This window comes from Eikenella sp. HMSC061C02, assembly GCF_001809035.1.
GTDB lineage: Bacteria > Pseudomonadota > Gammaproteobacteria > Burkholderiales > Neisseriaceae > Eikenella > Eikenella corrodens.
On sequence record NZ_KV795542.1, the window covers coordinates 1 to 100,239 of the forward strand.

The following is a 100,239-nucleotide window of genomic DNA, read 5'->3' on the forward strand; positions in this document are numbered from 1 at the left end:
CTATATTGAGTGATTTTGCTTCCTAAGCCCCAAATTTAATTCACTATATTTCAAATAAGCACTAGCCAGCCACATACTGGCACCATAGCCCAGCGCCCAAAATCCCTCTATACTGCCGCCCGTTTTCCACTCGGAGCAGCCCATGTCCGCCACCGTGTTTTATCTCTTTCTCGGTTTCACCGCCTTTTCCACCCTGCTGCAACTGCTGCTCTCTTTGCGCCAGAGCCGCGCCGTGCTGCTGCACCGAGACCGCGTGCCGCGCGATTTTAAAGCTGTGGTTTCGCTGGAAGAACACCAGAAAGCCGCCGACTACGCGCTGGCCAAACAGCGGTTTTCGCGTTGGCATATTCTGTATGAAACCTTGCTGCTGCTGATGTTTACCCTAGGCGGCGGGCTGAACCTGCTGGCAGAGACGGCCAACCGCCTTGCCGCCTCGCCGTTAACCCAAGGCGTACTGTTGGTAGTGCTGTTTTCGCTGGCCAGCAGCCTGCTGTCCCTGCCCTTCGCGCTCTACCGCAGCTTCCGGCTGGAAGCCGCTTTCGGCTTCAACAACATGACCTTAGGCACTTTTTTTGCCGACCAAATCAAAGGCCTGCTGCTGGGCGCAGCCATCGGCATTCCGCTGTTGTATGCGGTGATTTATCTGATGGGCGCGGCCGGAAATGCGTGGTGGCTGTGGGTGTGGCTGTTGTGGCTCGGTTTCTCGCTGCTGATGCTGTGGGCGTTTCCCAAATGGATTGCCCCGCTGTTCAACCGCTTCGAACCGCTGGCCGATGAAAACTTGCAACAGCGCATCACCAATCTGCTCACGCGCACCGGTTTTGCCAGCAACGGCATTTTCGTGATGGATGGCAGCAAACGCAGCGGCCACGCCAATGCCTATTTCACCGGCCTCGGCCAAAACAAACGCATCGTGTTTTTCGACACCCTGCTCAAAGGCATGCAGCCGCAGGAGGTTGAAGCCGTGTTGGCGCACGAACTGGGGCATTTCAAACACCGCCATATCGTGAAGCAAATCGCCGTGCGTTTCCTGCTCGCACTCTTGGTGCTGTTTGCGCTCGGGCAAATCATCCACTTTGCCGCCGTGTATCACGGTTTGGGCGTGGCCTATCCCAGCCACGCCATGGCGCTGCTGTTGATGATGCTGGTGCTTCCCGTGCTCTCCTTCCCCTTCGCCCCGTTGGGCAGCTTTTCCTCACGCCGCAACGAATTTGAAGCCGACCGTTTCGCCGCCGCGCACACCCATGCCGAAGACCTGATTTCCGCGCTGATCAAACTCTACCGCAGCAATGCCGCCAGCCTGGTAAATGATCGCTGGTATGCCCGCTGGTACGACAGCCATCCCAACGCCCGCGAACGCATCGCTGCCCTGCGGCAGGGCGGGCAGACTGGCTGAAAGCCTAGGCTGCCATAACAAAATAAAGGCTACCTGAAAACGCTGCCTTCACTCAGCAAAAGTTTCAGGTAGCCTTGCCGTATCGGCCTATCAACCCAGGCAACCAGCTGCCTATGCAAACACCCTATCCGTTTTTAATAATTCAGCATCATCTCCGCACCATTCAAACCGGATTACTGCAAACAAAGGCTACCTGATAATCAGGTAGCCTTTGTCATTCCCATCTCACAAGCGTACAATTCACATATTTTTACAGAAGTGCACGGAATCAAACATGATTGCTTGGATGGAAGCCCGCCGCGCCGGTTTGCTTGGCCGCGCCCATTGGGCGAACAATATTGTGGCAGGCATTATTGTGGGCGTGGTAGCGCTGCCGCTTTCCATGGCCTTTGCCATCGCCACCGGCGTGAAACCCGAACAGGGGATTTATACCGCCATCGTGGCCAGCGTGATTGTGGCCGTGGCCGGCGGCTCACGCGTGCAGATTGCCGGCCCCACCGGCGCATTTATCGCCATTCTCTCCGGCATCACCGCTAAATTCGGCTTCGACGGCCTGCAAATTGCCACCCTCCTTGCCGGCATCATACTGTTGTTTATGGGCTTATTCCGCTTCGGCGGCATGATCCGCTTTATCTCCATGCCGGTGATTATGGGTTTTACTGCCGGCATCGGCGTGGTGATTTTTGTGGGGCAGTGGGCGGCATTTTTCGGTCTGCCCAAAGCGGGCGGTGAGCATTTCCACCAACAGCTGTGGTCGCTGCTGCAAAGTCTGCCTCATCTCCACCCCACCACCACCGCACTGGGGCTGTTTTCGCTTGCGCTGCTGTTGTTGATGCCCAAAGTGCCGCTGCTGCGCCGCCTGCCTTCGCCAATGTGGGTGCTGCTGTGCGCCACCGTGCTGCAAAGCCTGTTCCACTTTGAAGGCGTGGCCACCGTCGGCTCGGCCTACGGCGCCATTCCGCGCGCCCTGCCACATTTTTCCCTGCCCAATTTTGCAACAGCCGAAACTGCCAAACTGATTCTGCCTGCCTTCACCATCGCCATGCTCGGCGCGATTGAATCGCTGCTCTCCGCCGTGGTGGCCGACGGCATGGCCGGCACGCACCACAGCGCCAATCAGGAACTGGTAGGCCAAGGGCTGGCCAACATCATCACGCCGTTTTTCGGTGGGTTCGCCGCCACCGGCGCCATCGCCCGCACCGCCACCAACATCCGCCAGGGCGGTAACAGCCCGCTGGCCGGCATCATCCACGCCCTCACTTTGGCACTGATTCTGCTCGTGGCCGCGCCGCTGGCCGCCGATATTCCCTTGGCCGCGCTGGCTGCCATCCTGTTTCAGGTAGCCTGGAACATGAGCGAGCCCAAACGCTGCCTGCACATCCTGCGCCGCGCCCAGCGTGCTGCCTATATTCTGTTTTTCATCACCTTTTCCCTCACCATTTTGGTAGATTTGGTGGTGGCGGTGAACATCGGCGTGATTTTGTCCACCCTGCACTTTATCGGCCAGATGGCCAAAGCGGTGGAAGTGCGCAAGGAAGAACACAGCCGCGATGCCGCCGCCCTGCCGGATAACGTGCTGATGTTTATCGTGAACGGCCCCTTCTTCTTCGGCGCGATGGAAAAATTCGAAACTACGCTGGCCGATATCAACACCCAGCCGCGCGCCGTGGTGTTGCGGATGCGCTGGGTGCCCTATATCGACATCACCGGCATCCTCACCCTAGAACGCGTTATCAGCGGCCTGCAAAAACGCGGTATCCGCGTTATCGTTACCGGCGCCAATGAGCAAGTACGCGCCAGCCTGGAGCGCAGCGGCATCGTTACCCTGCTCGGCAAAGGCAACTTCATCCGCGAATTTGACGACGCTGCCGCCATGCTGCGTGCGGGAAGTAAGGCTGGAGCGGCAAGTTGATGGAATACCAAACAAGCTAGCTGAAAAGCAAAAATTGCTGCTACATTTTCAGCTAGCCTGCCGCACCCCTGTAAGGCTACCTGAAAATAAAGCAACTCCATCATGTTAGCGGCAAAGTCTCAAACCAAATTTGTTCAAATAAAGGCTACCTGAAACTCAAACCCAGTTTTCAGGTAGCCTACCCTTTAGCATCCTCCCATTTTCCTCCTGCCTCACACCCTCGCTAAAAAGGCTACCTGCAACCCGTTTTACCACATAAATTCCTCAGCCAAATACTGCCTGCGCCATCAAGTTATGATACACTTGCGCCTTTCGTTTACGGCCGGTGCGGAAAAACACGCCGGCCAAGTGCAAACTTTTCCGAGCAGGCATCCGCCTATCGGCTTGATTAACACCAAAACAAGGTCTTACGAATGAGCGTAACTATTGAAAAACTGGAAGGTCTCGAACGCAGCCTGCAACTGGAACTGCCCTGGGCAGACATCGAAGCAGCCGTACAAAAACGCCTGCAAGCCACTCAAAAACGTGCCCGTGTAGACGGCTTCCGCCCCGGCAAAGCCCCGCTGCGCATGATTGAATCCATGTATGGCGCGGGCATCCGCGATGAGGTTTTAAACGACAGCCTGCGTCACAAATTCGGCGAAATCGTGGATTCCGAAGACATCCGCCTCGCCGGCCTGCTCGCTTTTGATGCCGTTGAAGCGCAAGACGACGAAAAAGTATTCAAAGTAAACGCCCGTTTCGAAGTGTTCCCCGAAATCACCGTGGGCAGCCTGGCCGACCAGGAAATCGAAAAAGTGGTATGCGAAGTGGGCGAAGCGGAAGTGGAAAAAACCATCGACATCCTGCGTCGTCAGCGTACCCGCTTCAACCGCGTGGAGCGCGAAGCCAAAGACGGCGACCGCGTAATCATCGACTTTGCCGGCACCATCGACGGCATCCCCTTCGAAGGAGGCTCCGCACAAAACTACCCCTTCATTCTCGGCCAAGGCCAGATGCTGCCCGAATTTGAATCCGGCATCCAAGGCATGAAAGAAGGCGAAACCAAAGACGTGAGCGTAAGCTTCCCTGCCGACTACCACGGCAAAGAAGTGGCCGGCAAAACCGCCGTATTTGCCATCACCCTGCGCAACGTAGCCGAAGCTGTGCTGCCGGAAGTGGACGAACAATTCGCCAAAGCTTTGGGCATCCAAGACGGCGACGTAGCCAAAATGCGCGAAGAAGTGAAGAAAAACATCGAACGCGAAGTAAACCGCCGCATAGAAGCGCAAACCAAAGACAACGTAATGAAAGCCCTGCTGGACGTTACCCCCATCGAGTTGCCGAAAACCTTGGTGCGCGAAGAAACTGCCCGTATGGTTGCAAATGCCCGCCAAAACCTGGTGAACCAAGGTATGAAGCCGGAAGATGTAGATTTGGCCGACAGCCTGTTTACCGAACAAGCCGAACGCCGCGTGGCACTGGGCTTGATTTTGGCCGAATTGGTAGGCAAGCACAACCTGCAGCCGACCGACGACCAAGTTAAAGCCGTGGTGCAAACCTTCTCCGAAAGCTACGAAGATCCGCAGGAAGTAATGGATTGGTACTTCGCCGACCGCAGCCGCTTGGAAGGCCCGATTTCTATGGCCGTAGAAGCCAATGTGGTGGATTATGTGTTGGGTCAGGCCAAGGTAAACGAGAAAAAACTGAGCTTCGACGAAGTGATGGGCCAGCAGTAATTCAGGCTACCTGAAACTCGTTGCAAACAAAGCACCAAGGCCGTATCCGCCGAGGTGCTTTTTGCCCAAATTATCCCTTATAAACGCGAGGAAACCCATGAATCCCACAATCGAAAACAACTATCTGGTACCCACCGTTATCGAACAGAGCGGCCGGGGCGAGCGCGCCTTCGATATTTACTCCCGCCTGCTCAAAGAGCGGATTATCTTCCTGGTGGGTCCGGTAAACGACCAAACTGCCAACCTGGTGGTGGCACAGCTGCTGTTTTTGGAAAGCGAAAACCCCGATAAAGATATTTTCCTCTACATCAACAGCCCCGGCGGCTCAGTTTCTGCCGGCATGTCGATCTACGACACCATGAACTTCATCAAGCCCGACGTATCCACCCTGTGCCTCGGCCAAGCCGCCAGCATGGGTGCATTCCTGCTTTCCGCCGGTGCCGAAGGCAAACGCTTCGCCCTGCCCAACAGTCGTGTGATGATTCACCAGCCGCTCATCAGCGGCGGCTTGGGTGGTCAGGCTTCCGACATCGAAATCCATGCCAAAGAGCTGCTCAAACTGAAAGTCAAACTCAACCAGCTCTTGGCCGAACATTGCGGCCGCACGCTGGACGAACTCGAACGCGACACCGACCGCGACAACTTCATGTCGGCCGAAGAAGCCCAAGCCTACGGCCTCATCGACCAAGTATTGTCCAGCCGCAGCGACATCAAATAAAGTTCCGGCTCAATCCATCCTCAAGCCAAATTGACTTTCCGCTACAAGGCATTAAGCCGCAAGCAATACAGAAGTACGAGTTGGCTTGCTATAAAAGGCTACCTGAAAACAAACTGAGTGAACTTTCAGGTAGCCTTTTTGCCGCCCGCATACAGCGCATTCATTGTGGCAATACAAACTCATGCCATAGCAGTTTGCCGACAATTTCACTATAATCAGTAAGCACCCACAACGTGCCGGTATCACTCCCACCCCTCCGCGGGAAACCCATCTCAACAGGAGTTCTGCCATGATTTCCATCCGCCAGCAAAACTACGGCCTCAACGTTGCCCTCTACAACGAATTCACCCTTGAAGACTTCAAAACCCTCGAAGCCGCCATCCTCGAGTGCCTCAAACGCGTGCACCGCCCCGACATCCTCCTAGACCTATCCCTGTTGCGCGACTACACCATCGACATGGCTGCCGAACAACTGCGCTTCCTCAACAACCACGACAACGACTTCGGCCGCATCGCCATCGTTACCAACGACCTCTGGATACGCCTCTCCGCCCATATTTCCAGCCTACTCACTCGCCAGCATCCCAAATATTTCAACGATGCCGCCGAAGCCCAGAAATGGCTACTTGCCGACGGCAGCCGCTAACACCATGAGCCAGCCACAAACCCCGCTGCGCGCCCTCCTGCTGCACGGCATCCATATGCACGCCTGGGTGATGCTCCCGCTTGCCTGGCAACTGCGCCGCCATAATATCCACAGCCGCTGCTTCGGCTACTACAGCATCGCCCAAACCCTGCCCCAACACAGCCGCCGTCTCGCCGAAGCCGTCCGCCGCCACTACCAACAACACCAAGAACCGCTGCACTTCATCTGCCACAGCCTCGGCGGCCTCGTGTTACGCCGTTTCGCCGCCGACTACCCCGAACTGGTACGCGGCCGCAGCGTTACTCTCGCCACCCCGCATCTCGGCAGCGAAACCGCCAACCGGCTGCACCGTTACGCCCCTGCACTTATCGGTGGTGCCTACCAGAACGGCCTAGACGGCAATCTCCCGCCCTGGCCGCCCCAGCTCGAACTCGGCTGCATCGCCGGCAACCACCATCTAGGCGTCGGCCAAATCGTCGGCTTGCAAGGCGAAGGCGACGGCACCGTCCTCCTCTCCGAAACCCGCCCCGCCAACTGCCGCGACTACCTCGTCCTCCCCGTCAACCACTCCGCCATGCTCACCGACCCCGCCGTTGCCCGGCAAACTGCCCACTTCCTGCGCCACGGCCGGTTTGAACATAGTGCCGAGGAACACAACAATACTTGAACCCCCACCAGCCACACCACACAACCTAATCAGGCTACCTGAAAAACCAAAACCCGCTGTTCTCTTATCCAGAACAACGGGTTTCTACTTTTCAGGTAGCCTTTTCAGCCAACCACTAGCACAAGGTTATTGTGCTTTCCAACGAGCTTGTGATTCGCGGATAACGGCTTTGGCTTCTTCAATGTCGCCCCAGTGGCCAACTTTGGTGCTGCCGGGTTTTTTCAGGTCTTTGTAGTGGTTGAAGTGGAATTCGATTTGCTTGATCAGCTGCGGCGGCAAATCGGCCAAGGTCTTGATGGCATTGCCGTTGTGGCGGTCGTCGGCAGGCACTACCACTACTTTGTCGTCCACTTCGCCGTCATCTACAAATTTCATCACACCAATCACTCTAGCTTCCATGTAGATGCCGGTGGGCAGCGGCAGATCGGTAATAATCAGGGCGTCGAGTTCGTCGCCGTCTTCATCGAGGGTTTGCGGGATGAAGCCGTAGTTGGTGGGTTTGGCGAAAATCTGCGGCTCGATGCGGTCGAGTTTCATTGCGCCGATTTTGCGGTCCCATTCGATTTTCTGGTTGGAACCTTGCGGAATTTCCACCACTACATTGATGATGCCGCCGTCTACATCGCCGGCGTCGAGAATTTTATTGAAGTCTGCCATGTTTTTTCCTTCTGTGCTTGAACGGTTTGAAAGGTCTGATTATAGCGGCCATCGCTGGCATAATCTATATATAGCCGTTCTAAACGGGCAATAATCCCACCTTAGCCTGCTTCGCTGTAACACATGCACCATTCAGGCAAAGGCTACCTGAAAGCAAAACTTCAACGAATCAAAATGTAGCGCGAGTTTCTGCGCCGCTCAAATTTTTCAGGTAGCCTTTGGGCTGGGTATAAACTTCATTGCCGAATGCTTTGCCGCCTACTGATTGCCGCCATTCAAATGCCTTTTGCGTCGTAGGTTTGCCCGATTTAACCGCCGCAATGCTGGCATAAGAAGGAGTGCTGCTTTACAATTCGCTCATTCGGCCTGCAAGCAGCTACTACAAAGGATTTCACGATGGCAAAAAAATATTTCGGCACGGACGGTGTGCGCGGCGAAGTGGGCAAATTTCCGATTACGCCCGATTTCGTATTGAAGCTGGCCTATGCCGCCGGCCAAGTGCTGACCCAGCACGACGATGAAATCAAACCCACCGTGCTCATCGGCAAAGACACCCGCATCTCCGGCTATATGCTGGAAACCGCGCTGGTAGCCGGTTTCACCGCTGCCGGCGTGAATGTTATCCAAACCGGCCCGCTGCCCACCCCCGGCGTGGCCTATCTGACCCGCGCGCTGCGCCTCTCTGCCGGCGTGATGATTTCCGCCTCCCACAACCACTATGCCGATAACGGCATCAAATTCTTCACTGAAGACGGCATGAAGCTGTCTGATGAAATCGAGCAGGAAATCGAGCAGCAGCTGGAGCAGGAAATGCACACCGTTTCCTCCGACCACCTCGGCCGTGCCAAACGTGTGAGCGGTGCAGACGACCGCTACATCGAATTTTGCAAATCCCCCTTCCCTGCCAATATGGATTTACGCGGGCTGAAGCTGGTGGTGGACACCGCCAACGGCGCCGGTTATCACGTGGCGCCCAAAGTGTTCCACGAGCTGGGGGCAGACGTGATCGAAATCGGCAATCAACCCAACGGTTTTAATATCAACCATAAATGCGGCGCCACCTACACCAAAACCCTGCAAGCCGCCGTGCTGCAAAACGAAGCCGACTACGGCATTGCGCTCGATGGCGACGGCGACCGCCTGATGATGGTGGACAAACAAGGCAAAGTGTACGACGGCGATTCGCTGATTTATGTGATTGCCCGCGCCCGCCATAAAGCCGGTTCGCTGGTTGGCGGCGTAGTCGGCACGGTGATGACCAATATGGCGATGGAGTTGGCCTTGGCGCAGCTCAAGATCGAATTCTGCCGCGCCAAAGTGGGCGACCGCTATGTGCTGGAACAGCTGCACCAACACGGCTGGCAGCTGGGCGGCGAAGCCAGCGGCCACATTCTCTGCCTCGACAAACACAACACCGGCGACGGTACCATTGCCGCACTGCAAGTGCTGGCCGCGCTGCAAACGCTGGATCAGGATTTGGCCGCCGCTGTAGATTGGCTACCCTTCCCGCAAACCATGATTAACGTGCGCATCAGCAAAGGGCAGGATTGGCAAACTGCCTCCGCCGCCGAGCTGCAGGCCGTGGAAGCCGAATTGGCCGGGCACGGCCGCGTGGTATTGCGCGCCTCCGGCACCGAGCCCGTGGTGCGCGTGATGGTGGAAGCACGCGACACCAAGCTTGCGCAACGCTGCGCCGAACGCATTGCCGACAGCATCCGTCAAAAATAACAGCAACTCACAGGAACACCCACAACCATGCTGGACATTCTAGAAGCCCTGTTCACCCAATACGGCTATGCCGCCGTATTCGTGGTGTTGGTTGCCTGCGGTTTCGGCATTCCCATTCCCGAAGACATCACCCTGATTGCCGGCGGCGTGATTTCCGGCCTCGGCCACAGCAACGCGCACATCATGGTGGTGGTGGGCATGATCGGCGTGCTCACCGGCGACGGCATGATGTTCCTGCTCGGCCACTTCTACGGCGACCGCATCCTCAAAGCCCGCTTCGTCAAACGCCTGATGCCGCCGCAACGTTACCTGCAAGTGCAGGAAAAGTTTGACAAACACGGCAGCTGGGTATTATTCGTGGCCCGTTTCCTGCCCGGCCTGCGCACCCCCATTTTCATCACCGCCGGGATGAGCGGCCGAATCTCGTTTTGGCGCTGGCTGATTATGGACGGCCTCGCCTCCCTGATTTCCGTGCCCGCCTGGGTGTATCTCGGCCACTACGGCGCCGCGAACAAAGACTGGCTGCTCATGAAAGCCCACCAGTTCCAGCACATCCTTTATGTGCTTATCGGCATCGGCGCACTGGTGCTGTTCTCCTTCTGGCAGCGCAAACGCCGCCGCAGCCAATTTTTCCACGCCAAACTGCAGGAAATGCGCCAAAAACGGCAGGCCGAACGCAGCAAACAGCAAAATCAATCTGCCGAATAAGGCTGCACCGCAATCTTGTTTTCAGGTAGCCTTTTATTCATAGAGGCTACCTGAAAACATATAAACCATTAGACTTCTGCCCGCCACCAGCCTACCCCTCAAGGCTACCTGAAACATGAAACTCACCCGCCGCCAACTGCTCGGCAGTGCCGCCGCCCTCACCGCCGCAGCCGCCGCCTCCCGCCTAGGCCATCAATACCTCCACCGCCTGCCTCCCGTGCGCATTCACCGCATCGGCCTGCCTTTCGGCCACGAGCTGCGCAACGGCCAAGTTTCCCTTACCCCCCAATCCGAACACCGCTGCCACACCCTCATCCTCGGCAGCGGCGCTGCCGCCCTCTCCGCCGCCTGGCACCTGGCCAAACACGGCCAACGCAACTTCCTTCTCGCCGAAGGCATCGAGCGCAATGGCAACAATGCCGCCTATGTTTCAGGTAGCCTCTCCGCCCCCTCCGGCGCACACTATTTAGCCCTGCCCTCACAGGAAAGCGTGTATGTGCGCCAACTCTTATCCGACCTCGGCATCCTGCTCGACGGCATCGACCGGCCCGAGCCCCTGTATCGCGAAACCGATTTGGTTTATGCCCCCGCCGAGCGCCTGTATTACCAAAACCGCTGGCAAGATTCCCTGCTGCCGCAAGAAGATACCGACAGCCGCCGCTTCCACGCCCTCATCGAAACCCTGCGCCGCGCCCACGGCCGCGACGGGCGCAAAATCTTCGCCATCCCCATTGCCCATTCCTCCGCCGACGAAGAATGGCGCCGCCTCGACCAAACCACCTTCGCCGCCTGGCTCGAAAAAGAAAACTACCGCTCCCCCAGCCTGCTCTGGTATCTCGACTACTGCTGCCGCGACGACTACGGCCAAGGCATCGCCCAAGTATCCGCCTTCGCCGGCCTGCACTACTTCGCCGCCCGCGGCCACACCAACGAAGCCGTGCTCACCTGGCCCGAAGGCCTCGCCCACCTTTCCGAAGCCATCCGCCGCCATATCCGCCTGCAAAATATCGACAGGCTACCTGAAACCACCGAACTCACCTTTGCCCAGCCCACCGCCATCAACGCCTCCGCCCTGCAAATTAGCGAAACCGATGAAGACGTCGCCGTTATCCTGCGCCACAACCAAAGCGGCCACACCGCCCTCATCCGCGCCCAAAACGTTATCTGCGCCATGCCTCTGATGATTGCCGCCCGCATCATCGCCCAGCCCCAACACTACGGCTTCTCGCTCAACCTGCCTGCCTACGCCCCCTGGCTGGTGAGCAATTTCGTGCTCAACGGCTTCCCCCGCGAAGCACAGCGCAGCGAATTGGCGTGGGACAACGTAGTGCACGGCACGCAAGGCCTCGGCTACGTTGTATCCACCAACCAGCTCATCCGCACCGCCAAACCCGAACACACCATCTTTACAGCCTACACCGCCCTCAACCACGACAGCCCGCAAAACATCCGCCGCTGGCTGCTTAAAGCGGGCGAAGAAGAGCTGCTCGCCCACGCCGCCCAAGACCTCATCCAAGCCTACGGCCCAAGCTTCTGGCACCAGGTCGCCTCCGTAGACATCAGCATCCGCGGCCACGGCATGAGCTCCCCCGCCCCCGGCTACCTCACCCAACCAACCCTACTCCAACTGCGCCAGCACCACTCCCGCCTCACCTTCGCCCACAGCGACCTGAGCAGCTACTCCGTGATGGAGGAAGCCGTTTACTGGGGCGTGGAAGCCGCTAAGAAAATCCTGCATCCCTCAGCCCGAACATAACCAAAGGCTAACTGAACCCCGTTTGACGGTTTCAGCTAGCCTTTTCGATATGCTCACAAACAGATATAACAACTGCCCCTACAACATTTCAGGTAGCCTGTAACGCGAGAGGCTACCTGAAACATAAGATGGTGAAACTAAACGGCAGTATTGCCCTATCAGCGTTTGATTGAATGCTTGAAGCAGGCTTGCATAGAAAAGGCTACCTGAAAACAAAACTGAAGTTTTCAGGTAGCCTTCTTTTTTACGGCCAATCTACCCACGCGCCTGCCGGATAAAGTCTGCCATCAAGTCGCGGCTCTTGATGCCGGGTGCCTGCTCCACCCCGCTGGACACATCCACCCAAGCCGCACCGGTTTGCCGCACGGCAGCGGCTACATTGCCCGGGTTCAGCCCGCCCGACAAAATCCACGGCAGCGGCATGGTTGCGGGCAACAAGCGCCAATCGAACACCTGCCCCGTGCCGCCGTATTGGCCTTCAATATGCGCATCCAGCAACAGGGCGGCGGCATCGGCATAGCGCTCGGCCGCCTCGGCAATATCCTGCGCCGACTGCACCCGCACGGCTTTCCAATAGGGCTTGCCAAACTGGCGGCAAAATTCGGGCGCTTCGTCGCCGTGGAACTGCAAAACATCAATCGGCACTGCGCCCAGAATCCGGCGAATCTGCTCGGCCGATTCGTTCACAAACAGCGCCACTTTAGCCACCTCCGGCGGCAGTGTGGCAACAATTTCAGCGGCCTGCGCAGCATCTACGCAACGTTTGCTTTTGGCATAAAACACCAAGCCGACCGCATCCGCACCCAATTCGGCAGCGGCCTGCGCGTCTCGCGGCCGGGTGAGGCCGCAGATTTTGATTTTAGGCATTGGATTTCCTTTCAGCTATAGGTGGGCAATATTTTTCAGGTAGCCTCTTATCAGGAATCAACTCAATAATTTTATTGAGACTTATATTTTTCAGGTAGCCTTGGCATTTTGCAGCACCGCCAGCAATTTGGCCTCATCCAAATGCCAATGGCAGATTTCCTCGCCTTCATGCAGCAACACCGGAACAAGCTCGTTATACCGCGCTTCCAGCTCCGGATCTTCATCTACATCAAATATCTGCAGTTCAAAACCATACTCTGCCTGATACGGCTGCAGGGCGGCACGCATCTGGTGGCACAGGCTGCAATACTCACGAAACATTAAAGTTAAAACCATCTGATTCTCCTCACCAATCGGGAAACAGCCAAGCGGGCGGCGGCGGCGTGGCCACGCCGAATTGCGATGGGTAGTCGATGCCGGTGAGATACAACCCGTCTGGCATAAAAGTGGGCGGTGCGAGCTTGCGGCTGCGGGCGGCCAGCAGCCCGGCAAAACCGTCCACACTCAACTTACCGCAGCCCACATACACCAGTGCGCCCATCAGGTTGCGCACCATGTGGTGCAAAAACGCGTTGCCGTGAAAATCCACCGCCATCAATTCCGGCGTACCGCACAAAGCCACACGATACAAGGTTTTCACCGGCGATTTGGCCTGGCATTCCGCGGCGCGGAAGCTGGAAAAATCGTGCTCGCCCACCAAGAGCGCGGCAGCTTGGCGCATGGCGGCCATATCCAAGGCATAATGCGTCCACCCGGCACGCCCCACCAGCAGCGGCGAACGCACCGGCGCCGACTGCAACAGATAACGATAACGCCGCCCGCAAGCATCAAAACGGGCATGAAACTCCGGCGCCACATCCTGCACCCGCCACACGGCCACGCCCTCGGGCAATAGCGCGTTCACGCCGCGCACCCAGGCCTGATCCGGCCGCCGCGCGGCAGAATCGAAATGCACCACCTGCGCGGTGGCGTGCACGCCGGTATCGGTGCGCCCGGCCGTTACCACGCTGATGCGTTCCTGCGCCAATTCGCTCAAAGCAACTTCCAAGGCACTTTGCACGGTGGCAATGCCGTCTGCCTGCTTCTGCCAGCCGAAAAAACGGCTGCCGTCATAACTGACGAATAAGGCACGGCGTTTGATGGGAGATGGATTCATGTTTTTTCAAATTAATTGGTTTTATAGTGGCTTAAAACCTAAGAATGAGCCAAGGTAGCGAGCCGCAGATCGTAACGATAGTGCAGCAAAGCAAGCCAAGGCAGCAGCATTCTTAATTGTAGTTCACTATAGCTTCGTTGCAGCCATGTTTTCAGGTAACCTGCATATTGGGAAAGGCTACCTGAAAATCAGATACCGGTATAACTGGGCTAGTCAGCATGCTTACGCCAGCGGAGTGTTTGTGTACGGCAGTTTTACGCCTGCCATCTGACTGATCACTGTGAGCCGAAGCCAGCCTACTCTTTTCAGGTAGCCACGATATTGCTTGAGAAGGCTACCTGAAAACGGAAATAACGTTGGCAAACAACTGCCCGTATAGAAAAACCCGGGCGGAACTGCCCGGGTTGCTGTGGCTAGTTGGATTACTGGCCGATGTCGTTCAACAATTGCTGTGCCTCAACCTGAATGCTGCTGCCTTCTGATTCGTTAATCAGTTCCATCAGGGTCTGACGGGCAGTGTTAGCATCGTCGATTTCCAGATACATTTTAGCCAGTTCCAATTTGGCTTCCAGCGCCTCTTTCGGCAGCGGACCAGCGCTAACCGGCTCAGTATAGGCCGAAGCAGGCTGGCTAACTTCCACCGGCGCGGCTTGAGCCGGGGCAGCCGGTGTGCTGTCAAAGTCCAAATCAAAATCCATCACATTGGATGCGGCAGCAGGGGCAGCGGCTTCTTCAGCTACGCTGCTTACGCTTTCAGTCTCCAAGCTCGGAGCTTCGAAGGCAATGGTGTTGTCCATTTCCGGCACTGCCGGCTGGGCAGGCTCGGCCACTTCAACGGCAGCCGGGGCTTCTGCTTGGAAGGTTTGGGCAACCGGAGTTTCATCCAATACCCAATCTAACTCTTCCGGAGCAACCGGCGCGGCCTGAGGCTCAAGCGCGGGCTGGGCAGGGGCTTGAGCCGGAGCAGCCGGCTCTTCAACAGCAAAGTCCAGCCATTCGTCATCCGAAGCAACAGGTTCGGCAGCAGCAGGAGCAGCCGGGGCAACTGGTGCGGCGGCGGGCTGTTCGGATTCTTCCAACCAGCTCCAATCATCGGCTGCAGCCTGCTGGGCGGCAGCTTCCGTGCTGGGAGTGCTGCCCAGCTGCTGCTGTTCGTCCAAGTGGCTCAAATCCAAGCCCAAATCCTGTTCGCTCACCGCTGCAGGTTGTGCTGCGGCAGGAGCAGCCGGCTGGCTAACCGGTGCAGCGGCAGCGGGAGCAGCCGGAGTGGCGGAAAGGCTATCGGAATGGTCGGTTACGCTTTCAAAATAGAGACCATCATCGTCGTCATCCGCATGATCATCACCACGGGCGGGAGCAGCGGTCTTACGGCGGCGGTTCATCAAGAGATAAGCCAAACCACCCAAGGCCAGCAGGCCACCACCACCGTAGAGGGCCATCTGAGTGATGTCCATGCCCTCTTCTTCCATCGGCGGAGTTTCTACCACTGGCGGGGCAACCTCAACCGGAGGTGTTTCTACCACCGGCTCAGACACCATCATATCGGAAGCCTGCTCCGGCAAGCTGGCACCCATATCGGGCAGCGCGGCAGAAGCCGGCGTTTCAGGAGCCACGTCGCTAACCATAGGCGGAACGGCAGGCTGCTCTTGAGGCGGCTGCTGAACCGGTGGTTGGGCTGGCTGTTGTGGCTGAGGTTGCGCCTGATCAACAGGCGGTGCGGGGGGAGCAGGAGGCGTAACCGGCGGGGTCGGTTGGGTTTCCACTGTTGGCTGTTGGCGTGCCGGAACTGTATCGGCTGCCGGGCGCTCTTCCTGTGCACGGGTGCTTACGCGGCGCGGCGGATTGTGTGCCAAGCGGCGCAGGGTATCGCCATCAGGGATGGTAAGGGTGGCGCCACGATACATTAAATCAGGGTTACCATTGCGGAAAGCACGCGGGTTGGCAGCCACCAAAGCATTGATGGTTTGACGCAAAGTCATGCCCGAGGGTTTAACACGCTGTGCAATATCCACCAGCAATTCGCCGTCTTTAATCTGATAGCTTTCTCCAGTAATCTGCACCGGTGCTTCGCGGCGATCAGTAGCGCGGCGGTGCCGTCTAGATTCAGCAGAATGGCGACGACTCGGTTCAGCCTCAACACGGCGCTCACGGCGCGAACGGGAGCTGTCGGGAGCAGACTGATAATCACGGGGATCCAACATGGCGGTATATTGGTGGTTTTGATTGCCCACACCCAGCCAGAATGTCATCACTGGCTCTTTAATCGGCGCATTAGAACGCAAGTGGATAACGGCACGGTCGCCGCTACGGCGAGATACCGTGGCTTGCAGATTAGCACCGTTGACGGTGGGCTTGGCTGAAGCCAAAGCGCGCGCTTCATCGCCTGTTACCACCACCGTGGCGGAAAACGGCTCGTTCAAGCGCGACTGAACCTGCAAACCGCCCAAAGCGGCATGAGCACCGACAGAGGCTACCAAACCCAGGGAAGCCGCGATCAGCTTCATTTTATACTGCTTACAAAACATCAAATCCCCCTTACAACCTAAAGTCATGCACAGCTAACCTTCTGAACCAACAGAAAAATACAGAGCCAAGTAAGCAAAATTTCAGCCTGAAAGCGGCAGTTGTGCAACGGATTAAAATCTCTAAACCTAGGTATCATATCGTTTATTTCCTATTTATGCCAAGCCATTTCTGCTATTTAACCCGATTTTCTATACAGGAATGAAACATTTTTAATTATTTAATAGACTCCCTGCATTTATATTCCGATGCGTTTACACTGTTGCCAACACATACTCACCATCATCAGCTTTGCGATATTTAAGTGCAGAATTTCCATATTTGCTTTAAGATAAAGGCCTAATCTCGCACTTGCAAATTGCCAGATTACAGGATTACAGAATGATGCAAGGTGTGAGCAGCCAGGCAAATTTGACCACAGATTATGTGGCAGCAAATGTCTTTGCCTAATTTCCAAAATTTAATTTATCAAGAGAAACCGAATTATGTTGTTCATGCTGATGGCCTCCGATGTGGCCGATTCAACTGAAGCCAGATTAGCTGCCCGCAGCGCCCATTTGGCCAGACTAGAAAAACTGGCTGAGGCCGGCCGGCTGGTTTTGGCCGGCCCCTGCCCCTTGCCCGAGGGCGAAACCGGCTTTTCAGGTAGCCTCATCGTAGCCGACTTTGCCTCTTTAGACGAAGCTGAAGAATGGGCAGGGCAAGACCCCTATGTAGAAGCCGGCGTATATGCCGAAATCCTCATTCGCCCGTTTAAGAAAGTGCTGCCTGCATGAGCGCGCAAACCATTCGCCAGCGTTTGGAAGACGCCTTTTCTCCTAGCTTGCTTGAACTAACCGATGAGAGCCATTTGCACATCGGCCATGCCGGCAACCAAGGTGGCGGACATTACCGGGTCCATATCGTCAGCACCCAATTTGCTGGCATGAACCGCGTTGTCCGCCAGCGTACCATCCAACAGGCATTGCACGATTTATATCCCTCCCAAATCCACGCACTGAGCATCCGTGCGCAAACACCGGAAGAATACGAACCGTAAAATCCTTTATAATCCGGCTATAACCATTTTGAACTTGAGGACGACAACATGAAACGAACTTCGCTCGCACTACTGCTGACCACGGCCTTAGCTGCTGCTCCGCTGGCCGCGCAAACTGTTGTAACCGTAAACAATACCCGCATCGATAGCTCCGCAATCGACCAGCAGGTGAAGATTATTAACGAACAGAGCAACGGCCAGGTAACCGACTCCCCAGAGCTGCGCGAAAACATCGCCCGCCGCCTCGTTACCCGCGAACTGATGATTCAAGAATCACGCCGCCTGCGCCTAAACGAAAGCCCCGAATTCAAACAAATCATCGAGCGTGCCCGCACCGATGCCCGCACCAGTGGCGAAGACCGCAAACCCACCTTCCGCCAAGATTGGGAAACCTTTGAAGGCAACGTAACCGCCCAAGCCCTAGTGGCGCACATCCTGCGTTCCAACCCTGTAACCGAAGCCCAAGTGCAGCAGGCTTATCAGGAAATCACCAACCGCTATCGCGGCACACAAGAAGTCAAACTCGGCGAAATCATCCTCAACAACCGCGATAACGCCCAAAAAGCCGTGGCCGACCTCCGACGCGGCCGCCGCTTTACCGATGTGGCCCGCCAATACACCATCGACACACCAAGCCGTGCCAATGGCGGCATCAGCCCCACTTTCACCCCGCTGAAAGATTTAGAAGAAGGCGCGCCTATGGTGTATAACGCCGTAAAATCACTCGGTCAGGGCAAATTCACCGAAACCCCGGTGGAAAGCAACGGCATTTTCGCCATCTTCTATATGGAAGCCAAACGCCCCGTTCGCGTGCCGCCGTTTGCCCAACTGAAACCACAAATCCAGCAAGATTTGCAAAACTTGCTGATCGAGCAGGAAATTGCCCGTCTCTATCAACAGGCTAATATCCGCTAAGCTTATTCAGCACAGCAAAGGCTACCTGAAACTTCAAGTAGCCTTTTGTTATGCCTGCTTATGGCAGCTGGAAAAAATCGGCAGCGGCATGGCAATACCGCCGTTTTATTTTCAGGTAGCCTTTCAATCCGCCCCACCCTCAAATTGCCTGCCTCATCGGCAACGCACGATACACCAGCAAAGTCAGCATCAAACACAAACACAGCGGCAGCCACAACGCGGGTGACTGGCGCGACAATTCCAGCATAAACACCAACGCAGTAATCGGCATTTTCTGTGCTACACCCAAAAATACTGTTGCCCCCACAAACGCTGCTGCACCCATATCGACCCCAGGCAGCCAAACATTCCAAACGCAGGCCGCTAAAAATGCAATCAGCCCACCCAACATCATTGAAGGCGTAATCCGCCCACCGTAAGCCCCGGCCAGCGTGGCCAACAACAGCGCCGCCCACTTCGCCGCCAGCAGGCCAAAAGCCTGCCGCCAGCCCAAAGTAGCCTGAAAACTCAACTGATTACCAGCCTTACCGTTGCCCATAATTTCTGGAAAATACCAAGCCATTAGCCCGATCAGCGCAAATGACAGCAAAGCCACCCACACCATCGCCGGTTTGCGCCGTGGAATTTCAGGTAGCCTGTCCATACTCCGTTCAAATGCCCACACACCCAGCGCCAGCAAAGGCGCAGCCGCCAGTGCCCACGCATTAAACCACTCATCCGGCAAAGGGAAATTCAGCAGCGGATACTGAATCACATCGCCCAACGCCGCACGCACCACCAACACCGCCGTGCCGCAAGCCAACAGCGCCGCCAGCAGCCGCTCGCGCGACCACGATAACAACAAGGTTTCCAAAGCAAACACCGCCGCCGCCAACGGCACGTTGTACACCGCCGCCAAACCTGCACCCGAAGCACAGGCCAGCAAGATTTTACGCTCTTCCTCATCAAAACCCCGCGATGCCGCCCAGCGCTCCGCCAACGCCGCACTGATTTCACGCGGCGCCACTTCACGCCCCAGCGGTGAGCCCAAGCCCACGGTAACAATCTGCAGCAGCGCATGAATCAGCGTGGCTGCCAAAGGCATTCTCTGCCCGTTCGCCACCGCCGTTTTAATCGATACCAAAGGCGAGGCCAGCCGATGCAGCATCACCCAGCCCACCCCCACCAAGCCGCCGCACAACAGCAGCACCGTCAAGCGCCGCAGCGGCGAGCTCTCCTCCACCATCACGCGATACGACAACTCTATATTCAGTGGATACCCAAACGCCAAATGCTGTACCGTGTGCAGCAGCAACGTCAGCACAATGCCGGTAATACCGGCCGCCGCGCCGATAAGCAGCAGGGAGAAGATTAACTTGGGAGACAAGATTTTCATATGGCAGATTTTGAGAAGCGCAAACGGTAATAAACGGCTTTAGGCTACCTGAAACTTGCCGAGCTGTTTATGCAGATGGTTTTCAGGTAGCCTGTATAGCGGATTGCCAGCAAATTGGCCTGTTTTGCAGCAATGTATATACGGCTGCTCTGCTTGCAAAATCCTGCTATAAAACGGCTTCAGGCTACCTGAAAATCTCTGCATCGTTTGGCAGACGGTTTTCAGGTAGCCTGTATGAGGTATGGAAATCTTAGGCCTTATGTTGCCGCATACTCAGCGGCAGGGGTTTGGAAGATTGGATACACAAAGCCGGCGCATGCTGCAATGCACCCATAGCGGTGCGAATGATCTGCGGTGCGGTTTTGCCGATACTGAATTGCTCGGGCATATTCATCCAAATACTCATCAGCCCGCTGATCACCGACATCATGAATATCACGGCCAAATTAATATTCAAATCTTCCGGCAGCTTTTTCTGTTGCAGGCTCAGGGTCAGCACATCGGTGAGCTGGCGCTGCCACATATCCTGATAGCTGCGCATAATTTTTACTACAGAATGGTTCTGCTCAGTATATTCGCACTTCAAGTGAATGATATTGCAAAATTTCCTTATTGTGTTTCATCGGTTTCCAGTTTTTGAAACAGATTAATGGTAGCGACTTCAAAACTTTCCCAAATATCTGCTGATTGGTTTTCTATATCGTGCGCCAGCTCGCTCGATATTTCGGCAAATACTTGTTGAAACAACCCTTCAAACAAATCTTCTTTATTTTTGAAATGCCAATACAGCGCACCACGTGTTACACCGGCAGTTTGAGCAATTTCGTTTAGGGATGAACGGCTAACTCCTCTTGTATAGAATGTATCCAGGGCTGCCTTAAGTAGGTAGTTGCGTGTTTTCTGCGCTTCGACTTTTGTTTTTCTCATCATTATTTCCAGATCATTAACTGGTTTATTTATTAATTAATTCTGTCATGCCTAGAGCAGGCTTTCAAGCTCACTTGCAGCCTGCCCACGCAATAATGTTGCTTTTTAGCATATTAGCATTTCTCCACCTAAACGACTATAGACAACATACAGCAATGTATGTAAGATTCTGTTTTATTCTCTGCGGCTGCTTTTGCCTTTCCGGGCCCTAAGCAGCCATAATTCATTAACTAAACATCAACTTAATCTAAGGCCATCATAATGACACTTTTCAGCATATCAGGGAAAACAAGCTTTCGGCTGAGCGCAATCGCCGTGGCTTCCGTATTGGCGCTGTCTGCCTGCAGTAAAGGCGAACAGCAGCAGCAACAAGGGGCGCCAGAACTAGTGGTAAGCGTGCTTACCGTAAAGGCAGAAGACACCACAATCAGTACTGAGCTGCCCGGCCGCTTGGAATCTTTCCGTTCTGCTGAAGTGCGCCCGCAGGTGAGCGGCATCATCAAACGCCGCCTGTTCCAAGAAGGCAGTTATGTACAGGCCGGCCAGGCGCTGTATCAACTGGACGACGCCAGCTACTCAGCCGGCCTTGCCAGCGCACGCGCCCAGCTGGCTGCCGCCGAAGCCGCTCAGGCTAAAGCCAATGCCGATTTGGCACGCTACCAACCCTTGGTGGCCGCCGATGCCATCAGCAAACAGGAATACGATGCTGCTGTGGCCGCACAACGCTCTGCCGTGGCTAATGTGAACGCTGCCCGCGCCGCCATCCGCTCGGCACAGGTAAATGTAAACCACGCCCGCATCACCGCGCCGATTTCCGGCTATATCGGCCGCTCCAACGTATCTGAAGGGGCATTGCTCACTGCAGGTGGTGCAACCGTGTTGGCCACTATTCAGCAAACTAATCCGATGTATGTGAACGTTACCCAGTCTGCGCTGGATGTGATGAAGCTGCGCCGCCAGATTGCCGAAGGCCAGATGAGCGCAGTAAACGGCGCGGTGGAAGTAACCATTATTCTGGAAGACGGCAGCGAATACCCGCAAAAAGGCCGTCTGCTGTTTACCGACCCGACAGTAAACGAAACCACCGGCCAAGTTTCCCTGCGGGTGGAAGTGCCGAACGATGACAACATCCTGCTGCCCGGCCTGTATGTGCGCGTACGCCTACCACAAGCAAAAGCCAACAGCGCCTACCTCATTCCGCAGCGTGCTGTTACCCGCGGTGCGAAAGATACCGTGGTTGTCGTGGCCGCCGATGGCTCGATGCGCCAGCAGGAAGTAACCATTGCCGGCCAAAACGGCAACAACTGGATTGTTACCGGCGGGCTGAAAGACGGCGACAAAGTGGCCATGGACGGCACCATGATTGCCGGCATGATGGGTGCGCAAAAAGTGAAAACCCAAGAATGGCAGGCTTCACAGCCGCAACAATCCGCCGCGCCTGCCGCTCCGGCCAAGCCGAACAGCGCTCCTGCTCCAGCCCAATCCAGCGCAGCAGCTTCCGCTCCAGCCGCCCAATCTGCTTCCCAAGCCAAATAAAGGGGCGTGTGTAAATGGCTAAATTCTTTATCGACCGGCCCGTGTTCGCATGGGTTATCTCCCTCTTCATTATTTTGGCGGGCGTGCTGGCCATCCAAAAACTGCCGGTATCGCAATATCCATCTGTTGCCGCGCCTACGTTCAACCTGACCGCCACCTACCCCGGCGCTTCCGCCCAGGTGATGGAAGACAGCGTGTTGGCAGTAATCGAGCGCAATATGAACGGTGTGGAAGGCTTAGACTATATGTCCACTTCCGCCGACTCCAGCGGTTCAGGTAGCGTTACCCTTACCTTCACTCCCGATACCGATGAAAGCGTGGCGCAACTGGAAGTGAACAACAAACTGAACGAAGTGTTGTCCAGCCTGCCGGCTACCGTGCAGCAATACGGCGTAAACGTATCCAAATCCCGCTCCAACTTCCTGATGGTGGTGGCACTCTCTTCGCAAACCCAAGATTTGGAAGAAATGGCCGACTACGCCAAACGCAACATCGTGCCCGAATTGCAGCGTGTTGAAGGCGTGGGCGCAGTGCGTCTGTTTGCAGCAGAACGCGCCATGCGTATTTGGGTAGACCCGCAGAAACTGCAAAACTTCAATCTCTCCTTTGCCGACGTTTCCGCCGCCATCAGTGCACAAAACGTGCAGATTTCTGCCGGTTCGCTCGGCTCGCTGCCAGCCAGCCAAGGGCAAACCATTACCGCCACCATCACTGCCGACGGCCAGCTCAGCACGCCGGAAGAATTCGGCAACATCATCTTGCGCAGCAACACAAACGGTGCCAACGTTTATCTGCGCGATGTGGCCAAAATCGAGCTGGGTTCGGAAGACTACTCCGCCAGTACCCGCCTCAATGGCAAACCCACCGTCGGCATGGCCGTGATGCTGTCCAACAGCGGCAACGCCACCGCCACTGCCGCGCTGGTAAAAGAACGCATGGCCAAATTGGAGCAGTACTTCCCCGGCGATGTTACTTGGGATGCCCCATACGACACCTCCACCTTCGTGGAAATCTCCATCGAACAAGTGGTGCACACCTTGGTGGAAGCCATGGTATTGGTGTTCATTGTGATGTTTGTGTTCCTGCAAAACATCCGCTACACCTTGATTCCCACCATCGTAGTGCCGATTTCGCTCTTGGGCGGTTTTGCCGGCATTTATTATTTCGGCATGTCGATCAACGTGCTGACTATGTTTGCCATGGTGCTGGTAATCGGTATTGTGGTGGACGATGCCATTGTGGTGGTGGAAAACGTGGAACGCATCATGTCGGAAGAAGGCCTGCCGCCGCGCGAAGCTACACATAAAGCCATGGGGCAGATTTCCGGCGCCGTAGTCGGCATTACCGCCGTATTGATTTCCGTGTTCGTACCGCTGGCCATGTTCAGCGGTGCCACCGGCAAAATCTACCAGCAATTCGCCATCACCATGGTGCTCTCCATCGCCTTCTCCGCTTTCCTCGCCCTGTCGCTCACGCCGGCCTTGTGCGCTTCATTGCTCAAACCGATTGAGAAAGGACACCACGAGGAAAAAACCGGCTTCTTCGGCTGGTTCAACCGCAAATTCACCGCCGGCAACAAGCGCTACGAAGGCTGGGTGGCCGCCCTGCTACACCGTGCCGGGCGTATGCTGATTGTGTACTTGGCGCTGGTGGCTGCCGCCGGCCTGCTCTACACCCGTATTCCGTCTTCCTTCCTACCGTCGGAAGACCAAGGCAACCTGATGGTCAGCATCCAGCTGCCGGCCGGTGCCACCAAAGAGCGTACTGACCAAACCCTGCTGGCCGTGGAGCAGATTGCCAAAGGCACGCCTGGCGTGAAAGATGTATTCACCGTATCCGGCTTCAGCTTTTCAGGTAGCGGCCAGAACATGGCCATGGGCTTTGTGATTTTGAAAAACTGGGACGAACGTAAAGGCCCGGGCGAAGACGCGGCCAGTATTTCTCAAAAACTGACCGGTACCTTCATGGCCAGCGGTATGATCCGCGATGGTTTCGCCATCGCCGTGAATCCGCCTCCCATCCGCGAGCTGGGTAACGGCGGCTTAGAGTTCTACCTGCAAGACCGCAACAACCACGGCCACCAAGCCTTGGTGGAAGCACGCAACAAGCTGATTGCTGAAATGCGCAAAAACCCGATGTTCGGCGACACCCGTGCCGCCGGCTTGGAAGACGCACCGCAGCTCAAGCTCACCATCGACCGTGCCGCCGCTGCCGCACAAGGCATCAGCATGGCTTCTATCCGCAGCACCTTGGGTACGGCTCTGGGCGGAGCATATGTAAACGACTTCCCCAATAACGGCCGCCTGCAAAAAGTGTATGTGCAAGCCGTGCCTCAGGCCCGTATGCAGGCCGAGCAAATTCTGGCTATGACCGTGCCTAACGGCCAAGGCGTGGCCGTACCGCTTTCCACTGTGGTTAGCGCCTCATGGGAAGCCGGCATGGAGCAGAGCACCCGCTTCAACGGCTATCCCGCCATGTCGATTAGCGGCGCGGTCAAACCCGGCTTCGCCAGCGGTGACGCTATGGCCGAGGTAGAACGCATCGTGTCGCAGATGGACGGCTACAGCGTGGAATGGGCAGGTGAATCGCGCCAACAGGCCAGCGGCTCTTCCCAGCGCACCATGCTCTACGGCTTCGTATTGCTGGCCACCTTCCTCGTGCTGGCCGCCCTGTATGAAAGCTGGTCGATTCCCGCTGCCGTGCTGCTGGTTGCTCCCTTGGGCTTCCTCGGCGTGGTGCTGGGCGTGTTCGGCCGCAACCTATTCAACGGCGTATTCCACATCCGAGAGGTGTTCTTTAACGACATCTACTTCATGGTCGGCATGATTACCGTGGTCGGCTTGAGCGCGAAAAACGCGATTCTGATTATCGAATTTGCCAAAGATCTACAAGCGCAGGGCAAGAGCGCGATGGAATCGGCCTTGGCTGCCGCCCACCTGCGCTTCCGCCCGATTCTGATGACTTCTTTCGCCTTCATCTTGGGCGTGGTACCGCTGTATATCGCCTCCGGCGCCAGCTCCGCCAGCCAACGCGCCATCGGTACCACTGTATTCTGGGGGATGTCTGTCGGCACGCTGCTGTCGGTGTTCCTGGTGCCGCTGTTCTACGTGTTGGTACGCAAGCTGTTTAAACCGTCCCAACACGAAACCGAAATGGCCGCTGCCCACACCAACATCAGCCCCGAGCAGGCCGAACTCTATGTTTCCGCCGCCGAACAAGGGCTGAGCGAAGAAGAGAAACGCGACCTGCATAACGACCAGTAAAACATTTTCAGGTAGCCTCTGCCGCATTGGAGGCTACCTGAAAATCATAAGGACAAAGCACATGAGAACAACCGTTTTAAAACCGATTGCCGGCAGCCTCGCCTTCAGCCTGCTGCTCTCCGCCTGCACCCTTGCGCCGCGCTATCAGCAGCCTGAAGTAAACGTGCCCGCCAGCTTCCGCTACGACACCGCCGCCGGCCAAAGCAGCCGTGCCGCCGACACCGGCTGGGAAGACTACTTTGCCGACCCGCGCCTCAAATCCCTGATTACCCTGGCACTGCAGAACAACCCCGACCTGCGCATGGCCGCCCTGAATGCCGAAGCTGTACGCGCCCAATACGCCATCACCCGCGCCGCCTCCCTGCCCGGCATCAACGCCAGCGGCACCGGCCAACGTGCCCGCGTGGCGCAGGATTTGAGCGCCACCGGCCGCTCCTACATTGCCGAATCCTACAGCGTCGGCCTCGGCATCGCCTCCTACGAGCTCGACCTGTTCGGCAAAGCCCGCAGCAACAACCAAGCCGCACTGCAAGGCTATTTCAGCAGCACTGCCGCCCGCGATTCCGCCCACCTCGCGCTGGTTTCTGCCGTGGCCAAAGCCTATTTCAACGAACGCTACGCTGAAGAATCCATGAAGCTCGCCCAGCGGGTGCTGCAAACCCGCGAGCAGACCTACCGGCTTAACCAAATCCAGCACAATGCCGGCGTAATTTCTGCCGTCAACCTGCGCGAAATGGAAGCCCTGATTGAATCGGCCAAAGCCGACTACGCCGCCGCCCTGCGCGCCCGCGAGCAGGCACACAACGCCCTGGCCGTGCTGATTAACCAGCCCGTGCCCAATAATCTGCCCGCCGGCCTGCCGCTGAACAAGCAATTCCGCATCACCCAGCTGCCCGCCGGCCTTTCCTCCGACCTGCTGCAAAACCGCCCCGATATCCGCGCTGCAGAACACAACCTGCGCCAGGCCAATGCCAATATCGGCGCCGCCCGTGCCGCCTTTTTCCCCAGCATCAGCATCACCAGCAGCATCGGCACCGGCAGCACCGAAATGAATCGCCTGTTCGACGGCATAAACCGTACCTGGGTATTCTCCCCCACCATCAAAGTACCCATTTTCAACTGGGGCAGCCTGCGCGCCAGCCTAGACGTGGCCAAACTGCGCCAGCAATCGGCCGTGGCCGCGTATGAAAAAGCCGTGCAGTCCGCCTTCCAAGACGTATCTAACGCCCTAGTGGCGCGCGAAACCCTGCAGCAGCAATACAATGCCCGTGTGCAAACCCAAAAAGCCTACAACGACCGCCTGCGCCTGATTAACCTGCGCTACCGCCACGGCGTGTCCAGCTCGCTGGAAGTGCTCGATGCCGAACGCAGCAGCTACTCTGCCGATGCCGCCGTGCTCGCCACCCAGCTTTCCATGCTGGAAAACCTGGCCGACCTTTATAAAGCCCTCGGTGGCGGCCTCAAGCAACACACTGAAGCCGCACCAGCCTCAGCAGCAACGCCGACCCAATCCACCGCAGAAGCCGCTTCTGCCCCTGCCACAGCCAACGGCAAATAATCTGGCTGCCCGCATTACGTTTTCAGGTATAGTGAATTAACAAAAATCAGGACAAGGCGACGAGCCGCAAGACAGTACAAATAGTACGGCAAGGCGAGGCAACGCTGTACTGGTTTAAGTTAAATTCACTATAGCCTGCCCTGCCGACCCTTCCGTACCTATCATGGAAAGGTCGGCAGTTTTTTATCCGGATTCACGCCGCAACTGAAGCTACCTGAAAACTTGAGGCTACCTGAAACCGGCACCTTGGCCATAGCCAAAACCATGATTTTCCCTACCAAGTCGAATACAGTACAAACAGCACCAAAAGGCTGGTTCACGCGGTAGAAGGTGAAATGCGCTTTGGCTATAATCATGCCCACTTTTCAGGTAGCCCCAATCCACACCATGCCTTCTCCCACCACCCTTTCCGCCCTGCTCTTCCAAATGCAAAACCGGCTCGGTATGTATATCAACCCGCCCACGCTTCCCAGCCTGATGAACTTCATCAGCGGCTACACCATGGCCACCCGCTGCCACCATATCGACGAACCCGACACCCTCCGCCCCTTCCACGATTTCGTTGCCCAACAACTGGGCTATGCCGAATCCACCGCCGGCTTTGCCAACATGATCCTGGCCTACGTCTGCGGCTTCAGTCCTGCCGATATCGATTGGCCGGATTTCCTATCCCAGCCGATTTCCACGCAGCAGCACGCCCAAGCAGTAGAACTATTTTACCGGCTGCTAAAAGCCCACCAACCAGCCCATTGAGCCATCCGCCCAAGGCAGTATCAGCAAAGGCTACTTGAAACCACATCGCTAAGCGTAACAGCCTCAACCCGCCAAATCTCACAACAACCGGATGTTCATTTTCAGGTAGCCTCAAGCCAGTTCAAACCCAGGCTACCTGAAAACACCAATTAACCCTGCCCCTGCCCTTGTGAAAACCCGCCCCGCCCCTATTTGCCCGTATCATCCCCATCATCAAAAGGACAACCCGTGAATCCCCTGCTCCAACTTGGCGAAGAGCCGCGTTTCGACCAAATCCAAACTGCCCACATCCGCCCTGCCCTCGAATCCGCCCTCGCCGAAGCCCGTGCCGGCATTGCCGCCGTTAAGGCTCAAAGCGAAGCCACTTGGGGCAACACCGTGGAAAAGCTTACCGACATCACCGAGCGCGTCGGTCGTATCTGGGGCGTGGTATCGCACCTCAACTCCGTGGCCGATACCCCCGAACTGCGCGCCGTGTATAACGAGCTGATGCCGGAAATTACCGTATTCTTTACCGAAATCGGCCAAGACATCGAGCTCTACCAACGCTTCAAAACCATCAAAAGCTCCCCCGAATTTGCCACCTTAAGCCCGGCGCAGCAAACCAAGCTCAACCACGACCTGCGCGATTTCGTGCTCAGCGGTGCCGAGCTGCCGCCCGAAAAGCAGGCCGAATTCGCCGCCCTGCAAACCGAAGGCGCCCAGCTGGCCGCCAAGTTCTCGCAAAACGTGCTCGATGCCACCGATGCCTTCGCCCTCTATTTCGACAATGCCGAGCCGCTCTCCGGGCTACCTGAAGACGCCATGGCCATGTTTGCCGCCGCCGCACAGGCCGAAGGCAAAAGCGGCTACAAAATCGGCCTGCAAATGCCGCACTACCTCGCCGTGATGCAATACGCCGACAACCGCGAACTGCGCGAAGAGGTATACCGCGCCTACGTTACCCGCGCCAGCGAGCTTTCCAACGAAGGCCGGTTCGACAACAGCCCCAACATCACCCGCCGCCTCGAAATCACCCTGCAGGAAGCCAAGCTGCTTGGCTACACCAACTTCGCCGAGCTCTCGCTGGCTACCAAAATGGCCGATTCGCCCGCGCAAGTGCTGGATTTCCTACGCGATTTGGCCAAACGTGCCAAGCCCTTCGCCGAGCAGGACTTTGCCGCCGTGCAGGCCTTCGCCCGCGACACCCTCGCCATTGAAAACCCGCAGCCCTGGGATTTGGCCTATGCCTCCGAAAAACTGCGCCAGGCCAAATATTCGTTCAGCGAAACCGAAGTGAAAAAATACTTCCCCGTGGGCAAAGTGCTCCTTGGCCTGTTCGCCCAAATCAAACGGCTCTACGGCGTGGATTTCACCGAAAAAACCGTGCCCGTGTGGCACCCCGATGTGCGCTATTTCGAACTCTCACAAAACGGCGCGCACATCGGCGGCGTGTATATGGATTTGTACGCCCGCGAAGGCAAACGTGGCGGCGCATGGATGAACGACTATAAAGGCCGCCGCCGCCTGCCCAATGGCCAGCTGCAAAGCCCCACTGCCTATCTGGTATGCAACTTCACCCCGCCCGCAGCAGGCAAAGAAGCCCGCCTCTCCCACGACGAAATCCTCACCCTTTTCCACGAAACCGGCCACGGCCTGCACCATCTGCTCACCCAAGTAGACGAATTGGGCGTGAGCGGCATCAACGGCGTGGAATGGGATGCCGTAGAGCTGCCCAGCCAGTTTATGGAAAACTTCGTGTGGGAATATGATGTACTGCGCGGCATGTCCGAACACGAAGACAACGGCGCACCGCTGCCGCAGGAATTGTTCGACAAAATGCTCGCCGCCAAAAACTTCCAACGCGGCATGTTCCTCGTGCGCCAGATGGAATTCGCCTTGTTCGATATACTGATTTACAGCGAAACCGATCCCGCCCGTCTTTCCGGCTGGGCTCAAGTGTTGGACAACGTGCGCCGCGAAGTGGCTGTGGTGCAGCCGCCTGCCTACAACCGTTTCGCCAACAGCTTCGGCCACATCTTCGCCGGCGGCTACTCGGCCGGCTACTACAGCTACGCCTGGGCCGAAGTGCTCAGCGCCGATGCCTACGCCGCATTTGAAGAAAGCGGCGATGTGGCCGAATGCGGCCGCCGCTTCTGGCAGGAAATCCTCGCCGTGGGCGGCTCGCGCAGCGCCGCCGAATCCTTCCAAGCCTTCCGCGGCCGCGCCCCCAGCATCGACGCCCTACTCCGCCACAGCGGCTTTGATTTAAACGCCGCCTAAACTGTAGGATAGAGAAAAGGCTACCTGAAAATTTTAGCGTTGCAGAAACTGCGCCTCGCTTCGTTTTCAGGTAGCCTTTTTAATTTAACTCAATAAATAATCAATAATTTTCTGCAATTAAAATCTTTTACTTCTGGCACTCAATGCATCGCTTGCATATTGTCTACTTGATAACACAATAACACTTTGGCAGAAGGAATATTGGTCAACCACTCAGTCTATTCAATCTCGATTTTGTTTGCTCATACTTCCACTTGCGGTTTTGTACGAAAATGAAATCACCCGGTTAATCACAGGCAAACTATTGATTGCATGATGGTGTACTTGGGCAAACCACATACAGGTTGTTTTTTACTGATTGAAGCCATGATAAAAGCCCTCCCGGATAAATTAAAGAAGGCTTTTGCAGTATAAGCGAGATGTTGAGGAGTTTTATTTAACTGTCCAATACAACCTCTGATCTAAATCCCATGCGATTGTGGCTAAAACTGAACAAAAAACGAAGTACTGGAGATGAACCACAAAGATAAATTAACAGAATAGCAAACATACTAACCTGTTAATTTTATAGATAAAATTAAACCCCTACTATCTTCTAGTAAGGGTTTATTAAGAATGTGGCACGCCGTACTTTCCGTACTACGAACTCAGAAAATGCACATCCATCTCCCCGAAATCTTTCACACCAAGAAATCTAACTCTCGCTTTTGGCGACAATCTTGTAAATCTGTGAAGGGTGAATCCTCTCTCCCAAATTTTCAGTAGCCTTTTTAGCTATCTTTGTCATTCCAACCCCATCATTATTTTTGTGCAGCATCACAATATGCCGATTCCTCAAATAACGGCGATAGGATTTAAAGGCGCGGATTTTTACCATAATCCCACCCCAGTCCGTCCGCAAATGCTCGTCGTTGTCCAAAATTTCCCACATCTTTAAGAAATTATCCACGCCGATGGTGGCTGCCACTTTTAGCAGGGTCGGATTCAGCCCGATTTGGTGCAGGTCTTTTAGCCGCGGGTCGATTTTTTCGGCAGCATAATCCGATTTTTCAAGTTCACAAAACCTGTAGGTATCTAGGTACCCACCCCCCTGGGCGGGAGGCTGCGAGGTGTCTTGCCGAGCCCCCACCCCTGGTGACCGTGCAGTTCCGTGGCTATGACTTCGCTTTTCCGTTGGTTTCATCTGCGTTTTGTCCTTATGTGGCTGTGGTATGACTTCGCTCTTTGGTGTTATGCGAAGTGTTGAGTTGTAGGAATCAGTTTGTTTTAGCCCGTTCTTAGGGTCAGTTTGTAGAACTACTGGAAACACCGTCTATCATAGATTGGTGGCAAGAAAGTGGTTCCGCCACTATGAGTTGTAGGAATCAAAAGAGACCTAAAAGGGGCTTCTATGGACGTGGTAATTTCCCGAGCAGTTCTGTAACTGGCGTTTTAATTTTTGCCAGAGGATTACCGCGGTCAACATCACCGGTCAGCTTCCGGGTGGCGAGGTGGGTGTAAATCTGGGTGCTGCGGGGGTCACTGTGCCCGAGCAGTTGCTGGCGTACGCCATCCTGCACGTCGCTCTCGGCCAGTTCGGTGCCGTACAAGTGGCGCAGGGCGTGTGGGTGCAACTGGTTGGCGGGTATGCCGGCCCGCAGGCCGAGGCGGCGAATCATGGCATGCAGGCCGCGGGTGGTGAAGCGGCGGCGCTCACCGTGGTATTGGTGCTCGGGGCAATGGCGGTTGTTGGTGGTCACGAACAGCACCCGGTCGCCGTCCGGCAGGCTGCGGTCGATACTTTTTAGCTCGTCATGCTCCAGATAAATACGCAGCAGCAGGTCGGCTTCGCGCGGCACGGGCAACAGGCGCTCTTTGCTGCCCTTTTCCAGCGTGCGCAGGCACAGGCGCGGCTCGCGGTCGATGATTTGGGTCTGCAGGTTGCTCTCGTTCAAGCCAACCACCCCGGCCACGCGCAAGCCGCAGCCGAGCAGCACGGAGATGATGGCCGCATCCCGCACGCCGGTGAAGGTCTCTAAATCCGGCGCCCAGATCAGCTTTTCGGCATTATCGAGCGTGAGGAAAGTAGGCAGCTTGCGCCCGGTTTCCGGGTAGTCGAGATTTTCCGCGGGGTTGGCGGGAATGCGGTGCGCCACACTGTGCAGCCAGCGGTAAAACTCACGCAGGCAGGCAATGTATGGCCGGCGGCTGATGGGTCTGAGCTTGCTGCGGTGCAGGTACGGGCCGGTGAACACCAACAAGTCGTCGGCGCTGACACTTTCAGGCGGCTTGCCGTCGAGCCAAGTGTCGAAACGCTGCAGAATATCGCGGTAGGCGGCAATGGTGCGGTCGGCTTTACCTTGGTTTTCGGCTTTGAATAATAAGAAGGCTTCGTAGACGGTTTGCATACTGTTTCGGGGAACCACTAGCAAAAACGGTCGTGATTCCGTGGATGAAGGAAAGATTACAGATAATATTATATTTAATCAGCAGCTTACAATCCACGGAAATCCACAAAAACCCGTGGATGCGCCAACAATTCCGTGGACTATTTTTTAAGCAACCCTATTTTCCGTGGATACGCCATTTCCTATTTTCTCCGCTCTTTATCTCTTTATCTTTTTGAAAAAATTAAAATAAATAATAATAAACGGGCAAAACGGCGCAAAACCCATCCACAGACAAAATGTCGAAACTGTGGAATATAGAAGCGAAACTGTGGATTAAAAAGCGAAACTGTGGAAGCTGATTTGCAATAAATCAATCAGTTAAGCGAAAACAAGGCGGAAATCCACAAGTTTTTTTTGAAACTGCGCCAATCTTTTGGCGAAAACGGCCTTTTTAGCCTGTTTTTTATGCAACAGGCCGCCAAAGCCGAAAAAGCCGAATGTAAAGAATGGCAGGAAAAGCGAAGTCATAACCTAAAAAAGAAGCGCCCGGGTTTTGGGCGCATTTGGAATGAAGTTACCAATTACAGATGGCCAGCTCACGGCTGGCCTTTCCCGTCTTTTCCCGGCTGATCGAATAAGCCAGCTCCAGCTCTATAGTACGGAAACCGGCAAACAGCTCGCGGATGTCGGGATGGTCGTTAATCGACAGCAGCAGGCGGCCCTGCATGGTGCGCATACGCGCAGCCAGCGCCTCATAGTCTTGCCAAGAGAACGAAGATTCGTAATCAGCCGCCTGCCAATACGGCGGATCGGCATAAAAGAAGGTGTGCGGCCGGTCATATCGGGCCAAACAGTCTTGCCACCGTTCATGCTCGATATACACCCCGCCCAGCCGTTTCTGAGCTGCCTGAATCTTATGGCGCACATTGGCCGCATTAAACGCGCGGCCGGTGGTGGCCGTGCCGAAATGCTGCTTGTGGGTTCTGCCGCCGAAGGCCGTGTGCTGCAGGAAGAAAAAGCGCGCCGCCCGTTGAATATCCGTCAGGCAACCTGCCGGCGTAGCCTGATAAAGCGCAAAGGTATCCCGCGCCGTGAGCATACAGTCGAACTGGCGCACAAACTCGTCGAAATGATGCTGCACCACCCGGTACAGGTTCACCAGCTCGCCGTTGATGTCGTTCAACACCTCCGTGCGCGCCGGCTCCGGGCGCAGAAAGAACAAGGCTGCCCCGCCGGCGAAAAGCTCGACGTAGCAGCTATGTTCGGGGAATAAAGGCAGCAGCTGTTTGGCCAGCCGCCGTTTGCCACCCATCCAAGGAATCAGGGGCAGCGGTTTATACGATAAAACGCCCATAAAGCGTCCTTTCATAAAGAATGACGCTCACGGGCGTTCTGGTTAATTGAATGCAGCGAGGAAACCGCAGCGGGCGCATTTAATCTGCACCACCGCCTTGCCTTTGCCGCTGCGGGCTAATAATTTACCACAGCGCGGGCAGCGGAGTTCGCGCACAAGTCTATACTGCATTGGCGTGATTCCTTCTATTGGGTTAGAATCAGGCCGCCTGATCGGGTGGCGGCCACGGGCTGATGCAGGCTCGCTCTGCTGAGGCTGGCGGAAGGCGTGTTCGCGCACACCAACCGCCGCCGTCTTATTCGTGATGGCTCTTTAAGCGAATATTCTCCTTTCATGCGTTTATTTTCTGTAACATTGCAATTTCGCGTCCGCTATCCAGCGGGCGCGTTTTGCTTGTCCGGCTGCCGGCAGCGCCTGATAGCGCGAACAGGCCGGATGGCGCTGCGGCAGATAGTTCCACGGCTCGCCCAGGGCGCAGGGCGCCATATCATGGCGCAGCATCGGCGTAGGGCGGTCCGCTTCATCCGAGCCTTTTTCATAAGTGCACCAATGCAGGCAGGATAGGCAGCTGCTCATTCCCCCAACCCCTTTACCTGCGGGCCTATAGGCAGCGGCATCCAATAGTCGGGATCAAAGCTCACTTCCACCATGTCCCAGTCATTATCATATTCCATATAAAAGAATTTCTTCCCGTTAAACTGGCAGATCCTCGCTTCACAACCGGCAGCACTGACTAAATAATCGCCTTCTTTTTCAGGCAGCCTGTATTTCACACCAATCCAGCTCCAATCTGTCAATCCATCGGCCACACCGGCCAAATAAGCATGGTTGCATTCATGTGCCGTCCGTTCCGCCTGCTCACTCCACGCCTTCCATGCGGTCTCCATCACGTCATTCAAAGCATCCGGCTCATATTTAACCAGCGCATTGAACCATATTTCAAAAACTTGGCGCGCCAAGCTGGGTATTTCCTGTTCCATTACATTTCCTTTGGGTTAAAGAAATCTTCTATCCGTGCGCCTATCCAGCGCATCACCGGCACGGCCATGCTGTTGCCGATGGCTTTGTAGCGCAGGCTATCCGGGCAGTCGGCGGCGGGTTTGCCGCGCCACGGGATTTGTGTGTGCCCGGCGGGGAAGCCCTGCAGGCGCTCGCACTCTACCGGCATCAGGCGGCGCACCTGCAGGCCGTCTGAAACGGCGTGACGGTCGGTGGTGGTGAGGGTGTAGCAGATGCCGCTATCGTCTGCGCCCAGTCCGTTTCCGCCGCCTGTGGGGGCTTTGTTGATGGTGCTGCCATTGATGCAAACAACGTTGGTATTGCCGCTGTGCTGGCAGTCCAAAGCAAACGCCTGGTCGGATGTGCAGGGGTCTTGCCGCCCGTGTACGACGATTAGGTCGGTGGCGTCTTTGTGGTCGCGGGCTTTGACGGTGCCTGCGGTGCCGTCTTGGGTGTAGTCACCAAAGCCGCGCATACGGCAGGCGAGCAGGGTTTCGCTGTCGCCCTGCACGGCGCCGCCACTGGCCCTTACCGTGCCGCAGACGGCGGATTGTTTGTAGTTTCCAAAGCTGCCCTCAACAAAGGCGGCAGGGTTTTGCCCCGCCTCGCCGCCCGCTGCAGGATGCCCTGCTTGGCTTTTTCGCTCAAAAAGTATTTCGGCGGGGCGGAGGCTTCCAGCACTTGCGAGAGCGAACACGCGGCGGCGCCGTTGGGGTACTCTGAAATATTGGGCATCAAGGATGCGCCAGGCGATTTCGCGGGCGGGGCCAAACACAGCACCCGCGTTCGTCCATTTCTGCCCTGCCGGCTCAAGCGGTAGGCTTTCTCCGGCCAGTCCGCCCAAAAAACAGCCGAAGGCGTTGTCTTTGGTGTTGAGCACGCCCGGCACGTTTTCCCAGACGAGGATGCAGGGCGGCCTTCCGGCGCGCTGCCGAATAAAGTCAATTGCATCTAATATCCTAATCAAGACTAAGGTTAAATTGCCGCGCTCGTCGTCCAAACTGCCGCGCAACCCGGCCACGGAAAACGCCTGGCAGGGCGTGCCGCCGACAAGGATGTCGGGCGCTTCAACCGCACCGGAGAGGATTTTGCCGACGAGTAGGGTCATGTCGCCGTGATTGGGGATGTGCGGCCAATGGTGGGCAAGGACGGCGGACGGGAACGGCTCGATTTCGGCAAACCATGCGGGCTGCCAGCCGAGCGGCTCCCACGCCACGGATGCGGCTTCAATACCGCTGCACAGGCTGCCGTAGCGCATTTCAGGTAGCCTCCTTCATGAAAGTAAACCAATGCGTCTGTGTTTGGTTTCGTTTGTGTTTCATGGTGGTATGCCCAAACAGCGGCTGTTGGTCGGTCAAAGCCAATATCTCTTTCACGGGGATTTGGTTTTCGTTCCATTTGAAAATCAGCACGCCACCGTCTTCCAACACGCGGAAACATTCGGCGAAGGCACGGCGCAGGTCTTCGCGCCAGTCCGATCCAAGCGTACCGTATTTTTTGGCCAACCATGATTTCCGTCCGGCATGGACAAGGTGCGGCGGGTCGAGCACCACTAATTTAAACTGACCGTCCGGGAACGGAAGTGCGGTAAAGTCGAGCTGCACATCCGGTCGGATTTCTAAATGCCGCAGGTATTGGCGGTCTTTGAGCAGGTGGGTTTCAGAACGAGCATCACCGAATAGACAACGCTGGTCATTTTTATCAAACCACATCATGCGGCTGCCGCAGCAGGGGTCTAGGATGGTTGGCATTTCAGGTAGCCTTTTCAAATCTCTTTATTCCAAACCGCCTGCCCAATCACCCACAGCATCATGCCGGATACGATAATCACGACCACGGCTGCCGCTGCGCTGGCCAAGTGCCATAGGAATTTCGCTATTTCAAACATGTTTCCCTCCTACAAATTCAGGTAGCCTGAATAAACGCATCAAGATTTACCAGCGACACACCGAACAGGCGGCAGAAGTCGGCCACGCGTGCGGCGGCCTGGCCGGCCACGCTTTTCAGTTGGTCGATAGCCTGCAGGTAGATTTGTTTGTGCCGGCGGGCGGCGGTGAGCGTCCACGGCCGCGCGAAATCCACCTCAGCCCACAGCAGGTTGTGCAGCTGGTGCAGCATGATCAGGCAGTTTTTCTTCAATTCCGCCTGTCCGGCCCCGGCTTGCTCGGCAGCGGCTTTTAGTGTGCCGCCGGCAAGCAGCTGTTTCAGCGCGGCGGCGGTGTAGTCCGGCAGGGCGATGATGACGGCGATACAGGCCAGCTGGCCGCAGGCGGCGGCGTGGTCGTTGCATTCCACCAGCAGGGTGGCACTGGTGTGCTCCATTTCGCGGTCGAAGCTGTTTACCAGCGCACTCAACCACGGGAAGCGGCGAGGCCCATCTTGGGGGCTGGCTTCCAGCTCCTGCTGCGCCTTATCGGCGGCATCTTTGTATTTCGGGCGCTCCTGCAGCAGGCACATGGTGCGGATGTTGTCGAGGAAGTGCTGGAAGTAGCGAACCCCGTCCACATCGTGCTCCTGTTTGAGCTGAAACAGATACAGATGCAGCTTAATGCGCGAATCGAGCAGGGCAGTTTCAGGCAGCCTTTGCGGGTTTTTCAGCAAGAGCAGGCGGTTTTGCGCGTGCGGCTGGCGCAAGGTACGGGCGGGCGCGCCCGGTTTGCGCGCGGCCTGCCGCTCAGCTTGGCGGCGTTGTAGGCGGTTCATGATGCTTCTCCTTTACAGCGTTGGAAAGAGACTACCCACACCCACGGGTTTGCATCCCAAGAATCAAAGCCGTTCAGGTAGCACCAGTAGTTGAAAAATTTGTCGATGGGGCAATTCGTCCCCGGGTAGTTATCCGTACCCTCCGCCTGCGCATCCTCCCGGCTGATGGCCTGCAGCCGTTCCACTTTGATCCTGACGACTTCCAGCAGGAGGCGGCTGTGTTTGCGCGGCATATGGATGGATGGTCTCCAGCGGGTATCACTGGGTGCGCCATCATCCGCCTTGTAGAGTAAGTTGCCTGTTTCCGGGTGTAGCGCCCAAGCCTCGCGCACCCATAAGCGGTCGCCGACTTGTCCGTAAGGGCAAGGGATGACGGCGGCGTTTTCAACGGCGGGCGGGCGCACTCCGAAACCGCGTGCCATTTGGTCGGTCAGCACGGCAGACTGTGGCTTAACGATGCGCCGGGTCTGCGTTTTGCGGCCGGCCAAAATCGCCTGTACCATCGGACCGCTAAATAAAATCGGGCGTTCTTTCATTTTGTTTCCCCTTCTAACAGCTCGACGGCTTCGAATTCGATAATGCGGCGGGTCGTATCGTCTGGCTCGGTACCGTCTTTCTTCACTTCGTAGCAGGCGGCGTGATGCTGACTGATGCCGGTAATGGTGCCGGTGATGTTGTTCCATTGCAGCAGGCTGCGCACGCGGCTGCCTACCGGATACGGCGGCTGGATGTTGTTTTCTGCCGCCCATTGCTTTTTCTCCCGTTCCAGTCTGTGGTGCAGGTACATGCTGTAGCTGTCGAGCGTTTCGACCAGATCCATGTCGATATTTTCCCAGCCGGCGCGGGTATCCAGCTCTTTGGCCAATTCGTAGCCATCGCTGCTGATGGTGGAATGCATGGCGATATCGTCTGCCATGTGCTCGATGCTATGCTGATTGACCCGCTCGGGTTCAATATCCGGATGGGCCTGCAAAAATTCGAAGGCGGCCTGCAGTTTGATTTCGTAATTCACGCTGGGGCGCGGCGGGTTGTATGTGATTTTCATATTGCTTTTCCCTGTGTTGAATAGCTGTTTTTAATTCGGCTCGACTTGGCCTTCGTATTCGGTGTTTTCCACAATTTCAAATTCATGGTCATATACGCTTCTAATCCATGATGACTTGAGCAAAATGCCGCGCGAACCATCCAGCGGGATATAGCCCTCTGCCTTATTGAAGGATTCGACCAAATCGTCATGCCACCAGTCTTCGCCTATCGTGTTGTAGAAACAGTAGTTGGCCAGTTTCTGCAGCCACGCCTGCAGGTGCACCTCAAACGGTGCATCGGCACTTGGGCAGCCGTGCCAAAATAAACTCATCATACGGATGTATTGTTTTACCTCCGGAATATCGAAATCAATCGCTACTTCGATTTCGCATAAATCGCCGAAGTTACCGTCAAAACAGACTTTAAAAAGCTGCTTTCCGGTGGTTTTCAATTCGCTTGCTTGCATTCTTTCTATCTCCAAATAAAGCCTGAAGCCTTCAGGCGCGGTGGTGGCTAAATGCCGTCTTTGATGGCCGGTTCCCACGGGGTGGCATACAGGCCGAGTTTTTCCAGTTTGGCTAGTGAGATGCCGGTCAGGTGGGCGGTGCGTTTGCCCTGTATCGAGCGCTCCACGTCTTCCAAGCCCTGCACCACCACGCCGCTGGCCATCAGCTGGCGCTTAAAAATACGTCCGGTCTTGATCGGCAGGTGGTTGAATTTGTCGCGCAGGTGGTTGGCGGTGCCGATGTGGTCCATCACGTGGTTGGGGCGCAGGAACAGCACCCAGCCGTTCTGATAGTCCTGCTCCCATAAAAACGGGTGGTCGTAGCGTTTGGCATCCAGCTCGGAGAGCAGGATTTCCATAATCCACACCCACGGCAGGCGGGTGCCGTCGGTGTCCATCAGGTGGCTGTTCATTTCGGCGATGGTGTCTTCGATGAAGCCGCCCTGTTCTTGGGCGAAATCGGCATAGTCGGACAGCAAAGCCCAGGCAGTCAGCACCGCGGCATAGTTTTCCTGCATACGGCGCGCGGTGGCGTCGGTGCTGTCGCCGCTGGCTCGGGCAGCGCAGTAGTCCGTCCATTTGCCGTGCAGGTTGCGGATGGTTTCCGGGTCGACCGAAGCGAGGTATTGCAGCCATTGCCACACCGGGAACTGCGGCAGCTTGTGCGGGATGATTTTGCCCTGCTTGGCCACGCTCAAGGTGCTGCGGCAGGTTTTCGACTGCAGGCTCTCCACGTCCACCTCTTCGCCGGCCAGCAACACCGGGCTGCACATCAGATAGGGCGTGAGCGCGGCGCCAACGCGGGTGAATTCGAAGCGGTAGGTGGATTGCAGCAGGCCGTCGATGTCGGAGAGTGCGGATTTCGGCAGTTTGGAATATTCGTCCCAGCCCACCGGGTGCGAGGTGTAGGACACCGAAGCCCGGCGGCGGTGGTCGGTTTTCAACATCTGCCCGGAGAGCACCTGAAACGCCAGCGAAGCCTGCAGGCTTTCCAGCAGTTTGGATTTGCCCGATCCTTTCTCGGCCTGCATTTGGAAGTGGGGATAGAAGCCGAGCACCGCTTTCAGGTGGCAGCCCAGCGCCCAAACCAGCGCAATGGCGGCGGCGTTTTCTTTGAAGGTCTCTTGATAGGCTTCCACCACCATGCGGGCGTGCTGCTGCGAGCCGCGCGGGAACACCATGTTGTGGTACAGGCACTGTTTGGCCGGTTCGGTGAAAAAGGTGTCCTGCCCTTCCATTGCCGCCAGATGCCCGTCGCGCCACGCCAGCCCCACAAAATTCACCACGTCGCGTGCCGCCAAGTCGGCACTGCGTTCCATGATGGTCAGCATGCGGGTGAACTGCGCCGGCTTCCACACCGGGCCGAGCCGTTTCCACCAGTCGAGGTTGTAGAGTTTTTCGCTCTGGATAACTTCGCGGGTGAGCGTGATGCGGCGCGGCTGCTGTACCGATATGCAATACACCTCTTCCGGTTGGGTGTCGGTGCTGCCGTTGATGGTGGCAAGGTGGCCTTGGATGTTCAGGCGGCTGGTGGCGGCCAGCCGGAAGCCGCACAGATCGCCCAGCGTCTCGCTGCGCTTTTCTTCGCCGGTGTCTTCGTCGGTGCTGGTTTTGAATTCGTCCACAAACTGGGTGAAGTCGTCGCTGATGCGGTAGCGCCAATACACGTTCCAGTCTTGCGCCGGCAGCATGATGCGGCGGCGGCCCTTGCCTTTTTCCACTTGATGCGCCGGCAGGCTGGGCATACCGGCAATCAGCCAGCCGTCGAGCCGTTTCAGGCGTTTCAGCAGCTCCTCCGCGCCGTGCCGCTGCAGCACGTCGTTGATGTCTTCGCCTTCCTCCCAATCAATCATATCCACCATACGCGCGGCCACATCGGCGGCGGTCAGCGCGTCGTAGAGCCGGTAGGCGGCATCCATGCCGGGGCGTTTACCGGTTTTCGGGTTCACGGCGTCGGTGTGGTCCAGCGCAATCAGCGCCCGTTTGCCGCGCAGCAGCGACCAATCGATGTTGTCCACATTGGCCACGCCGCGGATGGCCATCGCCGCCACACGCGGATGATGGGCAAAGGCGGTCTCCACCGATAAGGCATTGATGGGCGATTCCACGATGTATACCGTGCAGGCGGCCGCCAACCGGCGCTGGTCGCTGGTCCAGTAGTGGCCGCTTTTTTCGCCCTGGCATTGGGTTTTCACATTGCCATTGAGCTCGGCGTCGGCATAGCGCAAATCCACTGCCACACACACGCCGTTTCGGTCGTACACCATGAAGGCGGCGGCGGGGCCGCCGTAGCCGGGCGAACCGGCGGCGACTTTGGGCGATGTCCAGGTATTCCAGCCGGCGGTGCGGCGGCTGATGGCTGCCTGAATCACGTCTTGGGCAATCCCGCGTCCGGCGAGGTAATCGAACAGCGGCTCGGGCATCGCCAGGCATTTTTGCGCAATAAAACCTGCCTTGGTCAGCTGGCGCGGGGTTTGGTTTTCCGGCGCCGGTTTGGGCAGCCCGAACCAGTTGCCGAGCAGGGTGGCGGCACTCATCGGATCGTTGGCAAAACCACCGTAGATTAAGAGGTCGATGGTGCTGCCGCCCTCGTTGGTGGCATGGTCTTTCCAGCCTTGGCCGTATTTGCCCTGCTTGTGCAGGCTCAGGCTGTGGTGTTTGTCTTCGCGGTTCGGCGAGCGGTAGTTGCCGTGGCTACCGTCGCGCTCCAACCCCATTTTCTCGGCCACTTGGTGGATGTCGAGCATCTTCAGCTGCTCGAACCACTGGCTCATGGCAGGCGATTGGCTCATGACTGCACCACCTTATGCACGTAGTCGTTGCTGATGCCCAATCGTAGCCCGTCCGGCAGGCTGAATACCGTGGCGGCGTATTCCGGCAGCGGTGCGCTGAGGAAACTGCGCTCGGCAATGCCCAGCGAGAGCAGCAGCGGCGGCACAAACAGGTCGGCATCAAATCCGGCCGGGGTGTCGGTCTCCACGTCCAGCACGCTCCAAATTTCGTGCCACGGCACGGGGCAAACCAAAGGCAGGTTTTTCAGGCAGCCTGAAATCATAATTTCCGGCACCGCCACCACCATGCCCGGGATGGCGGCCACCACATGGTCAAAGCAGCGGTGCGGTGTGGCAAAACGAGCGAGAATAGGAAGGGGATACATGCTTATTCTTTCGGCAGGAGATAGATATCGAAGCCGGGGCCGTCGCCCTCTTCGGTGTAGATGCGTGGGCAGAGGAGGCCATAATCCCCACTCACTTTGCCCACCAGCAGCTTGTGCTGCTGGCACAACTCATCGATACCGATGGCCTGCAGCAATTCGTCGTCGGCCCAGTCGCGGTCTTGCGGATACACCAACAAGATCGGCGAATCCCGGAGCTCGAACGATGGCGTACACATTAAGCCTTGCTTCACAAATTCATGCCTGAATACATCCATCAGCCCCGCCAGTTGCAGCGCGGTCGATACCCGCCGGTTGAGCTGCTCCTGCTGGTATTGGGCGCAGTCCAAAATATGCCGGGTTAGGTCGCCAAAGTAGGGATGGATGGCAGCGCGGTTCATTTTTCGCCCTCCTGCAAATCCTGCTCGCGCATCCGCTCCGCCCAGGCATCCACCTGCCACAGCGCCGCTTCGTAGCTTTCGGCGTAGAACCATTGGGTGTAATAACAGCCCCACGAATAGATCACGCCGCCGCCGGCACCTCTCTTACTCACCGGCGTTGCAGCCTGTACCAACCAGCCCATCAGGCCGTTTTCGTACAGCAGGCTGAACACTTCATCGTGGTCTGGATAAGCACCGTCTTCAATGGCATCGAGCATACCGAGGAAATCGGCCCGTCCTGCCTGTTCTGCCAACACTTGCCGCACCCGCTCTTCCGGCAGCTCATCATCGATAAATTGGGCGAAGTCGTCGCAGATATGTTCGGCCTGTGCCGCGATGTGAATAACGCGTTCGATGCCGTAGCTTTTCTCTTCACTCATCGTGCGGGATAAATCCTGATTGAAAGTAGTGATACCCAGCGCCTCTTCATCCAGCTCCGGCAAATCAGGCATGGCCTTCAGTTCGTCCAAATACCGCTGCGCCGCGGCTACTGCTTCGGGATAGGTTTTGAATTCGCCGTCCAGCTGTACTCCGCGCAGGAACGGTGCGAAATACGAATTATTGAAATCAAAGCCTCGGCTCATCCGCTGCCCTCCCGGCTCGCCTTTGCGCAGCCACGCCTGCTTTTCAGGCAGGGAGGCGGTTTGAAAGAAACGTTTTTGGGCTTGGTTGAAATACATGGTTTAGTTCTCCGTGTGAGGGGTGTTGAATTTTCAGGTAGCCTGAATGGCGGCTGCTTATTCGGTGGGCTCATAAACCACGCCGCGCATAATTTCGTAGTCGGTCATTTCTTCGTAATGCTTGGCCAGCTCGGCGGCTTCGGCATCGGCTCGCAACTCGGCGGCCTGCAGCAGTTGCCGGGTTGGGTAGTCGGCGGGCGGGTTTTGCGGTTGCAGATAATGGTCTTGCGCGTCCAAGCTGGGGGCGGCCAGCAGGGCGACAGCTAAAAATAAGATGGTTTTCATGCTGCGGTTCTCCGTTGGTATTCGCGGCGCAGTTGCGCCAGCGTGATGCGGGGCTGCCGGCCTTGGTCGGCGGCGTTCATGGCTTCGGCCACTTCTTCGCGGCTGGCCTCGGTGTAGATTGATGTGCTGTTGATGTTGCGGTGCCCCAGCGCCGACTTCACCACGCGCAGCGGTTCGCGGGCGCTGCTGTGCCGCAACAGGTTCATGGCGGCAGTGTGGCGGAAGTAGTGCGGAGTGATGTCGAGGTACGCGAGCCCGGCCTCTTTCGCCCAGGCTTTCACCCGCTGCTGCAGGTTGCGCGCGCTCATCGGGGTTTGGTCGTTGCGCCCGGCCACCAAATAGTGCTCGGCATCGGTGCTTTCGCGGATGGCGAGCAGGCTGCTCAGGTCTCGGCGCAGGGTTTTGGTGAGGTACACGCTGTGGTCGCGTTTGCCGCCTTTGCGGTTGGCGGCGGGAATGTAGAGGTAGTTGGTATCCAGCGCGGCATACACGTCGCCCACGGTAACCAGCAGGAATTCGCCGATGCGCAGCCCGCTGGCAATCAGCGCGGAAACAATGTGGAAATCGCGCTGCGCCTTTTCTTCACGGTATTGCCCGATGGTGGCCAGCAGCTTGCCTTGCTCGGCTTCGGTCAGATAATGGTTCATGCTTGTTCTCCTGCCGGCAGGGTCAGCATCAGGGGCTGGCTGCCGCTTAAACTGAAAATAATCTCTGGTTGTCCGTCTTTGATAATTTCCAAGCGGCACAGGATGCCGCCTGTTTCAAATTGATTGGTCTTCCGCGCGGGGAACCGGTCTTTGCCGATTTCTATGTATAGCCGCCCGTTTTCACGCGGCAGACTGAGGGTGGTGATGTGGTTCGCTCCGGCCAAAATCATTTGAAGGCCCGGCTGAATGGCGATTTCTTTCATGGCATTCCTTTGATTCTTCGTTACGGGGTGCCGGCACTGCGGCGAGAAACTCCTCACCGAATAAGTCGGCCAGCAGCTCGGCGGAAACGGAAAGCTGCCCGCCTTGAGCGTTATCGCAAACAAGCCGAATGCCATGCTTCTGCAGGAAGTCAGGCGCTTCTTCTTTCATTCACAATCACCACCATGTTTTTAAATCGCCGCCGCAGTGCCACGATGGCAGCCACCCATTGCCTGCATTCCAAATCGTAAGCGCTGTATTCCTCTTCGCTTACCTGTCCGTCCGCCAGCGCCTCGGCCATTACCGTATGCGCGCGGCCGCCTTGAACATAAACCTGATTCACCATATCCAGCAGCGCGTCGTCGCCCATCTGCTCCATTTGCGGCAGCGGGAATACCGCGTGGTCGAACAGCCCTGCCAGCCCCTGCAGCGCGGCGGTATCGCCGGTAATGCCGAGGATGGCGATGAAGTCCTGCAGGGTCAGTTTGTGGTGGCTACAGCCCTCGTCGTTGTTGAGTTTGTTGTAGAGCGTGCCGGGAGCCAGCCCCATCTTGGCGGCCAGCTTCGGCACACCGTAGTGGTAGGCGCTCTGTCGGATTAACTCGAAAACATCGTTTTTAAACATGTGTGAAACCTTGTGTGTTTGTCATTTGTGGCGGATGGCGTGACGGCGGATACTGCAGTTGATGGCTTACTCTGCCTGATTGCCGGGATACAAAATATCCATCGGCGAAAGCCCAAGCAGCTCAGCCAGTTTCTGTGCAATTTCCGGGGTTGCCCGCTGCCGGCCGATTTCGATGTGGCTGATATTGGTTTGAGTACATCCAACCTGTTCCGCCACATAAGCCTGTGTGAACCCCTTTGCTTTCCTTGCCTTGAGTAATTTGCTTTCCATGTTTTTGTTTAACCCTTGGTGTTTGCTGTATGCGAATAATAGTATCACTATTAAAATAAGTCAAATAGCAATACTAAGTTTTCTGTGTAATAGTTCAGCTATTAAAATTAAGCCTATGATTGGAAATAGAATAAAGTTGGCAAGAAAACAGCGTGGCCGTTCTCAAAAATGGCTGGCTGATGAAGTAGGCGTCCACCAAACCGGTGTCGCTCAATGGGAAACCGGGCGGACAGATCCCGCCACGGAGAACTTGTCGCGCATTGCCCAAGCGCTGGATGTGAACTTCGAATGGCTGGCTACCGGTAAAGGTGAAATGACCGGCATCGTGTATGAGCCGGCCAGTGTCGTATTGACTGAAGCCCTACCTGAATACAACAGCTATACTGAAGAGCAGCGCGAGTTCTTGCGCCTGTTCGACAAGCTGCCCAAAGGCAAGCGCGAAATCCTGCTTACGTTTATGCGGGAGTGGGTGAAGTGAAGAATTTGGAGCCGGTAGAGTTTCTGGAATATCAGGAAGCCTGCAGGTTTTTGAGTTTCATCCGCTCGCAAACCCACGAGCTGGCGCTGCGCGATTACTGCGCAGTTTTTATGATGCTGGAATATGGTTGGAAAATCAGCGAGCTGCTTAATAAAAAAGTATCTGATGCCTTACCGCTTATCGAAGAAGAGAATGTCGGGCATAAACCATTAAGGGAATGGTGTTTAGGCCGCCCGCCCGGATCTTTCCTTTTCCCCGGAAAAGATGGACGGGAGATGACGGCCAGAAATATCCAGCAGCGGCTACTTATGTGGTCTTATACCGGAGGGTTCAAACCTATCACTCCTTCTATCCTAATCAACACCCACAGGGTAGCCAAGCTAGCTGCTATGTTTACTGGGGAATCTTTCGAATGGGATGGGAAATAACAAAATTACACCTTCCCACCATCCGTAATTTTCAGGCGGCCTGAAATATAAAAACCGCCGATTCAATCGGCGGTTTCTTGGTTTGGCTCGCTATTCGGCAGCCTGTTGATTCACGCGGCCATACGCCTGCCACTCGGCTGAATCGTTCCTTAATTCGTCGGCGTCTTTAGCCACCGCTGCATATCTTTCCGTGCATTCTCCGAATAGCTGCCAGCCGGCGGCAGCTGTTTCGCCATCAGGTGTGCCGGCGGCTGCAGCGGTTTGGGACAGGGCGCGGCGATGTGCGTCGGCGGTTTGGCGCACGCGGCCAAGCTCAGTATACAGACCGGCAATAGTAGTTTTCGCATGTTCTCGTTCCTTTTCGATTTCACTTTGTGCGGCAGCCAGCTGTGCCTGTTGCCGCCTCTCTTTGGCTAATACGGCCTCTGCCTGCTCTCGTGCCGCTTTTTCCTGCTCGGCTTTGAGCTTGGCTGTCGCCGCCTGGAAACCGGCGTTGTAGCGTTGCTCGCCGTAGTAGCATTCCCCGCCGATCACAGCGGCCAGCAGCAGGGCTGGCAGCCAATATTTCCAATATTTGATTAAGAATCCCATTGTTTTTCCTTTTATGGATGCAAGCCCAACAGATACTGCGTTTTGCCGCCGTTGCCGCGCTTGGTGGCGGTCAGAATCTGATTGCGTTCCTGCGAGTTGTGGCGGCAGCCGAAATGCACCCAGCCGCTTTCGCCGCGTTCCGGGAATTCGTAAATCAGCTGGTCAAATTCAATCTCGCCCGCATCGCGCATTTCAATGATGTCTTTAGCCAGCTGCAGATTACTGATGCCGGCCGCATCAATATCCGCCGCCGAGCCGAAACGGTGTGCCGAAGTTTTCGCGCCGCCCACCGCGCGGTTCACAGCTTCGCTCCTAAAACAGGACAACACATGGATGCTCACTTCGCGCCCGTATTTCTTGCCCAGCCAGGCGCGGATTTTTTCCAAGCGTTCCGCTGTTTTGCGGATGTTACCCAGTTCCTGCTCGTTTGGTTTGTTCTCCAGCCCGAGCCGCCTGCCGGTGGCGCTGTTGGTCAGCTCGCGGTAGGTAAAGTGCGGAGTAATTTTGGTTTCGGGGGTTATTTTTTCTTGCGTCATATTTGCCTCACTTTCAGGTAGCCTGAAAACATTCCAATATGGTGTTTTTACACCTTGTTAAATCTCAATCTACTGTTTATAAAGTTTATTTATAGCTTTCAGACTGCAGTATTTCAGGCAGCCTGAAAGCGTGCTCACTCTTCCTTTCCCGACGGCTCGTCAGGGATGATTACCGGCTGGGTTTCAGGCTGCCTACGGTAGCCGAAACGGCCCAATACTCCCTCTAAAATACCGTCGGCCAATTTTGGCGAGAGCGCCTGAATCGCATCCATCAGGTAGCCACCGAAGCTGCCGGCAATTAGGCCGACAAACATCGCTACCTTCGGCGCGTTGCTCGGCACGAAATATTCCGCCATACTCGCCGCCATCACCATCCCTACTACTACATCCAATGCCTTCTCGGCTGTTGGTTTTCTTGCTTTAAACGCCGCCCGCAAAGAACTTACCAGCCCGCCGTACACGGCCAGCGCCGTGACGCTGGTAAAAATAGACCAGTTCATTAAACACCCTGCGCTTTCTCCATTTGGTGCTTGCTGTTTTCGATTAACAAAATCCCCGCCCACCAACTGATGAGCGCGAGAACCGGATAAACCACCATTGCCGTATTTGCCGGCGGGTAGCCGCCCCAAAAGCTGGCGGTTACCAACACCCACAGCATGGATGCCGCCAGCAGCAGCCAGCCGCTGATCACATTGCTGCGCGGGGTTTCAGACGGCAAGAATGCCGCCAGCAGGATGCCGACCAGTGCGAACAACCCGCATACCAAACTCAGCGGCAGGTTGGCGAAGCGCGAATAGCTGGGCAGCGCCAACACCCCGTCGGCAAACGCCATCACCCAAGCCCAGCCCAGCAGCATCAGCGCATTCAGCCCTTCCAACGCCCGCGTGCCTGTGCCAAACATCCATTGCCGCCACGGCTCGGGCAGAAACAGCAGATTTAATGCCACCGAGATAATTTTCATCGGCCAGCGCAGGCTGTGCCGTAATCGTCCGTACAAGATTTTTCGCGGGATACTCATTTTCGCCTCCTCAAAAGCTCTGCTTTACTGTTTTGATAAATCGCGGCCAGGTCGTTAGGCGAAAACCGCCACGGCTCGCCCAGACCCAGCACACCCGCACACCACTCCGAACAAAACCAGCGGCGCGGGTTTTGCCGGAAATTGAACACCACGCCGAACGCGCCCGACAGGTCGTAGGACTGCCCTTTCGTAAATTCCCACACCGAAAAAAACATGGGGAATATCAGTGGGTCGGCCGTTATATCGATTAAATCCCACTTCTCCGCCGGCAGCGGCATACGTTTCCAGCGCACCCCTCCGTCGCGGATGCTGGCGGAGTAGCAGTCATACAGCGCCGCGCCGGTTTCATCGTTTTCAGGTAGCCGCATTGCGATTTCGCAGTGACTGTACTGCCCACGGGTCAGAACACGGGTGAGCCAATCGGTAGCCCGGGCACACCACACACGCCATCCGCTGCCGTCGCGATTGCCTTTGTACAAGGCGAGGTAGATTTGACGATTACTCATTTGCCCACCACCTGCAATTTGTCGGCAATCGGTTGGATTTCAGCCAAAATCTCTGCCGTCCTTTTATCCACCTCGGCAGCGGTTTTTAGGTCTTTCAGTTCAAGCTTCCGCATCCGCAGTACCCCAAGTTTGCCCAGCACCATGCGCAAGTTGTCGGCTTGGGCGATGATGATGTCGGTCGCTTCGCAGGCGGTTTTCCCGGCAGGCTTGGCAAACGCCGCCACTTGTTCCGGCACATCGCCTTTACAGCCGCCTGCCTTGTAGTCGCGCGCCTGTTGTTCGCGCAACTTATATTCGGCTTCAAAGCGGGTAACGTGGTGGTAGGCTTGCTCTACTGCATCATTGATGGCCTCCGTGCCTTTGTCGATTGATTCGGCCAGCAACTGTGAGGTAGCGGCTTTATCTAACGTCCATTCTTTGCCGTTCCATTGGTGCAGATGGCTGGGGGCTTTGGAAGTCAGCACCGGCCCGTCTTTGCCCGGCATAATCACTTGCCCGCTGGACTGCCCCGCCAGCAGCGTGGCATGGTATTCGGCAGTAATCTCTACCGCATCCCCCGGCAGAACGTTATGGATTTGGTTGTCGTAAAACCCGCCAGTCGTCTTTGAGTAAAAAATAGTCATAGTCTCTCCCGTTAATAACCAATAGCCACCCAATGCACGGTTTTGCTGCCAACTATACCGTTTTCAGAGATGCCGACGTGGCAGCCGGTTTTGGTAATTTTGCCGGCATGGGCGGCCAGCACATATGAGTAGGTAGCGGCATTGTCAAACACTACCGTGGCCTGCACGTTGAGACAGGCATTCGGAAACGCCACCGGAAACACCACCGGCAAAAAGCCGTCGTCCGGCACCTGCAGTGAGCCCCATTCAAAAATTATCCCGTCTGCCATTTTTTGGTAGCCTGATGCCGCTTTTTGAGCAGCAAACAGGTTACCGACCGCCTGAGCAAAGTCGGTGATGTCAGCGGCGCGGTGGGTGTGGGCTTTTGGAGCTACCTCATCGCGGTTGGCCTTGCGCTGTATATCTGCCGCCAGCGTGGCTGCATCCAGCGTGCCGGCATTGGTTACTTTGCCAAACGCCTTAATCCACATCACCACATCATCTAGGCTGTTTTGAGCCTTAATGCACAGCACCATCGCCAAGGCTTTCGGGCGCACCTCGTCGGCGGTGGGGACAGAGCGGGAAGCATCAAACACCACCCGCTTCCTTCTGTTGTTGTGGTCGCTGTCGCCTTTTGAGCTGCTAAATGTCGCATTTGCACCATCGTCCAAGTCCATAGTAAACGCCCCCTCGGCTTTGCTGTAGAGCGTGTACCGATAGCTTCCGTATAAGGCTTCGATGCTGCCTGTAATGTTGCGGATGGCATCGCCCTGTTGTGCGCCCACTGCGAGACTGCCTGATGCGTTGCGGATAAAGCGGTCTTCTGCTTTCGGTACGGCATCGATTGAGCCGTACTGCGCTACCAGCAGGCGGTAGAGCTCTGGGTAGGCGGGCTGCGTTACTTTTACCGAGATGTCGTCGTATTTAATCCAGCCGTCCGGGATGTCCGACACGGGGAAGTAGGCAGTCATGCCGACGTCGGAGCGGTCGAGCTTGGGCAGCTTGTTGCCACCCAATACTCGGTATAGGTCGGGATAGGTCGCTTGGGCAAAGCTGCTACCATCGGCTTTCAGGTAGCCTTCCTGATTGGTAACGGCGCGGGGGAAGCCCACCACTGCGCCTACGGGCAGGCCTTTGCCGCCGGCCTGCTCGTCGATGATTTTGCGTAATGCGGTCAGCATTTGGTTGTACTTGCTCGGGTCTACCGTCAGCCCCGCCGCCTCGATTACCGCGCAAATCTCTTCCTGCGTGTGGTCGAACCACGCAGCCCCGGGAATGGTTGGCAACAGTCCGCCTGCAGGGTTGCCGCTTTGGAAGCCGTGTTTGCCCGCGCCGAATTTGTCGCGCTGGGCGCGCTTTTCTAGGTCTGCCCGTTTCATGGTCTCATCCTATGTATTTGAAAATCAGTTGGGTATGCACCTGTTTCTCTCGGTTCAGCACGCACTCGATATGGGTGTTGCCCCAAGTGGCCAGCGGCTCTTCACAATGGCTCTGGCAGGTGGCTTCGATATATTGCTTGTCGGCCTTGAGCGATACCGACCAAGTAAACAGCCAGTCGGTGTGGTCGAAGACCGCAAATTCACAATCACTCTCGCAGGTGTGCAGAGTGAACCGTTCTATTTGAGCTTCACTCTGTCCCAATCTCTCCAGAATCGCTAAATAGCGGGTACGTCTTGCGCCGCCGGTATCCACCAACTTGTTGTAAACCGCCTGCCGCCGTTCGGCGACGGATTGGATGCCTACTGTGCAGCGGTCCGGTAGGTTTAGGCTGTGTTCGTATTCCACCAACAGCAGCGTAGCCAACCTAGGATCAACCTCCTGCCAGAGCGTGGTATCTAAGTCGTCCACCGCTTCCAGTTCGCGGGCGGTTTTTTGTAGCAGCTCAGCCGGTTCATCTGCCTGTGGGTCGAGCGCGATGCCGGGCGGCAGCAATTTGCCTAATGCGTTCAGGTAGCCCATTCGATTTGCCCCAAACTAACCAGCTCTCCTACTGCCGGCGTGATATCGCCGGCGGGCAGTAGCAGCTGGTGGTCGTATTCGCCGGCTGCGTTGGATATGGCCTGCGTGAGGTGGCTGCGCGGGATGGTGTGGCCACGTGCCGGCAGTTCCAAATCGCCGGCCGCGTCATAAGCCACAGGGGAGGCGTTGGCATCCAACACTCGGCTCAATTCCGCTTTCACCGCCGCCCGCACTTCCGGCGTATCCGGTGTAATCTTGATTTTGAAATTCACTGGTTTAGGCAGTGGCGATACCACATGGATTTCACCGTTCGGCAGCGCACTGTGCTCCAAATGCTTCTGCACTTCAGCCAGTTCGGCGGCATCTGGGAAGATGTTGCTGTCGTGGTCGCGCACCACATACACGGTTACCGTGCCCAGCCCGCTCAATTTTGGCGCCGGCCACACACGGGTGATGCCGGGAACTTCCTTCGCCCAGCGTATCCAATCGGCTAATTTGCCCACCTGTCCGCCGAGGTTGCGGCTTTCCACCACCCTGCGGCGGAGCTCGGGCAGGCTCTCGATGTCCGAGCCGCCGCTTAAATAAGCAACAGTGGCAGTGTTCTCAATGCCGGCTATCGGGTTGGCGAAACGCAACATGGCGCCGTTGTCGGTATTGCCGGCTGCACCGGGCTGGGTGGCGCACACCCGCAGCGTGGTGCTGCCGCCGCTATCGGTAATCACCCCTTCCACCACGGCAAACTGCACCGAATCGCTGCGGTTGAACAGGGTGCCTTGCGGGATTTCGATCCCGCCCGCGCCGCGCACCACCACCCTGCCCACCGCAGGTACGGCCGCCCGGCGTTTGCTGCCTTGCAGCCATAACCCAACGTGCAGGTTTTCCAGCACATCGTCATCGCAGGTTTGCGGGAACATCTGGCGGGTGCGCCAGTCGATATGCTCGTGGATGCCGTGCACCGCTGCGGCCAGCGCCCGCGCAAACGGGGTGAACAGGTTGCGGCGCAGCGCCGGTGAAGCGTTGGCGCGCGGCAGCTCGGTTTCCAGCCGTCGATTTAATTCAGGCAGGCTTTCTTTATCGTAGGGCATGGCGCACTTCCAAATTCAGCGTGGTATCGTCGATTTTGACCTGTAGTCCAAGTACGGTAGGTCGTGGGGTATATGCGGTGATGGATACGCGGCGGGCTACGCCGTCCTGCGTCAGCCAGGCTAGGGCAGTTCTGGCGTAGTCCTCCGCCAACCGTAGGGTTTCGTGGATTTCCTTACTGCGCTGCAGCTCCCACAGGCGGCTGCCCCAGCGGTCGTTTTCGGCGAGGCCGTCGCCCCACCATCCGCGCCCCGGGCTGCCGTCGGCTTCAATGCCGCGTGCATCGCAAAACAAGCTCAGCACCACCGCACAAACCAATTCGTCTTCCAGCTGATTAAACGGGATGCCCAGGTTCAAATCCAGTACCAGTTTTGTCATTTAACCGGTCCTCCGGTGTTATCTCCGCCGCTCTGCACGCCGCTGTGGGTATGGTCTTCCAGTTTCACGCCGTCGGCTGTTACTGAATCTGCAGTTACGGTATCCACGTTGAAACCGCCTTCCATGTGGCTGCCTGCCGTAGCGCTCATATTCAGCGCGCCGCCCGCCCTTTGTTCAACGTTACCGGCGGCTTGCGTGGAAACATTGCCGCTGGCTTCGATGGAAAAATCCCTGCACTTCAGCGTTACGTTGCCTTGTTCGTCCATCTTGAACAGCTGCCCGAACTGGGCATACATCGCGCTCTCACCCGGCTTCAAATCTGGCGAATACTGCGGATGCTCGCAGGCCACCACAATCAGGTGGTCGCGGCTGCCGCCCACCGCCACCGCCACCAGTGTCGAGCCGGCGGGGGGATGGCCGCTGTGGCCGTAGTTCTGCACCCGTTCCACCTCCTCGCGAGTTTCGCCTTCCAGTAGGCTGATCTGCATCATCTGCAGTCCATTGGTGCGCAGCAGGTTAAGTACGCCGCGTGCCACCAGCAGCCGGATTTTTTGCAGAGGGTTCATTACGTTTCCTTCCGCCGCGGCGCTTGCCCCTGCCGCGGCCTTGTTTCTGTCTTGGTTGTTCGGCCAATTGATCGTAGGCTTTCGGATTGGCCAACTGCAGCGTCGCCACCGTACCTTCTTGGTCGTTTAAGCTGTATTCGACCTCGGAAATAATCATTTCCTCGTCGTCTTTGTGGATATGTGCCGCTTTCACCTGCACACGCAGGCCGGGAAGCCACAATTCGCCCTTGTCGCCACCCTGCCGCCAGCTCTGCACTTTAATTTCCGCGCGGTCTGCCTTGCCTTCGCGCATGGTGGCTTCATGCTTGGCGCGAGCCGCCGGACTTTGACTTTGGTCTTCGGCCAAAATCAGCAGCGGGCGGTAGCGCTTCACGCCGGCATCTGCCGCGTCGCCTTTGCCGTCGTGCTTGCCGCGCCCCTGCGATTTCACGATGTATTGGCTGTACTGCTCGCTCTCATCCTTCGTCCCTTCGGCGCTGAGGATGTTTTCTCCTTCTACCAGTGCCGTGCCGGCGGCAGTTTGGTCGGGCAGGTCGATAACTAGCCGCCCCGTGCCGTCCGTCCACATCATCAGCGCTTTCATCCGCAGCAGGCGTTGCAGCGCATCCTGCACTGTCTCGCTGTCTTCCAGCGCGAAGCTGGCGATGGTTTCTCCCGCCGCCTTCTCGCCGCGCGCGCCGATAAATACTTCGATGCCGAACGGCCGGCACAGGTCGGCGGCAATTTGTTTCAGGCTGGCGCTTTTCCACTGGCCGCTTTTATGGATGGCCGAGCAGTCGGTCAGGTCGGCGGTTTTATCCCGTCCCTCCACCGAAAACCATGTGTCGGTGGCGCTGTAGCCCTGCCGTGTGCGGTTCACATAACCGGTCACCACCGACACCCCGTCAATTTTCACCACGCAGCTGTCGCCCGTTTGAATCGGACGTGCCTCCAACTGCCCAGGCCATCGCTCGGTAACCGTTAAACTAAAACTGCCGCTCATCTGCTCGATGCCGCGCTGGATGGATATCTCCGTCCAGCCGCCGAAAATCTGGTTGTTGACCCATAACTCACATTTATTCGCCATCGCGCAGCACCTCAACCCGTCCCGCCGGCACAAACAGCGGGTGGCGCACATGGTTGCGCGCCACGACGTCTTCATACGCCTCAATGCTGCCGTTGACACGGTAGGCCACCAGCAGTGCAGGCAGGTTATCCAGTGTTTCCACCACCGCCAGCTCGCGGATAGTGGGCAGCCGTGCCTGTGCGGTGCGTACCACTTGTGCCTGCACCGCATCCAGCGTGCGGAACAGCCGCCCGCTGGCCTGCTGCATTTCGTTATGCAGTGCGGAGAGGGCTAGGTCGCGGTCAGACAGCAATTCGCTTTGGCTGGCGTAATCATGACTACCAATGCCGCGCGCCTGTTCCAACACCAACGTGTGGCGTACCGCATCGGACAAGCTGGGCGGCATCGGCGGTAAGTCCGTTTGGTTGCGCGGGGAATAGGGCAGTGTCCACTGCGGTCGCGCGCTAATTTGTGGCTCGCGCCCGCGCAGCGTATCCAGCATTGCCCGGTCTCTATCCGGGCGGCTGGTTACCTGGAAAGCCGGCATCTCGGCCAAATTGCCCGCACTCTGGCTTTTGTCTGCCTGCCATGAGCTGCCTGTATCCCGCTGGAACGGGGCGGCAATCTTGCGGATCAGTCCGGCTACGCGGTAATACAGCTCTATCGGTTTAGCCAACAAACCACGGCCGCCGGAAGTCAGCCTCTCTACCCCTGCCAAGCCGCGCTCAAGCGGCGTCAGGTAATATTCAAACCCTTTCATCAGCTCGTCTGCCCGCTGAGCCGCCACGTCCAGCCAACCGTCAATATCGCGCAGCCATTCCGCTTCAAACTTCATCCCTACCTGTGATAGCGCATCATCTACCAAGCCGGAGAGCAGGCCGCCGGCGTCTTCCTGCACGTCCGGCTCGTTGTTTTCGCCCGCCTCCACAAACGACAGCCGGAAATCAAACCGCCCACCCTCAGCACGCGGATAAGTTACCGACTGCTGGCCGTCGTGCTGCACAAACACGCTGCCATACCACGGATGAATCAGCGTGCCGGGTCCTTCGCTTTCCAGCGCTTCCACCAGCGCGTCATATTCGGGCTGCGTCAGCACAAAGGCATGCACGGAGAAGCGGCGCACCTCGCGTCCCAAGTCTTCGGCGAACGGCAAATCCCGATACGGATACTGGTGCAGCACATTGCGCCGACCGAATTGGCCTTCCGTTTCGTCTACCTTAAACGGCACGCCCTTAAACGATGCTTCGCGTAACGCCATTACTGCGCTCCTGTATTGGTTCGGCCCACATTCAACTTGGTCTGCGGCGTACCGACTGCCGTGGTGGATACGTTCAGGGTGGCCGGCGCGCTCACCATCACCTTAATTTCCCCGCCGATTTTCGCCGCCGAGATGCTCTGTGCGGCGGCATCCCCGGATGCTTTCACCGCTTCCGCGGCCTGCTGCGAGGTGCCGTCCAGCACCGCCTGGCTGCGCTGCCGCTCGGCCTCCATCTGCCGGTTGATTTCCAGAGCCTCGATTGCCTCTTTATTGCCGTGCCATGCCTGAAAACGTGCCACCAATTCGCCGATCACGTTCTCATCATCGTGGTCACGCGCATACTGTGCTTCTTCATTTCCAAACCAAGAAAGCACAGTAGCAATAACCTGTCCGCCGGCATGGTCGAATTTCTGCCCAGCTTCCGTCTGTAGATAAGCTTCCCGCATTGCTGTGCCCAGCGACCAACCTGCGCTGAATGCGGTTACCGCCGCGGCGGCGATGTTGGCCGCCTGGGCGAATTTACCCAGCGCACCGGCGGCCCCGGCCGCTTCGCCACCCAAACCGCCCAAGCCACCCAACCCGGGCAGCGCGCCGCCACCAAAACCGCCACCAGGCATATTCACCACAAATACCGGCTGCACCCCGGCCGCATGCTCCATCGCTTTAGCGGTAGCCAAATTACCGCCGATCCCAAGCAGGCCGCCACCACCACGCAGGCCGCGCGTCAACCTGATAGCCATTCCGCCCAGCAATGCGGCCGATAAGGCACCACCGCCGATTTTCAGCATCGATTCCCCACTTAAACCCAAGCCGCCCTGTTCTTTCGAATCCATCATGAAGCCGACCACGTTGGTGAATGCGTTATCCAACGGCCGCATCACGCCATCTTCGATTGCTTCATGGAACGCGCCTTTCAGGCGGTTGGCTTGGGTCACGGCATTGTCCATTGCCGTGCCGAGATCGCGGTCTACCGTGCCGGTGGCATTACGCAACTGGCGGCTGAACTCGTCGATTTTTTCCAGCGTGCCTTCCTGCAACGCTTTATCCATCCCTTTGTAGGTGTCTTCATCCATCTTGCCGAAGGCGGCGGTTAGGAAATTAACTTTTTGACTGTCAGTCTTAAGTTTGAGGTATTCGGTCCGAATATCGCGGATGATTTCCAAAGGATCACGGCGTGCGCCTTTGGCATCAAAGAAATTAACGCCTGTTCCTTCCTGTGCCATACGGATATAGCGACCGCTGGTAAACATGCGTAACGTACTATTGACCAAGGTGGCCAAGCGTTCAGCCTGCGGTTCAGATTGGGAAAACGCTTCAGTCAATGCCAAGGTCTGATCCAGCGTAAAGTTAGCTGCCTTGGCTCTGCCACCAATACGAGCGAAAATATCCGGCAGGTTTTCCAGCTCGGCATTACCCAAGCGCCCGGCCACCACCATCCTATCCAACAGCCCTTCCACCGCCGCTTTGTCGGTGATATCGATGCCGAACTGCTCACGCGCCACACCCAGTGCCTTACCCAGTTGGTCGGCATTGGTTTTGGCTACCTGCAATGTTTTGGATACCGGCTCGGCCGCTCCGCGGATGGCGGTGATATCCAACCCCGCAGCCTGCAGGCTTTCCGCCAACTCTTTCTGGTCGGTGAGCAGGGTGCCGTAGCGTTTTTGGTTGTCGTAGGCTTCGCTGCGCCACGCTTCCATTTCCGCGCGGCTGGCGCCGAGGTTTACCTGTAGGCGGCGCATATCGCGCTCGAATTGAGCGGTATCTACCGCCAGCTTGATACCGCCCACGGTAACGCCGATACCGGCCAATATCCCTTTCAGGCTGCCCAGTGTGCCCTTCACCCGCTCGAATTCGCCGCGGATGCCGGCAGAGAAGCGGCGCGTGCCTGCAGCGGCCGTATTCATGCCGCGCAGGTAGCCTTGCGCATCCGCGCCGATGACTACTTTCAACTCTTCCCTGCTCATTTATCTTTCCCGGTTAAGATTTCGATATAAAACTGGAAGCGGGCTACCGGCAGGTTCAAAATGTCCTGCTCGCGCCAGCCGGTCTTCATGGCGATGAGGAACACGCAGCGCCAGAAGTTTTTCGGCCGCCCGCTTATTCTTCCCCCTCGTCGCCCTCCTCCAGCTGGGTAAGGGCATCAGAGAGCCGTGCCACATCGACCGGCTTCAACTCTTTCATCATGCCCATCGTCACTTCGCCGTCGAAGCCTTCCAGCTTTTCGATCAGGCGCGAAATCAGCGCCACCTTGAAGGCATACTGCCGATACACCGGCGCGTTCACTTCCGCGGCGATATAGTCCGCCACCGTCGGCTCGCGCAGCACCACATCCTTCAGCCGCTGCTCGTTGACTTTGAATCCCAGTTTTAAGGTTACGAGTTGGGTACGCATAAAAATCTCCTGTGTTGTCATAAAGGGAAATACATCAATGGCAGGCTACATTTTCAGGTAGCCTGCCATGACAAAACAGGGGCATTTTGGGCAAAAGAAAACGCCCCGCAGGGCGCGGGGCGGATGGATCAGCAGCAGGTATGGTCGTAGTAGTCGTCCGTTACCCGCTGAATCATTTTCTCGCACAGGTTCAGGCGCAGGCCGAAGGTTTTCAGCCATTGAATCAGCAGTTCGATATCCACCTTGTCCGAATTGGAGCAGGATAATAGCGTTACCATACCGTCGAAGGCCGCGCGGCAGCCGAAAATCTCATCTGCCACATCATTCAGGCTGGGGCAGCAGGCTACCTGAACCGGCGTATCGGTGAGCGGGGTTTTCAGTTCCATCAGTACACCTCCTGTCTGCTGCTGTAATACATTTTTCTCAGGTTGGAAAGCGTACGGCGCGGCGGTTTGGCCGGTGCCGGGTCGGCGAAGGCATCGGTCAGCGCCTGCTCCAATTCCTCCTTGGTGGCGTGGGCGTAAATGCGTGTGCTGGCCGGGCTGGTATGCCCCAATGCCCGCTGCACCGTGCCCAGCTTGTCTTCCGCCCGGCTGGCGCGCAGTACACGCATGGCGCAGGTGTGGCGCAGCCAGTGCGGTGTGGCCTCCTGCGGCAGGCCGAACACCACCATCCATTGCGCAAAGCGCAGCTGCAGTGCACGCGGCGTGATGGCCCGGCTGCCGCGCCCCAATACCAGCGGCTCGCCGTCGGACTGGCTGCCGCCGAACTCAAGCTGCAGTTCGAGTAGGTCTTCCAGTGCCTGCCGCAGTTTGTCGTGCAGCAGCACCTTGTGGTCGCGCCGTCCCCCCTTGCGGTGTTCGGCAGGGATATAGAGGTGGCGGGTGTCCAGAGCCGCCCAAGCCTGACCGCAGGTGATCTTGGTGAATTCGCCGATGCGCAGCCCGGAATAGAGCAGGAAGCGGATCCAGGCGTAATCGCGTCGGTCTTCCTTGGCGGCGAAGGCAGCGAGGCCGCGCAACAGGGTGTCCTGCTGCGCGCGGGTGAAATAGCGGTCCATGCCGCAGCTGTCGGCGGCGGAGAAGAAGGGGGCGGCAGTCATTATTGCACCCCTCCCGAAATCACGCGGCATACCGCCCATCGGTCGGCGGCGGTCTGCTGGATATTGAAACGGTAGCTGTCGGTACGTGATGCCGTCAGGCGGTCAATGAAGGCGGCGGCTTGGCTTAGGTTGGGGAAAGTGCGGATATGCTGGGCAACCAGCGGGCGGCGGAAGGCCGAACGGATGGAAGGCATGATATTGTCCTTTTCTGTGAGGGTGATGCCCCGACACGCTGTCAAACGTGAGGCGGGGCGCAAAGGATGGGTTGACAGACCGGATCACAGAAACCGGCAGGCCGAAGCCTCCCACCCAATACGCCCCGTAGAAAAGGAACAACTGGGATTGCAGACGTAAAAACGCCGCTTGACGCTCAAAGGCGTTCGGCAGCGGCTGGTCTGCCTGTGAAATCCGGGCTGTCAAACCCGTGTGGCTGATTGAAGCCACGGCGCAATCTTAGTTCAGGCTACCTGAAAGGTCAAGCGGTTTTTCAGGTAGCCTGAGATGCTTGGTGATTTAATCGGTACGGGTTGGTTTGAATAAATCTTTACCCATCACTAACTCCTCCGCCACATTCGGCAGCTGTTCCAAAATACGGTTAATGACGACTTCTTTTGTACCGCTTACAGGCAGCTTTGCTTCTTTCAGGATCATAGCCAGCTCTGCCTTTTTATAAAAAGCATCGAGAACTTCGCTATCATCTGCCCGTTTAAAATATCCGAGGGAAACCAACTTCCCTAATGTTTTTTCCGGGTTCTCCAAATGCCGAGACCAATATTCATGCAGAGGAAGCCTTATATATTTCCTTTCTGAAAGCTCAAGTAACATTTGCCGTTCTATTGCCGACAAATCATCCATCACCTTTACTTCATCCGTATCAATCAACTGCGTTGGAAGGAAAAGCGTATAACTATTCCCTTTTTTCTTCCGTTTCAATACGTTTAAATGTTCTGCGAAATATAGCACATAACGTTGGTCATCAACCGATACATTAGGGAACACCTGATAAACCTTGCTTTGTATCATTCCAGGATTATCGGAAATAAGCCGTTTATATGCAGACCACATCCCGTTAAACAACGGGTCTATTTTGGCAAATTCGGCGATGAAATCCGCCAACTGCGCCTTAAACATCGGTGTGGAATAGCGGTGCGTACCCCATGCGATTTTCCTTAATGCGAGCCGAACCGCATCATAATCCCCCACGCCGACAAAATCCCTTAACTCAGCGAACATCCGCTCACCATCATGATCTGGTCGCTGATATGGCTTGGAATAATCTGGACCTATTGACCGGGTATAGACTCCGATAGTTATCGTCGGTTCATTTTCCTGTTGAATAGAAGAGTCTTGTTTCGACTGAACAACTGGCGATTTTCGGTTAAAAAACCACCAACAGGCGGCGCACAGCAATAGGATAACCAAAATCCACCAACCAAACGCCTCCCAAACCGTCATTATTCCTATCGCAATCAATGCCGCAGTAATGAAGCAGCCATCCTGTTTCTTAGCCATCATCCCCCCTCGTGTGAAAAGCGAAGTCATTATACCCGCGCACAATAAAGCCGCCCACGCGGGGCGGCTGCTTGCTTCACACACAACACACACAGGAGGGAAATCTATACGCGCTCGGCTTCCTGCCCGCCGATGGTTACGTCCACTTCGTGGCCGGAAAGCTCCACCGCATCCACCACCGAGGCATTTCGGATCAGGTAACGCTGGCCGCTGTCGGTTTCGAAGGTGGCGGTAAAATTGCGCCAACGCTGCACGGCGGTGATGTCCAAATCGCCGGTGTGTACGATTTTGGCTTTAATCTCGGCAGCCTGCAATTCTTTTGTGGCCGCGCCCACTACCCCGGTGACCGCAGTCACCATCTCGGCCACCGGGCCGCCCGGTTTCAGGGTAGCGCCTTCTTTCGATTGTAGGCGCTGGCCGTTCACGCGCACATAGCATAATCCGGTTACATTACTCATAACTTATTCCTTATAAACGATATTGCACAACCGCAGCGAAGGTGCGGAACTGGTTCACCAAATTCGGCGGCAGCACTGCGTTCACACGGTCCGGGTCGGTTTTGCTGCGCAATACCAGTCGGTTTTTCTTGCTGGTATCCACATCTTCCACGATGCCCATTTCTTCCAAATCACGCTCCAGCGCGGTGATTTCGTCGCTGATCATCTGCGGGGTTACAAATTTCTGCCCCGGCCCGATATTGGTGCCGTCGTTCACCAACTTGTGGCGCGGGAATCGCAGGGCGATGCGGGCGCGCACCTGATAACGGTAGTAATCCACCGTCCACTTCGCTTCCAAGCTGCTCAGGCTGGTATCGTCCAAGCCCAGCGCATTCTGCTGGTAGTAGGTAACCACCCGCTCTAAATACACTTCGCCGGCCGCGTTTACCGTGGTGGTGGAAATGCCGTCTCGCACCAGCAAGGTGCGCTCGCCATAATTGAAACGGTCTTGCAGGCGCGGTGCGCGCACCCCGGGCACCTTCACCGCCTTCAGCGGTAGGGCCGGGTCTTGGTTGCCGTAGTATTGGCAGGTCAGCCCGAAGCAGGTGGCGCGTACCGGCGCCCAAGTGGGGCAGCCTTTCAAGCCCCAGCCGCTGCCGTGCGCACTGTTGCGCTTGTTGCCGAAGGTAGTCAGCTCGGCATGGGTGCCGTTTAACGCGTTGAACACATGGCCAGTCTTCATGTTCATACCGCCCCAGCGCCCGTTCATGTCGGCTTCAATTTTGGCAAGGTTGTTCTGGTCGGTATAAGGGCTGATGATGGTGTAGAACCATTGCTCGTCCACCGCCGCCAGCGCGGCGGCCACATCCGGCGCGCCGCTGCCGCCGGCCAACGCCCCCACGCCGTTGCTGCCACCGGAAATAGTGACGGTGATGCCGCGCGGCAGGCGGTCGTCGTCGAAATACTGCCATGCCACTTCCATGCCGTTGCCGGTTTCGCCTTTATTGCGCGCCGTCAGCGTAACCACTTTGTCTTCCACCGCGCTGCTGACGGGTAGGTCGGTACGGGCGGCCAGCACTGTATTGATTTTCTTTGCGATGGCGGCGGCATCCTCGCCACTGGCCACCACCACCTGCACCTGCTCGCCGGCGATATACAGGTTCAATACCCGGCTTTCAATCGCCTGGCCGGCCACGGTAATGGTGGCGCTGGCGGCCACGCCGGTATCTTCGAGCGCAATGGCGGACACATCTAAAAAGCCAACTTCATCAAACACAGCCTGCATACCCAGCGCCATGCGGTGCAGCATTGAACCGCGTCCGAACTGTACCTCCGCGTCCTGTGCGCTGGTGATGCGGCGTGGCGTGAGCAGCGGGGTGGTGCCGCTATCTAGTTTTTGCCCCATCAATAGCACCTTGCGCTCTACGGCCACGGGCCCTTCCAATGCGCGGGAGGGATCGATTTCCAAGAAGATCCCGCCAAGCGGGGTATCGGATGGAATCGTATCAAATACAATATTATCAGCCATTTTTATTTGCCTTTCGCTTTCGCTTCAGTTACCTCAATCAAATCCCCGTCGGCCAGACGGCGGCGGTAATAGGCCGTTAGAGGCAACAATTGGCCTTCCGCGTCCACATAGCCCATACCGTCTTCCAGCCGAACCAACAGCCCGTCTTTCGGTTTTAAATATTTCTGTTCCATCACTTCAGCTCCACATTTGTTTTTACATCTGGCTGGCTGGTTGATTCGTCACCATCCACCCACTTATGATGCTCGACCGCGCTCTCGTGCGGCTCAATATCAATTTTCACATCCACACCGGAGAGCGTGCTGATAGCCTGCTCAACCTGCGGCGGATACATCGCTTCCGGCACAGCGCCGCCGCCGAAATCCCAATCCAGGCAAGCTTCGTTCAACGGTCCGTAATCCGCCCGCAACAGAAACCAACCGAACGGCGGTTTGCTCTGCGCCGAAAACTGCACCTCGCGCGCCTCGATATGCGGCAGCCCGCCGGTGTTACGTAGATAAGCACGTAGCCGGGCATACAAGGCGATTTCTGCTTTCTCGATTACCGCACCCAGTGCCGCCTGCTCTTCCACATCGCCCGGACGTCCCGGCACTTCCAGCTGGCCGGTAATCAGCAGCCGCAGCTTGCTGCGCCAGTCGCCATCGTTCTCAATCCGCTCCAACAGCACCGTGATCACCCCGTTTTGCAGCTCGTCGCGGCGCAATGATTCGTGGTCAATCAGCGAGCCGCGCACGATTACGCCCGGCAGCGCTTCGGCAATCCCGCTTTTCAGGCGGTCGATTTCGGCCTGGAAAATATTCATCCCAACACCTCCCGCACACCGCGCCGCACTTCATCACGGATAATTTGCACCATCCGCGGCGCCGCATCCTCAAAAGCCGGCTGCCAAAACGGATGGGCCTTGGTGCCGTGCCGTTGGATATGCTTTTGCAGTCTGAAAACCGCCCGCTCCGGCTCCGCCGCCCGACGGGTTCTTAGCCAAGCCAGCAGCGGCGCAGGAGCCGGGCGGTAACCGGCGCGGGTGCCTTTCTCCAGATAGATAGCGTAATCGGTGCCGGGCAGCACTTCCCGCTCCAGCGTGCCGGTCTTCTCAACCGTGATTGCCTGAATCAGCGTGGAAAGTGCGAGGCTGTCGTTTTGCCGAAGCTTCTGCCTGGCCGTCTGCACCATCTGCAGTCCGGCTGCATCCAACCCGCGTTGCAGGTGGCGCTCCATCACTGCCGGCGCTTGCTGCAGTGCGGCCAGCACATGGGCGTCGTTAATGCGGTAATGCATCCTCATTACAGCACCCGCCGTTCGAATTCCGCCAACAGTTCCTGATACAGGTAGGCCGGCGTGCCATTCTTCGGCACACTGCCGATACCTTCGCGCAGCTGGTAGGAAGTAGTGGCATTACGCATGGCCAGATCGCGCATGGCTTCGGCTTGCGCGCGCAGATGCAGCAAATCCAGCAGTTCCGAATCCAGTGTGCAGCCGGTATCGGTTAATACATGGTCGGCACAATATTCCAGTTCGCAGCGGTTGCCTAATATCTGAATTTGCCGGGCACTCGGTGCCGGTTGTGCCTGCAGCAACCGTCCTTGGGCGCCGGGTAGTACCCGCCATTCCGGCAGCCTCCCCGGGTAGTCGTCCGCCCAGATTGCAGCGCGGGCCTTGTAACTGCGCCCCCACCAGCAGGCAAACACCGAGTTCAGGTCTTCAGGACAGGGATACAACGCCTGCCACGCCGCCAACTCCAACACCTCCACCTTGTGCAACGGCCGCACCGCATTCAATGCGGCCAGCGCGGTACGCAGCAGGCGTGGATAATCCTCGTCCTTAAACATACGCTTGCTGTCCAGCATGGAGCTGGTCAGCCGTTCCGCGGCGGCGGTGAGTGTAGTCATTCGGCAACCTGTTCTTGTTCGGTATCTTGTTCGGGATGCTCACTATCTTTTTCAGCATCCTGCTTAGGCGTCTCTTCAACGCCCGGCGGCTGGTTGGGCTGCTGCAAACCACCGTCCTGCTGCTGGCTCGATTCATCCAGCAGGCGTGCCGCAATCGCGCCCAACACGCCTTTGCGCTGGCCACCGGTTTGTTCCAAATCGCCGAGACGGGTCAGATCCTCGATGCTTAAGCCGGGTATAGCATCCACCACCTGCGCCACATTGCCTTTCAACAGTTCCACCAAAGGGTCGGCAGGCTGCGAGGGTGGGGCGGGGTCGGCTTCCGGTTGGGGCAGTAAGGCTGCGTCCACCAGGCGGGTATGCCCCGGCGGGATCATTACCGCACCCACAAAAACAGCGTGCGGCTGGTCGTTGTAATAGGGAAGTTGTTTCATGCTTCATCCTTATACCCGCCCCGGTATGGGGCGGGCCTTGGGTTTTAAATCGCGTCGCGGCTGGTTTTGCTGTATACCACCACCGAAATGCTGCGGTGGCGTACCGGCTTCGGCGTGTGGATGGCGTTGTACTCTTCGCCATAGGCCACTTTCTTGCCCAGCGGCTGGCCTTGCGCATTGGTGATCTCGAACAGATCGCCGGTGCTGAACGGCTTGGCTACCGTGTAGCTGGTATTACCGCGCACGCCCATGATGATGCGGCCGTCGCCCATATCGGTATGCGGCGCATTGGTCGAGTAGGCGGGGATGTCCTTAATTTTCATCAGGTCGCCGCCGCCGGTGGTATCAGAGCCGTTGCGTTTCAGACTCACTACAAACTGCTCGGCATTGCTGATGGTGTCGTTCAACACCGGGCTCATCAGCAGGTAGTCCACGTGCTCGTAACGCTGGCCGCTCATGCTTGCCTTGGCCGCACCCACTTCGCGCAGCAGGCCGTTCAGGTGTTTCTCCAGTGTGTTACCACTGGCCACATCCAAGTTGAACAGCACGATGTTGGTGGCTTGGCTGTAGGAGATTTTCACGCCGGTAGCGCCTGCCTTAGGTGCACCCAGTTGGTTCACCAGCTGGAAAATACCCTGGTTCAAATCCACGATGCGGAAGTAGTCGCCGGCCGGCTGGGCATTGGTGCCGTCGTAGGCTTTAACCACGGTGGCGCCAATCTTGATGGTGATCGGGTTTTCCGCCTCGCCCACGGCTGCGCCCTGCAGAGTCAGGTTCTGATGCGGGCGCACCACCGGGAATTTCGCGGTTTTGAAAATGCCGCTGGTGGCGTTCGGGGTAACCGCCTCGTCGGTAATCGCAACCGCGGCGTAGCTGTCGCTGGCGCGCTGGATTTCGTTGATCAGGCGGCGCGCCACCAGCTCGCGCAGGATGCGGGCGTTGGTTTCGATGTTGCGCCCCAATGCGTCCCAGTTGATAACGGATGCGCGGGTGAAATGCACCACCTCGTTGGTTACCGACAGCGCCAGTTTCATCTGGTTGATGTAGGCCAAATCCATTTTCTGGCTCACACCGGCAAACGGAATCGGCTGGCCTTCAAACACCATGCCGTCGTTGTACACCGGCGCTAAATCGCGCTCTTCATAAGGAATCTGAGTGGTCTGATTGGCGCTGAAGTCGGTCAGCGTCTGCACCAGCTGCAGCACGTTCAGGTCATGCAGCGCCTGGCGGATCACTTCGCGCTGCACACCGTAGGGCAGTTGGCTGCGGTTCATATCCATTTCGCCGCCGGACAGCAGCTTGCGCTCGGCGTGCAGTTCGCGGGCAAAGATGCGGTCGAACTCGGACAGCACCTTCTTGGCAAACGGGCTGTCTTGGTCGGTAAAATTCAGGCTGCCTGAAAGCGTGGACTGCTTCAGCTTGTCCTGATAAATCTGGCTCAACTGTTTTGCCCCTTCGTCCGGCACAGTAATGTGCGGCGAACCGGCCACACTGTAACCCATCGCCGCCAGCGAAGAAGCGGCGGCCATGCGGTTGCCCATATTGATTTGGTGCTGCGCCAACTGTTTCACCTGTGCTTCGGTGGCATGGTCGGACAGCAGCGCTTTGGCGCCTTCGGCCAATTCTTTTTTCAGCTCGTCAGACAAGCCTTCGGCCTTGCCGATTTCTTCCGCCAGCAGTTTTTCGTTGGCTTCGCGTGCCTGTGCCTGCTGCGCTTTAGCCTGCTCAGCTTCCGCCAGCTTTTTCGCCACCAGCGCCTCCAGTTCGTCTTCACTCAAGGTTTTCGCCGGAGCGGCGGCCTGTGCCGGAGCAGCAGTCGGAGCGGCGGGAGTGGCAGCCGCGGCCGGGGCGGCTGCTTTCTTTCCCTCGTCTTCGGCGGCAGCCAGGGTTTTCGCCATGCCTTCCAGTTCGGCAATCACTGCAGCGGCCTTTTCTTCGCCGGTGTTTTCGTCCACCGCCGCTTCAGCCAGTTTTTTCACTTGTGCCTGCACTTTGGCGGAATAGCCGGATTCGGCCAGTTTTTTCAAAAATTCTTTCAATTTATCCATGTTCGCTCTCGCTTTTTTCATCAAATCGTCGGCCAGCTCGGCCAGAATCAGGGTATCGCCGCCGGATTCGCACGACAGCGTGATCGGATCTAGGCGCTTAATGACGGGCCGTACCGTCAATCCAGCACCCAGTAAAGTCGGGCCGTGAAACGCACCGCCCTCGTTGTCTTGCCAGTTATCCGCAAATTCGGCGGAAAGATAGGTGAAACCGCGCTCCCGCACTGCCTTCAGACCGTAATCAGTCCATTCGGCCAATGCCCGCAGGCGGGTACCCTCCACCCTCAACTTTAGGATTTTGGCGGCAGCACCGTCGCCCGGTTTATGATTCACATCGATGTAAATCTCCTGCCCCACCACCTGCTCATCGAAGTTCTTCACCATGCTCAACAGCATCGGTGAAGTAATTTCAAACGGCCCGTAGCGCGGGTCGGTGAACGAGCCGGTGCGGGTAATCGTCACCCATGAGGTCTGCTTGCCAGACAGCGGCGGTGTGGCTGCTGCCGACAACACACGACGGCATCTCGGTTTCTCTTCGGATAAGCGGTAAATTCGCGGTTTCATTGAAACTCCCTCTGACAATAATGGCAGATTAGGCGGTTTGCGCATGACAAAACAGGGGTATTTTTGGCAAAAGAAAAGCGCCCAAAAGGGCGCCAAAAGAAGATGCCGGAATAACCGGAATTAGGAGATTTTAAACTGTACCTACCAGGGCTAAGGCTTCCTGCTCACTCAGGTTGTGTACGTCAAGATTGGCTTGTATATAGCACTCGTCCCACCAGTAACCGGATTCGCTGTAGTCCCACTGCCGGGTATGCCGATTGAAGAAGGCGCATTCGTAAACATTGCCGTCTTCATCTTCATCACCACGAATAATGATGTCTGGGTTGCCGTCTACTTTCCAATATTGATGTTTCATCGTATCCCTGCTTTCGTTTGAATCGTACTGATGCCGGGCGGGGTCGGGATTTGCCTGCTTAATTCTACCATCTGACGCTGCAATTCGGCACGTCTTTCCGTACTGGTGGAGATTTCCCGCGCCTCTTCGTAGAGTTTGTGCAACTCGTTATTTTTCAAATTGAAGCTCTGCTCGGTATGGAATTGCAGCTCGAATACCTGTCCATTTTTGATGATGGTCGTATTGATGCCTTTATACACTGCATTTTTACGCCAAGTATTCGACACCTTGTTGGTTTGGTAACCGCTGGCTGCCAGTTGCTCCTGCAGCTGCCAATACTGGCTGACAAAACTCTCCCCGTCCAGCAACACCGTATATCTCAACACATCTGTGATATTAGCAGCAGCACGGGCCGGTGTTACATCACGCCTCCATGTTTTGCTTTCAATCTTGCGAATTAGGGATTCGCGGCCTTTGAAACGGTAATCCAACCCAGCCATACGTGCTTGCACGGCGGCAGCCATCCGTTGTAAGTCGCCCGTTATCACCGGCTCAATGGCGGCGGCCCGTTCCAACAACCCATCTGCTTCCGCAGCGATCTCGGTTTGTACTTTTTCCACTGTAGGGTTCAGGCTGCCGATTTCGTCCCGATACACCGCTTCGGTGTAACTGAAGGTATTCGGATGTGCCGGCCACGGGCACTCGTCAACCGGATACACGCCCTGACCCAGCCCGTATAAATCTGCTGCCGCATGCTCGTCGCAAATATCCACCCGCGGATGGCGCGGTGAAAGCATGAATCGCAGCCCAACCACATTCTCGTCCGCCCGCGCCAGCTGCTTGTAGCGCTCGCCGTGCGCGCGGTTGATTTCGGTGCGCAGCACGCGACGGAATTTCATGGCCGCATTGCCCGGATTGGCCAGCAATCCAGCTTCTAGGCGCCTAGCTACTGCGCCCGCTCCGGCCTCATCCAGCGCCTGCTTCAATTCCGGTGTGATATTCAGGGTGCGCTGCAGGGCGTGTTCGGCATCCCAGCCGCGCTGCACTGCCACATCCACAACACTTTTCAGGTCGCGTGCGGCACCGGCATGGATACGCCACAGTCGCGCCGACAAGTTCAGACCGTCCTTCTGCGGCGTATCCAGCAGGTGCCGCACCAGTAGCCGTTCTGCTTCCGGCTCACGCCGGCGGCCGCGCCAGCCCAATGCTGCTGCCGCCGCTGCGGCCAGCATGCCATCGTGCAGCAGTCTATTCTGTACCTGTTCCAGCTGCTTCAGCTCGCTATCCAGCAGGCGGTGGATTTCTGCCAATTCGGCAATGCCAATATGCTCGTAATCGGCCACCTGCTGCCGGATGCGTTTGCCGGCGGCGCGGTAGGCTGCCCGGCTGGACTGCTCCATCGCCGCCACCAGTGTCCAGGTTTCGGCTAAATCAGGACGCGAATGCGGTGCGCGCGGAATATCATCCATGATTACCCACGCTCGTCATACTCTCTCCCTTCGGTGCGTTGCCAGGCGTTACCTTCACGCTCGGCACATGCGCATCCTCTGGATAAGGGTCGTAGTTCTTTTCATCGTTCTCACGCCGCTGTTCCACATCGGCCGGGTTGTAGCCCAGCTCCTCCCAAATCATCGACTGCGGCAACTGCAGTGCTTTCAGTTTCAGTGCCCGGTCGGTGGTCTGGTTCAGTGTTTCGGTGCGCCGTTCTGCAAATGACACCCTGAAATTTTCCGCATCGGCCGGGATGCCCTGCAGCAGCAAGTGCAGCCGGAAGCCCTGCTGGTACACCATCGCCAGCACGTCCTGTATCTGATCCACTTCGTCGTAGTAGTCGCGCTTCAAGTCTTCCAAGATGTCGCGCGCCAGCCCGTCGGTATAGCCAGCCAGCCCTTTCGGCAAGGGGCTGCCTGAAAAAAAGCTGTCCAGCAAATACACCACATCGGCGATTTCACCCATTGTGGCGTCGCCTTGTACCGCCTGCACCCCGCCCTTTTTGTTGCTGTAGAAGTCGGTGGTGATCTGGTCTTTGTTCGCCTCGGTATGCTGGCGGTATTCTTCCAAATCCTCCGCGCTCGCCCCTTCCAATACATGCGACAGGCGCATCGGGCTGCGGTGGTGGCGGCGGATTACTAAGTCGGTGTCCGTCAGCCGCAGTTTGCGCCAAATCTCGCGGCTGGCATCCAAAAACGGCCGACCGAGAGAAGAGAGGTCATCAAAGTTATCTGGGTCTTGCCGCGCCAGTGTCAGCTGCCACAGCCCGAACACTGCTATGTCTTGACCACGTTGGAAATCGTATTGCGCATAAGCTGCCGACACATCCTTGAAGCGGCCGTCGTTGCCCACTATTGGACGGATGGTTTCCGCCGGCATACGCACCGCCGCTACCACCTGCCCTTTATTATCCAGCACCCACTGCATCGGCAGGTTACCTTCCATTACCAGCCCGCGCGCATCCGATTTTAGTTTCTGCGCATTGTTCAGTTGCAGACGGCGTACGAATTCGCGCCATGCCTGCTGTACCCGCGCGCTCGGGTCGGCCTGCAGCAGCACCAATCCGCCACGGGTCACGTCGCGCGCCACCCGGTTATGGATGCGTTTTACCCGCCCGTCTTCGCGATCCATACGCCGGATATCCAGCACCACCGCGCGGTAGTCGTAGTCAATAGTTTCCCAGCTGTATTCCAACCGCTGCTGCCGCTCCGGCGTTGGACGCATCCCGATTTCGCTGGTTATGCCGTGCGCTTCCTCACCGGTCAGCATGGCATCGGATTGGCTACGCCCGAAACGGCGCAGCAGCCTATTGATGATCCCCATTTTCGATTCGCTCCACTTTAACGATTGACCGCCAACCTTCGATCAGTCCCGCCTCATATAACCGGCGAATCATGTCGTCGTCCTCTCCGAAGGCGGCAATCCATTCCGCCCGCTTACGGGCCACTTCGATTTTTTCCTGCTCGGAAAGAGGGCGGGGTGGTGGTCGGTTCAGTTTCATAATTGCCCCAGTAGTTGCTCTTGGCTGATGCGCCGCGTCAGCACCACGCCCGGCTGGTAATTCTCAATACCGGCGGTAATCATTGCATATACCGCCGCACAGGCCGCATCAAACAAGTCGTCGCCGATTTTCGGGTTCGCCATCTTGTAGGTGTTGTAGGCAGCGTTTTTCGCCGGCGCCGATTTCACATTACCCAGTTGTCTGATAAACAGTGCAAAATCGCTGCTGTCGGCACCGATTTCATCCAATCGGCTCGGCCCCCAACTGGTATTTGCCGCATTTTTTGTCCGTAGTGCGTCACTACCGTCGTCCACATACGGGATGGCGGCCTGCCCGTTGTGAAAGGCGGTGCGCAGTAAGCTGGCCATATTGTGCTTGGTCATACCCTCGAAACGGATCGGGGCGAATGGCCAGTGCATCCAAGTCGAAGCAGTCGATTGCCCATCACCGATACTGCGTCGGTCGATATCGGTCAGACCGCGAGCAAACAGCATATCGTTCAGGTTGGTCAGCATACCCAAGCCATAGGCATCGCCCATCGCGTAATCCGGGCGGAAATACTCCCAAAAGCCGAACAGGTCACGCTGCACCACCGCATCATCGGTACCCGCCGGCCACGTTTTCACAAACGGGAAGGTAGCGAAATTCCCCACCTGCTCGCACACCACCAAGGCAGACTTGGAAGCATGTGCGCTCTCGCCGTGGCCGGAATGGTCATAACCGAAACTGAGTAAACCTTTTTTGCGGTAGCGGCCGCCGGGCAGAGGGCAGGCTGCCTGCAAACCAGCCGACAAGCCCACCGCCATCGCCCGGCGGATGTATTTTTCCCAAATATGGTTCTGCGCCGAAGCGTTGATGCACAAGAACTGCCGTATCCACTCTGAATCCGGTAACTGTTCCTTCATCTCATCCACAAACGCCTGATTCAGAATCCCCAGTTCGATACCGAGATACACGTCTACCGGCGGCAATACATGGTAGCCGCCGGTATCAATCAACTGGGTCAGCACGTCCGCCCCTTTATACACGCCGGTGATACGGATCTGCGGGTCGAAACTCACCGAACTGTCCACCCCAAGGCGCCGAGCCGAACCCAGCATCGGCAGGAAGCGGGAAAATAGCCGGTCGGCCGGCATGTCGTCGATTTCTTCCAGCGAACCGATACTTAGGCCGTCACCGTCAATTTGGCTCATGATGCCGTAGCAGACGGCCTTGCTGCCGTTGTGGAACTGGTAACGCGTGTCGGCAATCTGTCGCCGCCCGGATTTATAGCCGATCCAACCGCTCAAAATCGGGCTGCGGCGGATGGCATCGATGTGATACATCAGGTTGGTTTGGCTCTGCTGTAAGCGGGGCGCCACAATCCCTTCTTCTTGGAAAGGGGTAGTAGCCAAATATTCCAGGCAGTACATTTCTTTCACCGCAGTTTTACCGGTGCGGCGGCAGGAAAAATCCACCGTATTGCGGTGGTCGTCCATCTCCTGCATCTTCAACACCTGCATCGGGTCGAGATCGACGTTGTGCACATGCTTGTGCCACAGGGCATGCGGCCTGATGCCGGTAACCGGATCAGGTCGGGCATAGCGCATGATTTCCTGCTCGGCACTATGCTGTATTTGGATGCGTTGGGCGGCGGTCGTCATGCAGCCTCCGTCTGTGGAGCCAACTGTGCCAAATACGCCGCCCATTCCTCATAGCAGTCGCGGCACACGTCCAAATATTGCAACTGCTCGTACCCGTCCAATTTGGTGCCGCAGTCGGCACAGTATTCCGACGGCAGCATCAATCCACCTTTAACCCGAAAAAACATACATAAAATACCGCGGCGAATACCAACCAACCGCAATGCGGTACCCGTTCTTTCGCCGACAGATAGGCTACATACACGATTGCCACCTTGCTACCCAGAAACAGGGCGCTGATTGCAAACTCTTTCATGATTTATCCCCGTTCTGCTGCCGGTATTCAATCAATACCGGGTCTTGCTGTTTGCGTTCGTTAGCGCGTTGTGCCAGTACCGATAAATTTTCCAGCGCTTTGGCACTGCGCTCGGAGTATTCCAAAAGCGACTGCTGGGTGGCGGCATCCTGTTTCAGGTGGCCTAATGCCTGCTCTTCCTGCTCGATGACTTTCGGCGTCATACCCATATCGGCCAGCGACAGACCGTTTTTGCTCAAGAAATCCTGCAGGCTGCGAATCAGCGGATGGGAGTGGACTTCGTAAATCACCTTCATCTCGCCGCTGGCCCGGTCGAGGTATTCGCCGATCACTACATTGCCTTCCTGATCCACCTTCCATGCCGGTGCGCGCAAAACCACGCCGTCCGCCACAATCGTCTGCAGTATCTGCTGGACGATAGCGGTAATGGCCGCCTGCATATCGGCATAAATCTCGGTCAAATACCGTGGGTCGCGCTGCTCGAACGCGGCGTGGTGCAGCATAAACAGCTGCGTCTGCTTTACGCAGGCCGGCTGGCTGCGGCAGTATTCGCGATCCACCGTACAGGTGCGGCAGGCCGGGTAGCCGTCCGGCTTAGCTGGGAAATAGGTGGCGGTGCGGGCATTCATGCCATGCTTGAGCGCATTGAAGCGGGTCCTTCGCGTTTCCTCCGGCGTCGGGTGGCCTTCCAGATTCTTACGCACCGCCGCCTTGCCTTCCGGCGTCTTCGGGCCAGTGGCATTCGCCCAACCCTTCATTAGGTTGCGGTGCCAGGCCGCCTGGGCGCAGGTCTCCCCGCATTTCGGGCAGGCTGCCTGATAGGCAAACGGGTGCCACTCGCATTCAGGCGCATCCTGCACCGTTTGCGGGGGACACTCAAAAGTGTGCTTGCAGGCGGTGCAGCGGAAAACAACGGTATCGAGGGATTGGGAAGAATGGTCGGTCATACGGGCATTAAACGACCAAAGACAAGAACAAAACAGGGGTATTTTTGGCACAGGATAGGCAGTAAAATCCATCCTACACAGGAAGGGAAATCATGAAACGAGCAATCATCTATGTGCGGGTCAGCACCACCCGCCAAGCCGACGAGGGTATTTCAATCGATGCCCAGACAGATCAATGCAAAAAGAAAGCCAAAGAGCTCGGTGCCAGCGTGCTGCAGATATTCCGCGATGAGGGCATTACCGGCACTTCGGCCGTGAAAAGGCAGGCTTTTCAACGCGCGATTCATTATTGTGCGGTAAATGATGTGGACTACTTTATCGTCTGGTCCACCTCCCGTTTCGCCCGTAATAAGTTGGATGCTGCCAGTTACAAACTGCTGCTGCGTGAAAGCGGTACCCGCCTGGTATATGCATCGATGAATATCGATAGCGACACCGACGAGGGCTGGTTCACCGATTCGATTATGGAGATTATGGATGAGCAGGTGTCGCGCCAAATCAGTCGCGACACCCGCCGCGCCATGTTGAAAAACGCGGAAGAAGGCTGGTTTAACGGCGGACGCGCACCGTTCGGCTATCAAATAACCAGTCAGGGCAAACGCCGTAAACTGGTGCCGAACGATGCTGAAAAAACATTGGTGCAGGAAGCCTTCCGCCGTTTTGCGGCGGGGGAGGGTGCCATTGCCATCGCCCGCAGCTTTACTGGGCGCGGCTATACCCGGCGCGGGGCCGAATGGCAGGCCGCCAGCCTGTCGCATATGCTGAAAAACCGTGTCTACCTCGGTCAGACCGTGTATAACAAACGCAGCGGCAACAAACCCAACCCGCCGGAAGAGTGGATTATTCGGCAAACCCACGAGCCGTTGGTTTCGGAAAAAGATTTCGAAGCCGTACAAAAACGCTACCGGCCAGATTATAAGCAAACCGGCAGCCCTTCCAGCCGTTTCCTATTCACCGGTTTGCTGCGGTGCGGTCACTGCGGCAAAGCCATGAGCATTGAAACCGCTACCAGCAAAACCAAACGTCGCTACAATTACTACAACTGCAGCGGCTTCAAGAAAGGTTGCGATTGCATATCGCGCCGCATATCGGCCGAAAAGCTGGATGACTACCTGCTAAATATTGTGGTCGACAAACTACTTACCCAAGAAGTGGTCAGCGATTTTATTGGTGAGGCTTATCGGAAATACGTCGAAAAACGTACCAATAATGCCGAGCAGCACAAGCTACTGCAGCAAGAACTCACCGAACTACGACGCCGGCGCAATACCCTGTTTGAACTGGTGGAATCAGGGCTGTCCGGTTCAGACAGCCGCTCCCTGCTTGAGCGCGTGGCCGGTTATGATGAACGGGAACAAACCCTGCTCATCGAACTCGATAAGCTGGCTGGCGCGCCCGATGTTGATGCAATCCCGGAGATTGATGTCGACAGCGCATTACGCACGCTGAAAACTATCCTCCTGAATACTGCAAATGAAAAAAAGCTCCGCATTTTATTGCAGAGCTTTATCAGGAAAATTGATATAAATCCCACTGAAGTGGTTATACACTACAACCCGGAACGAATTATCAATGATTCTATAGGGGTTCATAGTACGGAAAGTTGGCACGCCCAGGGGGAATCGAACCCCCGTTACCGCCGTGAAAGGGCGATGTCCTAACCGCTAGACGATGGGCGCGGATAAATTATGGCGCACCCGGAGCGATTCGAACGCCCGACCCTCTGGTTCGTAGCCAGATACTCTATCCAACTGAGCTACGGGTGCGCTGTGAAGTTTCGAATTATAGTTAGGCTTAATTTTTAAGTCAAGCTATTTCGCCGAAAATATTCTCTATTTATGCACAATATTGGCTAGCTATTTCATTCGTCAGTAAAAATAAATGCGCTGAAAGCTATTTTATCAACAGCTTTAAATTGTGTGGTTTCATTTTCAGGTAGCCTTTCCCAGTTTGCAGGCTACCTGAAACTTGGCAAATTCCGGCAAACCCGCTATAACCCAGCCTCATCACTATCCATCCCAAATTCTCCCCATATGCCCGAAACAGCCTCTCTCCAGCTAGCCAAACAGCTTATCGCCCAAGCCTCCGTTACCCCGGACGATCATGGCTGCCAAGAGATCATTGCCGAACGCCTGCGCGCCATTGGCTTTGCTATCGAACCCATGCCCTTCGGCCGTACACAAAACCTGTGGGCACGGCACGGCAACAGTACGCCTCTCGTGTGTTTTGCCGGACATACCGACGTTGTTCCGCCTGGCCCAGCCGAAACATGGACATCTCCGCCGTTTCAGCCCACTGAACGTAACGGCAAACTCTACGGACGCGGCACAGCCGACATGAAAACCAGCATTGCCTGTTTCATTACTGCCTGCGAACGCTTTATTGCACAGCATCCACAATTTTCAGGTAGCCTCGCCCTGCTAATTACTTCAGACGAAGAAGGCGACGGCAAAGACGGTACCGTGCGCGTGGTGGAAACCCTACGCCAACGCGGTGAGCATATCGACTACTGCATCGTCGGCGAGCCTACCGCGGAACACATCCTAGGCGATACCATCAAAAATGGCCGTCGCGGCTCGCTTTCAGGTAACCTCACCATCCATGGCAAACAAGGCCACATCGCCTACCCCCACCTCGCCGCCAATCCTATTCACCTTGCCGCCCCCGCCCTGGCCGAGCTCACCGCTGAGCATTGGGACAACGGCAATGCCTACTTCCCGCCCACCGGCTTCCAAATTTCCAATATCCACGCCGGCACCGGCGCCACCAACGTCATCCCCGGCGAGCTATTCGTTCAATTCAACTTCCGTTTCTCCACAGAAACAGATGCTGAAAGCCTGCAACGCCGGGTAAAAGCCATATTAGATAAGCATCATCTGCACTACAGCCTCCAATGGCAGCTCTCCGGCCAACCCTTCATTACCGAAGCCGGCCGCCTCACCCAAGCTGCCCAAGCTGCCATTGCTGAAGAGTGCGGCATCCAAGCTGTGCTCTCCACCAGCGGCGGCACATCGGACGGCCGCTTTATTAAAGCCATTGCCAACGAACTTATCGAGCTCGGCCCAGTGAATGAGAGCATCCACCAAATCGACGAGCACATCGAGCTTGCCGCTATCCCCCGGCTTTCTGCCATTTACGAAAATATCTTGCACCGATTGCTACTCGATTAAACCTGTTGGATATTGCAGCCCAAATGCCACAACATTTCAGGTAGCCTACTGTCCATAGGCTACCTGAGAATTTATTGGCTAATACATGCCATCCTACTAACGGCTAGCCTAGCCATATCAATAGCTCAAAGCAAATGGAGCAAATATGCCTGCAGATATTACAACTGCATCACCATGATCCTTAATAGCCCTACCCTCCTTCAAGCTGGAAACTTAAAAATAGCAATACTCCAGCATCGCCACATAACAACAAAAAGGCTACCTGAAAACTTTCAGGTAGCCTTTTAATCATGCCCAAACGCTTACAGGGAAATGCGGCGGAAGTCTTTGAGCAGGTTGGCCAAGAACACGGTGAAGCGCATGCCGGCTGCGCCGTCGATCACGCGGTGGTCGAACGACAGGGAGAGCGGGCACATCAGGCGGGCTTCGAAATCGGAGCCGTTCCATACCGGTTTCATCTGTGATTTGCACACGCCCAAGATGGCTACTTCGGGGGCATTCACAATCGGGGTGAAGCCAGTGCCGCCGATGCCGCCCAAGCTGGAAATGGTGAAGCAGGCGCCCTGCATTTCCTGCGGTTTGAGCTTGCCTTCGCGGGCTTTTTTGCTCAATTCGCCCAGCTCGATACTGATTTCTTTAAGGCCTTTTTTGTCCACATCTTTAATCACAGGCACCACCAAGCCGTTGGGGGTGTCGGCGGCAAAGCCGATGTGGAAGTATTTTTTCAACACCAGGTTGTCGCCGTCGAGCGAGGAGTTGAACTCGGGGAAGGCTTTGAGCGCGGCCACGCTGGCTTTGATGATGAAGGCCAGGGGCGAGAGTTTCACGCCTTCGCGCTCCCACTCTTTGTTGAGCTGTTTGCGGAAGCTTTCCAGCTCGGTCATGTCGGCTTCGTCGTGTACGGTAACGTGCGGAATCATTACCCAGTTGCGCGACAGGTTTTGACCGGAAATCTTCTTGATGCGGCTGAGCTCTTTCACTTCAACTTCGCCGAATTTGGCGAAATCCACTTTCGGCCACGGCAGCAAATCCAAGCCGCCGCCCAAAGAAGCACCGGCAGCTGCAGGCTTGCCTGCACCGCCCTGCATGGCGGCTTTAACGAAGGCTTTGATATCGTCTTTGGTGATGCGGCCTTTGTTGCCGCTGCCTTTCACCAGGCTCAAATCCACACCCAGTTCGCGCGCCAGTTTGCGGGCGGAGGGGCCGGCGTGGGCTTTGGCGAAACCGGCTTCGTTCACGGGTGCGCTGCCATAGGCGGCAGTGGCCGGAGCGGCAGGTGCAGCGGGGGCGGGGGCCGGGGCGGCAGCAGGCGCGGGTGCGGCTTTTGGCGCTTCGGCTGCAGCGGGCGCGACAGCGGCAGGTGTACCAGAGGCGGCCACATCGATGATGATGCTGCCTTCAGACACTTTGTCACCCACTTTGATGTGTACGGCGGTAACGGTGCCGGCAGCGGTGCTGGGCACGTCCATGGTGGCTTTGTCGGTTTCCAGAGTGATCAGGGTATCGTCCACCGCCACGGTATCGCCCACTTTCACTTCCACGGCAATCACATCCACATCGGCGTGGCCGCCGATATCGGGCACGGCTACCTGAACATTGGCGGCAGCAGCCGGAGCAGCGGCGGGCGCAGCAGGTGCGGGAGCGGCTTCGGCTTTGGGCGCCGCAGCCGGAGCGGCAGCGGCGCCAGCACCGGCGGCTTCCACCAGCACAATCACATCGCCTTCAGACACTTTGTCGCCCACTTTTACCTTCACTTCTTTCACCACGCCAGCGGCATCGGCCGGTACGTCCATGGTGGCTTTATCGGTTTCCAGGGTAATCAGGGTGTCGTCCAGCGCGATGGTGTCGCCGGCTTTGACTTCCACGGCAATAATATCTACATTTTCGTGTCCGCCGATATCGGGGACTTTGATTTCTACAATACTCATGAGAGTTCCTTTGGTATTCGGTTGGATATGGTCTGAACAGATTCAGACACCGTTAACTTAACGCCTTCTTCGGCAGCTTACCGCGTCTTGCAATTCCACCGGCTTCAACTCGCCTTGGGTGCCGACTTCATACACGGCCACGGCACAGCGCCGCCCGGACAGGCCGATCACTTCGTAATCGTGCCCGGCCTGGGGCACGAATGAAGCCATGCGGGTGTTGCACGAGCCTTCGTGTTGGATGACGGTTTCGGTAGCGCCTTCCATCGCATTCCGCAAGCCGATATAGGCAGCCTGTACGTTCACAGCTTTGCCGGCCGGCACGGCATACTCGCGGAAAAATGCCCGCGAGAGGATACCGTTCATTTGTCCGATGTTTTTGCTGTGTTCGGTTTCGGCTATGCCCAAACTGCGGCTTCTGGCCGTACCGGCAAACGAGCCGAACGCATCGCCCAAACTGCCGCCCACGTTCACTTTATGGCCGCGGCGGGCTCGCCGATCTTCGGCTTCGCAGTCGATGCCGCTCACCATAATGGTGGGTTTTTGGTTTTGGCCGTAAAGGCGCACGCGTGCTTGGGTGCTGCTGTCGTAGCTGGTGCTTTCTTCCTGCACCACCGGCGCATTGGAAACGCAAGCAGCCAGCAAGGCGACGGAGCATACAACGAATAAGGGTTTCATATTTTTCCTTTTCTGTTTTTCAGGTAGCCTCTACCGCGGGGGCAAGGCTACCTGAAAACTTCAGGCCGGGATTAGCGTTTCCAGCTGGGGGCAACTTCGGTTTGAACGCCGTATTTCTCGATGGCTTTCTGCACCACGTCTTTGCCCACTTTGCCTTGTTTGGCCAAAGCGTCCAGCGCAGCCACGGCCACATGGTAGCGGTCTACTTCGAAGAAGCTGCGCAGGTTGGCGCGGCTGTCGGAGCGGCCGAAACCGTCGGTACCGAGCACTACATAATCGCCGTTTTCTTTGGGGATGTAGGCGCGGATGCGATCGGCAAAGCTGCGGATGTAGTCAGTAGCAGCGACAACCGGGCCGGCATGGCCTTGCAGCTGCTGGCTCACGAAGGGCAGTTTCTGCTCGGCAGCCGGATGCAGGCGGTTCCAACGGTCAGTTTCGATGGCTTCGCGGTGCAGCAGGTTGAACGAGGGGCAAGACCAGATGTCGGCTTCCACACCGAAATCGTTTTTCAGCAAATCGGCAGCGTGGATCACTTCCTGCAGGATGGTGCCGGAGCCCATCAGCTGAACGCGTTTGTCGCCTTTGCCGCCTTCGCGGAATAGATACATACCTTTGAGGATTTCCTGCTCGATGCCTTTGCGTTGCGGCATGGCGGGGTGGGCGTAGTTTTCGTTCATCAGGGTGATGTAGAAGAATACGTCTTCGTTATCCACGTACATGCGTTGCAGACCGTTGTGTACGATTACGGCCACTTCGTATTGGAAGGTCGGGTCGTAGCTGACGCAGTTCGGAATCAGGTCGGCTTGCAGCTGGCTGTGGCCGTCTTCGTGTTGCAGGCCTTCGCCATTGAGAGTGGTGCGGCCTGCGGTGCCGCCCAAGAGGAAGCCGCGTGCGTGCATGTCGCCGGCAGCCCAAGCCAAATCGCCGATGCGTTGGAAACCGAACATGGAGTAGTAGATGTAGAACGGAATCATGGCGTAACGGTTGTTGGCATAGCTGGTGGAAGCAGCAATCCAGTCGGCCATAGCACCCGGCTCGTTGATGCCTTCCTGCAGAATTTGGCCATCCACGCTCTCTTTGTAGAACATCAGCTGGTCTTTATCCTGCGGGGTGTACTGCTGACCTTTCGGGTTCCAAATGCCGTATTGGCGGAACATACCTTCCATACCGAAGGTGCGGCTCTCATCGGGCACAATCGGCACGATGCGGCGGCCGATTTGCTTGTCTTTCAACAAAGCAGCCAAGATGCGTACGAAAGCCATGGTGGTGGAGAATTCGCGATCGCCGCTGGATTGCAGCTGGGCGTCGAAGGTTTCCAGAGCCGGAATCGGCAGGGCTTCGTTGTTCGGATTACGTGCCGGCAAGTAACCGCCCAAGGCGTTGCGACGTTCGCGCAGGTATTGCATTTCCGGGCTGTCTTCAGCAAAGCGGAAGTAGGGCAAGTCGCCACTGTCGATTTGCTCGTCGGTTACCTGAATACCAAAGCGGTCGCGGAACTGTTTGAGCGACTTCACGTCCATTTTCTTGGCTTGGTGGGCAACGTTTTGGCCTTCGCCGGATGCACCCATGCCGTAGCCTTTGATGGTTTTGGCCAAAATCACAGTGGGGCGACCGCCGGCGTTGTTCACGGCTTCATGATAAGCAGCGTAAACTTTGTACGGGTCGTGGCCGCCACGGTTTAAGGCCCAGATTTCGTCGTCAGACATATCAGCCACGAGTGCTTTCAGTTCGGGCGTGTTGAAGAAGTGTTCGCGAACGTATGCGCCGTCTTTGGACTTGAAGGTTTGGTAGTCTCCATCCAAGCATTCTTCCATGCGCTGCTTCAGGGCGTGGTTGGTGTCGCGTGCCAAGAGACCGTCCCAACGGCGCCCCCAAATCACTTTCAATACATTCCAGCCTGCGCCGCGGAAGTTGCCTTCCAGTTCTTGGATGATTTTGCCGTTGCCGCGCACCGGGCCGTCCAAACGCTGCAGGTTGCAGTTAATAACGAAAATCAGGTTGTCCAAGCCTTCGCGGGCGGCCAAAGCGATAGCGCCTTGGCTTTCCGGCTCGTCCATCTCGCCGTCGCCGCAGAAGCACCATACTTTGCGGCCCTTGGTTTTGGCCAGGCCTCGAGACTCCAAATATTTCAGGAAGCGGGCTTGGTAAATCGCCATCAACGGGCCCAAGCCCATGGATACAGTGGGGAACTGCCAGAAATCAGGCATCAGGTGCGGGTGCGGATAAGACGGCAGGCCGTTACCGCCCACTTCTTGGCGGAAGTTGTTCAGCTGATCTTCGCTCAGGCGGCCTTCCACGAAGGCGCGGGAATAAATGCCGGGAGCAGAGTGGCCTTGAACATAAATCAAATCGCCTTCTTCACCGGCAGCTTCGTCTTTGGCACGCCAGAAGTGGTTGAAGCCCACGTCATACAAAGTAGCGGAAGACTGGAAGGAAGCGATGTGGCCGCCCAATTCCAAATCTTTTTTGCCGGCACGCAGCACCATGGCGGCAGCATTCCAGCGGATGGCAGCGCGGATGCGGTGTTCCAGCTCTTGATTGCCGGGTGATTTCTGCTCCTTGCCGACCGGGATGGTGTTCAGATACGCGGTGGTGGCGCTAAACGGCAGGTGCACGCCGCGACGGCGGGTGTAGCGCACCAAGTTTTCCAACAGAAAATGCGCCCGCTCCGAGCCTTCGTTTTCTAGCACGGAACTGAGCGCATCCAACCACTCCTGGGTTTCAATCGGGTCGATATCATGTTTTTCGGCAGACATAAATCCTTATCCTCTTTACTTGGGTTAATCAAAGAGCTTCGCTTTTTCGTTTGGCAACACAGCAAAAATCGGCCATAAAAGCATATGCTTAAACAGCCGAACCGGGAAACTGTTGTTTTCCGAAAATTTCCACCGCGCCGACAATGCTGCAACACTCTGTATTTCCGTGGAATATTAACAGTCTTGCGCCTGATTGGCAACGTTTTTATTCAGACTTTTAAAGCCTTTATTCTTCAAGGCACAAACCCTGTTCCAGCACCCCGCTGCCTAAAAAATCATCCGAAAACAACCTGGGATAGCTTATACATAAAACAACAAAACAGAAACGCCTACCCCGTGCGCCGTTTGCGCAATAAAATGATCACCGCCCCATCGTTCGCACCATGCGGCTCGGCATAAGCCAGCACTTCCGGATGTGCCATCAGCCAGCGGCGCACCAAGCTTTTCAACACCGGCACAAAGCCGTGCGAACCCAGCCCGCTGCCGTGCACTATTTCCGCGCACACCCCACGGCGCAACACTTCCTCAATAAACTCGCTCAACTCCCGCTGCGCCTCCTCACGCGTGCAACCGTGCAAATCCAAACGCCCAACGCACGGCCAATGCCCGGCCACCAGGCGGCGGATATCATCCTGCCCGCGGCCATTTTTGCAAAACGAACGTGGCGGCTCGTGCTCGCTGTCGGCACTCACGTAGAAATACTCCTCCTCATCCCATTCCATCTCATCAAACCGCCGTTTCAAAGGCTTATTGTCTTTCGGCGCAGCCACCCGATTACTGTTTTTCAGCGGCGTAACCTTGCCCACCGCCGCCGCAAAATCCGGCTCGTCCCGACGCTGCCGCTTAGCCTGCGCCGCAGCCTCTTCCTGCCGCCGCTTCGCCTCCTTGCCCAATTGCTGCAACAGCTTTTGCGTATCCTGTTTATCCATTATCCGGCTCCATATCTAATTTCATCTTTTTATCCGGCTATTTTATAACCGAAGCAGCACAAGCGAATACCTCCACACGATTTTCAGGTAGCCTGATTGCAAATAGGCTACCTGAAAGCCAGTTTCGCCACACCCTCCCCGCAGCCGCCCGCATACTTGCGGTATAATCCGGCACAACCATTTCCCTGCCACCCCAAGAGGAGCTTCACCATGCAGCACACTTGCGATATCGTCGTTATCGGCGCCGGCCCGGCCGGTCTCAGCTTCGCCGCCGCAGCCGCCCCCAGCGGCCTGAACATCCTGCTCATCGAACAAAGCAGCCAGGAAACCCTGGCCAACCCGCCCTACGACGGCCGCGAAATCGCCCTCACCCACCCCTCGCGCGGCATCATGGAAAAACTCGGCCTGTGGCAACATATCCCCGCCGAAGGCATCTACCCGCTCAAAGCCGCCAAAGTGATCAACGGCAGTTCCCCCTACACCCTCAACTTCCCCCCGCCCACCGACGGCAAAGGCCAGCTCGGCTTCCTCGTATCCAACCACGATATCCGCCGCGCTGCCTACCAAGCCGCCAGCCAGCATGAAAACGTCCATTTCCTCACCGGCCATAAAGTGCAGGAAGCCGTAAACGGTGAAGAGGGCGTGAGCATCCTGCTCGACAACGGCGACACCGTATCCGCCCGCCTACTCATCGCCGCTGACAGCCGCTTCTCGCAAACCCGCCGCCAGGCCGGCATTTCCGCCGACATGCACGACTTCGGCCGCACCGTGCTCGTGGCCCGTTTCTCACACACCACCTCCAACGAAAACACCGCTTACGAATGCTTCAGCTACGGCCGCACCATCGCCCTGCTGCCGCTGGGCGAACACATGACCAACTGCGTCATCACCATCGACAACCGCCGCCTGCATGAAATCACCGAACTCAGCCCCGAAGCGCTGGCCGCCGACCTTGAGCAACACCTGCAAGGCCAGCTCGGCAAGATGACCCCCGCCGGCAGCATCCACACATATCCCTTGGTTGGCGTACATGCCCGCCGCTTCTCCGCCCGCCGCACCGCCCTCATCGGCGACGCCGCCGTGGGTATGCACCCCGTTACCGCCCACGGCTTCAACCTCGGCCTCGCCAGCGCCGACATCCTGGCCGGCCTCATCGTGCAGGCTGCCGCTTCCGGCCAAGACATCGCCGATACCAAGCTTTTGGAAAAATACGAAGCCAAACACATCCTGCACACCCGCGCGCTGTATCACGGCACGAACTTCGTGGTGAAACTCTTCACCAACGAAACCCCGCCCGCCAAATTGCTGCGCAATACCGTACTGCGCCTGAGCAACCACCTGCCGCCGGTGAAAAAACTGATTACCAAACAGCTCACCGGTTAGGTTGCAGCCGCTTCAGCGCCGCGAACGTATTTTCAGGTAGCCTGTTCCCGCAACAGGCTACCTAAAAACATATGCGGCACTACCCTATTCTTAACCCCTATCCAAGTTGCTGCAAAACCACGTTTCTCCCATTTTTTGCTGCACCCTCTTGCCAAATGCGCACAACATCGGCATAATTCGCCGCTTCTTGCCGGTGTAGCTCAGTTGGTAGAGCACCTGACTTGTAATCAGGGGGTCGCGAGTTCGATTCCTGCCGCCGGCACCAAAATCCTAATCGCAAATCAGCTAGTTATGCTGGTTTGCGATTTTTCTTGTCTGTATGCTCTCTGGCACTTTGGACAAACTTTGGACTAACTCAATTTCAGGTAGCCTGCTTTACTTACCACTATGCGCACACCCTTCAAGCTCAATGCCTCCCTGTGGGAGCTGCCATCTGCCCACGCCGGCGATATATCCAGCCAATATATCGACACTGCCCTACGGCAACATCCGTGCATCCACTTATCAGACTACGCCATGGCGCCGAATGCGGATATGTGGGCAATCACGTTTCAAGGCAACGACTTCATCGTAGCCAACGACTTGGCCGACGGCTTGAGCATCCGCTTTTCCGATTTGGCACAAACCGATTGGGCAGAAGAGCTGCTGGCCATCATTGAACCCTCAAAGGCTACCTGAAACACCACAGCCAAACAAAACAGGCACAACCGCAAAGTTGTGCCTGTTTGCTTATCCGCCACTCCGATTAACGGGCAGGAGAACAATCTTTATACAGCATCTGGCCGTTGGGCGCGCTCACGATGATGTCTTGGCTGCGGTAGTTGGCCGAATCCATGGCATTGGTGGTCAGGCGGTAGCCGTTGGCGCTGAATACGGTGTCCACATTGTCGGAAGCCGACAGGTTGTACGGCAGGCGCAGATTGCGGTTATTCACGCGCAGTTCGGCGCTGGTGGGCACACCGGCAGAGTTGAAGTGGTAATTCACATTCAAGCGGCGGCCTTGCTGGCACACATAGGCCACGCTGCCGCTACGGGCTGCAGCGGGCGGAGCTTGGCGGGCCGGCTCGTTTTGGCGCGGATTACAGTCTTTATACAGGAATTCGCTACGCGGCGAGAGGATGCTGATGCCTTCTTCGCTACGGTAGTTGCGGGCGGTAAGCACCGGGCCGGTCAGGTTGTAGCCGGCACGGTCTTTAAACGCAGTGCCCGTGCTGTCGGAGCGGCGCGCATCGAAAGCCATATTGCGGTTGCTGCCGTTGAGGCGCGCGCGGGCAGACACCGGTTTGCCGCGGCTGTTGAACTGATAGCTCACATCCACCTGTTTGCCTTGTTGGCAGACATAAGACACGGTGCCGCCGGCAGCGAATGCCGGGGCAGCGATGCCCACAGCCAAAGCAGCTAATGCTGTTGATTGCCAAAATTTCATTTTCAAACTCCCTTCATGTTGGAATGTAGTTGGAATGTAATTGGCGTTCTCTAGGCGGATTGGCCTTTTGCACGGCCAAAACCCAATGCAGAACAACGAGTGCATTGTAACAGACCGTTTTCTTAAGCTACGGTTAGCCCTAGGTTAAAGTTTGTAGCGGCTGTATGGGCAAATCATGTTTCAGGCAGCCTGAAATCAAAGCAAAGGCTACCTGAAAACAGCCTTATCCAGCCGCCATTTTATTTTCAGGTAGCCTCAACAAAACAGGCGCGGTTCGGCACACCGCGCCTGTTGCTTTATCCAAGCTCAATCCACGTTCACCATCACCAGCTGCATCCGGCAAGCACTCACGGCGCTCAGCGCATGGCGTTCGTTCGGGGCGAGATACACCACATCGCCTGCATGCAGAATTTCGTGGCGTGCGCCGATGGAAAAATCCATCTCGCCTTCCAGCAGGGTAACCACCACGGCCTTGGTGGAGGTGTGCTCGGTTAGCACTTGGCCGGCATCCAGCGTAAAAGCCACCACGCGCAGCAAGTCGTTGTTCAGCACGGTGCGCGAAGTGGTGGCCTGCTCGCTCACGGGCAGCGCCTGGTTCAGGCCGAGTTTGAATAGGGATTCGGATACGGGGGTTACAGCAGTTGCAGACATCAGATTGCTCCTTATTTGTTAACAGGTGGGAGAAAAATCCGGCCGGCAGGGTTTGATTGGATATTTTATTATTGTTTGAAATGGTTAGCCGCCTAATGCAGGCTAGCTGGCGGCAAACTTAATAAGTTGAAACCATCATAACATATTTTCAGGTAGCCTTCCCGCTGCCCGGTAGGCTACCTGAAACCCCCCAAATAGTTTACACTTCGTCATTGATATCCATTCCCGCCCGCATGACGAAAGGCCTAGCTTCATGAAACTGTTTTCGCTCATCATCAAACTGCTGCTTTTGGCGGTTTTTATCGTTTTAGCCGCATTCAACACCCATCTCGTCAGCTTCAGCTACCTGCCCGGCAGCGAAATCAGCCTGCCGCTGATTCTGCTGCTCTTGGCGTTTTTCGTTATCGGCGCAGTGTTCGGCGTGTTTTCCATGTTTGGCCGCCTGCTCTCCTTGCGTCATGAAAACAACCGCCTGCGCAACGAAGTGCGCAAAAACGCCCGGATCGCGCAGGAGCAGCTGCAAACACCCGCGCCCGCCGATGCCGCCCAGCCTGTGCCCGACACCGCCCCGGTGAAGGAATAGGCGTATGGACGGCAATATTTGGTGGTGGCTCACCCCGATTATCCTGCTGCCCGTCTTCTTTGCCATGGGCTGGTTTGCCGCCCGGGTAGACATGAAAGCCGTGCTTAAGCAGGCCAAATCCGTGCCCACCGCGTTTTACGCCAGCCTGGATGCCTTGGTAGACCGCAACCTCGGCAGCGCCGCCCGCCACCTGGCCGACATGACCGACCTGCTGCCCGCCGGCGACAACACCTATGAGCTGCACCTCACCCTAGGCAAACTCTACCGCCAGCGCGGCGAAAACGATAAAGCCATCCGCCTGCACCAAGCCCTGCTCGAGGCGCCAGAAACCGTGGGCGAAAAGCGCAACCAAGTGCTGTTTGAGCTTGGGCAAGACTACCAAAGAGCCGGCCTGGTAGACCGCGCCGAGCAGATTTTCCTCGGCCTGCAACAAGGCAATATGGCCGCCCAAGCCCGCCAAGTGCTGCTGAATATCTACCAGCAAGACCGCGATTGGGCCAAAGCCATCGACACCGCCCAGCTGCTCAGCCACGACGAACAAACCTACCGCTTCGAAATCGCCCAATTCCACTGCGAGCTGGCACAAGCCGCCCTGTTTAAATCCGACTTCGAGCAAGCCCGTACCAATATTGCCAAAGCATTGGACGCCAACCGCAAATGTGCCCGCGCCAACATGATTCTCGGCGATTTGGAGCAAAAGCTGGGCAACTACCCCGCCGCCGTGGCCGCCTACACCGCCATCGAAAAACAAAACCATGCTTACTTGAGCATGGTGGGCGAAAAACTGTATGACGCATACGATGCCCAAGGCGAAGCCGCCGCCGGCCTCGCCGTACTCACAGGCTACCTGAAAACCTTCCCCCAGCTTGATTTAATCAATGTGGTATACGAAAAATCGCTGCTGCTCTACGGCGAAGAAAAAGCGGCCGAAACCGCCGTTGAACTCGTGCGCCAAAAGCCCGACCTCGGCGGCGTATACCGCCTGCTCGGCCTGCGCCTGAACAACCTCGACCCCGCCTGGAAGAGCGATGCCGACATGATGCGCGGCGTAATCGGGCGCACCCTGCAGAAAAACGTGATGTACCGCTGCCGCCACTGCCACTTCAAATCGCAAGTGTTCTTCTGGCACTGCCCCGCCTGCAACAAATGGGAGACCTTTACACCCAACAAAATTGAAGTTTAGCTTCACCGAAATTTAGTTTCACCGTAGTACCGTAGTTTAGTTCCATCGTAGTTTAGTTCTAAAGGAGAAATAAAATGTCCAATAATATGATGACCATCAACCAAATGTACCGCATGCTCCACGTGTGGACACACCGCATCCGCCACAGCGACCGTTTTATCGAACGTTACAGCGGTGCCCAACGCGCCCTACTCGCCTACCTCAGCCTCGACCTTCTGATGGAAGACGACGGCTTCGTGCTGCTGATTGCCGATGGCCGGGGCGAACATGCCCTCTCCCACGAAACCGCTGAATACCTGCGCCAATGGGGCGTTTGCGATACTCCCAACATCATCGACCGCGCCCGTGCCCTTTACCAACAGCACGGTGCCGCCATCCAAGCCGCCGCCCAAAATGGCAGCAGCATTGAAGAGTTGCGCGCGCAATTCCCCCAGTTCGACGAGCTCGATGCCGACTACTGCCTGGTATCGGAAGACGACTTCTGCACCGTCTGCCCCTATATCCGCCGCCACCCAGTAGAATTCGCCGAGCTCACTGCCGCAGCTGGAGAAAGCGGCAGCCCCATGCCCCCGCTTGATGCTTAATTTTAAAGGCTACCTGAAACCTATTTCTTAGCAACACGGCTTTCAGGTAGCCTTTTTCTATTTCAACCCCATCCGCTCCTATTTCTATGAATCCCCTTATCCTCGACTCCGCTCCGCCCGCCCGCCGCACCCCCGTTATCGTCGCCCTCGACTTTGCCAACGAAGCCGACACCCTCGCCTTCGTGCGCCGCTTAAGCCCCGATTTGTGCCGCCTCAAAATCGGTAAAGAGCTGTTTACCGCCACCGGCCGGCGTCTGGCCGAAGCCCTAATCAACCAAGGCTTCCAACTCTTCCTCGACCTCAAATACCACGACATCCCCAACACCGTGGCCGCCGCCTGCCGCGTGGCCGCCGACATGGGCGTGTGGATGGTGGATATGCACACCGCCGGCGGCCGCCGCATGATGGAAGCCGCCGCCGAAGCCGTGGCCAACCACCGCCAACGCCCCCTGCTCATCGGCGTAACTGTGCTCACCAGCATGGAACAGGCCGACCTCAACGAACTCGGCCTCAATGCCCCCATTGCCGATTGGGCATCCCGCTGGGCCGCCCTGGCGCAGCAATCCGGCCTCGACGGCGTGGTCTGCTCCCCGCACGAAGCCGCCACCCTGCGCCGGCAGCGCGGCAGCGAATTTGTGCTGGTTACGCCCGGCATCCGCCCCAACCCAGGCGGCAACCAAGACGACCAGCGCCGCATCATGACCCCCGCCCAAGCCCTCGAGGCCGGCAGCAGCTATCTCGTGATGGGCCGACCCATCACCCAAGCGCCCGACCCCGCCGCCGTGCTGGCCGAAATCAACCGCCTGGCCAACCCTGCCGACTAAACAGCTAATCGCAATCAGGCTACCTGAAAGCAGAGGCTACCTAAAAATGAAGCCCAAAGAAGCCGGGATTTAACAAACCCGCTTCGTTCGTTTGAACTGCGTTGAAGCTTCGTTTTCAGGTAGCCTTTATAGTGGATTAAAATAAGAATGGGACAAGGCGGCGAGCCGCAGACAGTATGAGCAATACGGCAAGGCGAGCCAACGCCGTAGCATTCTTATTTTAATCCACTATATTCATTTTGCCGCCAACCATCCCCTTTCCGGCCACTTACCGCCAACTGACAAGCCCGCCGTTTTCTTGTACAATCCGCCCCTTATTTCGTCAAAATCTGTAAACAATTCTGCAACTGAGCTAAGATTTCTATGAGCAGCGAAACCGGCCTTATTCAACTGTTTTCCCAACATTTTCCGATTATCTACGAATATCGCCAAATGTTCTTCTTCGGCGTGCTGGCCACCATCGGCATCGCCGCTGCCGCCACCTTTTTCGGCATGATTCTGGGTTTGTGCAATGCCCTGATCCGCGTGATTCGAATCGAAAAAGGCAACATCGTTACCAAAGGCCTGTTGTGGCTGCTGCAACAATGCTCGCGCCTCTACGTTACCCTATTCCGCGGCACACCGATGCTGGTGCAGATTTTCATTTGGCACAACGTGTGGTCTCCCCTTTTGGTGCACCAGCAAAACGGCCTCTTGATCAGCGGCGATTTGGCTGTTTACCTGCGCCAAAACTATGCCCCGTTGGTGGCTGGTGTCTTGGCACTCTCCTTCAACTCCGGCGCCTACATCACCGAAGTGTTCCGCTCCGGCATCAAATCCATCGACCGCGGCCAAATGGAAGCTGCCCGCTCGCTCGGTTTGAGCTACGGCCAAGCCATGCGCTACATCATCCTTCCGCAAACCCTGCGCCGCATGCTCGGCCCATTGGGCAACGAGTTCATCACCCTGCTTAAAGACAGCTCGCTTTTGGCCACCATCGCCGTAGCCGAGCTCACCTATGTCGCCAAGAGCGCGGCCGGCCGCTATTATGTGTATGAAGAGCCATATTACTTCATCGCCTTGGTTTACCTGATGCTTACCATGGCACTGGCCTGGTTCTTCGCCCGCCTGGAGAAAAAATACAATACCGACGGCAACCGCTAGCCACCTGTTTCCAGCAAACAAAAGGCTACCTGATTGTTCAGATAGCCTTTTTATCAATCCGCAACGCTTACTCTGCAGATATAGTGGATTAAATTTAAATCAGGACAAGGAGGCGAGCCGCAGACAGTACAAATAGTACGGCAAGGCGAGGCAACGCTGTACTGGTTTAAGTTAAATTCACTATAAAAACCGATCTACTCCATTTTCGCACCATACCAACTTCTGCTCCTGAGCAGCGGCCAGCAGGCGGTCGTTTTCCGGCAGGGCGGCGCGTTCGGCTTCGGGGTGGTAGAGGTGATAGGCCACGGCGGCGAATTTCAGGTTGGCACGTTGGCCGCCGTTGTTGAAAAAGCGGGCGACAAATTCGCTGTCTTCGCGCCCCCAGCCGACAAAATCGCTGTTGAAGCCATTGATTTTCAGCGCATCTTCGCGGAAGAAAGCCATATTGCAGCCGCGGATGCCGTGAAAATCATCGCGGGTTTCGCGGCGCAGGATGCGCTGGGAAAACCACGGCAGGCGGCAGGCGGAGAAGCGTTTTTCAAAACGTTTTTCCAAGCCCTTTTCATACCATTTGAGCACGCGGTAGCTTGAAGGGTTGGCCAGCAGCTCGTTGGTTTTCTCCGGCGTGAGGATCACGCGGCTGCCCTGCACAAACAGGCCTTTTTTCGCAGCGTGTTTGTGGTCGGCGATAAATTCGGGATGCAGCACCATATCGCCGTCGATAATCACGATATAGTCGCTGCCCGCCTGCGCCAAGGCGCGGTTGCGCGATTCAGCCAGGCGGAAGCCGTCGTCGGGCTGCCAGGCGTGCAACAGCGGCACCGGGAACTGCGCCCGATAGCGTTCGACCACGGCACGGGTATCGTCGCGCGAGCCGTCGTCGGCCACAATCACTTCCTGCGGCAGCACGCGCTGCGCCAGCACCGAGCGCAACACGGCTTCCAGTGCGTCGGGGCGGTTATAGGTGGTGATGATGAGCGACACGGTAAGCCGCTGGTTGGCCTCGTGCAGCTTGATGTATTTGTAGTAGGCGCCGCTGGCGTTGGCAAAGGCAATCGTCCAGCCGTCGCCGCCGTCGAACATGCCGCGTTTCAAAATATAGTTTTTGAAAAACGCTGCCGCGCCGTGCCCCACCGCGCTGATCACGGAAGCTCGCCGTTTGAATTGCTGCTGTGCGGCAAACAAATCGGTGTAGTGCTGCATTTTGCTGATGAGGGCGGCGGCGCCGTCGAACGAGTAATGCAGGAGCGGATGTTTTTCAGGTAGCCTCACCACGCTGCTGCCGGCCGGTTCGATTAGGGATTCATGCACTTGGTTGTCGTTGAAGCGCACGGTTTGGCGGTGGTAGAGGCGTTTCACCCAATCCGGATACCAGCCGCAGCTTTTGATGGGGCGGCCGCGATAGTGGTTCAGGCGCGGCAGGGCGTAGATTTTGCCGCTGTCGCCCCAATCCAGCGCGCGGATTGCTTCCACTTGCTCGGGCGGCAGGATTTCGTCGCTGTCGATATTGAGCACCCAATCGTTGCGCGCCAAACCGGCGGCTAGGTTTTTCATCGGGCCGAAGCCGATAAATTCGTGATGGTGCACGGCCACATTGGGGAAGCGGCGGGCAATGTCGAGCGTGCGGTCGGTGGAGCCGTTGTCGAGCACGATGATTTCGTCAAATGCGGCCAGTGCGGTCAGGCAGGCTTCCAAGTGCCGCTCGGCGTTTTTCACCAGCATGGTGATGCTCACGGGGATGGGGGTCATAAGGCCTCTTCTATTGAATACGATTGGATGGCAAAGGCTACCTGAAAGCGAAGCCTTAACGCCGTTAAAACAAACGAAGTGAGTTTCTGCGAAGCTAAAACGAGCAAATCGGGTTTCGCCAAAAACAAGGCGTTCAAAAGCAGCCGAGCCAAGGTTTCAGGTAGCCTCTAACGCCGTTTACGGGCAGGTGCTGGCACTTGGCCGGCGGCATACACCACAAATACGGTCGGCTGCTTGTGCAGGTCGGGCAGTTGCGGCTGTTTGCGCCATTCACCCGCCGTCATGCTGATGATGCGCTGTTCCGGCAGGGTGAGGTTGCTGGCGGCGCACAGCAGGGTATCGGCTTGCAGCGCGGCCACGGCATCGGCCAGCAGGGCGTTGTTGCGATACGGTGTTTCGATAAAGATTTGGCTTTCGTTGCGGTGCTGCGAATCCTGCTCGATGGTTTTCAGGTAGCCTACCCGCCCGGCAGAATCAGCGGGCAAATAACCGCGGAAGGCAAACTGCTGGCCGTTGGCGCCGGAGGCCATCAGGGCGAGCATCAGGCTGGATGGGCCCACCAGCGGCCACACGGCAAATCCGGCGCGATGCGCCAGCGCCACCAGCGCCGCGCCGGGGTCGGCCACCGCGGGGCAACCGGCTTCGCTGAGCAGGCCCATGCTGCGGCCTTGGCGTAACGGTTGCAGCAAATCGGGCAATTCGGCTGGTTCGGTGTGTTTGTTTAACGTGCGCAGGCTCAACTCTTGCAGCGGGGCATTCAAACCGAAATGGCGCAAACAGGCGCGGGCGGTTTTCTCGCCTTCAACCACAAAGTCGGTGAGCCCGGCCAGCAGCTTTTGCTCGTGTGGCAGAAGGCAGGGGGTATCCGGGCTGCCTAGCGGGGTGGGGATAAGGAATAAAGTGGGTTGCATAGTTTTGTTGCTGGCTTAGAAAAGGCTACTGAAAAATCAGCATTTTTCGGAGTCTGCCTATTCATGTAGGCTTAAAATAAATTCTTCAAAAGAATTTAGCTATTTTGTCTATAAAACCATCTGCATAAACAATACACACTGAGCTATCGGCAGGGTTGAAACTAATAAACCCTGTATCGCACATGCCAAAAGCACGCATACTTCTTACTTCATTCAGTGAAAACACATCAGGTGCATTAAAGCAGATATCTACCTCGTTGCTTGCCAAATCATCGGCAATTACGGAAGGCATCAGATAATTGGGAGAATCGGAAAAATCTTGCTGGAATATAGTGTTGCTGTCCCATATCGAGCCAAACAAATATTCATCGTTATCTGTTCTATTGTCAGGCTTAAATTGGGCATCAGCCAAACCTTTTGGATACCGTGCTAAAAACTCCACATATGCACCGGGAAATAGATTCTCTACCTTATCCATCATGCCACTCCACTCTGAAACCGATACAGTTCTTTCAAATCTATTAAAGTTAAAATTTCAGCTAGCCCCAAGCTTACAAAACTGCCACTCCTTCGGCCTGCAAAAAATCAATCAGCCGAAAAATCGGCAAGCCGATGAGGGCATTGGGATCGCTGCTGTCGATGCGTTCAATCAGCGCACCGCCCAAACCTTCGCTTTTCGCGCCGCCGGCGCAATAAACTGCGTCCGGTTCGCGCTCCAGATAACGGGCGATTTGCTGCGCGGTAAGCGGGCGCATCTTTACCATGGTGGAATCCACATGGTGGTGCAGGCTACCTGAAAACGTATTGAGCACACACAGTGCACTGTAAAAATGCAGCTCTTGACCGGCGGTTTCAGCCAGCATTTGTTGTGCTTTCGCCACGTCCATCGGCTTGCCCAACTGCTGCCCGTTGCAGCAGGCCACTTGGTCGGCTCCGATAATCAAATGCCGCGGGAAATGCACAGCCAGTGCGCGGGCTTTGGCCTCGGCCAAGCGTTGGGCAGTTTGGCAGGGCGTCTCACCAAGCAACGGCGTTTCATCGCAATCAGGTGCGGCAGTGTCAAATTGCAGGCCGAGCTTGACCAGCTGCTGCCGTCGGAACAGCGAAGAAGAAGCGAGGACAATCGGCGGAGTTGTGTTCATAAACCGTATTAAAATATTGACGTTTCAGGCGGCTGATTATATCATGACGCGTTTATGTCAGACCCTATTTTGATTGATCCGAAAGCGCTGGCCGAACAGGCGCAGCATCTGGCCGGCCAAATCCGGCTGAGCGAGATGGATGAGCGCGTGAGCCGGCACGAGTTTTTGGCCGAACGGCAAACTCAGGTGTCTTTTGCCTTACAGGGCGGCTGCGACAAACGGCAGCGCCTGTATTTGGACTTGTCGGTTTCAGCGCAATTGTCGCTGGTTTGCCAACGCTGCATGCAGCCGCTGCCCTTTGCTTTAAACGAACAGGCGCATATCGTTTTGTTCGACAGCGAAGAAGCGCTGGATGAAGCCATGGTGGCCGAAGAAGAGCTCGAAGGCATGCTGCCGGAGGCACAGTTGGATGTCGGCACGCTGGTAGAAGAGCAGATTTTGATGGCGCTGCCGTATGCCCCCTGCCACGAAAGCTGCCATTCTGATAAGCTCGATGCTGTCAATCAAGATCGCCCCAATCCGTTTGCTGCTTTGGCGGCGTTGAAAAGTGGTCGTTAATTATTTTATTCAGGTTTATCCTCAGGAGTTTGCAACATGGCTGTTCAACAAAACAAAAAATCCCCCTCCCGCCGCGGCATGCACCGCGCCCACGACGCGCTGACCGCCCCCGCTCTGTCTGTAGACAGCGCCACCGGTGAAGTACACCGCCCGCACCACATTTCTGCCAACGGCATGTACCGTGGCCGTAAAGTGGTGAAGGCCAAAGACGAGTAAATCAGCCATAGGCCGATTCCAAGCCAGCAGATTGCCCTTAGCAATTACTGGCTTTTTTGCATTGCAAACATAGAGCAGCAAAGCAAGCTGAGTTTTCAGGCAGCCTGAAACGGTTCCAGCCTTGCCGATTAGTTGCCCTCCATTCAGCAGCTGTTTACAATCTGCCGTTACGCAGACGCCTCAACAACGACAACCCCTGCTGCGCCGACCCAACAAAGGATTGAAAATGTCGGAAAAAATTTGGTATACCTACGACGAAATTCATCAGGCCATCCGCCAATTGGCACAAAAAATCCAAGCATCCGGCACCCGCTACGATGCGATGATCGCCATCGGCGGCGGCGGTTTTATCCCCGCACGGATACTGCGCAGCTTCCTCAATATTCCAATCTACGCCATCACCACCGCCTATTACTGCAACGACCAGGGCCACACCACTCGTGATTCCGTGCAGAAAGTCCAATGGCTCGACCCCATGCCGGAAAGCCTGAAAGGCAAACACGTTTTGGTGGTGGACGAAGTGGACGACAGCCGCGTTACCCTGCAATTCTGCCTCGAGCAGCTGCAACAAGAAGACTTTGCCTCGATGGGTGTGGCTGTATTGCACGAAAAAATCAAAGCAAAAAAAGGCATCCTCCCGCCCGATATCGCCTATTTCAGCGGCCTGGTTACGCCCGATTGGTGGATCAACTACCCCTGGGATGCCGACGACATCACCGAACACAACGCACTAGCCGCTCAAAAACCGCAACTGCCCTAAGGGCTACCTGAAACCATCCGTCCGCCGCTATTCCATTCTATTTTTCAGGTAGCCTCATGGCACGGCAACGGAACACAACAGAAGCACAGAATCCAATGATTACTTTAGCCATAGACGCCATGGGCGGCGATGCCGGCCTTACGGTTACCATTCCGGCAGCCTTGGCCTTCCTGCAAGAAAAAACCGATGTCAAACTCATTCTGGTAGGCGATGAAGAAGCCGTCCGCAGTGCGCTGGGCGAACACGCCTCACACGAGCGGCTGCAAATCATACATGCCAGCCAAGTGGTGGGCATGGACGAAGCCCCGCAGTCGGCCTTGAAAAACAAAAAAGACTCCTCCATGCGTGTGGCCATCAGCCAGGTGAAAGAAGGTGTTGCACAGGCCGCTGTATCTGCCGGCAACACCGGCGCACTAATGGCCACCGCCCGCTTCGTGCTCAAAACCCTGCCCGGTATCGACCGGCCGGCGATTGCCAAATTCATGCCCTCCAAAGGCGGCGGTCTCGCCCTGATGCTGGATTTGGGCGCCAACGTGGATTGCTCCGCCGCCCAGCTGCTGCAATTTGCCGTAATGGGTGGAGAGCTGTTCGGCGCCATGTATCCGCGTAACAGCCAACCGCGCATCGGCCTGCTGAATGTCGGCACTGAAGACATCAAAGGCGGTAGCGTAATTAAAGAAGCACACCACCTGTTGCAACAAAGCCCGCTGAATTTTGTTGGTAATGTGGAAGGCAACGCTGTATTCAGTGGCGAAGTTGACGTTGTGGTGGCCGACGGCTTTACCGGCAATGCCGTACTAAAAGCCATTGAAGGAGCGGTTAAATTCATCGGCGGTATTATCCGCGAAGAGTTCAGCCGTAACTGGCTGAACAAACTTGCCGCCCTGCTGGCACTGCCCACCCTGCGCGGCTTCAAAAACCGCCTCGACCCGCGCAAGTTTAACGGCGCCATCTTCCTCGGCCTGCGCGGCATCGTGATCAAAAGCCACGGCGGCGCAGACGTAGAAGCCTTCAAATATGCCCTGCTCGAGGCCTACCACGAAGTCGAGTCCGACTCCATGGCCAAAATCGAACAAGGCATCGCCACCCAAATGGCACGCCTGACTGCCGCAGCAGAACAAACTCAAACCGTAACCAACCCCGCAGAATAAGCCCACGACCATCCCACAACCGAAAGGACGGCACAGCATGAATTGGCAACAACCCTGGATTATTGGCAACTGGAAAATGAACGGCCGCCGCAGCTCAACAGCGGCATTCGCCCAAGCTTGGGCGGCACAAAGGCTACCTGAAAACGTCTGCACCGGTATTGCCGCCCCCCTGCCCTATCTGCTCGACTTAAAACAAGCTGCGCCCGCTCTGCCCGTCGGCGCACAAGATGTCAGCCGATTCGATAAAGACGGTGCGTTTACCGGAGAAACCTCTGCTGCCATGCTGGCCGACCTTGGTGCACAATTCGTTCTACTCGGCCACTCTGAACGCCGCCAATATTTCGGCGAAAACAACGAGACCCTCTCCGCTAAATTAGACAATGCCTTAGCCGCCGGCCTCACCCCGATTCTGTGCGTGGGTGAAACCCTAGCACAACGCCAAGCTGCGCAGGAGCAAGCTGTAGTGGCCGAACAACTCTCTGTATTGCGCGGCAAAGTCATGCCCCATATTGCCGTTGCCTACGAGCCAGTATGGGCTATCGGTACCGGACAAGTGGCTTCGCCCGAACAAATTGCCGATATGCACGCTTTTATTTACGCAGAACTCTTGTCTTTCGCCAACAAGAGTGCTAATATCCGCGCTCTTTACGGCGGCAGTGTCAATGCACAAAATGCACAAACCATCCTGACCCTGCCAAATGTAGACGGTGCCTTAGTCGGCGGCGCATCCTTGCAGGCCGACAGTTTTGCCGCCATCGTTCAAGCCGCAGCAAAACAATAAATAGCGAAACAAACATGGAAGCTTTCAAAACCCTTATTATGATTATCGGCGGCTTTGCCTCGATTGCTGTCATCGGCTTGGTGCTGATGCAGCAGGGCAAGGGTGCTGATGCCGGTGCCGCTTTTGGCACGGGCAGCGCGCAAGGCGTATTCGGTTCTGCCGGCAGCGCCAACTTCCTCAGCCGCAGCACCGCTATCGCCGCCACTGTATTTTTCTGCTGCTGCTTAGCACTCAGCATCATTTCATCCAAGCAGGGCAGCGGTAACAAACTGGGTTTGGATGCACCTGCTGCAGCACAGCATCACGCTCCGGCCGCTTCGCAACCAGCAGCAGCCAGCCAGCCGGTTATTCCGGAGTAAAAACAAATTCTGATTTTTCAGCCGACATGGTGGAATTGGTAGACACGCTATCTTGAGGGGGTAGTGACCGTAGGTCGTATGAGTTCAAGTCTCATTGTCGGCACCATCAAACAAAAACAGCCCGATTTTTCGGGCTGTTTTTTACGTCTAATACCATCCAACACAATCTGCCAAGCTACTGCAAGCGCCCACCGATTAGTTCAAATAGCCAAAACCTCAGGCGGCCAAGCAATAAGAAAAACAAAGGTAGAAAAGAAACTCACGGCAGCATTGTTTACACATAATGCAGACTTAAATACCGCACAGTAGAGCCTGCTATTGATCGAAGTTCAGCGCACCCTAGCCTGCATCTTGACAGTATCCTACCTAATCAATACACTAATCTCAGCCTTGTTTCTCCGCCCATCGGGAAAAGTCCGAGTTTGCGGCAAGGCAGCCCTGATTGTCTTCAGGGCTTTTTATTTGCAATTTATACATTGTCATTTCTAGATAAGGTAGTTTGCTTGGACATTCCTAGTTAAACATACCTTCCCTGCATAGCTGGCCGTATTGCCACGCTACTGCGCAACTATTACGATACATTGGCCGCACAAGGCAACCCCAATCAAGCCAATGTGTTCGGCGAGCAGGCGGCACCAGGTAAACAGCAACTTTTGGAGCGAACGATAAATGACTACAAACAAGAACACGGACGAAGCGCAGACAGCAGGCAATTCTTCGAGCGGGCAGACGAGCGACCCACTGGTGAGCCTGTTTCAAAAACTGAACCTCAATCCGCAAGCCGCCGAAGCGATGAAGCAGGCGCTGGCGAAAACTAAGGAGGAATTGAACCAAAAGATGGGGAATGAATCGGAAGAGTAAGCAATGCTGCCGCTGAATCGTAGCGTAAGGTGTAACCGCATGGCGTTCAGAAAGTAGAAGACAGCAATATCTGGCGGTTGACTGCCTTTCATGGAGATGGACATCAGGCAGTGGGACAGGTACGGGGTATGACGTAATCTGCCCTACGCAGCCCAGCCCTATACGCTCTCGTGTCGAAGAGGGAGTGCCTGACATTGAGGTCAATATAGTACCAATGTCTTGGTGACTCAACGAACCGTGGTAATAAAAAGGGCTTATGAATTTTTAGGGCGCTCGAGGCTCCAATTGCCCCGCCTGCCTAATTGAAACACAAGCCGTGTAAAGATTCTAACTAAAAATAATCTGTCAGGCTACCTGAAAAACAATCTGAGTTTATCAGTAAACCCTTTCAATATAAGAATTTGAATGTTAACAATATATACGAGCAGTTGTGAAAGAAAGAAAAACCTGTTTGCCAGCAAGTCGTTCCGGGCTTTTATTGCCTGGGCGTCTCTTGCAGCTAACAGGTTCAGGCAGAATTCTAACCAAAAATAATCTGTCAGGCTACCTGAAAAACAATC

The 100,239-nt window shown here is 56.5% G+C and carries 110 protein-coding genes, 4 tRNA genes and 2 pseudogenes; 38 read left to right on the forward strand and 78 right to left on the reverse strand.

Translation table 11 applies throughout. The features are described 5' to 3' along the window. Window positions 1-142 precede the first annotated feature (142 nt). The 6 genes from HMPREF2541_RS04895 (at window position 143) to HMPREF2541_RS04920 (ending at window position 7,057) form a co-directional block, all read left to right on the forward strand. Window positions 143-1,396 (forward strand): M48 family metallopeptidase, encoded by a 1,254-nt coding sequence (locus HMPREF2541_RS04895; protein ID WP_070542004.1) that lies wholly within the window; start codon window positions 143-145, stop codon window positions 1,394-1,396. 274 nt (window positions 1,397-1,670) lie between these two features. Then, window positions 1,671-3,308 carry a SulP family inorganic anion transporter gene (locus HMPREF2541_RS04900; RefSeq protein ID WP_003824329.1) on the forward strand — a complete coding sequence of 546 codons (1,638 nt, stop codon included), beginning with the start codon at window positions 1,671-1,673 and terminating at the stop codon, window positions 3,306-3,308. 413 nt (window positions 3,309-3,721) lie between these two features. Beyond that, complete coding sequence (gene tig / locus HMPREF2541_RS04905; RefSeq protein ID WP_003824328.1) at window positions 3,722-5,026, forward strand: trigger factor; 1,305 nt, start codon at window positions 3,722-3,724, stop codon at window positions 5,024-5,026. 97 nt (window positions 5,027-5,123) lie between these two features. After that, window positions 5,124-5,744, forward strand: a complete 621-nt coding sequence (clpP, locus tag HMPREF2541_RS04910; RefSeq protein WP_003824327.1) for an ATP-dependent Clp endopeptidase proteolytic subunit ClpP — start codon at window positions 5,124-5,126, stop codon at window positions 5,742-5,744. 289 nt (window positions 5,745-6,033) lie between these two features. Next, the gene (locus tag HMPREF2541_RS04915) at window positions 6,034-6,390 is read left to right on the forward strand and encodes a SpoIIAA family protein (protein WP_049257823.1); all 357 of its coding nucleotides are present in this window, start codon (window positions 6,034-6,036) and stop codon (window positions 6,388-6,390) included. A gap of 4 nt (window positions 6,391-6,394) precedes the next feature. Beyond that, window positions 6,395-7,057, forward strand: a complete 663-nt coding sequence (locus HMPREF2541_RS04920) for an alpha/beta hydrolase (protein ID WP_003824324.1) — start codon at window positions 6,395-6,397, stop codon at window positions 7,055-7,057. A 126-nt stretch (window positions 7,058-7,183) separates the two neighbouring features. Here the strand turns inward: HMPREF2541_RS04920 and HMPREF2541_RS04925 are convergent, their stop codons facing one another. Continuing rightward, window positions 7,184-7,714, reverse strand: coding sequence for an inorganic diphosphatase (locus tag HMPREF2541_RS04925; RefSeq protein ID WP_003824323.1), 531 nt, complete (start codon window positions 7,712-7,714; stop codon window positions 7,184-7,186). A 396-nt stretch (window positions 7,715-8,110) separates the two neighbouring features. On the opposite strand from HMPREF2541_RS04925, the gene glmM reads away from it, so the two are divergent. The 3 genes from glmM to HMPREF2541_RS04940 all read left to right on the forward strand — a co-directional run bounded on the left by glmM (window position 8,111) and on the right by HMPREF2541_RS04940 (window position 11,906). Then, window positions 8,111-9,442, forward strand: coding sequence for a phosphoglucosamine mutase (glmM, locus tag HMPREF2541_RS04930; RefSeq protein ID WP_070542007.1), 1,332 nt, complete (start codon window positions 8,111-8,113; stop codon window positions 9,440-9,442). A 27-nt stretch (window positions 9,443-9,469) separates the two neighbouring features. Then, complete coding sequence (locus HMPREF2541_RS04935; protein ID WP_003824320.1) at window positions 9,470-10,150, forward strand: DedA family protein; 681 nt, start codon at window positions 9,470-9,472, stop codon at window positions 10,148-10,150. A gap of 115 nt (window positions 10,151-10,265) precedes the next feature. Further along, window positions 10,266-11,906 carry an FAD-dependent oxidoreductase gene (locus HMPREF2541_RS04940; RefSeq protein WP_070542010.1) on the forward strand — a complete coding sequence of 547 codons (1,641 nt, stop codon included), beginning with the start codon at window positions 10,266-10,268 and terminating at the stop codon, window positions 11,904-11,906. Window positions 11,907-12,161: 255 nt separating this feature from the next. On the opposite strand, the gene HMPREF2541_RS04945 is transcribed toward HMPREF2541_RS04940, so the two are convergent. From HMPREF2541_RS04945 to HMPREF2541_RS04960, 4 genes are all read right to left on the reverse strand, one after another. Then, window positions 12,162-12,773: a phosphoribosylanthranilate isomerase gene (locus tag HMPREF2541_RS04945; RefSeq protein WP_003824312.1), complete on the reverse strand. Its 612-nt coding sequence runs from the start codon at window positions 12,771-12,773 to the stop codon at window positions 12,162-12,164. A gap of 90 nt (window positions 12,774-12,863) precedes the next feature. Then, a complete protein-coding gene (locus tag HMPREF2541_RS04950; RefSeq protein ID WP_003824311.1) occupies window positions 12,864-13,109 on the reverse strand; it encodes a glutaredoxin family protein in 246 nt (81 codons plus the stop codon). Window positions 13,110-13,119: 10 nt separating this feature from the next. Beyond that, window positions 13,120-13,929: a tRNA pseudouridine(38-40) synthase TruA gene (truA, locus tag HMPREF2541_RS04955; protein ID WP_070542013.1), complete on the reverse strand. Its 810-nt coding sequence runs from the start codon at window positions 13,927-13,929 to the stop codon at window positions 13,120-13,122. Window positions 13,930-14,351: 422 nt separating this feature from the next. Next, window positions 14,352-16,433, reverse strand: a complete 2,082-nt coding sequence (locus HMPREF2541_RS04960) for a FimV/HubP family polar landmark protein (protein ID WP_070542016.1) — start codon at window positions 16,431-16,433, stop codon at window positions 14,352-14,354. A 501-nt stretch (window positions 16,434-16,934) separates the two neighbouring features. Here HMPREF2541_RS04960 and HMPREF2541_RS04965 point away from each other — a divergent pair. From HMPREF2541_RS04965 to HMPREF2541_RS04975, 3 genes are read left to right on the forward strand one after another with little or no spacing between them, the layout of a single operon-like run. After that, window positions 16,935-17,228: a YciI family protein gene (locus HMPREF2541_RS04965; protein ID WP_179209346.1), complete on the forward strand. Its 294-nt coding sequence runs from the start codon at window positions 16,935-16,937 to the stop codon at window positions 17,226-17,228. Further along, window positions 17,225-17,491, forward strand: a complete 267-nt coding sequence (locus tag HMPREF2541_RS04970; RefSeq protein WP_003824303.1) for a BolA family protein — start codon at window positions 17,225-17,227, stop codon at window positions 17,489-17,491. The genes HMPREF2541_RS04965 and HMPREF2541_RS04970 overlap by 4 nt, the downstream gene beginning before the upstream one ends. 48 nt (window positions 17,492-17,539) lie before the next feature. After that, the gene (locus tag HMPREF2541_RS04975) at window positions 17,540-18,406 is read left to right on the forward strand and encodes a peptidyl-prolyl cis-trans isomerase (protein ID WP_003824302.1); all 867 of its coding nucleotides are present in this window, start codon (window positions 17,540-17,542) and stop codon (window positions 18,404-18,406) included. Between the two features lie 139 nt (window positions 18,407-18,545). Here HMPREF2541_RS04975 and HMPREF2541_RS04980 read toward each other — a convergent pair whose 3' ends face one another. The 3 genes from HMPREF2541_RS04980 to HMPREF2541_RS12475 all read right to left on the reverse strand — a co-directional run bounded on the left by HMPREF2541_RS04980 (window position 18,546) and on the right by HMPREF2541_RS12475 (window position 20,708). Continuing rightward, entirely contained in the window at window positions 18,546-19,781 is a 1,236-nt protein-coding gene (locus HMPREF2541_RS04980; protein ID WP_003824300.1) for a chloride channel protein, read from the reverse strand. A gap of 250 nt (window positions 19,782-20,031) precedes the next feature. After that, complete coding sequence (locus tag HMPREF2541_RS12470) at window positions 20,032-20,367, reverse strand: hypothetical protein (RefSeq protein ID WP_246824972.1); 336 nt, start codon at window positions 20,365-20,367, stop codon at window positions 20,032-20,034. A gap of 23 nt (window positions 20,368-20,390) precedes the next feature. Then, window positions 20,391-20,708: a TetR family transcriptional regulator gene (locus HMPREF2541_RS12475; RefSeq protein ID WP_246824973.1), complete on the reverse strand. Its 318-nt coding sequence runs from the start codon at window positions 20,706-20,708 to the stop codon at window positions 20,391-20,393. 261 nt (window positions 20,709-20,969) lie between these two features. On the opposite strand from HMPREF2541_RS12475, the gene HMPREF2541_RS04990 reads away from it, so the two are divergent. The 3 genes from HMPREF2541_RS04990 (at window position 20,970) to HMPREF2541_RS05000 (ending at window position 27,065) form a co-directional block, all read left to right on the forward strand. Further along, a complete protein-coding gene (locus HMPREF2541_RS04990) occupies window positions 20,970-22,244 on the forward strand; it encodes an efflux RND transporter periplasmic adaptor subunit (protein ID WP_070542018.1) in 1,275 nt (424 codons plus the stop codon). 14 nt (window positions 22,245-22,258) lie between these two features. Further along, a complete protein-coding gene (locus HMPREF2541_RS04995; protein ID WP_070542021.1) occupies window positions 22,259-25,507 on the forward strand; it encodes an efflux RND transporter permease subunit in 3,249 nt (1,082 codons plus the stop codon). A gap of 61 nt (window positions 25,508-25,568) precedes the next feature. Further along, window positions 25,569-27,065 (forward strand): efflux transporter outer membrane subunit, encoded by a 1,497-nt coding sequence (locus tag HMPREF2541_RS05000; protein WP_003824294.1) that lies wholly within the window; start codon window positions 25,569-25,571, stop codon window positions 27,063-27,065. A gap of 161 nt (window positions 27,066-27,226) precedes the next feature. Here HMPREF2541_RS05000 and HMPREF2541_RS05005 read toward each other — a convergent pair whose 3' ends face one another. Further along, the gene (locus HMPREF2541_RS05005; RefSeq protein WP_070542023.1) at window positions 27,227-27,421 is read right to left on the reverse strand and encodes a hypothetical protein; all 195 of its coding nucleotides are present in this window, start codon (window positions 27,419-27,421) and stop codon (window positions 27,227-27,229) included. On the opposite strand from HMPREF2541_RS05005, the gene HMPREF2541_RS05010 reads away from it, so the two are divergent. Beyond that, window positions 27,420-27,818, forward strand: coding sequence for a hypothetical protein (locus HMPREF2541_RS05010; protein ID WP_070542027.1), 399 nt, complete (start codon window positions 27,420-27,422; stop codon window positions 27,816-27,818). The genes HMPREF2541_RS05005 and HMPREF2541_RS05010 overlap by 2 nt on opposite strands. 228 nt (window positions 27,819-28,046) lie before the next feature. Next, the gene (locus HMPREF2541_RS05015) at window positions 28,047-30,080 is read left to right on the forward strand and encodes a M3 family metallopeptidase (RefSeq protein ID WP_070542030.1); all 2,034 of its coding nucleotides are present in this window, start codon (window positions 28,047-28,049) and stop codon (window positions 30,078-30,080) included. Window positions 30,081-30,774: 694 nt separating this feature from the next. Here HMPREF2541_RS05015 and HMPREF2541_RS05020 read toward each other — a convergent pair. The 22 genes from HMPREF2541_RS05020 to HMPREF2541_RS05115 form a co-directional block, all read right to left on the reverse strand. Further along, entirely contained in the window at window positions 30,775-31,263 is a 489-nt protein-coding gene (locus tag HMPREF2541_RS05020) for a hypothetical protein (protein WP_070542033.1), read from the reverse strand. 205 nt (window positions 31,264-31,468) lie between these two features. Further along, window positions 31,469-32,467, reverse strand: a complete 999-nt coding sequence (locus HMPREF2541_RS05025) for a tyrosine-type recombinase/integrase (RefSeq protein WP_070542036.1) — start codon at window positions 32,465-32,467, stop codon at window positions 31,469-31,471. 556 nt (window positions 32,468-33,023) lie between these two features. Beyond that, on the reverse strand, window positions 33,024-33,803 hold the full coding sequence (locus HMPREF2541_RS05030) for a DNA adenine methylase (RefSeq protein ID WP_070542039.1): 780 nt from the start codon (window positions 33,801-33,803) through the stop codon (window positions 33,024-33,026). A gap of 42 nt (window positions 33,804-33,845) precedes the next feature. Then, complete coding sequence (locus tag HMPREF2541_RS11565; protein ID WP_083296770.1) at window positions 33,846-33,974, reverse strand: Com family DNA-binding transcriptional regulator; 129 nt, start codon at window positions 33,972-33,974, stop codon at window positions 33,846-33,848. Window positions 33,975-34,142: 168 nt separating this feature from the next. Beyond that, window positions 34,143-34,379 (reverse strand): hypothetical protein, encoded by a 237-nt coding sequence (locus tag HMPREF2541_RS05035; protein ID WP_070542043.1) that lies wholly within the window; start codon window positions 34,377-34,379, stop codon window positions 34,143-34,145. Next, window positions 34,376-34,783 carry a DUF551 domain-containing protein gene (locus tag HMPREF2541_RS05040; RefSeq protein ID WP_070542045.1) on the reverse strand — a complete coding sequence of 136 codons (408 nt, stop codon included), beginning with the start codon at window positions 34,781-34,783 and terminating at the stop codon, window positions 34,376-34,378. Before HMPREF2541_RS05040 ends, HMPREF2541_RS05035 begins: the two co-directional genes overlap by 4 nt. Next, a complete protein-coding gene (locus tag HMPREF2541_RS05045) occupies window positions 34,783-36,060 on the reverse strand; it encodes a DNA cytosine methyltransferase (RefSeq protein ID WP_070542048.1) in 1,278 nt (425 codons plus the stop codon). Before HMPREF2541_RS05045 ends, HMPREF2541_RS05040 begins: the two co-directional genes overlap by 1 nt. Window position 36,061: 1 nt before the next feature. Continuing rightward, entirely contained in the window at window positions 36,062-36,553 is a 492-nt protein-coding gene (locus HMPREF2541_RS05050) for a class I SAM-dependent methyltransferase (protein ID WP_064086216.1), read from the reverse strand. Between the two features lie 14 nt (window positions 36,554-36,567). Beyond that, the gene (locus HMPREF2541_RS12530; protein WP_256388663.1) at window positions 36,568-36,690 is read right to left on the reverse strand and encodes a hypothetical protein; all 123 of its coding nucleotides are present in this window, start codon (window positions 36,688-36,690) and stop codon (window positions 36,568-36,570) included. Between the two features lie 17 nt (window positions 36,691-36,707). Continuing rightward, the gene (locus tag HMPREF2541_RS05055) at window positions 36,708-37,505 is read right to left on the reverse strand and encodes a hypothetical protein (RefSeq protein WP_070542051.1); all 798 of its coding nucleotides are present in this window, start codon (window positions 37,503-37,505) and stop codon (window positions 36,708-36,710) included. After that, complete coding sequence (locus tag HMPREF2541_RS05060; protein WP_070542054.1) at window positions 37,502-38,041, reverse strand: hypothetical protein; 540 nt, start codon at window positions 38,039-38,041, stop codon at window positions 37,502-37,504. The genes HMPREF2541_RS05055 and HMPREF2541_RS05060 overlap by 4 nt, the downstream gene beginning before the upstream one ends. After that, complete coding sequence (locus HMPREF2541_RS05065; RefSeq protein ID WP_070542057.1) at window positions 38,038-38,550, reverse strand: hypothetical protein; 513 nt, start codon at window positions 38,548-38,550, stop codon at window positions 38,038-38,040. Before HMPREF2541_RS05065 ends, HMPREF2541_RS05060 begins: the two co-directional genes overlap by 4 nt. 30 nt (window positions 38,551-38,580) lie before the next feature. Then, the gene (locus HMPREF2541_RS05070) at window positions 38,581-38,982 is read right to left on the reverse strand and encodes a hypothetical protein (protein ID WP_141744202.1); all 402 of its coding nucleotides are present in this window, start codon (window positions 38,980-38,982) and stop codon (window positions 38,581-38,583) included. Window positions 38,983-39,044: 62 nt separating this feature from the next. After that, on the reverse strand, window positions 39,045-41,828 hold the full coding sequence (locus tag HMPREF2541_RS05075; protein ID WP_210387140.1) for a toprim domain-containing protein: 2,784 nt from the start codon (window positions 41,826-41,828) through the stop codon (window positions 39,045-39,047). Continuing rightward, the gene (locus tag HMPREF2541_RS05080; RefSeq protein WP_064084067.1) at window positions 41,825-42,193 is read right to left on the reverse strand and encodes a hypothetical protein; all 369 of its coding nucleotides are present in this window, start codon (window positions 42,191-42,193) and stop codon (window positions 41,825-41,827) included. Before HMPREF2541_RS05080 ends, HMPREF2541_RS05075 begins: the two co-directional genes overlap by 4 nt. Window positions 42,194-42,195: 2 nt before the next feature. Then, a complete protein-coding gene (locus HMPREF2541_RS05085) occupies window positions 42,196-42,591 on the reverse strand; it encodes a hypothetical protein (protein WP_070542062.1) in 396 nt (131 codons plus the stop codon). After that, the gene (locus HMPREF2541_RS05090) at window positions 42,588-43,310 is read right to left on the reverse strand and encodes a hypothetical protein (RefSeq protein ID WP_070542064.1); all 723 of its coding nucleotides are present in this window, start codon (window positions 43,308-43,310) and stop codon (window positions 42,588-42,590) included. The genes HMPREF2541_RS05085 and HMPREF2541_RS05090 overlap by 4 nt, the downstream gene beginning before the upstream one ends. A 57-nt stretch (window positions 43,311-43,367) precedes the next feature. Beyond that, window positions 43,368-43,595, reverse strand: coding sequence for a hypothetical protein (locus tag HMPREF2541_RS05095; RefSeq protein WP_070542066.1), 228 nt, complete (start codon window positions 43,593-43,595; stop codon window positions 43,368-43,370). Beyond that, window positions 43,592-44,242, reverse strand: a complete 651-nt coding sequence (locus HMPREF2541_RS05100) for a tyrosine-type recombinase/integrase (protein WP_070542069.1) — start codon at window positions 44,240-44,242, stop codon at window positions 43,592-43,594. Before HMPREF2541_RS05100 ends, HMPREF2541_RS05095 begins: the two co-directional genes overlap by 4 nt. Continuing rightward, window positions 44,239-44,505, reverse strand: coding sequence for a hypothetical protein (locus HMPREF2541_RS05105; protein WP_070542072.1), 267 nt, complete (start codon window positions 44,503-44,505; stop codon window positions 44,239-44,241). Before HMPREF2541_RS05105 ends, HMPREF2541_RS05100 begins: the two co-directional genes overlap by 4 nt. A 149-nt stretch (window positions 44,506-44,654) precedes the next feature. Further along, entirely contained in the window at window positions 44,655-45,128 is a 474-nt protein-coding gene (locus HMPREF2541_RS05110; RefSeq protein ID WP_070542075.1) for a phage regulatory CII family protein, read from the reverse strand. A gap of 66 nt (window positions 45,129-45,194) precedes the next feature. After that, window positions 45,195-45,398, reverse strand: a complete 204-nt coding sequence (locus HMPREF2541_RS05115) for a helix-turn-helix transcriptional regulator (protein ID WP_064087302.1) — start codon at window positions 45,396-45,398, stop codon at window positions 45,195-45,197. A gap of 115 nt (window positions 45,399-45,513) precedes the next feature. Here HMPREF2541_RS05115 and HMPREF2541_RS11570 point away from each other — a divergent pair, with 115 nt between their 5' ends. Beyond that, entirely contained in the window at window positions 45,514-45,876 is a 363-nt protein-coding gene (locus tag HMPREF2541_RS11570; protein WP_081258928.1) for a helix-turn-helix domain-containing protein, read from the forward strand. Further along, complete coding sequence (locus tag HMPREF2541_RS05125) at window positions 45,873-46,304, forward strand: site-specific integrase (RefSeq protein WP_141744203.1); 432 nt, start codon at window positions 45,873-45,875, stop codon at window positions 46,302-46,304. Before HMPREF2541_RS11570 ends, HMPREF2541_RS05125 begins: the two co-directional genes overlap by 4 nt. Before the next feature lie 90 nt (window positions 46,305-46,394). Here HMPREF2541_RS05125 and HMPREF2541_RS05130 read toward each other — a convergent pair whose 3' ends face one another. From HMPREF2541_RS05130 to HMPREF2541_RS05285, 34 genes are all read right to left on the reverse strand, one after another. Continuing rightward, window positions 46,395-46,895, reverse strand: a complete 501-nt coding sequence (locus HMPREF2541_RS05130) for a DUF2514 family protein (protein WP_070542081.1) — start codon at window positions 46,893-46,895, stop codon at window positions 46,395-46,397. Between the two features lie 11 nt (window positions 46,896-46,906). Continuing rightward, window positions 46,907-47,431, reverse strand: a complete 525-nt coding sequence (locus tag HMPREF2541_RS05135; RefSeq protein ID WP_070542084.1) for a D-Ala-D-Ala carboxypeptidase family metallohydrolase — start codon at window positions 47,429-47,431, stop codon at window positions 46,907-46,909. A 134-nt stretch (window positions 47,432-47,565) separates the two neighbouring features. Next, window positions 47,566-47,931, reverse strand: a complete 366-nt coding sequence (locus HMPREF2541_RS05140) for a hypothetical protein (RefSeq protein ID WP_070542086.1) — start codon at window positions 47,929-47,931, stop codon at window positions 47,566-47,568. Further along, entirely contained in the window at window positions 47,931-48,449 is a 519-nt protein-coding gene (locus HMPREF2541_RS05145) for a hypothetical protein (protein WP_081258929.1), read from the reverse strand. The genes HMPREF2541_RS05140 and HMPREF2541_RS05145 overlap by 1 nt, the downstream gene beginning before the upstream one ends. After that, a complete protein-coding gene (locus HMPREF2541_RS05150) occupies window positions 48,446-48,955 on the reverse strand; it encodes an enoyl-CoA hydratase (RefSeq protein WP_070542088.1) in 510 nt (169 codons plus the stop codon). Before HMPREF2541_RS05150 ends, HMPREF2541_RS05145 begins: the two co-directional genes overlap by 4 nt. Further along, window positions 48,952-49,578 (reverse strand): hypothetical protein, encoded by a 627-nt coding sequence (locus HMPREF2541_RS05155; protein ID WP_070542090.1) that lies wholly within the window; start codon window positions 49,576-49,578, stop codon window positions 48,952-48,954. The genes HMPREF2541_RS05150 and HMPREF2541_RS05155 overlap by 4 nt, the downstream gene beginning before the upstream one ends. Window positions 49,579-49,589: 11 nt before the next feature. After that, complete coding sequence (locus HMPREF2541_RS05160; RefSeq protein ID WP_070542092.1) at window positions 49,590-50,936, reverse strand: phage tail protein; 1,347 nt, start codon at window positions 50,934-50,936, stop codon at window positions 49,590-49,592. A gap of 4 nt (window positions 50,937-50,940) precedes the next feature. Further along, entirely contained in the window at window positions 50,941-51,516 is a 576-nt protein-coding gene (locus HMPREF2541_RS05165) for a putative phage tail protein (protein WP_064087699.1), read from the reverse strand. Then, window positions 51,504-52,601 (reverse strand): baseplate J/gp47 family protein, encoded by a 1,098-nt coding sequence (locus tag HMPREF2541_RS05170; RefSeq protein ID WP_064087700.1) that lies wholly within the window; start codon window positions 52,599-52,601, stop codon window positions 51,504-51,506. The genes HMPREF2541_RS05165 and HMPREF2541_RS05170 overlap by 13 nt, the downstream gene beginning before the upstream one ends. Beyond that, window positions 52,588-52,977, reverse strand: a complete 390-nt coding sequence (locus HMPREF2541_RS05175; RefSeq protein ID WP_064084049.1) for a phage GP46 family protein — start codon at window positions 52,975-52,977, stop codon at window positions 52,588-52,590. The genes HMPREF2541_RS05170 and HMPREF2541_RS05175 overlap by 14 nt, the downstream gene beginning before the upstream one ends. Then, entirely contained in the window at window positions 52,974-53,543 is a 570-nt protein-coding gene (locus tag HMPREF2541_RS05180; RefSeq protein WP_070542094.1) for a phage baseplate assembly protein V, read from the reverse strand. The genes HMPREF2541_RS05175 and HMPREF2541_RS05180 overlap by 4 nt, the downstream gene beginning before the upstream one ends. After that, entirely contained in the window at window positions 53,494-54,609 is a 1,116-nt protein-coding gene (locus HMPREF2541_RS05185) for a phage baseplate assembly protein (RefSeq protein ID WP_070542097.1), read from the reverse strand. The genes HMPREF2541_RS05180 and HMPREF2541_RS05185 overlap by 50 nt, the downstream gene beginning before the upstream one ends. Next, complete coding sequence (locus HMPREF2541_RS05190) at window positions 54,599-55,846, reverse strand: DNA circularization protein (RefSeq protein WP_070542100.1); 1,248 nt, start codon at window positions 55,844-55,846, stop codon at window positions 54,599-54,601. Before HMPREF2541_RS05190 ends, HMPREF2541_RS05185 begins: the two co-directional genes overlap by 11 nt. Beyond that, window positions 55,846-57,810: a phage tail tape measure protein gene (locus tag HMPREF2541_RS05195; RefSeq protein WP_070542102.1), complete on the reverse strand. Its 1,965-nt coding sequence runs from the start codon at window positions 57,808-57,810 to the stop codon at window positions 55,846-55,848. The genes HMPREF2541_RS05190 and HMPREF2541_RS05195 overlap by 1 nt, the downstream gene beginning before the upstream one ends. A gap of 133 nt (window positions 57,811-57,943) precedes the next feature. Beyond that, complete coding sequence (locus tag HMPREF2541_RS05200) at window positions 57,944-58,237, reverse strand: phage tail assembly protein (RefSeq protein ID WP_064087706.1); 294 nt, start codon at window positions 58,235-58,237, stop codon at window positions 57,944-57,946. Between the two features lie 128 nt (window positions 58,238-58,365). Continuing rightward, entirely contained in the window at window positions 58,366-58,623 is a 258-nt protein-coding gene (locus HMPREF2541_RS05205) for a hypothetical protein (protein ID WP_070542104.1), read from the reverse strand. Beyond that, the gene (locus HMPREF2541_RS05210) at window positions 58,623-59,339 is read right to left on the reverse strand and encodes a tyrosine-type recombinase/integrase (protein WP_070542107.1); all 717 of its coding nucleotides are present in this window, start codon (window positions 59,337-59,339) and stop codon (window positions 58,623-58,625) included. The genes HMPREF2541_RS05205 and HMPREF2541_RS05210 overlap by 1 nt, the downstream gene beginning before the upstream one ends. Next, complete coding sequence (locus tag HMPREF2541_RS05215; RefSeq protein ID WP_064086213.1) at window positions 59,339-59,533, reverse strand: hypothetical protein; 195 nt, start codon at window positions 59,531-59,533, stop codon at window positions 59,339-59,341. Before HMPREF2541_RS05215 ends, HMPREF2541_RS05210 begins: the two co-directional genes overlap by 1 nt. A gap of 319 nt (window positions 59,534-59,852) precedes the next feature. Beyond that, entirely contained in the window at window positions 59,853-60,854 is a 1,002-nt protein-coding gene (locus HMPREF2541_RS05220; protein WP_141744204.1) for an SAP domain-containing protein, read from the reverse strand. A gap of 101 nt (window positions 60,855-60,955) precedes the next feature. After that, the gene (locus HMPREF2541_RS05225; protein ID WP_064084039.1) at window positions 60,956-61,309 is read right to left on the reverse strand and encodes a phage tail tube protein; all 354 of its coding nucleotides are present in this window, start codon (window positions 61,307-61,309) and stop codon (window positions 60,956-60,958) included. 10 nt (window positions 61,310-61,319) lie between these two features. Then, a complete protein-coding gene (locus tag HMPREF2541_RS05230; RefSeq protein ID WP_064084038.1) occupies window positions 61,320-62,816 on the reverse strand; it encodes a phage tail sheath C-terminal domain-containing protein in 1,497 nt (498 codons plus the stop codon). A 2-nt stretch (window positions 62,817-62,818) separates the two neighbouring features. Beyond that, window positions 62,819-62,989, reverse strand: coding sequence for a DUF2635 domain-containing protein (locus HMPREF2541_RS11575; RefSeq protein WP_081253509.1), 171 nt, complete (start codon window positions 62,987-62,989; stop codon window positions 62,819-62,821). After that, window positions 62,989-63,618 carry a hypothetical protein gene (locus HMPREF2541_RS05235; protein ID WP_064084037.1) on the reverse strand — a complete coding sequence of 210 codons (630 nt, stop codon included), beginning with the start codon at window positions 63,616-63,618 and terminating at the stop codon, window positions 62,989-62,991. Before HMPREF2541_RS05235 ends, HMPREF2541_RS11575 begins: the two co-directional genes overlap by 1 nt. Beyond that, the gene (locus tag HMPREF2541_RS05240) at window positions 63,615-64,097 is read right to left on the reverse strand and encodes an HK97-gp10 family putative phage morphogenesis protein (RefSeq protein ID WP_064084036.1); all 483 of its coding nucleotides are present in this window, start codon (window positions 64,095-64,097) and stop codon (window positions 63,615-63,617) included. The genes HMPREF2541_RS05235 and HMPREF2541_RS05240 overlap by 4 nt, the downstream gene beginning before the upstream one ends. Beyond that, window positions 64,097-64,702, reverse strand: coding sequence for a hypothetical protein (locus HMPREF2541_RS05245; protein WP_070542112.1), 606 nt, complete (start codon window positions 64,700-64,702; stop codon window positions 64,097-64,099). Before HMPREF2541_RS05245 ends, HMPREF2541_RS05240 begins: the two co-directional genes overlap by 1 nt. Then, window positions 64,699-65,136 carry a hypothetical protein gene (locus tag HMPREF2541_RS05250; protein ID WP_064084034.1) on the reverse strand — a complete coding sequence of 146 codons (438 nt, stop codon included), beginning with the start codon at window positions 65,134-65,136 and terminating at the stop codon, window positions 64,699-64,701. Before HMPREF2541_RS05250 ends, HMPREF2541_RS05245 begins: the two co-directional genes overlap by 4 nt. A gap of 44 nt (window positions 65,137-65,180) precedes the next feature. Continuing rightward, the gene (locus HMPREF2541_RS05255; protein WP_141744205.1) at window positions 65,181-67,745 is read right to left on the reverse strand and encodes a hypothetical protein; all 2,565 of its coding nucleotides are present in this window, start codon (window positions 67,743-67,745) and stop codon (window positions 65,181-65,183) included. Between the two features lie 130 nt (window positions 67,746-67,875). Further along, entirely contained in the window at window positions 67,876-68,100 is a 225-nt protein-coding gene (locus HMPREF2541_RS05260; RefSeq protein ID WP_064084032.1) for a hypothetical protein, read from the reverse strand. Continuing rightward, entirely contained in the window at window positions 68,097-69,548 is a 1,452-nt protein-coding gene (locus tag HMPREF2541_RS05265) for a hypothetical protein (RefSeq protein ID WP_064084031.1), read from the reverse strand. The genes HMPREF2541_RS05260 and HMPREF2541_RS05265 overlap by 4 nt, the downstream gene beginning before the upstream one ends. Further along, window positions 69,541-70,893, reverse strand: coding sequence for a hypothetical protein (locus HMPREF2541_RS05270; RefSeq protein ID WP_064087712.1), 1,353 nt, complete (start codon window positions 70,891-70,893; stop codon window positions 69,541-69,543). The genes HMPREF2541_RS05265 and HMPREF2541_RS05270 overlap by 8 nt, the downstream gene beginning before the upstream one ends. Beyond that, complete coding sequence (locus tag HMPREF2541_RS12160) at window positions 70,877-71,071, reverse strand: hypothetical protein (protein WP_064084029.1); 195 nt, start codon at window positions 71,069-71,071, stop codon at window positions 70,877-70,879. Before HMPREF2541_RS12160 ends, HMPREF2541_RS05270 begins: the two co-directional genes overlap by 17 nt. Next, window positions 71,068-72,714, reverse strand: coding sequence for a hypothetical protein (locus HMPREF2541_RS05280; RefSeq protein WP_070542116.1), 1,647 nt, complete (start codon window positions 72,712-72,714; stop codon window positions 71,068-71,070). Before HMPREF2541_RS05280 ends, HMPREF2541_RS12160 begins: the two co-directional genes overlap by 4 nt. Continuing rightward, window positions 72,711-72,854, reverse strand: a complete 144-nt coding sequence (locus HMPREF2541_RS12165) for a hypothetical protein (RefSeq protein ID WP_168161095.1) — start codon at window positions 72,852-72,854, stop codon at window positions 72,711-72,713. The genes HMPREF2541_RS05280 and HMPREF2541_RS12165 overlap by 4 nt, the downstream gene beginning before the upstream one ends. 151 nt (window positions 72,855-73,005) lie before the next feature. After that, complete coding sequence (locus HMPREF2541_RS05285; protein WP_070542119.1) at window positions 73,006-73,956, reverse strand: FmdB family zinc ribbon protein; 951 nt, start codon at window positions 73,954-73,956, stop codon at window positions 73,006-73,008. A 92-nt stretch (window positions 73,957-74,048) separates the two neighbouring features. On the opposite strand from HMPREF2541_RS05285, the pseudogene HMPREF2541_RS12565 reads away from it, so the two are divergent. Continuing rightward, window positions 74,049-75,065, forward strand: a pseudogene (locus HMPREF2541_RS12565) (recombinase family protein); the annotation flags it as partial. Between the two features lie 495 nt (window positions 75,066-75,560). On the opposite strand, the gene HMPREF2541_RS05295 reads toward HMPREF2541_RS12565, so the two are convergent. Together HMPREF2541_RS05295 and HMPREF2541_RS05300 are read right to left on the reverse strand one after the other, a co-directional pair. Further along, window positions 75,561-75,635: transfer RNA gene (locus HMPREF2541_RS05295), tRNA-Glu, on the reverse strand. 10 nt (window positions 75,636-75,645) lie between these two features. Then, window positions 75,646-75,722, reverse strand: a tRNA-Arg gene (locus HMPREF2541_RS05300). A 267-nt stretch (window positions 75,723-75,989) separates the two neighbouring features. On the opposite strand from HMPREF2541_RS05300, the gene dapE reads away from it, so the two are divergent. Continuing rightward, entirely contained in the window at window positions 75,990-77,126 is a 1,137-nt protein-coding gene (gene dapE, locus HMPREF2541_RS05305; protein WP_070542124.1) for a succinyl-diaminopimelate desuccinylase, read from the forward strand. Window positions 77,127-77,428: 302 nt separating this feature from the next. On the opposite strand, the gene aceF is transcribed toward dapE, so the two are convergent. The 4 genes from aceF to HMPREF2541_RS05325 all read right to left on the reverse strand — a co-directional run bounded on the left by aceF (window position 77,429) and on the right by HMPREF2541_RS05325 (window position 83,414). Next, window positions 77,429-79,054, reverse strand: a complete 1,626-nt coding sequence (gene aceF / locus HMPREF2541_RS05310; RefSeq protein ID WP_070542127.1) for a dihydrolipoyllysine-residue acetyltransferase — start codon at window positions 79,052-79,054, stop codon at window positions 77,429-77,431. Between the two features lie 57 nt (window positions 79,055-79,111). Then, window positions 79,112-79,729, reverse strand: a complete 618-nt coding sequence (locus HMPREF2541_RS05315; protein WP_070542130.1) for a hypothetical protein — start codon at window positions 79,727-79,729, stop codon at window positions 79,112-79,114. A 71-nt stretch (window positions 79,730-79,800) separates the two neighbouring features. Further along, window positions 79,801-82,485 (reverse strand): pyruvate dehydrogenase (acetyl-transferring), homodimeric type, encoded by a 2,685-nt coding sequence (aceE, locus tag HMPREF2541_RS05320; RefSeq protein ID WP_003824283.1) that lies wholly within the window; start codon window positions 82,483-82,485, stop codon window positions 79,801-79,803. 329 nt (window positions 82,486-82,814) lie between these two features. Further along, the gene (locus HMPREF2541_RS05325) at window positions 82,815-83,414 is read right to left on the reverse strand and encodes a Smr/MutS family protein (protein WP_070542133.1); all 600 of its coding nucleotides are present in this window, start codon (window positions 83,412-83,414) and stop codon (window positions 82,815-82,817) included. Between the two features lie 210 nt (window positions 83,415-83,624). On the opposite strand from HMPREF2541_RS05325, the gene ubiM reads away from it, so the two are divergent. The 3 genes from ubiM to HMPREF2541_RS05340 all read left to right on the forward strand — a co-directional run bounded on the left by ubiM (window position 83,625) and on the right by HMPREF2541_RS05340 (window position 85,475). Beyond that, entirely contained in the window at window positions 83,625-84,797 is a 1,173-nt protein-coding gene (gene ubiM, locus HMPREF2541_RS05330) for a 5-demethoxyubiquinol-8 5-hydroxylase UbiM (protein ID WP_035580807.1), read from the forward strand. A 189-nt stretch (window positions 84,798-84,986) separates the two neighbouring features. Beyond that, window positions 84,987-85,062 (forward strand) — tRNA-Thr (locus tag HMPREF2541_RS05335). 122 nt (window positions 85,063-85,184) lie between these two features. Further along, the gene (locus tag HMPREF2541_RS05340; protein ID WP_003824277.1) at window positions 85,185-85,475 is read left to right on the forward strand and encodes a hypothetical protein; all 291 of its coding nucleotides are present in this window, start codon (window positions 85,185-85,187) and stop codon (window positions 85,473-85,475) included. Between the two features lie 67 nt (window positions 85,476-85,542). Here the strand turns inward: HMPREF2541_RS05340 and HMPREF2541_RS05345 are convergent, their stop codons facing one another. Beyond that, window positions 85,543-86,223, reverse strand: a complete 681-nt coding sequence (locus HMPREF2541_RS05345; RefSeq protein WP_003824276.1) for an ACP-like domain-containing protein — start codon at window positions 86,221-86,223, stop codon at window positions 85,543-85,545. Window positions 86,224-86,529: 306 nt separating this feature from the next. Continuing rightward, a complete protein-coding gene (locus HMPREF2541_RS05350) occupies window positions 86,530-86,874 on the reverse strand; it encodes a cupin domain-containing protein (RefSeq protein WP_003824275.1) in 345 nt (114 codons plus the stop codon). 253 nt (window positions 86,875-87,127) lie between these two features. Between HMPREF2541_RS05350 and HMPREF2541_RS05355 the strand changes: the two genes are divergently transcribed. The 6 genes and pseudogenes from HMPREF2541_RS05355 to HMPREF2541_RS12360 form a co-directional block, all read left to right on the forward strand. Next, on the forward strand, window positions 87,128-87,457 hold the full coding sequence (locus HMPREF2541_RS05355) for a LapA family protein (protein WP_003824272.1): 330 nt from the start codon (window positions 87,128-87,130) through the stop codon (window positions 87,455-87,457). Window positions 87,458-87,461: 4 nt separating this feature from the next. Then, on the forward strand, window positions 87,462-88,640 hold the full coding sequence (gene lapB, locus HMPREF2541_RS05360; RefSeq protein ID WP_070542136.1) for a lipopolysaccharide assembly protein LapB: 1,179 nt from the start codon (window positions 87,462-87,464) through the stop codon (window positions 88,638-88,640). 74 nt (window positions 88,641-88,714) lie between these two features. Continuing rightward, on the forward strand, window positions 88,715-89,224 hold the full coding sequence (locus HMPREF2541_RS05365; RefSeq protein WP_003824270.1) for a DMP19 family protein: 510 nt from the start codon (window positions 88,715-88,717) through the stop codon (window positions 89,222-89,224). Between the two features lie 86 nt (window positions 89,225-89,310). Beyond that, window positions 89,311-90,048 carry an orotidine-5'-phosphate decarboxylase gene (gene pyrF / locus HMPREF2541_RS05370; RefSeq protein ID WP_064087716.1) on the forward strand — a complete coding sequence of 246 codons (738 nt, stop codon included), beginning with the start codon at window positions 89,311-89,313 and terminating at the stop codon, window positions 90,046-90,048. A gap of 363 nt (window positions 90,049-90,411) precedes the next feature. Beyond that, complete coding sequence (locus tag HMPREF2541_RS05375; protein ID WP_003824267.1) at window positions 90,412-91,191, forward strand: amino acid ABC transporter permease; 780 nt, start codon at window positions 90,412-90,414, stop codon at window positions 91,189-91,191. A gap of 76 nt (window positions 91,192-91,267) precedes the next feature. Beyond that, a pseudogene (locus HMPREF2541_RS12360) lies at window positions 91,268-91,374 on the forward strand (IS5/IS1182 family transposase); the annotation flags it as partial. Here HMPREF2541_RS12360 and HMPREF2541_RS05380 read toward each other — a convergent pair. From HMPREF2541_RS05380 to HMPREF2541_RS05395, 4 genes are all read right to left on the reverse strand, one after another. Further along, on the reverse strand, window positions 91,372-92,940 hold the full coding sequence (locus HMPREF2541_RS05380; RefSeq protein WP_003824266.1) for a glycosyltransferase family 2 protein: 1,569 nt from the start codon (window positions 92,938-92,940) through the stop codon (window positions 91,372-91,374). The pseudogene HMPREF2541_RS12360 and the gene HMPREF2541_RS05380 overlap by 3 nt on opposite strands. A 167-nt stretch (window positions 92,941-93,107) precedes the next feature. After that, the gene (locus tag HMPREF2541_RS05385) at window positions 93,108-93,851 is read right to left on the reverse strand and encodes an SAM-dependent methyltransferase (RefSeq protein ID WP_064086193.1); all 744 of its coding nucleotides are present in this window, start codon (window positions 93,849-93,851) and stop codon (window positions 93,108-93,110) included. A gap of 85 nt (window positions 93,852-93,936) precedes the next feature. Further along, a complete protein-coding gene (locus HMPREF2541_RS05390) occupies window positions 93,937-94,332 on the reverse strand; it encodes a hypothetical protein (protein WP_141744206.1) in 396 nt (131 codons plus the stop codon). Window positions 94,333-94,402: 70 nt separating this feature from the next. Further along, window positions 94,403-94,993: a Maf family protein gene (locus tag HMPREF2541_RS05395; protein ID WP_064086191.1), complete on the reverse strand. Its 591-nt coding sequence runs from the start codon at window positions 94,991-94,993 to the stop codon at window positions 94,403-94,405. Window positions 94,994-95,047: 54 nt separating this feature from the next. Between HMPREF2541_RS05395 and HMPREF2541_RS05400 the strand changes: the two genes are divergently transcribed. The 8 genes from HMPREF2541_RS05400 (at window position 95,048) to HMPREF2541_RS05435 (ending at window position 99,679) form a co-directional block, all read left to right on the forward strand. Continuing rightward, window positions 95,048-95,551 carry a YceD family protein gene (locus tag HMPREF2541_RS05400; protein ID WP_003824259.1) on the forward strand — a complete coding sequence of 168 codons (504 nt, stop codon included), beginning with the start codon at window positions 95,048-95,050 and terminating at the stop codon, window positions 95,549-95,551. A 36-nt stretch (window positions 95,552-95,587) separates the two neighbouring features. Continuing rightward, entirely contained in the window at window positions 95,588-95,767 is a 180-nt protein-coding gene (rpmF, locus tag HMPREF2541_RS05405) for a 50S ribosomal protein L32 (protein ID WP_003824258.1), read from the forward strand. A gap of 226 nt (window positions 95,768-95,993) precedes the next feature. After that, window positions 95,994-96,527 (forward strand): phosphoribosyltransferase, encoded by a 534-nt coding sequence (locus HMPREF2541_RS05410; protein ID WP_003824257.1) that lies wholly within the window; start codon window positions 95,994-95,996, stop codon window positions 96,525-96,527. A 95-nt stretch (window positions 96,528-96,622) separates the two neighbouring features. Further along, entirely contained in the window at window positions 96,623-97,678 is a 1,056-nt protein-coding gene (gene plsX / locus HMPREF2541_RS05415; RefSeq protein ID WP_003824256.1) for a phosphate acyltransferase PlsX, read from the forward strand. A gap of 37 nt (window positions 97,679-97,715) precedes the next feature. Then, the gene (tpiA, locus tag HMPREF2541_RS05420; protein ID WP_070542141.1) at window positions 97,716-98,459 is read left to right on the forward strand and encodes a triose-phosphate isomerase; all 744 of its coding nucleotides are present in this window, start codon (window positions 97,716-97,718) and stop codon (window positions 98,457-98,459) included. Between the two features lie 14 nt (window positions 98,460-98,473). Continuing rightward, complete coding sequence (gene secG, locus HMPREF2541_RS05425) at window positions 98,474-98,818, forward strand: preprotein translocase subunit SecG (RefSeq protein ID WP_023887171.1); 345 nt, start codon at window positions 98,474-98,476, stop codon at window positions 98,816-98,818. Window positions 98,819-98,838: 20 nt separating this feature from the next. Then, a tRNA-Leu gene (locus tag HMPREF2541_RS05430) sits at window positions 98,839-98,924 on the forward strand. Window positions 98,925-99,487: 563 nt separating this feature from the next. Further along, window positions 99,488-99,679, forward strand: coding sequence for a hypothetical protein (locus HMPREF2541_RS05435; RefSeq protein WP_049259040.1), 192 nt, complete (start codon window positions 99,488-99,490; stop codon window positions 99,677-99,679). Between the two features lie 350 nt (window positions 99,680-100,029). Here the strand turns inward: HMPREF2541_RS05435 and HMPREF2541_RS12365 are convergent. Then, window positions 100,030-100,239, reverse strand: a 210-nt coding sequence (locus HMPREF2541_RS12365; protein WP_210387141.1) for a hypothetical protein, incomplete at its 5' end; no start/stop codon positions are given.

Bases quoted from the DNA above. Each gene is read 5' to 3' on its own strand.
- HMPREF2541_RS05055 (WP_070542051.1), bottom strand. From the start codon at position 37,505: ATGAACCGCCTACAACGCCGCCAAGCTGAGCGGCAGGCCGCGCGCAAA.
- HMPREF2541_RS05245 (WP_070542112.1), bottom strand. From the start codon at position 64,702: ATGACTACACTCACCGCCGCCGCGGAACGGCTGACCAGCTCCATGCTG.
- HMPREF2541_RS05205 (WP_070542104.1), bottom strand. From the start codon at position 58,623: ATGGAACTGAAAACCCCGCTCACCGATACGCCGGTTCAGGTAGCCTGC.
- HMPREF2541_RS05230 (WP_064084038.1), bottom strand. From the start codon at position 62,816: ATGGCTGATAATATTGTATTTGATACGATTCCATCCGATACCCCGCTT.
- HMPREF2541_RS12475 (WP_246824973.1), bottom strand. From the start codon at position 20,708: ATGAGAAAAACAAAAGTCGAAGCGCAGAAAACACGCAACTACCTACTT.
- HMPREF2541_RS05025 (WP_070542036.1), bottom strand. From the start codon at position 32,467: ATGCAAACCGTCTACGAAGCCTTCTTATTATTCAAAGCCGAAAACCAA.
- HMPREF2541_RS12160 (WP_064084029.1), bottom strand. From the start codon at position 71,071: ATGAAACTGAACCGACCACCACCCCGCCCTCTTTCCGAGCAGGAAAAA.
- HMPREF2541_RS05235 (WP_064084037.1), bottom strand. From the start codon at position 63,618: ATGAATATTTTCCAGGCCGAAATCGACCGCCTGAAAAGCGGGATTGCC.
- HMPREF2541_RS05150 (WP_070542088.1), bottom strand. From the start codon at position 48,955: ATGAGTAATCGTCAAATCTACCTCGCCTTGTACAAAGGCAATCGCGAC.
- HMPREF2541_RS04945 (WP_003824312.1), bottom strand. From the start codon at position 12,773: ATGCCTAAAATCAAAATCTGCGGCCTCACCCGGCCGCGAGACGCGCAG.
- dapE (WP_070542124.1), top strand. From the start codon at position 75,990: ATGCCCGAAACAGCCTCTCTCCAGCTAGCCAAACAGCTTATCGCCCAA.
- HMPREF2541_RS05105 (WP_070542072.1), bottom strand. From the start codon at position 44,505: ATGAAAGAAATCGCCATTCAGCCGGGCCTTCAAATGATTTTGGCCGGA.
- HMPREF2541_RS05225 (WP_064084039.1), bottom strand. From the start codon at position 61,309: ATGAGTAATGTAACCGGATTATGCTATGTGCGCGTGAACGGCCAGCGC.
- HMPREF2541_RS05140 (WP_070542086.1), bottom strand. From the start codon at position 47,931: ATGAACTGGTCTATTTTTACCAGCGTCACGGCGCTGGCCGTGTACGGC.
- HMPREF2541_RS05435 (WP_049259040.1), top strand. From the start codon at position 99,488: ATGACTACAAACAAGAACACGGACGAAGCGCAGACAGCAGGCAATTCT.
- HMPREF2541_RS05195 (WP_070542102.1), bottom strand. From the start codon at position 57,810: ATGAGCAGGGAAGAGTTGAAAGTAGTCATCGGCGCGGATGCGCAAGGC.
- HMPREF2541_RS04900 (WP_003824329.1), top strand. From the start codon at position 1,671: ATGATTGCTTGGATGGAAGCCCGCCGCGCCGGTTTGCTTGGCCGCGCC.
- HMPREF2541_RS05095 (WP_070542066.1), bottom strand. From the start codon at position 43,595: ATGAAAACCATCTTATTTTTAGCTGTCGCCCTGCTGGCCGCCCCCAGC.
- truA (WP_070542013.1), bottom strand. From the start codon at position 13,929: ATGAATCCATCTCCCATCAAACGCCGTGCCTTATTCGTCAGTTATGAC.
- HMPREF2541_RS05035 (WP_070542043.1), bottom strand. From the start codon at position 34,379: ATGAGCAGCTGCCTATCCTGCCTGCATTGGTGCACTTATGAAAAAGGC.
- HMPREF2541_RS05185 (WP_070542097.1), bottom strand. From the start codon at position 54,609: ATGGCGAATAAATGTGAGTTATGGGTCAACAACCAGATTTTCGGCGGC.
- HMPREF2541_RS05315 (WP_070542130.1), bottom strand. From the start codon at position 79,729: ATGAAACCCTTATTCGTTGTATGCTCCGTCGCCTTGCTGGCTGCTTGC.
- tpiA (WP_070542141.1), top strand. From the start codon at position 97,716: ATGAATTGGCAACAACCCTGGATTATTGGCAACTGGAAAATGAACGGC.
- HMPREF2541_RS05270 (WP_064087712.1), bottom strand. From the start codon at position 70,893: ATGGGGATCATCAATAGGCTGCTGCGCCGTTTCGGGCGTAGCCAATCC.
- HMPREF2541_RS05005 (WP_070542023.1), bottom strand. From the start codon at position 27,421: ATGATTATAGCCAAAGCGCATTTCACCTTCTACCGCGTGAACCAGCCT.
- HMPREF2541_RS11570 (WP_081258928.1), top strand. From the start codon at position 45,514: ATGATTGGAAATAGAATAAAGTTGGCAAGAAAACAGCGTGGCCGTTCT.
- HMPREF2541_RS05260 (WP_064084032.1), bottom strand. From the start codon at position 68,100: ATGAAACATCAATATTGGAAAGTAGACGGCAACCCAGACATCATTATT.
- HMPREF2541_RS04980 (WP_003824300.1), bottom strand. From the start codon at position 19,781: ATGAAAATCTTGTCTCCCAAGTTAATCTTCTCCCTGCTGCTTATCGGC.
- HMPREF2541_RS05145 (WP_081258929.1), bottom strand. From the start codon at position 48,449: ATGAGTATCCCGCGAAAAATCTTGTACGGACGATTACGGCACAGCCTG.
- aceF (WP_070542127.1), bottom strand. From the start codon at position 79,054: ATGAGTATTGTAGAAATCAAAGTCCCCGATATCGGCGGACACGAAAAT.
- HMPREF2541_RS04925 (WP_003824323.1), bottom strand. From the start codon at position 7,714: ATGGCAGACTTCAATAAAATTCTCGACGCCGGCGATGTAGACGGCGGC.
- HMPREF2541_RS05075 (WP_210387140.1), bottom strand. From the start codon at position 41,828: ATGAGCCAATCGCCTGCCATGAGCCAGTGGTTCGAGCAGCTGAAGATG.
- lapB (WP_070542136.1), top strand. From the start codon at position 87,462: ATGGACGGCAATATTTGGTGGTGGCTCACCCCGATTATCCTGCTGCCC.
- HMPREF2541_RS05030 (WP_070542039.1), bottom strand. From the start codon at position 33,803: ATGGGCGTTTTATCGTATAAACCGCTGCCCCTGATTCCTTGGATGGGT.
- HMPREF2541_RS05395 (WP_064086191.1), bottom strand. From the start codon at position 94,993: ATGAACACAACTCCGCCGATTGTCCTCGCTTCTTCTTCGCTGTTCCGA.
- clpP (WP_003824327.1), top strand. From the start codon at position 5,124: ATGAATCCCACAATCGAAAACAACTATCTGGTACCCACCGTTATCGAA.
- HMPREF2541_RS05220 (WP_141744204.1), bottom strand. From the start codon at position 60,854: ATGATGGCTAAGAAACAGGATGGCTGCTTCATTACTGCGGCATTGATT.
- HMPREF2541_RS05325 (WP_070542133.1), bottom strand. From the start codon at position 83,414: ATGGATAAACAGGATACGCAAAAGCTGTTGCAGCAATTGGGCAAGGAG.
- HMPREF2541_RS05400 (WP_003824259.1), top strand. From the start codon at position 95,048: ATGTCAGACCCTATTTTGATTGATCCGAAAGCGCTGGCCGAACAGGCG.
- HMPREF2541_RS11565 (WP_083296770.1), bottom strand. From the start codon at position 33,974: ATGCAGTATAGACTTGTGCGCGAACTCCGCTGCCCGCGCTGTGGTAAA.
- HMPREF2541_RS05410 (WP_003824257.1), top strand. From the start codon at position 95,994: ATGTCGGAAAAAATTTGGTATACCTACGACGAAATTCATCAGGCCATC.
- HMPREF2541_RS05040 (WP_070542045.1), bottom strand. From the start codon at position 34,783: ATGGAACAGGAAATACCCAGCTTGGCGCGCCAAGTTTTTGAAATATGG.
- HMPREF2541_RS05010 (WP_070542027.1), top strand. From the start codon at position 27,420: ATGCCCACTTTTCAGGTAGCCCCAATCCACACCATGCCTTCTCCCACC.
- HMPREF2541_RS05365 (WP_003824270.1), top strand. From the start codon at position 88,715: ATGTCCAATAATATGATGACCATCAACCAAATGTACCGCATGCTCCAC.
- HMPREF2541_RS04935 (WP_003824320.1), top strand. From the start codon at position 9,470: ATGCTGGACATTCTAGAAGCCCTGTTCACCCAATACGGCTATGCCGCC.
- rpmF (WP_003824258.1), top strand. From the start codon at position 95,588: ATGGCTGTTCAACAAAACAAAAAATCCCCCTCCCGCCGCGGCATGCAC.
- ubiM (WP_035580807.1), top strand. From the start codon at position 83,625: ATGCAGCACACTTGCGATATCGTCGTTATCGGCGCCGGCCCGGCCGGT.
- HMPREF2541_RS04915 (WP_049257823.1), top strand. From the start codon at position 6,034: ATGATTTCCATCCGCCAGCAAAACTACGGCCTCAACGTTGCCCTCTAC.
- HMPREF2541_RS05180 (WP_070542094.1), bottom strand. From the start codon at position 53,543: ATGAACCCTCTGCAAAAAATCCGGCTGCTGGTGGCACGCGGCGTACTT.
- HMPREF2541_RS05085 (WP_070542062.1), bottom strand. From the start codon at position 42,591: ATGAACCGCGCTGCCATCCATCCCTACTTTGGCGACCTAACCCGGCAT.
- HMPREF2541_RS05340 (WP_003824277.1), top strand. From the start codon at position 85,185: ATGCGCACACCCTTCAAGCTCAATGCCTCCCTGTGGGAGCTGCCATCT.
- HMPREF2541_RS05375 (WP_003824267.1), top strand. From the start codon at position 90,412: ATGAGCAGCGAAACCGGCCTTATTCAACTGTTTTCCCAACATTTTCCG.
- HMPREF2541_RS05265 (WP_064084031.1), bottom strand. From the start codon at position 69,548: ATGGATGATATTCCGCGCGCACCGCATTCGCGTCCTGATTTAGCCGAA.
- HMPREF2541_RS04970 (WP_003824303.1), top strand. From the start codon at position 17,225: ATGAGCGCGCAAACCATTCGCCAGCGTTTGGAAGACGCCTTTTCTCCT.
- HMPREF2541_RS05130 (WP_070542081.1), bottom strand. From the start codon at position 46,895: ATGGGATTCTTAATCAAATATTGGAAATATTGGCTGCCAGCCCTGCTG.
- HMPREF2541_RS05170 (WP_064087700.1), bottom strand. From the start codon at position 52,601: ATGCCCTACGATAAAGAAAGCCTGCCTGAATTAAATCGACGGCTGGAA.
- pyrF (WP_064087716.1), top strand. From the start codon at position 89,311: ATGAATCCCCTTATCCTCGACTCCGCTCCGCCCGCCCGCCGCACCCCC.
- HMPREF2541_RS04940 (WP_070542010.1), top strand. From the start codon at position 10,266: ATGAAACTCACCCGCCGCCAACTGCTCGGCAGTGCCGCCGCCCTCACC.
- HMPREF2541_RS04990 (WP_070542018.1), top strand. From the start codon at position 20,970: ATGACACTTTTCAGCATATCAGGGAAAACAAGCTTTCGGCTGAGCGCA.
- HMPREF2541_RS05175 (WP_064084049.1), bottom strand. From the start codon at position 52,977: ATGACAAAACTGGTACTGGATTTGAACCTGGGCATCCCGTTTAATCAG.
- HMPREF2541_RS05350 (WP_003824275.1), bottom strand. From the start codon at position 86,874: ATGTCTGCAACTGCTGTAACCCCCGTATCCGAATCCCTATTCAAACTC.
- HMPREF2541_RS05240 (WP_064084036.1), bottom strand. From the start codon at position 64,097: ATGAGGATGCATTACCGCATTAACGACGCCCATGTGCTGGCCGCACTG.
- HMPREF2541_RS05115 (WP_064087302.1), bottom strand. From the start codon at position 45,398: ATGGAAAGCAAATTACTCAAGGCAAGGAAAGCAAAGGGGTTCACACAG.
- HMPREF2541_RS05355 (WP_003824272.1), top strand. From the start codon at position 87,128: ATGAAACTGTTTTCGCTCATCATCAAACTGCTGCTTTTGGCGGTTTTT.
- HMPREF2541_RS05250 (WP_064084034.1), bottom strand. From the start codon at position 65,136: ATGAAACAACTTCCCTATTACAACGACCAGCCGCACGCTGTTTTTGTG.
- HMPREF2541_RS04975 (WP_003824302.1), top strand. From the start codon at position 17,540: ATGAAACGAACTTCGCTCGCACTACTGCTGACCACGGCCTTAGCTGCT.
- HMPREF2541_RS05160 (WP_070542092.1), bottom strand. From the start codon at position 50,936: ATGAAACGGGCAGACCTAGAAAAGCGCGCCCAGCGCGACAAATTCGGC.
- HMPREF2541_RS05020 (WP_070542033.1), bottom strand. From the start codon at position 31,263: ATGAAACCAACGGAAAAGCGAAGTCATAGCCACGGAACTGCACGGTCA.
- HMPREF2541_RS05210 (WP_070542107.1), bottom strand. From the start codon at position 59,339: ATGACTGCCGCCCCCTTCTTCTCCGCCGCCGACAGCTGCGGCATGGAC.
- HMPREF2541_RS05100 (WP_070542069.1), bottom strand. From the start codon at position 44,242: ATGAACCATTATCTGACCGAAGCCGAGCAAGGCAAGCTGCTGGCCACC.
- glmM (WP_070542007.1), top strand. From the start codon at position 8,111: ATGGCAAAAAAATATTTCGGCACGGACGGTGTGCGCGGCGAAGTGGGC.
- secG (WP_023887171.1), top strand. From the start codon at position 98,474: ATGGAAGCTTTCAAAACCCTTATTATGATTATCGGCGGCTTTGCCTCG.
- HMPREF2541_RS04995 (WP_070542021.1), top strand. From the start codon at position 22,259: ATGGCTAAATTCTTTATCGACCGGCCCGTGTTCGCATGGGTTATCTCC.
- HMPREF2541_RS05380 (WP_003824266.1), bottom strand. From the start codon at position 92,940: ATGACCCCCATCCCCGTGAGCATCACCATGCTGGTGAAAAACGCCGAG.
- HMPREF2541_RS05190 (WP_070542100.1), bottom strand. From the start codon at position 55,846: ATGGCGTTACGCGAAGCATCGTTTAAGGGCGTGCCGTTTAAGGTAGAC.
- HMPREF2541_RS05080 (WP_064084067.1), bottom strand. From the start codon at position 42,193: ATGTATCCCCTTCCTATTCTCGCTCGTTTTGCCACACCGCACCGCTGC.
- HMPREF2541_RS05110 (WP_070542075.1), bottom strand. From the start codon at position 45,128: ATGTTTAAAAACGATGTTTTCGAGTTAATCCGACAGAGCGCCTACCAC.
- HMPREF2541_RS05165 (WP_064087699.1), bottom strand. From the start codon at position 51,516: ATGGGCTACCTGAACGCATTAGGCAAATTGCTGCCGCCCGGCATCGCG.
- HMPREF2541_RS12165 (WP_168161095.1), bottom strand. From the start codon at position 72,854: ATGCTGCCGTCGGAATACTGTGCCGACTGCGGCACCAAATTGGACGGG.
- HMPREF2541_RS05200 (WP_064087706.1), bottom strand. From the start codon at position 58,237: ATGCGTACCCAACTCGTAACCTTAAAACTGGGATTCAAAGTCAACGAG.
- aceE (WP_003824283.1), bottom strand. From the start codon at position 82,485: ATGTCTGCCGAAAAACATGATATCGACCCGATTGAAACCCAGGAGTGG.
- plsX (WP_003824256.1), top strand. From the start codon at position 96,623: ATGATTACTTTAGCCATAGACGCCATGGGCGGCGATGCCGGCCTTACG.
- HMPREF2541_RS05155 (WP_070542090.1), bottom strand. From the start codon at position 49,578: ATGACTATTTTTTACTCAAAGACGACTGGCGGGTTTTACGACAACCAA.
- HMPREF2541_RS05060 (WP_070542054.1), bottom strand. From the start codon at position 38,041: ATGAAAGAACGCCCGATTTTATTTAGCGGTCCGATGGTACAGGCGATT.
- HMPREF2541_RS04950 (WP_003824311.1), bottom strand. From the start codon at position 13,109: ATGGTTTTAACTTTAATGTTTCGTGAGTATTGCAGCCTGTGCCACCAG.
- HMPREF2541_RS05065 (WP_070542057.1), bottom strand. From the start codon at position 38,550: ATGAAAATCACATACAACCCGCCGCGCCCCAGCGTGAATTACGAAATC.
- HMPREF2541_RS04920 (WP_003824324.1), top strand. From the start codon at position 6,395: ATGAGCCAGCCACAAACCCCGCTGCGCGCCCTCCTGCTGCACGGCATC.
- HMPREF2541_RS11575 (WP_081253509.1), bottom strand. From the start codon at position 62,989: ATGGAACAGAAATATTTAAAACCGAAAGACGGGCTGTTGGTTCGGCTG.
- HMPREF2541_RS12530 (WP_256388663.1), bottom strand. From the start codon at position 36,690: ATGTTTGAAATAGCGAAATTCCTATGGCACTTGGCCAGCGCAGCGGCA.
- HMPREF2541_RS04895 (WP_070542004.1), top strand. From the start codon at position 143: ATGTCCGCCACCGTGTTTTATCTCTTTCTCGGTTTCACCGCCTTTTCC.
- HMPREF2541_RS05345 (WP_003824276.1), bottom strand. From the start codon at position 86,223: ATGAAATTTTGGCAATCAACAGCATTAGCTGCTTTGGCTGTGGGCATC.
- HMPREF2541_RS05390 (WP_141744206.1), bottom strand. From the start codon at position 94,332: ATGATGGATAAGGTAGAGAATCTATTTCCCGGTGCATATGTGGAGTTT.
- HMPREF2541_RS04960 (WP_070542016.1), bottom strand. From the start codon at position 16,433: ATGAAGCTGATCGCGGCTTCCCTGGGTTTGGTAGCCTCTGTCGGTGCT.
- HMPREF2541_RS05000 (WP_003824294.1), top strand. From the start codon at position 25,569: ATGAGAACAACCGTTTTAAAACCGATTGCCGGCAGCCTCGCCTTCAGC.
- HMPREF2541_RS05215 (WP_064086213.1), bottom strand. From the start codon at position 59,533: ATGCCTTCCATCCGTTCGGCCTTCCGCCGCCCGCTGGTTGCCCAGCAT.
- HMPREF2541_RS05385 (WP_064086193.1), bottom strand. From the start codon at position 93,851: ATGCAACCCACTTTATTCCTTATCCCCACCCCGCTAGGCAGCCCGGAT.
- HMPREF2541_RS05050 (WP_064086216.1), bottom strand. From the start codon at position 36,553: ATGCCAACCATCCTAGACCCCTGCTGCGGCAGCCGCATGATGTGGTTT.
- HMPREF2541_RS05090 (WP_070542064.1), bottom strand. From the start codon at position 43,310: ATGTATTTCAACCAAGCCCAAAAACGTTTCTTTCAAACCGCCTCCCTG.
- HMPREF2541_RS05045 (WP_070542048.1), bottom strand. From the start codon at position 36,060: ATGCGCTACGGCAGCCTGTGCAGCGGTATTGAAGCCGCATCCGTGGCG.
- tig (WP_003824328.1), top strand. From the start codon at position 3,722: ATGAGCGTAACTATTGAAAAACTGGAAGGTCTCGAACGCAGCCTGCAA.
- HMPREF2541_RS05255 (WP_141744205.1), bottom strand. From the start codon at position 67,745: ATGAAACCGCGAATTTACCGCTTATCCGAAGAGAAACCGAGATGCCGT.
- HMPREF2541_RS05135 (WP_070542084.1), bottom strand. From the start codon at position 47,431: ATGACGCAAGAAAAAATAACCCCCGAAACCAAAATTACTCCGCACTTT.
- HMPREF2541_RS05280 (WP_070542116.1), bottom strand. From the start codon at position 72,714: ATGACGACCGCCGCCCAACGCATCCAAATACAGCATAGTGCCGAGCAG.
- HMPREF2541_RS05285 (WP_070542119.1), bottom strand. From the start codon at position 73,956: ATGACCGACCATTCTTCCCAATCCCTCGATACCGTTGTTTTCCGCTGC.